Genomic DNA, 111,559 nt, shown 5'->3' on the forward strand with positions numbered 1-111,559 from the left:
GCCGTCGATCTGGTCGTACGCTTTGAAGTCACCGAAGTACTTGGTGATCGCTGCGGTCAGAGTGGTCTTACCGTGGTCAACGTGACCAATGGTGCCGATGTTGACGTGCGGTTTGCTACGCTCAAACTTTTCCTTTGCCATCGATGGCGCCTCGTAGTTGGGGGGGCAGCCTGCCCCGGTTCAGCATCGCGGGCGATGTATTGGACGCACAGAAGAAAATCAAGCGTCAGATGACATAGAGAACGCGAGAAGCGGGGTTGTGTCGTTGTCGCACCGGTCGCAGGCGGGAATTTTCGATGATCCGCCCTTGGGTTGGCCTATTCGGCGGCGATTTCTGCAGGCGCGATCTCTGGGTCTTCGATCACCGGGGTTTCGGCGGTATCTTCGCCCTCTGCCTCTGGCGCTTCGGCGGTTTCGGCGCTCTCTTCGCGGTCATCGACATAGGGTTCGACCGGCGGGACATCGAGGCCGAACTCCTCAATGTTGTTTTTCAGCCAGTTCTCGATGCGCTTGGCCGCGTTGTAAGACAGATTTGCCATCTGCTCTTCGCGGGTCTGGGTCAGGCCGGACCCCACGATGTTTTTGCCGTTCAGCGATTCGAGCGCCATGATGCGCTCTGGCTCGTCGTTAACCTTTTCGCCCTTTTCGTCGTCCCAGAGGGTGACGTTCAGGATGACGACCGATTTCGGCGCCAGCACCAGCGGGATGCCGGTCTGCGCGACCACGTAGCCATCGACGCTGATCCCGAGGTGGTAGAGCTTGTCGCCCTCGTAGCGGTCAAAGCGGTCAGAGATGGCAGCGCGCATGGTGTCCACCCACTCTTCGGGGGCGACATCACGGGACAGCGGTCCCTGCACAGGATGGGGCGCGACGACCACATTATGCCCCAGACGGAAATGCCCCAGAGGGACCGGCGGCTCTTCGAGATCGGATTTGCTGCCGCAAGCGGCAAGGATGCAAAGCATGGCGATGGCAAAGAAACGGGTCATATGGGCTCCGGTCGCGTGTTCGCAGAGGGGGATAGCCCGAATACCGCCACAGTAGCAACGCTTGATGCCCTGCTTACATCTATGGCGGCACCGGCGCGGGTCAGTGGCCCGCCGAATTCGAGAAGATGAAGATCGTCATCACCCCTGCCAGAATCATCCCGATCCCCAAGAGGGCGGGCAGATCCAGACGGTCGTGGAACACCACCCAGCCCACAAGCGAGATGAGCACGACGCCAAGCCCGCTCCAGACGGCATAGACAATTCCGACGGGCAGCACACGCAGGGCAATCGTCAACAGATAAAAGGCCATCAGGTAGGACACTGCGGTCAACAGGGTCGGGCCGAGCTTGGTAAATTCTTCGGTGCGTTTGAGCGCGGAGGTGCCGATGACCTCGCAGACAATCGCCGTGGCCAACGCCAGATAGGGCAGCATGAAAACACCTTTCGTCATTGCCAGAGGGACCGCCTCGGCTACATCCTAGCCGGAAGAGGAGAGGTTCAAAATGGTCCAGTCCGACTTTCCAGTTCGCGTCCCCTTGGTGACAGAACCCATGGGTGTGTTGAAGAGTTTGCAGACCGCGCGACGCAATGTCTTGGAGATTCTGCCCGAAATCGCGACACGTCAGCCGATGGTGTCAGGCCGCACGGGCAAACGCTGGCATATGGTGATGGACCCAGAGGCGCTGAACACGATTCTGCGTGACAAGCTGGCGGATTACCCGAAATCCACGGTGACCAAGGACCTGCTGCGGCCCGCCATCGGCGAGAGCCTGTTTATCGCCGAGGGGCAGGAATGGATGTGGCAGCGGCGGACGGCGGCGCCGTCTTTCTCGCACCGGCATGTGATGGCCTTGGCCCCCGTGATGTCAGCGGCGGCCGAGCGGACGGTGCGGCGGCTCGAGGCTGCGGCAGGCAAGCGCGCGGTGAACATGTTCGACGAGATGGTGCAGACCACGTTCGAGGTGATCTCGGATGTGACCTTTTCGGGGGACGAAGGGTTCGACCGCGACGGGGTCCATCACGCGATCGAGGCGTATATCCAGAGCACGGCCAAGATTTCGCTGGGGGATATGCTGGGGCTGCCCAGTTGGGTGCCACGCCTGAGCCGGATTCGCAGTGGCGGGGCGCTGACCGATATGCAGCGCGTGGCAGACGAGGCGATCCAGCGACGCCGTGCCTCGGGGCAACCGAATGCGGCGCCCGATTTGCTGGACCTGCTGCTGGCTGGGGCGGACCCCGAATCTGGTCGGCAGATGTCGACCGAGGAACTGCGGGACAACCTGCTGACCTTTATCGTGGCGGGGCACGAGACGACGGCGCTGTCGCTGTCTTGGGCGCTGTATCTGGTGGCAGGTGATCCGCGCGTGCAGGAGTTGGCGCGGGCCGAGGCGCAGTCGGTGCTCGGGGACCGTGTGGCGGGGGCCGAGGACGTGCCCAACCTGCCCTACATCCGGCAGATCGTGGACGAGGCGCTACGGATGTATCCGCCGGCAGCGTTGGTGTCGCGGACGGCGCGCAAGGCGGATCGGCTCTGTGGGCGCGAGGTGCGGCCCGGAGATACGGTAATGATCCCGATTTATGCATTGCACCGTAACAACCTGCTCTGGGACGATCCTGATGCCTTCCGGCCCGAACGGTTTGCCGACCGCAAGGCGATTCGGCGCTACGCCTATCTGCCGTTCGGGGACGGTCCGAGGATCTGTATAGGCGCAAGCTTCGCTCTGACGGAGGCTGTGATCATTTTAGCGACGTTACTATCGCGCTATCGGTTTGATCCTGTAGCCGGTCGCGACCCGAAACCAGTTATGATTCTCACCTTGCGTCCTGAAGGTGGAGTTTGGCTGCAACCAAATGTCACAAAGGCGAATCAACCATAGAGTGTCAGCCTATCAAATATGCATGATCGAGATGTGAGCAGGTCGGAAACACTGTGTATAAAACGAACCTGAAACTATCACTTCGGTATATGGCGCTGTTTTATAAACGAAAAATCTTAACCTCTCATTAAATATTTCGATCAATACTCGCGATTAATAGTTGCCATTAGACTTTCGATAGCGTATCGTCTTTCGTATAGTTGAAGTACTTTTTAGCATGTTTTGCTGGGGCTCCTCGGACTTCGTGAGTGGTGGTCGGAATTAGGAGCCCCAGTTATTACCTTCAACGCCCCTCCCCAATAGGTAGTTTAAGTGTCAGCTTTGCTTGCGCGCATTCGCAAGCCAGATTAGTTGCGACCTGTGACTATTTGAGAGTTTTTGGACCCAACTAAAAAGCGCCACCCTTTGCAGGGCGGCGCTTTTCGCTTTTCTGGGAAATGTCGCGTCCGGTTAGCCGCGCAGGGTGGCTCCGGTCGCCTTCTGAACCTTTTCCACGATCTTGGTACTGATCGCCTCGAGGTCTTTTTCCTTGAGCGTGGTCTCAGTCGGCTGGATGCGCACGGTGATGGCGAGGCTCTTCTTACCCTCTCCGAGGCTGCCGCCGATGAATTCGTCGAACAAGCGGACCTCTTCGATCAGGGCCTTGTCGGCACCTGCAGCGGCGTTCACCAGCGTCAGCGCCTCGACATTCGCGTCCACGACAAAGGCGAAGTCACGCTCGACCGCCTGCAGGTCGCTGACCTTGAGCGCGGCGCGGGTGGTCGCAGCCTTGCGCGGCAGCGGGATTTCGGCGGGCCAGATGGTGAAGGCCACGGCGGGCCCTTTGACATCCATCGCGTCCAGCACCTTGGGGTGCAGCTCGCCGAACACCGCGAGGGTCTTTTTCGGGCCAAGGCAGATGCGGCCCGAACGGCCCGGGTGGAACCATTCAGCGGTGTCGCGCATGATCTGGACCTTGGCGGGGGCGCCGATGGCCGACAGGATCGCCTCGACGTCTGCTTTGGCGTCGTAGACGTCGACGGGGCGCGAGGCGCCGTGGGTGTCTTTGGGGCCCGTGCGGCCGATCAGAACGCCGGTGATCTGGGTGTGCTGTTCACCGGGCTCGCCGCCGTGGAAGGCAGGGCCGCATTCGAACAGCGCCAGATCGTTGAACCCGCGTGCTTGGTTCCGGCTGGCCGCAGCCAAGAGGCCGGGCAGCAGGTCGGGACGCATGTGGCTCATTTCCGAAGAGATCGGGTTTTCCAGACGGGTGGCATCGGTGCCGCCGCCGAACAGAGCCGCCTGTTTGCCGTCGATGAAGCTATAGGTCACGCATTCGTTGTAGCCGAGGCTGGCAGCGGTGCGGCGACCGATGCTCTCGCGCTTTTGCATCGGGGTCAGGATTTGCTTGGGCAGCGCGTCCGAAGTGCGGCGCAGGGGCTTGCCGACCAGCTTGGTCAGCGAGGCGATGCGGGCGACTTCTTCGACCAGATCGGCCTCTCCCAGAACGTCGGGACGCCAGCTGGGAACGTGGGCCATGTCGCCTTCCATGACGAAGCCGAGCGCTTCGAGGGTCGCGCGCTGGGTTTCGGCGGGGATTTCCATGCCAACGAGGCTCTGGCAGCGGTCAGTGTCCAGCTTGTAGGCGCGGGAATGGTCGGGCAGTTCGCCCGCCATGACCACTTCGGACGCCTCGCCGCCGCAGAGATCGAGGATCATCTGGGTCGCGGCCTCTAGGCCTTCGGGAGTCCAAGCGGGGTCGATGCCACGTTCGAAACGGTAGCGGGCGTCAGAGTTGATCTTGAGCGCGCGGCCCGTCAGCGCGGTGCGGACGGTGTCAAAGAACGCAGCTTCGAGGAAGACATTGGTCGTCTCGTCGGTGCAGCCAGAGGGCAGGCCGCCCATGACACCCGCGATGGATTCAACGCCGTTGTCATCGCTGATCACGGTCATGCCAGCCTGCAGCGTGTATTCTTTTTCATCCAGCGCCACCAGCGTCTCGCCGCCCTGTGCCGCGTGAACGCGCAGGTTGCCAGCGACCTTGTCCGCGTCGAACACGTGCAGCGGGCGGTTGCGGTCATAGGTGAAGAAGTTGGTGATATCGACCAGCGCCGAGATCGGGCGCAGGCCGATGGCACGCAGGTAGTCCTGCAGCCATGCGGGCGACGGGCCGTTTTTCACGCCCTTGATGACGCGGCCGTAGAAGACGGGGCAGCCCGCCAGCGCGTCATCGTCGATGCTGACGCTGATCGGGCACGGGAAGGTGCCAGCCACGGGGGTCACGGGCGCGGGCTTCAGCGTACCAAGGCCGCGGGCCGCCAGATCCAGCGCGATGCCACGCACGCCAAGGGCGTCGGGACGGTTGGGGGTGATCGCGATCTCGATCACGGGATCAACCTTGGCGGGGTCGTTTTCCGCCAGCCAGTCGGTAAACTTCTGACCAACTTCGCCCGAGGGCAGTTCGATGATGCCATTGTGTTCATCCGACAGCTCCATCTCGCGCTCGGAGCACATCATGCCATAGCTTTCGATGCCACGGATTTTGCCGACGTTGATGGTGATGTCGATGCCGGGAACATAGGTGCCGGGCTTGGCGACCACGACGGTGATGCCAGCGCGGGCGTTCGGGGCGCCACAGATGATTTGCAGCTCGCCCTCGTCGGTGGCGACGGTGCAGACGTTCAGCTTGTCCGCATCGGGGTGCTTCTCGGCGGTCAGCACCTTGCCGATGGTAAAGGCACCCAGTTTCTCGGCAGGGTTTTCAACGCCTTCGACCTCGAGGCCCAGATCGGTCAGGGCATAGAGGATCTCGTCCAGAGTGGCCGAGGTATCGAGGTGTGACTTGAGCCAGGACAGGGTGAACTTCATCGCCGCGCGCCTTTATTTGTCAGGTTTCATTCGAGGCACGGCATAGCCCATAGGGCGGCAGGGGGAAAGAGGGGTTAGGCCTCGTATAGTTCGAGCGGCAGGCCATCTGGATCAGCAAAGAAGGTAAACCGCTTGCCGGTCAGAGAATCGGTGCGGATTTCTTCGACCGCGACGCCTTGGGCTTCGAGCTGCTGTTTGGTTTTGGCGACATCCGCGACAGTGAACGCCAGATGCCGCAGGCCCTGCGCTTCGGGGTAGCTGGGGCGCGCGGGGGCATCCGGAAAGCTGAAAAGTTCGATCTGCGCACCCGCCAGCGCGATATCCAGTTTCCAGCTATCACGCGCCTGGCGGTAGGTTTCCGCGATGATCTGCCCACCAAGGATATCGACGTAGAAGGATTTGGACCGCGCGTAGTCGTTGGCGATGATCGCGACGTGATGGATGGATTGCAGCATCAGGTGTCCGTTTCGCCGTGGGCCAGTTTTTCGAATTTGCCCATGCGATAGAGCTGGATTTCGCGGACCAATCGGATCGTCGGTTTGGCGCAGAAACACAGCGATCCAAGGACGAAGAGCCAGATCGCCGCCGTTTCCAGCGATTTCCAGAAGAACAGAACAGAGCCGACCAGAAACAGGATCGCCGCCGCGAAATCCACCAGCGTATGCAGCAATTCATACCGCGCATACAGGCGTTCGGACTCGGGGCTACGGGTGCGGTTCTGACTGTGAAAAAGGTGCATTGGCAATCCTTGGAAACAAAAACAGGGCAGAGCTTAGTGCCCTGCCCTGCTGTTTCAATCGCCTTAGCGGCTGAGGCCGCCGTGCAGCGTCGGCACATCCAGCGCCGAGAATCCGTAGTGGCGCAGCCAACGCAGATCCGCGTCAAAGAAGGCGCGCAGATCGGGGATGCCGTATTTCAGCATGGCCAGACGGTCGATCCCAAGGCCAAAGGCGAAGCCCTGCCACTGGGTCGAGTCGATGCCCGCGTTTTCCAGAACCTTGGGGTGAACCATACCCGAGCCGCCAGCCTCGAGCCAATCATCGCCCTCTCCCAGCTTCAACTGGCCATCAACCCACGAGCACCGGAAGTCGATCTCGGCCGAAGGTTCGGTGAAGGGGAAGTGCGACGCGCGGAAGCGGACCTCGACCTCGTCCACCTCGAAGAAGGCGGCGGCGAACTGCTCGAGCACCCACTTGAGGTTGGCCATCGAGATGTCCTTGTCGATCGCCAGACCTTCGATCTGGTGGAACATGGGGGTGTGAGTCTGGTCGTAGTCCGAGCGGTACACACGTCCGGGCGCGATGATGCGGCAGGGCGCGCCATGCTTTTCCATGTGGCGGATTTGCACGGGGCTGGTGTGGGTGCGCAGAACGTGGGGCGGACGATCGTCGCCTTCGGCACGGTGGGTGTAGAAGGTGTCCATCTCGGCCCGCGCGGGATGGTGGCCGGGGATGTTCAACGCATCGAAGTTATACCAGTCGCTCTCGATCTGAGGCCCTTCGGCCACCGAGAAACCCATGTCAGCAAAAATCGCGGTGACCTCTTCGGTGACCTGGCTGATCGGGTGGATTGATCCCTGACGCTGCGGACGAACCGGAAGGGTCACATCCAGCCACTCGGCTTTCAGACGGGCGTCCAGCGCTGCATCTGCCAAAGCAGCCTTCTTCGCGGCCAGCGCTGCGTTGATCTCGTCCTTCAAGGCATTCAAAGCGGGGCCCGCGACCTGACGCTCTTCGGGGGTCATTTTGCCAAGCTCGCGCATTTTCAGGCTGATCTCGCCCTTCTTGCCGACGGCAGCCAGACGCACCTCTTCGATGGTGGCTTCATCACCAGCGGCCGCGATGGCCTCGATATATTTCGCGCGCAGATCGTCCATGACACCCTCCTTGGCTTTGGGCGCTTGCTACCACAAGCGGGGCGGGACGCAAGAGTTTGGAGAGGATAGCGGCGGCTTCGCGGTTGGGAGACGTGAGTATTTTGACAAAGCAGAAAGGCAAGTCACGCTCTGCCCGCCAGCTGTTCCAAGGAAATCAGACGACAGGCAGAGCGCTTTCAGCTTTGACGGCCATCGGCTCTCCAGCCTGTACCGTAGCGTTATGATGCGCCTGAACATCTTAAAACTTCGTTGTCTTTCTGCTTTGAAAAAATACTCAAAAAATCCAATGCGCGCCAAAAGAACCAACGGGGTCAATAACGCGTTTTCCCTCGACAAACGAACAACGCGGGCCCGATGGGACCCGCGTTTCCATTCTGGTGTCTCGTGGAACGAGATTAAGCTGCCAGAGCGCCTTTTGCCTGATCAACGATCGCGCCGAAGGCTGCGGGCTCGTGAACGGCCAGATCTGCCAGGACCTTACGGTCAACTGCGATGCCAGCTTTGTTCAGGCCGTTGATGAAGGCCGAGTAGGTCAGGCTCTCATCGTGTGCACGGACGGCTGCGTTGATACGCTGGATCCACAGAGCGCGGAAATTACGCTTACGGGCCTTACGGTCACGGGTTGCGTACTGGTTCGCCTTGTCGACGGCCTGTGCTGCAACCTTGAAGGTGTTCTTGCGGCGGCCGTAGTAACCTTTGGCCTGCTTGATGATCTTCTTGTGACGGGCGTGGGTGACGGTACCACCTTTGACTCGGGACATTCCGTTCTCTCCTTAGCGCGCGTAGGGCATGTATTTTTTCACGATCTTCTCGTCGGGAGCCGACAGAGTCGTGGTACCACGGGCGGTACGGATGAATTTGGTGGTACGCTTGATCATGCCGTGACGCTTGCCAGCCTGGCCAGCAATCACGCGACCATTCGCGGTCACTTTGAAGCGCTTCTTGGCGCTCGATTTTGTCTTCATCTTGGGCATTTCCGTCTCCTTCAATGCAGGTTCGGTCCGAACGCGACTCGGCATGCCACTGAGGCCGGTCGCGCGGTTAGAGCGCGCCCTATACAAGGGCATCATCTTTAGCACAAGGCTAAATCAGTGCAGGTATCGCCCAATCACAGAGGCGAAGGCTGCGGGGACATCTCCGACGTCATATCCGTTCGGATGAGTCTTGAGCGCGTAGACCAAGGACACCCCCGAGAGCACGATGGCGATCATCGCCACCCGCGGGGTGCGTCCGTCGATATACGCGGAAACGATGCTCGGAACGGCGAAGGCCCCGATAACGAGGCCTACAACCAATGCCAGATCTGTGTCGATTCCCATTTACCCACTCGCAACTGTAACAGTTGCTAAATGGTTTATTCGGGATCGGTGTTAAAAATCAAACGCTCTTCGCAGGGAGCGACGCGCAAGATGTTCGTGGAACCGGTCACATTAAAGGGAACGCCTGCTGTGACAACAATATGGTCCTGCTCGGTCGCGTATCCTTCGGCGCGGGCCGCACGTACCGCAGAGACCACCGCCATTTTGAAACGGTCGACTTCTTTGGTGTTGATCGGCTGCACACCCCACGACAGGGCCAGACGGCGCGCAGTCCGCAGCAGCGGGGTCAGCGCGATGATCGGAACCATCGGACGCTCGCGCGAGGTGAGCAGCGCGGTGGTACCGGTCTGGGTGAAGCATGAGATCGCTTTGATCTGCGCGGTTTCCGCGATTTCGCGGGCCGCAGCCACGATGCCGTGGGCGATGCCGGTGCCGCGCATGGGGGCGGTGCCGCCACGCGATGCGGTGATGACTTCGCGCCAGGTGTCGTCGCCTTCGACTTCGCGGGCCACGTTATCCATGGTTTTGACCGCTTGCTCGGGGTACTGGCCCGCTGCCGATTCGGCCGAGAGCATGATCGCGTCGGCGCCTTCGTAGATGGCGGTCGCCACGTCCGACACTTCGGCGCGGGTGGGCATGGGGCTGTCGATCATCGATTCCAGCATCTGGGTCGCAACGATCACGGGCTTGGCTGCCGCGCGGCACTTGCGGACCAGACGCTTCTGGATCGGGGGCACGTTCTGGACAGGCAGTTCGACGCCAAGGTCACCGCGGGCAACCATGATGCCGTCCGACGCGTCGAGGATTTCCTCGAAGGACGAGACAGCCGAGGGCTTCTCGATCTTGGACAGGACGGCGGCGCGGCCCTGCACCAGTTCGCGGGCTTCCCACACATCTTTGGCGCGCTGAACGAAGGACAGAGCGATCCAGTCCACACCCAGCGAACACGCGAGTTCCAGATCGCCGCGATCCTTGTCCGACAGAGCGGCCAGCGGCAGAACCACGTCAGGGACGTTCACGCCCTTGCGGTTCGAGATGGTGCCGCCGGCGATGACTTCGCAATCGGCCGATTCGCGGTCGCAGCTTTCGACCTTCAGACGGATTTTGCCGTCGTTGACCAAGAGGTGCGCGCCGGGCTCGAGCGCGGCGAAAATTTCGGGGTGCGGCAGGCACACGCGGTCGATGGTGCCTTCGGTCTCGTCCAGATCGAGGCGGAACTTTGCGCCTTCTTCCAGATTCTCGGACCCGTTCGCGAACACGCCCACACGCAGCTTCGGACCCTGAAGGTCAGCAAGGATGGCGATGGGGCTACCCAGATCTTCTTCGACTTGGCGAATGATCTTGTGGCGTTCTGCAATTTCTTCGTGGCTGCCGTGGCTCATGTTCAGACGGAATACGTCTGCACCAGCCTCGTGCAGCTTGCGGATCATGGCGTAATCGTTCGAAGCCGGCCCAAGGGTGGCCACGATTTTCACTTTACGGTGGCGTCTCATAATTCGGCCCTCCTCCTTCACGGTATAAACCGGCGCATCTCATGTTATCGCTAACGTCAGCCGCGTTATGCCCTAACATGGCCTCTGGGGCAACAGGTTGCTGCTTCAATATGCACAATCGCCGGTACAGATGCCCCTTGACGCTTTGGCGCAGGGGCCTCAGCTAGGACTGTACTTGCCGGAAGAGGAGCAAAGCAATGTCACAGATTGATGAACAGACGCGCACCGAACTTGAAGCTGCCGCCTTTCGCCGCCTGCTGGCGCATCTGAACGAGCGCACGGATGTGCAGAACATCGACATGATGAACCTGACAGGGTTTTGCCGGAACTGCCTGTCTCGCTGGTACCAAGAGGCCGCAACCGAGCGCGGGATCGAGATGACCAAGGACGAAGGCCGTGAGGCGGTCTATGGCATGCCCTATTCCGAGTGGAAGGATAAGTACCAGACCGAAGCGAATGCCGAGCAGCTGGCATCGTTCGAGGTCAATAAGCCTGCCGATGCGGGCTAAAAATTTATTCGAGACGTAAAAAAGGCGCCGCGGAGTTTCCTGCGGCGCCTTTTTCCTTGTGTTGGTTAGCCGTTGGCTTGTTTCGGCATATCGTCGGTGCCGGTTGCAGCCTCGTACGCGGCCACGAGTTCGGTCAGGCGCTCAATCTCGGCTTCGCGGGCGTCAGCCTCGACGATCATTTCTTCGAAGCGGGCTTCGATCTTGCTCGCGTCGGTTTCCAGTTCGGCCCGCAAGTCTTCGAGATCGGCTTCGAGCAGGGCGATCCGTTCGTCCCGTTGCAGCATGAGTTGCGCAAATTCTTCGGGCATCTCTTCGGGGAGTTCTGCCAGCGTATCCTCGCCCGCGCCTGCCCCATCGGTCCCAAGACCGACACCAGAGGCCGCAGCAATTTGGCGCAGATCTGACAGTTCGGCCTCTTGGGCGAACATCTGTTCCTGCGCGGCATCCAACTGTTTGCGCAGGCTCAGCAGTTCACTCTTGGCCGCCGCCAGCGATTGATCGAGCGAGAAGTTACCCTCGCCCTTGGATTTGCCACCAAAGAAAAAGAAGCCAGCGATCAGACCCACCAGCGCGGCCAGCGCCAGCAGCACCCACATCTCGGCAATCAGAAAATTCCAGTTCTGGAACATACTCAGTTCACTCCATCATCAGAGGGGGACCAGATCACAGTCGTCCGGCGGTTCGCCGCACGGCCCTCTTCGGTATCATTCGTTTCAATCGGGTCGCTTTCCCCGTAGCCGTTGGCCACCAGCGCACGCGACGCGACACCGCGCGCGATCAAAGCGGCACGCACGGCATTGGCGCGGGCTTCGCTCAGGGCGCGGTTGCTGGCGGGGTCACCGACAGAATCCGTGTGCCCGCCGATTTCCGCGCGCAGGTTGCCATCTGTCACGCATAGCGCAGCAACAGATGCCATTGCGTTAATAACCCGAGAGGCCTTGGCATCGAGGCGGGCCGAGCCGGTCAGAAACTGGATCGGGTTCCGCTGAAGTTCAGTGTTCATGCGGTCCGCACATGTGTCGATGTCGGGATTGAACTGCACGTGAGGCAGCCAATATCCGGCGCGCGCGACCTCGGTGGCACCCGTGGCTGCATTGGTACGCAGGCTGCCATCGGGCTGCTGCGCCGCCCCGACAGCGAGGTTCACCGGATTGCCCACAGCCTCGGGCAGGGCTTCGGCGACCAGTTCGGCGTCCACCCCTGCCCCGACGGTGCCCACGACGGACAGATCATCACCGGTCCGCACGATGGTCAGACGTTCCAATTCGGGAAGCCACTCTGCAAGCGGTTTCAGCCGGTCGATATGACCCGCCGGATCCCCCAAAAGGCCGGTCTGCGCATTCCCGCCATGGGCGACAAAATTCAGCGCGCCTGACACGTCATCTGCGGTCAAACCTGCTGGCAATTTCCCATCAATCCGCAGGCCGGTGCTCGCGTCATAGGTGATGCTGTATTCCGGCGGTGTGCCATCATCCAGATAGTCCAGCACCAGCTCGCTGCGGTACTCATCGGGCAAGGAGCCTAGGGTGCGCTCGATTGCAGCACCCTCGGACGGGGTGCGTGCGATGCCGTTCAGGATCAGAGTCTGATCTTCGAGCCGCATCTCTCCCTCCTCTAGCAGGCGCGTCGCGGTCAAACCGACTTTGGCCGCCGCACTCCAATCCGTGGGGGCACCAGCCCCCAGAGCCAGCGATTGGGTCGCGCCCAGTATGGGCTCCAGTTCGGCGCGCACAGCTTCGGTCGGCAAATGCCCTTCGGCGGCAAAGGTGCCATCCTGCCAGCGGGCGGCCATGACATAAGGCGAAACCACGGGCAACACGGTCCAATCCGCCCGAACCTCGCGCTGACCAGGGACAGCGGCATAAGCTGCAAGCAAAGCTTCGGCTTTGTCGGGTCCATTGGCAATGCCAGTCAACGTGATGTCGCGCCCAGACACAGCAATATCCACACCGTGCACCGAGGGGACCTCGAGCGCCGTGGCGGCCTGCAAAATCTGCTGCTCAATCACGTCTGCCTGACGGACGGTGGCCCACCAGCCCAATCCGCCCAAACCTGCCAATACAATGACCGCACCTGCAATCGTGCGCATCATACCCTCCACAAATCAATTTACGCGCGCAGTAGTGGCCTCATGCGCACGCCAAGGCAACCCTACAAACGGCAAACGCCCGCACCACTAGGGCGCGGGCGGTAAACCAGCGGTATAGACGTGCAATTACAGCGCGGCTTTGCGGCTTTCTTCGATGTAGATTTCACGCAGACGGCTGGCGATCGGGCCAACTTCGCCGGTGCCAATCGCCGCGTCGTCGATTTTCACGACGGGCATGACAAAGGTGGTCGCCGAGGTCACAAACGCCTCGTCCGCTGCTTTGGCCTCTTCGATGGTGAAGGGGCGCTCTTCGACTTGCATCTGCGCTTCTTGGGCGAAACGCAGAACCGCGGCGCGGGTGATGCCGTGCAGAATGTCGTTGCTGAGGTTACGGGTGATGATCACGCCGTCCTTAACGATATAGGCGTTGTTCGAGGTGCCCTCGGTCACGCTGCCATCTTCGACCATCCATGCATCATCAGCACCAGCCGCTTTGGCCGCCATCTTGCCCATCGAGGGGTAGAGCAGCTGCACGGTTTTGATGTCGCGGCGGCCCCAGCGGATGTCAGGGATCGAAATGACGCTGATGCCAGCCTTGGCAACGGGGCTCTTGGCCAGAACCTTTTCCTGCGTGAACATCACCAGAGTGGGCTCGGCATCCTTGGGGTAGGCAAAATCACGATCTGCTGCACCGCGGGTCACCTGCAGGTACACTAGGCCTTCGGTCACGTTGTTGGCCTCGACCAGCTTGCGGTGGATTTCCAGCAGCTCATCTTGGGTGCAGGGCTCTTTCATCTCCAGTTCGGTCAGCGAACGGGACAGACGCTTGGCGTGGCCGTCAAAGTCGATCAGCTTGCCATCCAGAACGGTGGTCACCTCGTACACGCCGTCCGCCATCAGGAAGCCGCGGTCAAAGATCGAAACCGTGGCTTCGGTTTCCGGCAGGTATTCGCCGTTTACATAGACGGTGCGGGTCATGTCGGGTCTTCTCCTAAAGTCAGTCGCAGGGCCTTAGCCCCAAAGTGCGGCCACAGGCGGATGCACACCATCGGCATCGTAGTGCAGCGGGTTGTCACGGTCTTCGGCCAGAAGCAGCGGCGCGTCAAGGTCCACAACCTTCGCGCCCTTGGCGACAACGGTCGCAGGGGCCATCGCCAGCGAGCTGCCGATCATGCAGCCGACCATGATGCCAAAGCGCATGTCCTCGGCCGCCTTGCGCAGGGCCAAAGCCTCAGTCAGGCCGCCGGTCTTATCCAATTTGATGTTGATGATGTCGTACTTGTCCTTCAGCTTGTCCAGGCTCGCACGGTCATGGCAGCTCTCGTCGGCACAAAGGGGCACAGGGCGATCCATCCCGATCAGCGCGTCATCTTCGCCCGCGGGCAAAGGCTGCTCGACCATCTCGACCCCTAGACGCACCAGATGCGGCGCGAGTTCGCCGTAAACCTCGGCGCTCCAACCTTCATTGGCGTCGACGATGATCCGCGCCTCGGGGGCACCACGGCGGACGGCTTCCAGTCGCGGCATATCTTCGGGCGTTCCCAGCTTGATCTTCAGCAGGGGCCGAAACGCATTCTCGCGCGCCTGCGCTTCCATCTCCTCAGGAGACGCAAGGGACAACGTATACGCCGTGATTTCAGCCACAGGTGCAGGGACCCCAGCCAGATCCCAAACACGGCGACGCGCCTTCTTTGCCTCCCAATCCCATAGGGCACAATCCACGGCATTCCGCGCCGCCCCGGCGGGCAAGGCATACTGCAGCGCCTTGCGGTCGATGTCCTGCGGCAGGCCAGCTATCTGCTCGGCCACACTGTCCATGCTCTCGCCATACCGCGCGTAAGGGACGCATTCGCCCCGCCCTGTCACGCCGTCTCGGGTGATGGCAACCGACAGCACATGCGCCTCGGTCCGGCTCCCGCGTGAAATTGTGAACGCTTGGGCCAACCGGAAACTCTCGCGGCGAACGATCAAGGACATGTCCGCTCCTTCTTTTTGCTTCAAATACTCAAAAGTCCGGGCGCACCCACTGGGCGCGCCCGTCAAAGGTCATCACTTACAGCGCCGCAAGGGCGTCTGCCAGCTTGTCCGCGCTGTGGCGATAGGGATCGACCGCGGGCAGACCCAGCTCTTCTTCGATCTTCGCCAGATAGGCATCCGCCTCGTCCGCGCCCATGTGCTGGGTGTTCACCGAAACGCCAACCACCTGACAGGCAGGGTTCGCGATGCGCGCCAGCGGCAGGGCGGTGTCCCATAACTCTTGCAGGGACGGGACCGAGTACTCGGGCAGACCGCGCAGATGAGTGCGGGTGGGCTCGTGACACAGGATCAGGGCGTCCGCCTGACCGCCATGAACGAGCGCCATCGTCACACCGGAATAGGACACGTGGAACAGGCTGCCCTGCCCTTCGATGATGTCCCAGTGGTCGTCATCGTTGTCGGGCGTCAGCCATTCAATCGAGCCAGCCATAAAGTCCGCGACGACCGCGTCCAGCGGCACACCGTTGCCAGTGATCAGAATGCCGGTCTGCCCGGTGGCGCGGAAGGTGCTTTTCAGGCCCTTCTTTCGCATGGATTCGTCCAGCGCCAGCGCGGTATACATCTTGCCGACCGAGCAATCGGTGCCGACGGCCAGCACGCGCTTGCCGCGGCGTTTTTTGCCGTTCGCAATAGGGTATTCTACCTCGGGGACGCGCACATCGTGCAACTCGCGGCCACAAGCTTCGGCAACGGCGACCAGATCGGGCTCTTCGCGCAGCAGGTTATGCAGGCCAGACGCCAGATCAAAGCCTTCTTCCAAAGCAGCGACCAGAACTTTCTTCCACGCAGGGCTGATGACGCCACCACGGTTCGCCACGCCAACGACCAAGGTTTTGGCACCTGCGGCCTTGGCCTCTTCGAGAGTCATGTCGGTCAAGCCCAGATCGGCCTTGCAGCCTTCCATGCGGAACTGGCCTACGGCATTGTCGGGGCGCCAGTCTTTGATACCTTGTGCGACTTTAGCAGCAAGCTGGTCGGGCGCATCGCCCAGAAACAGGAGATAGGGGGTCTTAATCATCACAGGTCATCCTTTTACTTGTGATCAGGATGGTCGGTCTGGGATAAGATTTCATACGAAATTTGCGGTAATTTCGACCCCGTGACGAAGTTCCTTCGTAAAAATGTGACATTTGCCGAATTTTTTCTCGGCAGGTGCCAGAGTGACAGAAGCAATCCTCGCCGCACTGCCGCGTCATGCCGCATCTGCGAAAAGAGACTTGCGAACGGCTGGGTAATTTAATACCCGTTCCATCGAGAAATTTGAAACATCATTACCGAAAGGCAGAGCCGATGAGCTTTCGCATCCAGCCCCAAGCGCCCGCCCGCCCGAACCGCTGCCAGCTGTTCGGCCCCGGCTCGCGCCCCGCATTGTTCGAGAAAATGGCCGCCAGCGCGGCGGACGTGATCAACCTCGATCTCGAGGATTCGGTCGCCCCCACCGACAAGGACGCGGCCCGCGAGAACATCATCAATGCGATCAGCGACGTCGATTGGGGCACCAAGACCCTGTCCGTGCGCATCAACGGCCTCGACACACCCTACTGGTACCGCGACGTGGTCGATCTGCTGGAGCAAGCAGGCGATCGTCTGGACCAGATCATGATCCCCAAAGTGGGCTGCGCTGCGGACATCTATGCTGTGGACGCACTCGTCACCGCGATTGAGACCGCCAAAGGCCGCACCAAGAAGATCGACTTCGAAGTCATCATCGAATCGGCCGCAGGGATCGCCCATGTCGAGGAGATCGCAGCAGCGTCGCCCCGTCTGGTGGCCATGAGCTTGGGCGCTGCGGACTTTGCGGCCTCGATGGGGATGGCGACCACCGGCATCGGCGGCACGCAAGAGAACTACTACATGCTGCGCGAAGGTGCGAAGTACTGGTCTGATCCGTGGCACTGGGCTCAGGCAGCCATCGTCGCCGCGTGCCGCACCCACGGTGTTCTGCCCGTAGACGGTCCGTTTGGTGATTTCAGCGATGACGAGGGCTATCGTGCGCAGGCCCTGCGCTCCGCGACACTCGGCATGGTCGGCAAATGGGCGATCCACCCCAAGCAGATTGCGCTGGCCAACGAGGTCTTCACCCCCTCTGAAGAGGCTGTTACCGAAGCCCGCGAAATTCTGGCTGCGATGGAAGAGGCCAAAGCCAAGGGCGAAGGCGCAACTGTCTACAAAGGCCGTCTGGTCGACATCGCATCGATCAAGCAGGCCGAAGTTATCGTACGCCAATCCGAGATGATTGCGGGCAGCTAAGAGACAACGGGGGCTCTGCCCCCGCACCCCCGGGGTATTTGGACCAAGATGAAAGGGCTGCGGGTAACGCGGCCCTTTTCGTTTATGCGGCGAGAGGCGCGCAGATCAGTGTCTTGAGATCAACTGGCGCAGTCGTTGTGGGATCATTCAGGTAAATTTCATAAGTGGGGGCGTCGGCATGTTGTCGGCCCGACTTGGGAAACCAGTCCCCCATCAAATATCCGTACACAGACCGCAGGCCCTCGTAAGGACCGATATGAAGCAGCTCCGCATGCTCTCCGCCTTGGAGATGTAGGAGGTCCAACCCCTCCGGCGCATTGAAATCGTCCGCCACGTGAAACCCGGCGAAGCTGCGCAGGTCGGCCACCGCCACCAGATCGGGGTTATCCCACGCCGCGCCGATGGCGCCTTGGATTTGGGGCCAAAGGCCGTGCTGTGAAATAATCCCAGCCACTTTTTGATAGACCACGCCCATTTCTGGATAGGGGCCGCGATGGTGCATCCCAACCAAGGTCATCGCGGGTTTTTCAGTAATGATCACATCGCTCATAAAGATTCCTCCGCTCAATGAAATACGACTAGGGGCACGATACGCGTGCTTTTCCGAATGCCGCACCCTGAATGAGGGCCAAGGGCTTGTTTGTGTCATCCCGATTGCATCTGCGGCAGACTGACGCCATATAGCGGTCAAGCAAAGGAGCGTTGGATGACCCATTATCTCGACTTCGAAAAACCGCTAGCCGAAATCGAAGGCAAAGCCGAAGAGCTGCGCGCGATTGCCCGTCAAAGCGAAGAGATGGATGTCGAAGACGAAGCAAAGGCATTGGACCGTAAGGCCGATACCCTGCTGAAAGAGCTGTACTCAAGCCTGACCCCTTGGCGAAAATGCCAAGTGGCACGCCACCCCAACCGTCCGCATTGTCAGGACTATATCGACGCTCTGTTCACCGAGTATACCCCGTTGGCGGGTGACCGGAACTTTGCCGATGATCACGCGGTTATGGGCGGTATGGCGCGTTTGAACGGAACGCCTGTGGTCGTCATTGGTCAAGAAAAGGGCCACGACACCAAGACCCGCATCGAACGCAATTTCGGCATGGCCCGCCCCGAGGGCTACCGCAAGGCGATTCGCCTGATGGAACTGGCCGATAAGTTCAACATGCCTGTCGTGACGCTGGTGGACACGCCCGGTGCCTACCCTGGCAAGGGCGCAGAAGAGCGCGGCCAATCCGAGGCCATCGCCCGCTCGACCGAGAAGTGTCTGCAAATCGGTGTGCCGCTGGTTTCTGTTGTGATTGGCGAAGGTGGCTCGGGCGGCGCAGTGGCCTTTGCGACCGCAGATCGCGTCGCGATGCTCGAGCACTCAGTGTATTCGGTCATCTCCCCCGAGGGCTGCGCCTCGATCCTGTGGAAAGACGCCGAAAAGATGCGCGAAGCTGCTGAAGCGTTGCGTCTGACTGCTCAGGATCTACACAAGCTGGGCATCTGCGACCGGATTATCTCCGAGCCGATGGGCGGCGCCCACCGCGACCGCGAGCACACTCTGGCCTCGGTCGGCCGCATGCTCGAACAGATGCTGGCCGATGTTTCTGGCCTGAGCGCAAACGAGTTGGTCGCACAGCGCCGCAAGAAGTTCTTGGACATGGGGTCCAAAGGGCTCGCAGCCTAAGCTTCTTTTTACAAAAAATACTCAAGCAAAAGCGGAGACATCGTCTCCGCTTTTCTCGTTCAGCTGGCCAAAAGGCGCAGGCCGTGGGTCACATCGGACCGCACAGCCAAGCGCAGGCCCGGCTCGTCCCCTGCCTTGAGTGCAGCGATAATATGGCGGTGGTGAATAGGCGGCTCGGTCCGGTTTAAACGCCCATATAGCGCGCGCATGGTGGGCCCGAGCTGCAGCCAGACGGTCTCAGTCATCGCGAGCATCGCGGGGGCCTGAGCACGCAGGTAGAGCGTGCGGTGGAATTCTAGGTTGGTCCGAATATAGCCGACCGCGTCATGCTTTTTGACGTTCATGCTGATGTTGGCGTGAATGCTCTCGAGCCGGTCAATCAGCGCCATGTGCGCACGCGGCAGGGCACGGGACGCGAGCTCTACCTCCAAGAGCGCGCGCAGGGCGGCCAACTCCTCGATCCGGTCGTTTGACAGCTCTGGCGTGGCCACTCGGCCAGACGCGCTGAGCGTGAGGGCGCCCTCGGCCACCAGACGGCGTAGCGCCTCTCGGGCCGGTGTCATCGATACTCCGAACTCTTTGCCGATGCCGCGCAATGTGAGCGCTTCGCCCGGTCGCAATTCGCCGTGCATGATTCGGGTCCGCAACTGGCGATAGGTGCGATCGTGGGCCGCCATCGGTGTCCCCGACTCGGCCGCTTTCTGAGAGGACATCAACATGACTTAGGATGTGATCACAAACTCAGAGGAAATCAATCTTCAAAACGGAAAGCGTGCAGCTTTGCGCCATCGCGTCGCAGCCATTCGCGCTGTTTTGCGCAGGGACCGTAGATTTTTTCGACCGCGCCCCAAAAGGCTGCAGAGTGATCCATATGTTGCAAATGAGCGACCTCGTGCGCGGCCACGTAGTTCAGCACATCCGGCGGCGCCATAATCAGGCGCCATGAAAACATGAGTTTACCGTCGTGGGTACAAGAGCCCCATCGCGACCGCGTATCCTTTAGCAAAATAGCGCTGTAGGCGCGATCAAGACGGCCCGCGTAGTGGTGCGCGGCCTCGGCAAAACGGGAGCGTGCCCGCTCACGGAAAAAGCCCTTGATCCGTGCACCAGCGTTTTGGCCGCCACGGGGCAACGCGATCTCGTTATCTGTCAGAACCACCCTCGCGCCATCCGTGACTGAAATCCGTCTTGGACGTCCCTCGAACGGGACCACACCACCCACCGCCAAAGTCTGCGTAGGGACGTGCTGCTCTAACTGGCTTCGAATCCAGCCCTCTTTTTCACGGACAAAAGCGAGCCCCTCACGTTCGGACGCGGCCGTTGGCAAAGTCAGGGTGACACGTCCATCCAAACGCGACACACGCAAGGTGAATCGCCGTGCGCGCGCCGATCTTCGCAGAACGACGGGCACTGGGGGGTTGCCAGAAAGGATATGTTGTCCCATATGCGCGCTCCAAGTGGTGTCTTTATTAGCCTTTGACACCCGTCCGACCTTATGGCAGGGGTCTTCGACCGCCTGCAAGCACCAGAAAGCGAAAGGGATCACCCATGCCCAAAGAAGAATGGGGCGTCAAACGCGTATGCCCGACCACCGGCAAACGCTTCTACGACCTGAACAAGAATCCGATCGTCAGCCCCTACACCGGCGAGATCGTCAACATCGATACCGGCAAGCGTAATTCCTTTGTCGCAGAGGATACCGCCCGCAAGCTGAAGCCCAAAGCGGCTGAAGAAGAGGATGATGTCATCCTGGATGATGACGATTCTTCGGACGTTGATCTGGACGATGATCTGCTGGACGACGATGACGATGATAACGTCTCGCTCGACGAGCTGGCTGACGTCGCAGCTGACGACGACGACAACTAAAAAAATTCGAACGGGGGATGTGTTTTGCGCTTGCACTCCCCCGTTCGCTTATCTAATTAGCGCGACACGCACCAACGGTGCACCTGATGGGGCCATAGCTCAGCTGGGAGAGCGCTTGCATGGCATGCAAGAGGTCAGGGGTTCGATCCCCCTTGGCTCCACCAATTTCTTCTTAAAACTGACAAAAGTTTTACCGATTAAGGATCGGTTCGTTTCGCTTTTTGTTTTCAGTTTTTGCACGCCCGCTTTTGCGCGCACCCTCGAACCTCATTATTTTTGTTTTTGTTGGCTTCACGCTTTGCGAATGCCAAAAGAAGATTTCATTTGTTAACCCAGCGTCAATAAATTGCGCGGGGTTACTATCGTATTCAGCCTTTCAACTTATGGGGGAGTCACGTTTTTCTCACCTCCCTCATCCGTGAGCCAACAATTTTCTCAATCCATTAAGAGTGATCCGTCACAGGCGCAAACCCCAACAATTTCAATTGAATACCCTTTCAGATCGGCCAATTCGTTCCGACTTTCTTTGCGCCTTGAAAAAAATGTTTATTTACGCTGGAAAAATGTCATGATGGTTCTTATTACAAGTCAATCACTCACACGAAGAAGCGTTGGTAAACAACGGATGGGAATGGCAATGGATATCGACCTGGACTCACTCGACCTCACCGAGCTGAAGAAACTTCAGAAAGATGTTGATAAAGCAATCAACGAATATCAGGATCGCCGACTAAGCGAAGCACGCGCAAAAGTCGAAGCCGAGGCCCGCGCAATGGGCTTTTCGCTGGCGGAACTGCTAGACGGAAAGAAAAAGGCGACGGCTTCGAAATCTCCGCCGCGCTATCGTCACCCCGAAGATCCGACCGTCACCTGGACTGGCCGTGGCCGCAAACCCGCTTGGGTTCTCGAGCACATCGAAGCCGGAAAACCGATGGAAGATCTGGAAATCTAAAAAAAGGCGCCCGAGGGCGCCTTTTTTATTGCGCCAATTTTCGTAGCGGCAGTGAAACGGTAAAAATCAGAGCCGCTGCAGCAACGATTGACGGCCCTGTTGGCGTGTCGAACCAATAAGAGCCCATCAGCCCCCCAAACACCGCCAGAACACCAATGAGCACAGCCCAGAGCGCCATAGCCTCTGGCGTGCGCGAGAGCGAGCGTGCGCTTGCAGAAGGCAGCAGCAGCATAGCCGAGATGAGCAGTGCACCCACGACCTTGATCGCAATTGCGACGGTCAGGGCCAACGCCAACGTCAAAAGCAACTGTTCTCGCTTTGGGGAAATTCCCGCCGCGACCGCAAGCTCCGGATTAAGTGTCGAAGTTAGCAAAGATTGCCAGCGCCAAACCAGCAATGCCAAAACCAGAGAGGCACCAGTGTATATCACCATCAAATCGTTGGATCCGACAGCAAGGATATCGCCGAACAATAAGCTGGAAACATCTATTCGAACGCCCTGAACGAAACTAATAGCCACCAAACCTATGGCCAATGCCGAATGGGCCAAAACTCCGAGCGTGGTGTCCATCGCATGACCCCGAGCAGACAAAGCGGAAACGGCAAGACCCATTGCAAGAGCAATGAGAAGCGTTCCGAAAGTCAAAGGCAGCCCTAAAATCAAGGCGAATGCGACCCCCAAAACCGCGGCGTGCGCTGTCGCATCACCAAAATACGCCATACGCCGCCAAACAACGAAACAGCCCAGAGGACCGGTCGCAATTGCCAAGCCGATGCCAGCCAGAAGGGCGCGTAAAAGAAAATCATCAATCATGGCAGCACCCGTTTTCATCGTGGCTGTGGTCGTGGTGGTGTTCGTAAATTGCCAAAGTGCTCGAGTCGCTGATCCCGAATAATGCTTGATACTCGGGCGCGTTTTGCACAACGCTTGGTGTGCCTTGGCAACAAATATGACCGTTCAAACAAATGACGCGGTCAGAGGCACGCATCACCACATGAAGATCATGGCTCACCAATAAAACCGCACAACCGAGGTCGCGACGCACTTCTTCGATCAATTCATAGAATGCGACAATGCCCGGATGGTCCAATCCTTGGGTCGGTTCGTCCAAAATCAAAATATCTGGCTCAGACAAAAGTGCGCGGGCCAAGAGGACCCTTTGGAATTGTCCGCCCGAGAGGTCAGACATTTGCCGCTGTTCCAACCCTGCGACGCCCGTGCGCTCTAAGGCGCGCAAAGCAAGGTTATCACTGATCCGACGCGGCAGAGATAAAAACCGGCGAACCGTCATGGGAAAACTCGCATCGATCGCCAGCTTCTGTGGGATGTAGCCAATGCGAAGGCCTTTGGCCCGCGCGATTTGCCCACTCGACGGCGTCAACACCCCCAAAAGAGCCCGGATCAGGGTCGATTTCCCAGACCCGTTGGGGCCGATCACCGTGACGATCTCGCCTTTCTCGATCTGGAAATCCACATCTCGCAGGACGGGCGTCGATCCGTGAGTCACTGACATATTTGTAGCCGCAATCAGCATTACTCAGCTCCGGCACAGCTGGGACACGTGCCCAGAACCTCGATATTCACACGCTCTACGGCGAAGTCGTGACCCCGCGCAGAGTCCTCGACGGCCGTCCGAACGGCGTCGGCAGGCGCTTCGGCGACGGCCTCGCAGCTCTGACAGATCAGGAACAGGGGGCTATGCGCTTCGCCCGGGTGCATACAAGCGGCAAAGGCGTTCAGACGGTTGATCCGGTGGGCCAGCCCATGCTCGACCAGAAATTCCAACGCGCGATACGCAACGGGCGGCTGATTCCCGAATCCATCGGCGGCCAAGCGGTCCAGCACTTCGTAAGCGCCCATCGCGCGGTGCTCTGACACCAAGATTTCCAAGGTGCGGCGCCGAACCGGCGTCAGGCGCAATCCTTCACGGCGGACCATATTTTCCGCATGTTCCAGCACATCATGCGTGCAGCTGTCATGGTTGTGGGCATGGAATGCTGGCGACGTCTCGGACATTTTCAAGCTGCCTATTGTTATATTATCACGTTACAGTATATGAGAACCTCCGAACGACCTCAAGGAGACCTCATGCGCAATACACTCACGACCCTCGCGCTTTTTATGGCGGGCACCGCAAATGCTGCACCGCTCAGCGTTGCGACCGACATCCCTCCGGTGCACTCTCTGGTCTCTATGGTGATGGGAGACCGCGGCGAAGCGGTTCTTTTGATGGACCAAGGCGCGGACGCACACGATTTCCAGCTCCGCCCAAGCCAAGCCCGCAGCGTGGCGAACGCGGATAGCGTGATCTGGATGGGGCCCGAACTGACCCTATGGCTGGATGATGCACTGGAGTCTCTGCGCGGCGATGGCGCGACGATGGCTTTGCTGGATATCGAAGGGACCGTGCACCGAGGATACGCCGAGGATCACGAAGGCCACCTGCACGAAGAAGACGCGCATCACGACGATGACGATGACCATGCCCACGAAGAAGAAGCCCATGACGCCCATGATGACGAGGCGCACGGCGATCATGACGGTCACGATCACTCGGGCGACGATCCCCATGCATGGCTTGACCCCGAGAATGCAAATATCTGGGTGTCGGCCATCGCCGCGCATCTGACTGATCTCGACCCCGAGGGTTCCGAGATCTATGCGCAAAATGCGATGCGCGCGTCGATTGACTTGGAAAACCTGATCGCAGAGACCCGCGAGACGCTGGCACAAAGCCACGATACGCCGATTGTTGTCTTCCACGAGGCCTACGGCCACTTTGCAGGCCGCTTCGATGTACATATTGCCGGGAGCATTGCTTTTGGGGATGCCGCAGCACCGGGTGCCGCGCATCTGTCCGAGCTCCGACACCAAGTCGAAGAAGAGGGCGCGAAGTGCATCTTTGCGGAGCCACAGCACAACGCAGCCATGGCGGAACAGATTGCAGAAGAACTTGGCCTTTCGGTCGGGATGCTCGACCCAATGGGGTCAGAGCTCGCGCTGGGGGCAGACCTTTACCCTGCTTTGATCAGCCAGATGGCGACCGCAATCGCCACCTGCCAAGAGAGTTAACCACTCGTCGCGGCCTCGTACCATTTCACGATGGCCGCACGCTCTTCGTCTTCGATGTAGGACAGGTTTGCAGGCGGCATGGCGTGGCTCAGGCCCGCCTGCAAATACACAGCGCGGGCGTTGCGGATGATCTCTGTTTCGGTGTCCAGCCGTACACCTTTGGGGGCCCAAAGGACGCCCTCGTAAAAGGGCTCTGCGGCGTGGCACATGGAACACCGCCCCATCACGATATCATGCACATCCTCCCAGCCCTCGGCCTGCGCGAACTGCACTAAGCCAACTTGAACCTCTTGCTCGGCCTCATCGGCACGGAACATGGGCGCGGTGGACAGCCACATAATAATGATGAACAGGATCGCGGTCACGGCCCACGTCCAATACGGCGTCCCTGTGCGGGCATGCATCGTGTTGAAGAAGTGGCGAATGGTGACACCCATCAGGAACACGAGGCTGGCGATCAGCCACGTATATTCGGTGCCAAAGGCCAGCGGGTAGTGGTTCGACAGCATCAGGAACACGACCGGCAGGGTCAGGTAGTTGTTGTGCGTGCTGCGCTGCTTGGCAATCTTGCCGTATTTCGCGTCGGGAATGCGGCCCGCGATCAGGTCTGCCACCACGATCCGCTGGTTCGGCATGATGATAAAGAACACGTTGCCCGACATGATCGTCGCGGTGAACGCCCCCAGATGCAGCATCGCCGCGCGGCCGGTGAAGACTTGGGTATAGAACCACGCCATCCCCACCAGAATGACGAACAGCAGAACCATGAGGCGGGTGTTGTTGTCGCCGAATTTGGTCTTGCAGATGCGGTCGTAGGCCAGCCAACCAAAGCCCAAAGAGCCCATGGAAATCAGGATCGCCTGCCACGGCGCAAGGTCCGCGATATTCGGGTCGATCAGATAGAATTCCGCACCCAGATAGTAGACCAGCCACAGCATGGCAAAGCCGGACAGCCAGGTCGCGTAGCTCTCCCATTTGAACCAGATCAGGTCTCCGGGCATCTGGTCGGGGGCCACAAGGTACTTCTGGATATGGTAAAATCCGCCCCCGTGGACCTGCCATTCCTCGCCATCTGCGCCGCTGGCCAGATTGCGGTCACGGTGCAGGCCAAGGTCCAACGCGATGAAATAGAACGACGATCCGATCCACGCGATCGCGGTGATCACATGCAACCAGCGAACGGCAAATTCCAACCACGCGCCCATAGCGGCGAGATCATACATAGGCAAACCTCCTGTTATCGAGGTGATCATAGCCAAGGGGCTATTCCCTTGATAATCAGGAAAGTCGGTGCAGGACTTTCAAATCAAGCCTGATAATCGCAGGAAGGCCCCATGAGCTATGTGAACAACATCCGGATGTTCGTGCGTGTCTACGAATTGGGCAGCATGTCGGCGGCCGCGCGAGATCAACGGGTGTCTGCCGCCGTGGCCTCGGCCCGCATTGCCGAACTGGAAAAGCATCTGGGGGTGCGCCTGTTCAACCGGACCACGCGGGCGCTTCATGCCACCGAACATGGGCAGGTTTTCTACACCGGCGCCTGCGAGATTATCGAGGCGATCGACCGCGCCGAAGCCGCCGTGATGGAGCGCAGCCAGTCTCCCCGCGGGACGGTCTTTGTGGCGGCGCCGTTGGGCTTGGGGCGTCGACTGATTGCGCCTCATGTCCCTGCGTTTAAACGGGAATATCCGGATATCGACGTGCGCCTGCGTCTGTCAGACCGCGTGATCGATGTCACAACCGAGGGGCTGGATCTGGCCTTCCACATCGGCCCCCTTGCGGACAGCGACCTGAAGGTCCGCGTGATCGCCGACATCCCGCGCCTGCTGTGCGCTGCGCCGTCCTATATCGCGGAACGCGGGATGCCAGAGGACGGCAAAGCCCTCGTCGAGGATCGGCACGACTGCCTGAATCTGCGCTTTCCGGGGGCCAAGGAATTCCAGTGGACCCTGCAAACCGAAAAGGGCCCACGCCGGTTCGAAGTCACAGGCACGCTCGAATCCGACGACGGTGATGTGCTAACGAATTGGGCACTCGACGGCTGCGGGATTATCATGAAACCCGTCTACGAGGTCGCCGAGCACCTGAACAGCGGCGCGCTCATACCCGTAGCCGAACGCACGCCGCCTATGGCGACTCAATTGGCGTGCCTATCCCCCAGCCGCCGCTTTCGCGACCCCAAGGTGCAGCTCTTCCGCGACTTCATGGTCGCCCGCTGCAAAGAGGCGCTGGACACTCAGCTGCCGCGATAGGTCGACATGCCAAAGGGCGAGATCAGAAGCGGCACGTGATAGTGCGACTCCGCATCGCTGATACCAAAGCGGATCGGCACAACGTCCAGAAAACGCGGCTCTTCTTGCGGCACACCGCTGGCGTCCAGATAGGCGCCCGCCTGAAACACCAGTTCATAGACGCCAATCGCAAATTCCCCTGCAGGCAGGATCGGCCCATCGGTGCGGCCATCGTCATTTGTCACTTTGGTCGCCAGATGCACCCGCGCCTCGCCCTCGATCCGATAGAGGTCAATGGTCAACCCTTGGGCCGGAACGCCCTTTGCCGTGTCCAGAACGTGGGTGGTCAGATATCCGTCAGCCATGGTTTGCTCCTTTTGCTGGCAGTGATCCTAGGGGGTTGCCGCGAACATGGGCACTCTTTGCATATCGACCCGCCATAAAAACTGTTTCAAATAATTTTTGATAATCAGTTGCCCATCGGCTGTCATACTGCTGTCGCAAAGAAAGGACTTCCCCAAAGATGACCCGCTACGCTCGTAATATGATCGGATACGGCCCCGATGCTCCAGACCCGCAATGGCCGGGTGGCGCAAAAATCGCCGTGCAGTTCGTCCTGAACTACGAAGAAGGCGGCGAAAACTGCGTGTTGCACGGGGATCAGGCATCCGAGGCGTTCCTGTCCGACATCGCAGGCGCCGCTATGTGGCAGGGCAAACGCCACTGGAACATGGAGTCGATCTACGAATACGGCGCACGGGCGGGTTTCTGGCGCCTTCATCGCCTGTTCACCAGCGCGGCGATCCCCGTGACGATCTACGGCGTGGCCAGCGCTTTGGCACGTAGCCCCGAACAGGTCGAAGCGATGAAGAACGCCGGTTGGGAAATCGCCAGCCACGGCCTGAAATGGGTCGAACACAAAGACATGCCCGAGGACGAAGAGCGCGCTGCCATCGCCGAAGCGATCCGTCTGCACACCGAAGTGGTCGGCGAGCGCCCCCTTGGCTGGTACACCGGCCGCTGCAGCGAAAACACCGTACGTCTGGTCGCCGAAGAAGGCGGATTTGCCTATGTCAGCGACACCTATGACGACGACCTGCCATACTGGCTTGAGGTCGGGGATCGCGACCAGCTGATCATCCCCTACACCTTAGAAGCCAACGACATGCGCTTCGCCACCGCGCCGGGCTATATCACGGGCGAGCAGTTCTATCAGTACCTGAAAGACGCGTTCGACACCCTGTACGCCGAAGGATCTGATGGCCGCCCCGCCATGATGTCGATCGGCCTGCACTGCCGCCTGATCGGCCGACCGGGCAAAATGGCAGGCCTGAAGCGGTTCATCGACTATATCGCGGGCTTCGAAGGTGTTTGGACCCCAACCCGCCTAGACATCGCAGTGCATTGGGCAAAAACCCATCCTCACACCCGCAAAACGCGCCCCAGCCAGATGGACCGCGACACCTTTGTCGGCACCTTCGGCGGCATCTTCGAGCATTCCCCGTGGATCGCCGAGCGCGCCTATGATCTGGAACTCGGCCCAGCCCACGACCGTGCCGCTGGGGTCCACAGTGCTCTGGCCCGCATGTTCCGCAGTGCCAGCTATGACGAGCGCCTTGGCGTGCTGCGCGCCCACCCCGATCTGGCCGGAAAACTGGCCGCGGCCAAACGCCTGACTGCCGAAAGCACCTCAGAACAGTCCAGCGCGGGCCTCGACGCCCTGACAGACGCCGAGCGCGCCCAGTTCACCGAACTGAACACCGCCTATACCGAAAAACACGGCTTCCCGTTCATCATCGCCGTCCGCGACCATGACAAAGCCTCGATCCTGTCCGCCTTCCAGCGCCGGATCGCCAACGACACCGCAACCGAATTCACCGAGGCCTGCAAACAGGTCGAACGTATCGCCCGACTGCGCCTCGAGGATCTGCTATGACCCAATACGCCTTCCCCCCCGGTGGCCTGCCCAAACAAGACGGCGATCCCGTCGGAACCGCCATCTTCACAACCGCCTACGCGGTCCTGCCCGCCTGCACCCACCGCGATATTGTCACCAGCCTGCTGCCGGACTGGACCGACACCCGCGTCTGGATTCTGGCCCGCCCCTTGTCGGGCTTTGCCGAAACCTTCGCCCAATACGCGGTGGAGGTCGCCCCGAACGGCGGCTCCACTCGCCCCGAGCCGAACCCCGATGCCCAAGCCGTGCTCTTTGTCGCCAGCGGCACCATGACCCTGACGCTGGACAGCCAGACCCACACCCTGACGGCGGGCGGCTATGCCTACATCCCGCCCCACAGCGCCTGGGCCGTCCACAACCCTGCCGACGAGCCTCTGCAATTCCACTGGGTCCGCAAGAAATACCAAAGCGTCCCCGGCCTCTCGCGCCCAGACGCCTTCATCACCAGCGATCTGGAACGCACGCCGACCCCCATGCCCAACACGGACAAATGGGCCACCACGCGCTTTGCCGATCCCAACGACATCCGCCACGACATGCACGTCAACATCGTGACCTTCCAGCCGGGTGGCCGCATCCCCTTTGCCGAAACCCACATCATGGAACACGGTCTCTACGTGCTAGAGGGCGAAGCAGACTACCTGCTGAACGACCAATGGGTCCGCGTCGGTCCCGGCGATTTCATGTGGCTCCGCGCCTTCTGCCCCCAAGCTTGCATCGCCCGCGGCCACACCCCGTTCCGCTACCTCCTCTACAAGGACGTGAACCGCCATCCGGACCTCACGCTCTAATGCTTCATCTTTGCCAAAATACTCTCGGGGGGAGGCGCAGATGCGCCGGGGGGCAGACAGCCCCCTCCCCCGCTCAAAGGCCCTACTATGACTAAAATCACCGCGCTCCCCCTCACTGCCGAAGCTTTCGCCCCGTTCGGAGACGTCCTGACCACCGCAGGCGAACCGGACAAAATCATCAACGCAGGCTTCTGCGGACGCTACCACGACCGCGCCGATATGGATTTCGGCCCCGAGGGACGCGCAGGCATTAGCCTGTTCAACGCTGTTCCACGTGAAATGCCCTACACTTGCGATCTGATCGAACGCCATCCCGAAGGATCACAGGCATTCATTCCGATGCATGAGAATGAATGGCTTATCATCGTGGCCGAAGGGCAGGACGATATCCCGGGCCCGATCCATGCCTTCATCGTGCCGCCCCACACCGCCGTCAATCTGCACCGCGGCACGTGGCACGGAGTGCTGACCCCGCTGCACGGGCCGGGCCTGTTTGCCGTCGTCGACCGCATCGGCACCACCGTGAACCTCGAAGAATTCTGGTTGGACGCACCCGTCACTGTCGATCGCGCCTAAGCGCGACGCACCAAAACAAAAGAGCGGCCACAAGGCCGCCATCACCCCCATCAGGAAGGGAACAAAGTAATGTCTGACGCATCCATCGGCACTCCAGCCGAACTAAAAGACCCGAATTACACGCCCCCACTCGCCAAGGCCGTGCCGCTGGGAATTCAGCACGTTTTGGCGATGTTTGTTTCTAACGTGACACCTGCGATTATCATCGCTGGCGCTGCGGGTTTCGGGTTCGGCTCGAACTCGCCTGACTTTCCGCAGATGATCTACATGATCCAGATGTCGATGTTCTTTGCTGGCATCGCGACTCTGTTCCAGACGATTGGCATAGGTCCCGTGGGCGCCAAACTGCCCATCGTACAGGGCACCAGTTTTGCGTTTATCCCGATCATGATCCCGCTCGTCGCGGGCAAAGGCGTGGATGCTATGGCGGTCCTTATGGGCGGCGTATTCCTTGGCGGTATCTTCCACTTTATTCTGGGCCTTTTCATCGGGAAAATCCGGTTCGCCCTGCCGCCTCTGGTCACCGGCCTTGTGGTCACGATGATCGGTCTGGCGCTGGTCAAAGTCGGCATCCAATACGCCGCCGGCGGTGTACCCGCCATCGGCACCGAAGAATACGGCAGCGCGCAGAACTGGTTCGTCGCCTTTGTCGTGATCATCGTAACGCTGGCGCTCAAGTTTTTCACGCGTGGGATGCTGTCGGTATCTGCAGTGCTGGTCGGCTTACTTGCGGGCTACGTCGTTGCCTACCTCATGGGCATGGTCAGCTATGGAAACGTAAGCAATGCGGCCACTTTGGCGCTGCCAAACCCGCTGCACTTTGGCCTCGAATTCACAGTCGCTGGTGTTGTCGGTTTCTGCCTGATGGCGTTCGTTTCGGCTGTTGAAACCGTGGGCGACGTGTCGGGCATCACCAAAGGTGGCGCTGGCCGCGAAGCCACCGACAAAGAGATCCAAGGCGCGACCTTTGCTGACGGTTTAGGCACTGCTGTTTCGGGCCTTTTCGGCGCCCTGCCCAACACATCTTTCAGCCAGAACGTCGGCCTGATCGCCATGACCGGCGTCATGAGCCGCCACGTGGTCACCATCGGCGCGATCTTCCTGATCGTCTGCGGCCTGATCCCCAAAGTCGGCGCGATCATTTCCACCTGCCCGATCGAAGTCCTTGGTGGCGGTGTGATTGTCATGTTCGGCATGGTCGTCGCCGCGGGTGTCTCAATGCTATCTGATGTGGACTGGAACCGCCGCAACATGGTGATCTTTGCGATTGCCCTAAGCCTTGGCTTGGGTCTGCAGTTGGAGCCCGGTGCCCTGCAGCACCTTCCCCAGTCGATAAAGGTACTGGCAACGAGCGGCATCCTACCCGCAGCGCTGATCGCGATCGTGCTGAACCTGGTACTTCCCGAAGAACTGGCCGACGAATCGACCGAAGAAATCTCGGGCGGCATGAAGGGCCACCGTTAATTTATAGGGCAGAACTGCTGTCTTAGTCAGGGCGCGATCCATCCGGATCGCGCCCTCTCTCGTCTTCGAGCACACGCCAAAGTGCACGGGTCCGAGCTTAAACACACATTCCAGTCTTGTGTTATTCATAAAATTGAATATTTAGAGGTGACAGTTTTTCGGAGGAGTGCCCCATGGATCTGCGTCAGATCGACAAGACCGTTTCAGTCAGCCCACAGATTGAGTCCGCTGATCTGGCCGCCATCAAGGCCGCCGGATTCCGCGCCATCATCTGCAACCGTCCCGATGGCGAAGGGGCTGACCAGCCAACGTTCGAGGAAATCGAACGCGCCGCAAAAGAGGTCGGGCTGGAGGCCTGCTACATGCCCGTAACATCGGGCATGGTGACCGACGAAGAAGCTGCCAAGTTTGGCGAAGCGCTGGTTGAACTGCCCGGTCCCGTGCTGGCCTACTGCCGCACTGGCACCCGCTCGGCCACCCTGTGGTCACTGTCGCAAGCCGACAAGAAATCCTCATCGGACATTCTAGCTGCCACCAAGGGCGCGGGCTACGACATGGCCGGCGTGGTCCGCCGCATCGTGAATGGCGGCAAAACCCCCACCAGCGAAGGCGACGCAAAGTTCGACGTGGTGATCGTGGGCGCTGGTGCTGCTGGCATCTCGGTCGCATCAAGCCTGCGCGCCCGCCAACCCAATCTTGAAATCGCGCTGATCGATCCTGCGGACATCCACTACTATCAGCCCGGCTGGACGATGGTGGGCGGCGGCGTTTTCGACCCTGAAACCACCTCGAAAACCATGGGATCGCTCATCCCCCACGGCGTCCACTGGATCAAATCGGCCGTTGCAGCGTTCGAGCCTCAGAACAACGCTGTCGTCCTGGATGGCTGCCGCGTCGTGAAATACGACCGCCTGATCGTCTGCCCCGGACTGAAGCTGAACTGGAACGCGATCCCCGGTCTGGTCGACACCTTGGGCCGCAATGGCGTGACCTCGAACTACCGCTACGACCTTGCCCCCTACACCTACGAATTGGTGAAGGGCATGAAGAGGGGCCGCGCGATCTTTACCCAGCCGCCGATGCCGATCAAATGCGCAGGCGCCCCGCAAAAGGCGATGTACCTGTCCGGCGACAACTGGCAGCGCAATGGGGTTCTGCCCAACATTGACATCCAATTCATGAACGCTGGCGGTGTTTTGTTCGGTGTCAAAGACTATGTCCCCGCGCTGGAAGAATATGTGAAGCGTTACGACGCAACCCTGAACTTCTTCCACAACCTCGTGTCGATCGACGGTGATGCGAAAACCGCGACTTTCAAGGTGTCGAAACCCGACACCGAGCCGACCGAGGTCACAACCGAGTTCGACATGATCCACGTGGTTCCGCCCCAGTGTGCTCCTGATTTCATCCGCGTGTCGCCCTTGGCAGACTCTGCTGGCTGGGTCGATGTGGATCAAGCCACGCTGCGCCACAAAACCTACGAGAACGTCTGGTCGCTTGGGGACGTGATGAATGCGCCCAACGCAAAGACCGCTGCGGCGGCCCGCATCCAAGCGCCCATCGTTGCCGAAAACGTCAGCGCCGACATCGAAGGCAAGTCGCCCCGCGCGGTCTACAACGGCTACGGCTCCTGCCCGCTGACCGTCGAACGCGGCAAGATTGTCCTAGCCGAGTTCGGCTACGGCGGCAGCCTGCTGCCCAGCTTCCCCACGTGGATTTTGGACGGCACCAAGCCGACCCGTTTGGCGTGGCTGCTCAAAGAGCAGATCCTGCCGCCCGTTTACTGGAAAGCCATGCTGCGCGGTAAAGAATGGATGGCGACCCCTGAAAAAGTCAGCGCAAGCTGATCCCTACGGGTGGGCGCACCCTCCGGTGCCCGCCAATTCCTACCTTCCCGAGAGGCCAAGTTATGGCACGACGCACCACCTCGCTTAAACGCTACTTCCCGATCTTTGACTGGCTGACCAGCTACAACAAAGAGACCCTGACCAGCGACCTCGTGGCCGCCGTCATCGTTACGATCATGCTGATCCCACAGTCGCTGGCCTATGCGCTGCTAGCGGGTCTGCCAGCCGAAGTTGGCCTCTATGCCTCTATCGCCCCTCTGGTGATCTATGCCGTGTTCGGCACCTCTCGTGCTCTGGCGGTGGGCCCTGTGGCTGTCGCCTCTCTGATGACTGCTGCCGCTGCGGGTCAGTTGGCCGCGAACGGCACTCCTGAATACTACACAGCTGCGATCCTGCTGGCGTTCTTGTCCGGCTTGATGCTGACCGTGATGGGCCTGCTGCGTTTGGGCTTTCTGGCGAACTTCCTCTCGCACCCCGTGATTTCGGGCTTCATCACCGCATCCGGCGTGATCATTGCGGCCAGTCAGGTGCGCCACATCCTCGGGATCCAAGGCGGCGGCGACAACCTCATCGAGATCGTCCACCGCATCTTTGAGAACATCGGCCAAGCGAACCTGCCCACGATCATCATCGGCGTGGCGACCACAGCCTTCCTGTTCTGGGTACGCGGCAATCTGAAGCCTCTGCTCGCCAAGATCGGTCTGACCGGACAGCTCGGCGCTGCTCTGGCACGTACTGGCCCCGTCGCTGCCGTTGTCGCGACCACACTGGTCACCTACGGTCTCTCGCTGGATCAAGCAGGTGTCAAAGTTGTGGGCGACATCCCCACCGGCCTGCCCGGCCTCGCCGTTCCCAGCTTCGACCTAGGCCTCTGGAGCCAGATCGCTATCCCTGCCCTCCTGATCTCAATCGTCGGGTATGTCGAGACGATCTCGGTCGCGCAAACTCTGGCCGCCAAACGCCGACAGCGCATCGACCCTGACCAAGAGCTTATCGGTCTGGGCACCGCGAACCTTGGCTCGGCCCTGTCCGGCGGCTTTCCTGTCACAGGTGGCTTCTCGCGCTCGGTCGTGAACTTTGACGCAGGCGCGCAGACCCCCGCTGCAGGTGCGTTCACCGCAGTCGGCATTGGTCTTGCGACCCTGTTCCTGACCCCTGCCCTGTTCTTCCTGCCCAAAGCGACACTGGCCGCGACCATTATCGTTGCTGTGCTCAGCCTCGTAGATTTCTCCATCCTGAAAAAGACATGGGCCTACTCGCGCGTCGATTTCGCTGCTGTCTTCGTCACTATTGTGGTTACTCTGGCATTCGGAGTGGAAAAGGGCGTGTCGGCGGGCGTTCTGCTGTCCATCGGCCTGTTCCTCTACAAAACCTCGCGTCCACACATTGCAGAGGTCGGCCTTGTTCCCGGCACCCAGCACTTCCGCAACATCCGTCGCCACGACGTAAAAACACATCCCAGCCTGCTGACCATCCGCATCGATGAAAGCCTATACTTCGCGAATGCCCGCTACCTCGAGGATTACGTGATCGACCGTGTGGTCTGCGATCAGCCGATCAAGAACGTCGTCCTGATGTGCAGCGCCGTGAACGAGATCGACATGAGTGCCCTCGAAAGCCTCGAGACGATCAACACTCGGTTGTCGGAAATGGGCATCAAACTGCACCTGTCCGAGGTCAAAGGCCCTGTGATGGACCGCCTGCAGCGCAGCCACTTCCTGCATGAACTGACCGGCAAGGTCTTCCTCGCGCAGTACGATGCTGTGGTGGCCCTCTGGCCCGAAGCCTCGCGCCCCGCTGTCGCCTAAAAACATTGACCCGCGCGCCTTTTTTCCGCTAGGCGCGCGGGCATGACCTCATCCGCGAAAAACACCTTATGGCACGGCGCCCTGATCGAAGGCGCAACCGCCACCCTCTGGACCTTTGACGCGGGCCGCACGACAGGGCCCACTCAGACAGAGACCCTACCCGACAATACAATCATCGCAGGCGACAGCAGCTACACCATAGCTGTGCCCTGCCCTGTGACGCCCGATGCGCTGCCCTCAAACGGCTCGCAGCGCGTCCTGCCCACAGCGACCCAAGCCAGCCCGCGCGACCGCCTGACATGGGCCCGCGTGGCCGCCATCGGTTTCCAGAGCCTGAACCACGAATGGGACGGCATCCTCTGCCTGCCGGGCGACGACACCACCTACTGGGTCCATCTGTCGGCCAAAGAGATCGTAAGCTTCCAAGGCTGCGCAACCCCGCATCTGGCCCGTACCCTGAACGCAGGTACGACCCCGGACACCGAGGCCGCAGAACAAACCATGTCTCGCCCTGCAAACCTTGCCGCGCAAATCCACACTGCGCAGGTCAGCCAGAACGCAAACGCTCTACTCGGTCATCTCTTGGGTGCTGAAATCGCTGCGACCCGCCCCTACTGGCTGGGTCAAGAGGTCGCCCTGATCGGCACGACACCGATCACCGAGGCCTATGCCTCCATCCTGAACGCTCAGCACGTACCCATAATCCGCGCTGACGGCGCGAAAATGGTGGAAAAGGGCTTCCAGATCCTGAACGCCCTCTGATCTTCAACTTGGGACAAAATACCCCCGCCGGAGGCGGAAATGCCGCCTCCACACGCGCAGCCAATCAGGCTTCGCTGAGCTTGTCTGCAAAGTCTTTGTGCACATACTTTGCATCGCAATAACCGCACTCGACATAGCCGTTGACCTCGTCGACCTGCAGCCACACGCGCGGATGGCCCAGAGCGCCCTCGCCGCCATCACAGGCAACACGATAGGTATCTACGATCTTGGTTTCCGGTGCTTTGGTGGTCATATCTGTCCTCACAGTTGTCGCAGGGCGCTTAGCGCGTTAGGTGCGATACTATCGGCACATTGGCAAGGGGCAAGAGCGGTGAGCAACGCGATCGAAATCGAAGGGCTTCGGAAAATCTACAGCGGCAGCGGAAAATCCGCGCACAAAGAGGCTCTGAAGGGCATCGACCTGTCCATTCCCCGCGGATCGGTGTTCGGCCTGTTGGGCCCAAACGGCGCGGGCAAATCGACGCTGATCAATATTCTGGCGGGCCTCGTGGTGAAAACCGAAGGGGCCGTGCGCATCTGGGGGTGGGATCAGGACAAGAACCCGCGCCAATCCCGCGCCTCGATCGGGATCATGCCGCAAGAACTGAACCTAGACCCATTCTTTACCCCGCGCGGATCGCTCGAAGTGCAGGCAGGCCTCTATGGCGTTCCTCGCAGCCAACGCCGTAGCGATGAAATCCTGAAGTTTGTTGGCCTTGAAGACAAAGCAGAGGCCTATGCCCGCACCCTATCCGGGGGCATGCGCCGCCGCCTTCTGCTGGGCAAAGCACTGGTCCACCGCCCCCATATTCTGGTGCTGGACGAACCGACCGCGGGCGTCGACATCCAACTGCGCCAGATGCTGTGGAACAACGTCCGCAAGCTCAATCAGGAAGAGGGCATGACCATCATCCTGACCACGCACTATCTGGAAGAGGCCGAAGAGATGTGCGACGAAATCGCCATCATCAACGAAGGCTCTCTGGTCGCCCGCGATACGACTGCCAATCTGCTGGGGCGCTTGGATGCCAAGGCGATGGTGATCCAGCCCGAAACCACGCCTGACCGCCTGCCCGAGGGCGAGGGTCTGGACGTGTCGACCCGCCACGACGGCGCTTTGGTCATCCGGTATCACAGCAAGCAGATCACCGCAGACCGTGTGCTGCACGCAGTTCATGACGCGGGGATCGTGATTCGCGATGTGAAGACCGAGCAGGCGGATCTCGAAGACGTCTTCCTGAAACTGACCCACCACGCCTGAGCGTCAGGAATAGATGCCTGACCAGATATCTGTGATCGCCTCCTGATCACCGGACAGAATGGGCTGCAAGAACTCTCCGACGGCGCCAATTGCGCCGTCCATGACCTCGCCACCGACCTTGCCCGCGAAGCGCCCCGCCAGATCGGACATAGCTCGCTTCATCAACCCACGGAAGGATGGATCATCCAGTTTGCCCGCACGGTAGAGGCCGCGCTTCACCTCGGCTTGCTGATCCGTAGTCATGAATTCCTCGAGCACACTTGCCAGCCCAGACACTGGCAGCCGCACCAGACTGAGATTGAAACTGGCGTCCGTGACGACACGCGCACGGCGGCAGATTTCACGCAGATGCGCCTGAACGACAGGGTTCTCGACTTCGAGCACGAACCAGTTGGCGTCTCGAAAATAGCTGTCATTCATGATGACCGACCGCACCTGATCGTCCAGCTGACCCGACTGAGTCTGGCGGATTTCAAGATCGAACATCAGGTTGCGCGCTTTGCTACGACTGACACGTAGGTCTGCCATCAACTGATAGAGCGGGGTATTCTGCGCAACAACGCCTGCATCCCGCAGAGTTCGGTAGATCATCAGGTCCACTTCGCGCTTTGGCAGCACCCCGAACGCAGGCTGTGCATACTCTTCCAGCAACCGTCCCAGCAACGCTTGCAGCTCCGACGTCTCCAGCTTGTTTAGCGCACCTGCGATATCCATAGAAAAAGGCCCTCCGTTTCCAGAAAGCCTTTGGCAAATCGCGTGAATGGGCGGTAAACCGACCGTGCATTACTCGGCCTTGGCTAGCATGCGGCCCAGATTACGGCCACCCAGAATGTGGAAATGCAGGTGGGGCACTTCTTGGATCGCGTTCTCGCCCGCGTTGGCGATGGTGCGGAAGCCGCCGTCCTTGACGCCGACCATCTCGCAGACCTTGCCAAAGGTCCGGTTGAAATCGAGGATCTCTGCGTCCGACGCCTCCTGACAGAAGTGATCATAGCAGACATAGGGGCCCTTGGGGATCACCAGCACGTGGATCGGTGCCTGAGGGTAAATGTCGTGGAACGCCAGCGTGTGCTCGGTCTCCAGAACGGTTTTGTTCGGGATCTCGCTGCGCAGGATTTTCGCGAAAATGTTCTGATCGTCGTAGGTGTAGGACATCGGCAGCCTCAGTCAGAGAACAGGTAATGGATTTGCATAATCTCTAGCGCTGTATCGCGTTCAACCTCAAGGAAACGTGCCAAGGCTTCGGCATTTTCCTCGGGGTCGGCTTCTTCGCTGATGCGTTCGTAGTTCTCGTATTCCTTGTCGCGAATGCGGTCGAGCTCGTGATGCAGGTCGTTCCGCAGGGTTGGCACCAGACGGTCGAGCTGTTCGTCTGTCGTGTGATCGCCCGCCAGCCCCGTCCGTTTTGCATGACCGGCTAAATATTCATCACTAAACGAGCAGTCGATCTCGAGCACGCGGGTCGTCGAGCGGTCCGACATGAAGTCCTGCAAGAGATCAAGATTCGAAGGGTCCATGCAAAGAATCATCTTGTCGGTCTCGTAGACCTCGTAGAGCATCCGCACCAGCACGCGGCGGTGGCGAGCGCGCTTGTCCAGACTGCTCTGGATGCCACCAAGATCGGGCAGCGGCGTTCCCTCTTCCTCAAACAGGTATTCGACGCCCGCGATGTCCACGCGCTGTTTGATCTGGTCGAGCAAACGCTTTGCCACGTGCCACTTCTTGCAGACGATGATGAGCAGTTCGCGGTGGCGCCCGAGGGTCGCCTCAGCCTCCCAGAAACGGGGGGCAAAGCGGCGCCCAACACGGCCACGACCTGCAAGAAATTTGTACAAGTTGCGCCCCTCATCCGAGATGCGGAATTCCACATCCTCGGTTGCCCACAGCTCACCCAAACGGGCGCGCAACTCTTTGGCTTCGGGGCTGATCTTGCGCGCAAACAGGAAGTTCTGCGCCAGAAGCATATCGTAGTGGTCGTTATAGAAATTCACCGGCATCCCGTAGTCGTTGAACATCAGGAATGTCAGCGTGCGGGTTTCGATTTCCTTGGCGGGCACCAGATGGCGGACCAGCGTCTGAAAGAACGTCTCGTCAGGAATCCACGTGGTCCGGAAAAAGCGCATGACATCCTTGCGCTGCTTGGTGAAGTCTAGGATCGCTTCGACAGTTTCGCGGCGTAGACACCACCACTGACTACCGATTTGCACATCGATATCATGCGGAATTTCGCGGGTCAGGCCCAACCGCTGCTGCCACTCGAGGCTCTTGTAGAAAAGCCACTTACTGTTTCGCTCATTGAACCAATGGCGGTAGATCAGGCGCTCTTCCTTGATCCCCGTTTTGATCCAATCGCTCGAGAAGAAATCGAAACTCTCGATGAAGTCGCAATCGTTCGAATCCAGAAACTCGTGCGCATATTCGGCAGTTTTGACTGACATGCAGTCACCGGACAGCATGTAAAAATGAGTTGCACGTGGGAAAGCCTCGGTCGCGGCTTCGACCGCGTACAAGGATGCCTCAACGAGGCTCCATTCGCCCCAGCCACATTTGATGCGTTTTTTGGCGAAAGCGACGTTCGGGTTCGGCCCCAAAGCCTCTTTGATCATGGCAAAATGTTCGGGTTTCGCCCGCGCATCAAAGTGGATCGAGATGTAGTCACCTACCGCGGTCAGCCGCTCTGCCTGATCAATAATCGCTTTGGGGTCTTTATGGCAGAGAAGTATAAATGCAATGCGCGACATGTGCTCCACAATCCAGTAAAACGCGTCCATACCTTGTTAGGCGAGATGCGGAATTGAATAAACCGCAATTCTTTGCTTTGTATTAGTAATATTGAACGCGAGCCGCGTTTCGGAGGATTGTGTATGGGATTTCCAGGGACCTGGATGACCGAGAGCGAGAGCGTCGTTTACCGCGTCGTTCCCAAGTGTGCCTGCTCGACCATTGGGCAGATCATGTTCTATTCGGACCATGGTCGTTTCTTTGACGGAGACATTCACGACTCCAAGTCCGGCCTCCATAAGTGGTCACAAGACGACAGCCAGCCGCTGATCGAGCGCAACGTGCTGTCGCACAAAAGTTATGCGTTCACCTGCGTGCGCAACCCCTACACCCGCGTGCTGTCGTCGTTCTTTGACAAGATTTGCGGCATCCAGCGGAATGGGCGCCGGTATCGCGGCAACCTCGTCCCCCTGCTCATCCAGAAATACGGGATTGAGGTCGGCGGCGAGGACGGCAAGCAAGAGTTCGACCAGATCAAATCGTTCCGCCGCTTTCTGCTGTTCACCCGCGACACCATCCGTTGGCGCCGCCCGATGGAACCGGACATCCACTGGTCGGCCATGGCGGGCCACGTCAGCACCTTCATCGTGAACGGCGGGCGCTACGACAACATCTTCTGGACCGAGAAGTTCAACGACGGCATGCAGAGCGTTCTGGACGCAATCGAGACGCCAAACACCGTCGATCTGGCGAACATCCCGCGCTTCAACGAATCCGAAGGCCATGGGCCCAAGCGCGCCCACCCGGTCGAGGATTACTTTGACGATCTGTCGATGCATCTGGTCAAAGAAATCTACCACCGCGATTTCGAGCTGTTCAAATACGACTTTGACAACCCGGGCAACAAGATGCCCATCGGCGAGATTGACCTCGACGAGGTTCACGCCAAACTTGGTGAATAAATGCAGAAACGCCCGATCCAGACCGGACCGGGCGTTTTCTTTTATTCGCCGTAGGGCACCCAGATATTCTTGATCCGGGTAGCGGCCTCCAGGAACTCTGTCCCTTCGCCGTCCTCGCCCATCCAATCGCGGGTCAGGGCGTTGTTCACCCAAGTCCGCTTGAGGTTGGTGGTGCTGGCAGCCTCGATCTGGCCGGACAGGTCGGTGCTGCTAAAGCTCCAGACCGCGTCCAGATCCATGTGCTGCGCCATCGTCTTGGCCAGATCGCCGTGGCAACCAGCCAGGATATTCACCACGCCTGCGGGCACGTCCGAGGTTTCGAGCACTTGAATGAAATCCGTCGCCAGCAGAGGATAGGGTTCGGACGCCACCAAGACCGAGGTATTTCCCATCGCCATCAGCGGCGCCATCACCGACACCAACCCCAGCAAGGGCCGCTCATCGGGGCAAAGCGCGCCCACCACGCCGACGGGTTCATTCATGGCCATGGCCACGCCCTTGATCGGAACGCCGTGCACGCGGCCATCGTATTTGTCGGCCCACGCGGCATAGGTGAACAGGCGGTTAATGGCGGCCTTCACTTCGGCAGTGCCATCGCCGCGTCCAGTCAGGGCATCAATCCGCTCGGCGAACTCATAGGCCCGCGCCGACAGGTTTTCCCCCAGATAGAACAGGATTTGCGCGCGCAGGTGGCCGGTGGTTTTGGCCCAGCCTTTGGCACCGTGCGCGGCCTCAACCGCGTTGCGGATATCCTTGCGGCTGGCAATACTGACCTGCCCCGCCAACGCGCCATCGGCCTGCCAGACGGGCTGGGAATAGCCGCCATCAGGACGCGCCTGCTTGCCGCCGATATACAGCTTGGCCGTCCGGTCGATGGAGTCCACGGGTAGACCGTCGCCCTCTTTGGGCTCAACCTTGGCCAATTCGCGGGGCTCGCGGTTTGGGCGGGTATAGGCGCTCAGCCCCTCCCATCCGCCTTCGCGGCCAAAGCCGCTCTCGCGCACACCGCCGAAACCGGCCGCCGCGTCGAACAGGTTGGTGCCGTTCACCCAGACCACACCGGCGGCCAGTTGCGGGGCCACATCCAAAGCGCGGTTGATATTCTCGGTCCACACACTGGCGGCCAGACCATAGCGCGTGTTGTTTGCGATCTGCACAGCCTCTGACGGCAAGCGGAAGGTCGTCGAGACCAGAACCGGCCCAAAGATTTCCTCTTGCATCAGGGTGTCGGCGGGCGACAGGCCGGTGATCAGGGTCGGCGGGTAATAGCAGCCCTCGGCGGGCATTTCGGCGGCGCTGCGATAGAGTTCGCCCGCGGTGTTCCCATCGACTAGTTTCGTGATCGTCTCGACCTGCACGGGGTCCACGATCGCGCCCACGTCGATGCATTTGTCCAATGGGCTTCCGATCCGCAGCCGGTCCATCCGGGCCTTCAGCCGTGCGTGGAAATCATCTGCGATGCCCTCTTGGACGATCAGGCGCGATCCGGCGCAGCAGACCTGCCCTTGGTTAAACCAGATCGCATCGACCAATCCCTCGACCGCGCTGTCCAGATCGGCATCCTCGAACACGATGTAGGCGGACTTGCCCCCCAGTTCGAGCGTCAGCCCCATGCCAGCCCCAGCCGTCGCCTCGCGGATTTTGCGTCCTACAGAGGTCGAGCCTGTGAAAGCGACCTTGTCCACGTCAGCGTTCACCACCATCTCGCCCACCGCGCCGTCGCCGGTCACGATGTTAATCACGCCCGCGGGCAGGCCGATCTGGCGGCAGATGTCGGCAAAGCACAGGGCCGTCAGGCTGGTGTATTCGGCGGGCTTCAGCACCGCGGTGTTGCCCATCGCGATTGCGGGCGCGACCTTCCACGCCAGCATCAGCAGCGGGAAGTTCCACGGGATCACTTGTCCGCACACGCCCACGGGGGCACGGTCAGCCATGGTCTTGTCCATCAACTGCGCGTGGCCTGCGTGGTGGTAGAAGTGGCGCTGAACCAATGGGATGTCGATATCGCGGGACTCGCGGATCGGCTTGCCGTTGTCCAAAGTCTCCAGCACGGCGAGCAGCCTCCCGTGTTTCTGCAGCGCACGGGCGAGCGCGTACATGTACCGCGCACGGCCTGCCCCGCCCAAAGCCTCCCATTTCGGCTGGGCCGCGCGGGCGGCATCCACAGCGGCATCCACGTCGGCTTGGGTCGCTTGGGTCAGTTCGGCCAGAACCTCGCCCGTGGCAGGGTTGCGGGTTTCAAAGGTGTCGCCAACCTCGGTGAAGGCACCGTTGATAAAATGGCCAAAGCTGCTGCCATTATCGACCAGCCAAGCCAGCGCCTCGGCGGCGGATTCGGGGGCGGGACCGTAGCTCATGGTCTCAAAAATCTCTTTCACGGACATGTCGGATTACCCCATCGGGTGGCGGTAAGCGGCGGAATAAGCGCCGGTGATGTGGTGTTCGAGCTGGCGCTCGATATCGCCAAGCAGCGAAGACGCACCAAAGCGGAAAAGATCGGGGCGCAGCCAACGATCGCCAAGTTCCTCTTTGATCAGGGCCAGATAGTTGATCGCGTCCTTGGCCTTGCTGATGCCGCCAGCGGGTTTGTAGCCAACAACATGGCCGGTCTGCGCGTAGTAGTCACGGATCGCCCGCAGCATCACCAGCGTCACAGCCAGGGTCGCGTTCACAGGCTCTTTGCCCGTCGAAGTTTTGATAAAGTCGGCACCCGCCATCATGCAGATCAGGCTGGCTTTGGCGACGTTCCGCAGCGTGCCAAGCTCGCCTGTGGCGAGGATCGCTTTGACATGGGCATGCCCGCAGGCATCGCGGAAGGCGCGCATTTCATCGTACAGCGCCTGCCAATTGCCGCTCAGCACATGGCGGCGCGAAATCACGATATCGATCTCATGCGCGCCCGATTTCACCGACTCTTCGATTTCGGCGATCCGCAAGTGCAAAGGCGACAGACCCGCAGGAAACCCCGTGGACACCGCTGCGACAGGAATGCCAGAGCCATCGAGCCCTTTCACTGCTGCCTCAATCATATCGTGGTAAACACAGACGGCGCCAACGGTTAGCCCCTCCATGCCCAAAGCGCTCAGGATGTCGGCGCGGACGGGTTGGCGGGCCTTGGCCGTGAGACGGGCGACGCGGCCCACTGTGTCATCGCCGGACAGGGTGGTCAGGTCGATGCAGCTGATGGCGCGGCACAGCCAAGCGGCCTGATAGTCTTTCTTCACGCTGCGGCGACCGGGCAAAGTGGCACAACGGCGTTGAATGGCGGGGGTGTTGGCTTGGGCGGCGTTCACCCATGCCATATCCAGCGGAACGCCCGGATTGCGGGCGAAGTCCGCGTCTGGCGCAAGATCGTAGGTCGAAGGCACGGTGCTTCCTGTGATCTGGAATTGACTCTTTGGTCAACTTGTCACGCCCGCGCCATTGGAACAAGAGCGGCGCTACGTCAGGCAGGCGGGTTAAACACCTGCGCCAACGCTTCAGCGGTTTCCCGATCCGGCACCAGATCACTCTGTTGTTTGAGTTGACGGTTTGATTTCCAGCCCGTGGTCGTCGACCGGCAATGCCAAAACTTGCCCTGCTTCGACTTGAACAGGCTCGGCAAAGGCAATCTTTCCAGCAGATGGGTGTCCCACTGGAAGCCACCTAGCGGCCCCGAAGGATTAATGCACCACTTGGTGGGACAGGGCTTCTCGCTCTGTTTCATGTGCGTGTGGCTGGAATGCAGCGAGGGATCGGATGCCTCTGGGTCGGGATAACGCCAATATCCCGGCACCCGCACGAACCCGCCCCACGACTTCAAAGCCAGATCAAAGATCGTCGTACCGGGCGTGTAAATCAGCTCGTCGACATCACAGCTCAGGACAGCGCGCGCCTGCCGCATCCAGCGCAGCCGGAGCACATTAAAGAGCGCAGTTTGCAGATACTTCTCCGTCCGCGCATAAGGTGCACGTCCCCGAGGACCATATCTCCAAGGGACCGACACCACCATGATCCGCTTCAAATCGGTCAAGGACAGCGCATCTTCGATGTCCTGAACGCTGTAACTCGTCGAGCCGTTGTCCAGCAGCACCAGCGCCTCGAGCCCGTGCATCTCGACATGGTAACGGGCGAAGTCGGTGATCCAACGCAACTCATTGTCCTTGGACAAACAGAGCGCAGTATTCAGTCCGGCGAATGGATCGGTTTCTTCGGCATGCACTGGGGACGTGATGGTCCCACCAAAAGCCCTGAGACGCACCTCCGACGGACACGTGATCGAGGGCAACTCGATGATATCGTGGCGATAAAACTGGCGGATACGCGCAATACGTACGGGCAGGCCATCCAGCGAAAAAGATCCCTTCTGAACCTCGGCCTTCAAGTTATTCAGCTTGGGACACACCAGATGCACGCGGCCCTCTCGGTACACGGCGTCGTACCACAGGGTCGTATCGTCGAACGCTTCGGCATACCCTTCGCGTTGGTATTTTGCCGATAGCTTCGATGTGCGGCGTGCGCCATCGGGCAACGCTGCGTGTGCTAGTGTTCGGCCCTGAATTAAGCGCGCATTCAACTCGTCTTTGGTCATACCAGCGGTGTTTCCCGAGCGCCAAGAAAAGTCAAATCCTGATCTATGGCGCGCCTTCGTTTTCAAGACGCCAAACGCGCAGCGATGCCGTCCAGCATGTCCAGACACTCCGCCAGCTGCGAAAGTTCGACATATTCGTCCGGCTTGTGCGCCTGCGCGATGTAGCCGGGACCGCAGACCACAACATCCATGCCAATCGACTGGAACAGCCCACCTTCGGTCGCAAAGGCAACAACGTCCACATCATTCTCGCCGGTCAGCGCCAGCACCAGATCGCGCGCTTCATTGGTGTCCATGGGCTCCAGACCTGCGACCTCGCCAATGGTTTCGGTCACGATGTTCGCGTCGGGCCAATTCTTTTGCATTTCGGGCAGCAGAGTCTCTTGCACGTAGCGGCGCACTTCTCCGGTCACGTAGTCGTAGTCCGAGTTCTGCACCGGACGGAATTCCCATTCCACGTGCGCTTTGCCAGGGATCACGTTGTGGGCGACACCACCGTGCAATCCTCCGATATTCAGTGTCGTCCATGGCGGGTCAAACCTGCCATTTTCCGGTGCTCTGGCTTTCAGACCCTCGCGCACTTCAAGCAGGTGGCTCACGTATTTCACGGCATATTCCACCGCATTCAGGCCGGCATCCGGCGCACTTCCGTGCCCTTCGAGCCCGGTAAAGTGAGTGGTGTACTCGCAGCAGCCTTTGTGCCCTTCGATCACGCGCATGCCAGTTGGCTCGCCAATTATGCAAATCGCCGGTTTTAGTGGAAAACTCCGTAACTCCTCCACCAACGACTGCGCACCAAGGCAGCCTGTCTCCTCGTCATAGGTGAACGCAAAGTGCAGCGGTCGCTGCAGAGTGTCTGCCTCGACCTTTTCCAATAGGGCCAGACAGCACGCAATAAAGCCCTTCATGTCGCAGGTGCCGCGACCATACAGCCGACCATCGCGCAGGGACATTTCGAAGGGGTCCTCGGTCCAGTCCTGATCGGCGACAGGCACCACGTCAGTGTGGCCAGACAGAACAATCCCGCCGTCCAGCTTGGGCCCTAGCGTTGCCCAAAGATTCGCCTTTGTCCCCGTCGGGTCCGACTGAATCATAACCTCGGCACCAGCAACGGTCAGAGTCTGTTTGAGATATTCGATCATCTGCAAATTGCTATCAACCGAGATCGTCGGGAAGCGGATCAGATCACCCAGAATGTCTTGCGCACGGGATAAGGTGCTCATGTTGCGTCACTTTTCGAATTGGTCTTTGCCCGCATACTGAAGGGCGCGGTTCAGGAATCAAGACACTTTGTGCGGCTCTGCTCGCACACGCGCACAGACGGGTCGTTAGCGGGCGAATCAATTGATTCGATTCGCCCAATCTGCAGGCAGCGGACCACGCCGCCGAGATTTCGGAAAGAGCGTCGCGAAAATTTTACCTTTCCGCGCTAAGGGCTTGTCGCGGGTATAATACGGCTTAATTCCGGCCTCAGAGACATCCAGCCCGCAGCTATCTTCCAGTCGGCACCAGACCTCTGGCTGCGTCCTCATAGCCTTGTATGCCTAGGAAAAGTGCACCCTTGGTGAGCACCGGATTCACCGTATGGGTCGTTTTCGCAGTCCATTTGGTCGGCTTCCACGCAGCAAATTAAACGTTTGGACTGACTTGCTTGGCGAGTACCGAATTCACCAAAACCCACTGTTGCAAGACTCGACTGCACGGGTTTTAGTCGAAGGCGAAAAAGTGCAGCACAAAAGCTGCCGCATACACAGGGAGCCAGTTTTGGCGCAAACACATTCAAACGATGCGTTCGTTGCCTTCGAACGCGTGCAAAAAAGCTATGACGGCGAAACATTAGTCGTCAAAGACCTTAACCTGTCGCTGCCGAAGGGCGAGTTCCTCACGATGCTCGGGCCGTCGGGTTCTGGCAAAACCACCTGCCTGATGATGCTGGCAGGCTTTGAGACCGCCACCTACGGCGAGATCAAGCTAGATGGGAAGCCCATCAACAACATCCCGCCCCACAAGCGCGGCATCGGGATGGTCTTTCAGAACTACGCGCTTTTCCCCCACATGACCGTCGCCGAGAACCTCGCCTTCCCTCTGGAAGTGCGCAAGCTCGGCAAGTCCGAACGCGAAGCAAAAGTAAAGCGCGCTCTGGACATGGTTCAGATGGGTGCCTTTGGCGGTCGTCGCCCTGCGCAGCTCTCGGGTGGTCAGCAGCAGCGTATTGCTCTGGCCCGCGCTCTGGTGTTCGAACCTGAACTGGTGCTGATGGACGAACCGCTTGGTGCGCTCGACAAGCAGTTGCGCGAACACATGCAGTTCGAAATCACCCGCATCGCGCATGATCTGGGCATCACAACTGTGTATGTGACGCACGACCAGACCGAAGCGCTTACCATGTCGGACCGCGTCGCCGTATTTAACGACGGCCGCATTCAACAGTTGGCTCCACCGGACGAACTATACGAAGCGCCGCAAAACAGCTTCGTTGCGCAGTTCATCGGCGAGAATAACACGCTGGACGGTACTGTGCAGGAGATCAAGGACGGCTATGCAATCGTCAAGCTGGACAGCGGTGAAACGATCGACTGCAAGCCTGTAAATGTCAGCAAGCCCGGCGAACGCACGCTTGTTTCGATCCGCCCAGAGCGTGTCGAAATCGACAAATCCCGTCTGCACCCCGACGCACACACCTTGCAGGCCGAAGTGCTGGAATTCGTCTACATGGGCGACATCTTCCGCACGCGCCTGCGTGTCGCGGGCCGCGAAGACTTCGTGATCAAAACTCGTAACGCACCGGATCAACGTCGCCTCAAGCCCGGCGAGATGATCGAAATCGGCTGGCTGGCAGATGACTGCCGCGCGCTGGACGCCTGATAATTAAGCGTTACACTCAGAGATACCGCAGCGAACAAAATCGCTGCGGCGCCTCGCAGACGAGGTCGGATGCGAGGGAAGGATTTCACGGCCTGTCCCGGGGCTGGGAATCATCAATATCAAAATCCGGGCGCCTATTAGGGAGTAAGAAATGAAACTCACCAAAATGATGCTGACCACCACGGCTCTGACCGTTGCCGCCGGTGCTGCATTCGCCGAAGGCCATGGCTCGATGGCTGACTCGATGACCGTTGTGTCGTGGGGCGGCGCCTATCAGAACAGCCAGGTGAAAGCATACGTCGAACCCTACGTCGAAATGAACGAAGGCCTCGAAGTTGTCACCGACGAAAGCTCGGCCGAAGCAGTGACCAAGCTGCGCGCGATGTCCGAAGCTGGCAACATCACTTGGGACGTCGTTGACGTTGTGGCCGCAGACGCGATGCGCCTCTGCGACGAAGGTCTGGCGCTGGAAATCGACCCTGACACCATGCTGGCAGACGCGCCCGACGGCACCAAAGCGTCCGAAGACTTTGGCGATCTGATCGTCAGCGAGTGCTTCATCCCGCAGATCGTCTACTCGACCACCTTCGGCTATCGCACCGACCTGCTGGACACTGCTCCGACCAGCGTTTGTGACATCTTCGACACCGAAACCTTCCCCGGCAAGCGCGCACTCGAAAAGCGCCCGATCGGCAACATGGAGTGGGCTCTGATCTGTGACGGCGTCGCAATCGAAGACGTCTACGACACTTTGGAAACCGAAGAAGGCGTCCAGCGCGCATTCGCCAAGCTCGACACCATCAAGGACGATGTTGTCTGGTGGTCGGCTGGCGCCGAAACGCCCCAGCTGCTGGCGGATGGCGAAGTCACCATCGGTTCGACCTACAACGGTCGTCTGTTCTCGGCGATCGCCGAGCAGGGTCAGCCCATCGGCATGCTCTGGGACTGGCAGATGTTCGACCTTGACGGTTGGATCATCCCCGCTGGCCTGCCCGCAGACCGTGAAGCACGCGCACTGGACTTCGTGAAGTTCGCAACCGACACCCAGCGTCTGGCGGATCAGGCCAAGTACATCTCGTACGGCCCCGCACGCGCATCGTCGGCACCGCTGGTTGGTCAGCACGCAGAACTGGGCATCGAAATGGCGCCCCACATGCCGACCGATCCCAACAACGCGCAGAACACCTTCCTGTTCAACTACGACTGGTGGGCAAGCTACCGCGATGACCTGGACGCACAGTACCAGGCATGGCTGCTGCAGTAATCTGCATTCGGAAGGGGGGCACCTGCCCCCTTTCCACCTCTCGCACTTTTCAGAGCATTCGGTTCTTGCGCCAAGCCGTCCGCGGCTTTGCCCAACAACCATTTAAGAGACGCCGGATAACTGGCGCTGACCTCAACAGGGATAACTATGGCTGATACCACGACCGATGGCCCGATGTTGGCCGCCGACGGCACCCCGCTAAAACAGAGCCTCGCTAGGGCTCTGCGGCGGCAAAAAATCCGAGCTCTGATGCTGACCGCACCGCTGCTGATTTTTGTTCTGGTGTCGTTCATCATGCCGATTGGCTCGATGCTGATGCGCTCGATCCAGAACACTGCAGGCACCGAATACGTGCCAGACATCCTGCCCAACGTTGTCGCCGAACTCGAAGAGTGGGATCCGACGACGGGAGAGTTGCCATCTGAAGCCGCGTTCAAGGCCATGATCATCGACTTTCAGGTGGCGTTCGAGAACAAGCAGCACACCCAGTTGGGACGCCGCTTTAACTACGAAACCCCGGGCATGTCCTCGCTCTTCCGCAAATCGGGCCGCAAAGTCTCTCGGATGGACGTAGCAGAGATCACCGATGCCAAGGCTGCGTTGCTCGACGTGGACGAAGACTGGGGTAATCTCCAGTATTGGGCCACGATCAAAGCGAATTCGGGCTACTACACGTCCAGCTACTACATGGCGGCCTTTGACGCGGAACGCACAATCGAAGGCGTTCAGATGAAGGACCCTGATCAGCGGATCTACCAAAAGCTGATGCTGCGAACCTTGTGGCTGAGCGGTTTGATTACCTTCTGCACTCTGGCGATTGGCTATCCTGTGGCTTGGCTTTTGGCAGACCTACCGCTCCGGACCTCAAACCTCTTGATGATCTTGGTACTGCTGCCCTTCTGGACCTCACTGCTTGTTCGGACCTCTGCTTGGAAAATTCTGCTGCAAGAACAGGGCGTGATAAACGACATCTGGATTGCGCTTGGGTTCTCAGATCGTCTGAGTTTGATCAACAACCAGCTCGGCGTGGTGATCGCGATGACCCACATCCTGCTGCCCTTCATGATCCTGCCGCTGTATTCGGTGATGAAAACCATCCCGCCGTCGTACCTGCGCGCTGCCAAATCGCTTGGCGCTACCAACACCACCGCCTTCCTGCGCGTGTACTTCCCGCAGACCACTCCGGGCATCGGTGCGGGCGCGCTGCTGGTTTTCATTCTGGCGGTCGGCTACTTCATTACCCCCGAACTGGTCGGTGGTGCTGATGGTACCTTCATCTCGAACCGGATTTACTTCCAGTTCTCGACCTTGGGCAACTGGGGTCTGGCCGCGGCACTTGGCACCATCATGCTCGCCGTCGTCCTTCTGCTCTACTACGTCTACGACAAGCTCGTTGGCATCGATAACGTGAAGCTGGGGTAATCTATCATGGCAACGACACTTCCTCCCTATGCGACAACGGGTCAGAAGATTTGGTACTACGGCTTCCGTGTCTTCTGCGGTCTGGTCTTCTTTTACCTGATCTTCCCAATCTTGATCGTGATCCCGCTCAGCTTTAATGCGCAGGACTTCTTTACCTTCACGCCGGAAATGCTGCGGCTTGATCCCGAAGGCTACTCGCTGAAGCATTACAAGGACTTCCTCGGTGCAAATGGTGACTACAGCTGGCTGCAAGCTTTCAGCAACTCGCTGATCATCGCCCCGCTGGCGACCCTGCTCTCGGTGAGCCTTGGGACACTCGCTGCGATTGGCCTGAGCCAACCGCACGTGCCCTTCAAGCGTCAGATCATGGCTCTGCTGATCTCACCGATGATTGTTCCGCTGATCATCACCTCGGCTGGTATGTTCTTCTTTTACTCCAGCGTCAGTCTGCAAGGCACTCTGTTCGGTGTTGTTTTGGCCCACGCTGCTCTGGGCATCCCGTTCGTCATCATCACTGTGACAGCGACCCTCAGCAGCTTTGACACGAGTTTGACCCGCGCAGCCGCGAACATGGGCGCCGATCCGGTGACCACGTTCTTCAAGATCCAGATGCCTCTGATCTTGCCCGGCGTCATCTCGGGTGGCCTCTTTGCCTTTATCACCTCGTTCGACGAAGTCGTTGTGGTGCTGCTGGTCGGCTCCGCTGGTCAGAAAACTCTGCCATGGCAGATGTTCATCGGCCTGCGCGAACAGATCTCGCCCACCATTCTGGCGGTTGCGACAATCCTCGTGGTGATCTCGATCGCACTGCTGACAACCGTAGAACTGCTGCGCCGCCGCAGCGAGCGTCTGCGCGGCATGAGCCCGGGCTAAGGTCTGGCGGCATCCTCAAACACGCGAAAGGGCGCCCGTTTCGGAGCGCCCTTTTTGCTGCTGATAGGTTTGGTCTTACTTGGTCAAGATCAGCTTGCCCTGACGCGTGATGCGCAACGTGTAGATCTGATCCCCCAATTGGATCAGCGCCTGCGCGCCGCCTGCAGTCAGCTCTTCGGCGATGTGCAGGGGCAATTCGGGGGAATGCGGGCTGGCGGTGCGGAATGTCGAAGTCATGACGGTCATCGGAAAGTTCCTTGCGGTGCGCGCGGCATCAATGGTCGCGGGTTTCTATATGGTCCAGCAAACGTTCGGCACACAGGTCCACTGGCCATGTCAGCTCTGCAAGGATTGCGCGCAATTCTGATGCACGAGAGGTATTCTCCTGAATGCGGTCGGCCTTGGGCGGTTGAGTCATGGGATGTGTCCTGTTTGACAAAAACGCTGGCTGACCCGATTCAGGTTGGCTGACTTAAACCTGACTATTTTAGTCGCCTTCGTCAATCCCCTTCCTGATCCAAAAGAAAAGGCCCGCCAAAAACAGCGGGCCTCGCCTTAAGTCCATGCAGACAGGTCAGAGCTGTTCGAGGACAGTCTCCCCAGCCGACAGCTCGCAAACGCCCGGGTTCTCATCAACGTTCAGCTGCGTCACGACGCCATCTTCGGCAACCAGAGTAAAGCGCTTGGAGCGACCAAAGAATCCGACCGGGGGTGCGGTAAAGTCCATGCCGATCGCCTTGATCCACGCGCCCTCGGCATCACCCAGCATGGTCAGGCCAACCTCGTCCGCGCCGGTGTCCTTGGCCCACGCGGCCATCACAAAGGGGTCGTTTACGGAAACGCAGATCACCTCGTCCACGCCCTTTTCAGCCAAAGCGTCTTTGGTCCGGATAAAGCTGGGAACGTGCGCAGTGCTGCAAGTCCCAGTGTACGCGCCGGGTAGGCCAAAAAGAACGACTTTGCGCCCTTTGAACTTGTCGGCCAACTCCACGGTTTGCGGGCCTTCTGCCCCCAGCATCAACAAGGTGCCACCGGGCAGCGTATCCCCAATCGAAATAGTCATTTATTTTCCCTCTGACGAATTGCGTTCGCAGTCAGGCTGCGTTTAATCAGATCCTGTGCAGACCCATTGAACTACATAGGAGCGCGCAGGGAAATGTCTCACATTGCTGTTATCGGGGCGGGCCAAGCCGCCGCGTCGTTGATTGCCGAGTTGCGCAAGCGTGGATTTGATGGGGACATCACTCTGTTCGGTGCCGAGCCGGTCCTGCCCTATCAGCGCCCCCCGCTGTCCAAGGCTTATCTCTTGGGGGAAATGCCGCTTGAGCGTCTCTATCTGCGTCCCGAACAATGGTATATCGACAACGAAGTAACCCTGCGTCTGGGCACCCATGTGGATGCAATCGACGTGTCAGGCAAAACACTGACTGTCGAGGACGAACATATCGCGTGGGACCAACTGGTTTTGACCACCGGCTCGTCGCCGCGTCACCTCCCGGCCGCGATTGGTGGTGATCTAGAAGGCGTCTATGTCGTGCGCAACCTCGCTGACGTGGATGCGATGGGCCCCGAAGCAACCGAAGGCAAGCGCGTCTTGATTGTGGGGGGCGGCTACATCGGGCTAGAGGCCGCGGCTGTCTGCGCCAAACGCAAAATGGACGTCACCCTGATTGAAGCGGCTCCGCGCATCTTGGGCCGCGTCGCCTCGCCCGAAACAGCAGACTATTTCCGCAACCTGCACCAATCAAACGGCGTCAAAATCCACGAAGGGCTTGGCCTCGCGCGCCTTAACGGTACGGATGGTCGCGTCACATCGGCCGAGTTGGCCGACGGCGCTACGTTGGACGTGGACCTTGTGATTGTTGGGGTCGGCATCACACCGACAACTGGTCTGGCCGAAGCAGCTGGCATCGCCTTGGATAACGGGATTGCTGTTGATGAACAGGGCCGCACCAGCGCGCCGGACATTTGGGCCGCAGGCGACTGCGCCAGCTTCCCCCATGGCGAGGGGCGGATGCGGCTGGAAAGCGTGCCAAACGCCATCGACCAAGCCGAATGCGTTGCACGGAACATCTTGGGCGGCACAGAAACCTATTTGCCGAAACCATGGTTCTGGTCTGATCAGTACGACACAAAACTGCAGATCGCGGGCCTGAACACCGGCTATGATCGGATCATCACCCGCGAGAGTGGCGATGGTGCGATGTCCTTCTGGTACTATGCGGCCGACACCCTGCTAGCAGTAGACGCCATGAACGATGCCAAAGCCTTTATGGTCGCCAAACGCCTGATCGAGGCAGGGCGCAGCCCCTCGGCCGAGGCTGTCGCCGACCCGAGCACAAACCTCAAGGCGCTGCTGAAATGAGGATTATCGCAGGACAATGGCGCGGGTTAAAACTGGCCGATGTGGGCGAAGGTGATGCCGCCGCTCACCTTCGCCCAACCTCCGACCGTGTCCGCGAAAGCTTATTCAATATTCTTGGCAATCAGGGTGGCGTTTCGCCACTTGTCGGGGCCCGCGTGCTGGATCTATTCGCCGGAACAGGAGCGCTGGGGCTAGAAGCATTATCACGGGGCGCCAAGCATATCACATTCGTTGACGACGGCACCAAAGCGCATTCGCTGCTTAAGCAAAACATCGACAAGTGCCGCGCCAAAGATGTCACGGAAATCTTGCGCGGAAATGCCTGTGATCTAGGCCCGAATAAAGGCGAGCCCTTCGATGTAGTCTTTCTCGATCCGCCCTATGGCAAAGGCATGGGAGATCGAGCCCTATCTTCAGCAATACGGAACGGATGGATTGCCCAAAACGCATTGATTGTTTGGGAAGAAAACAGCCCCCAGCTCCCACCAGCAGGTTTTTTCCTGAAAGAGCACCGCAAGTTCGGCGACACGCATATCACCTTCGCGGTGCCCGCCTGATCAGAAGGCCAAGGTCACAACGCAGCCAGCTGTCGTCGCACCAACGTCCTGTGGGTCAAACCGCGCACCTTGGTTTTTGTCATAAGCCTCTTTGGCAACCCCAAGGGCCAACGCTGTGCCGCACCCAGCTAGCCGTGATCCTGTGTAATGTGTGACTGCCGCTGAACTCGCGGCACCAACTGCGAAATGCGCAGCCTTATCGTCTGTACAAGCTGAAACCAAAACAATCGCTACCAGCAAAAAACACTTTTTCATGGAAATATCCGCCTATGTTTCAATCTCTGGCGCAGCCACACTCCCATTGATCGTAACTTTCTCCAAATGCTTTCTCAAAATTAGAGACCGCTTTGATGAAAAAGCAAAACGGGCAGGCAAAGTGCCCACCCGCTTTCAATCTTTTCAAAATACTTACAGCGCATCAATGGACGCGCTTGGGCGATCACCAAGTGGGATGGAATTTGTCCGCAGGAGACAGAGTGAAGATTTCGCAACCTTCCGCTGTCACGCCGATTGAGTGCTCAAACTGCGCACTCAGGGATTTGTCGCGGGTTACGGCGGTCCAGTCATCGGACAGAACCTTGGTCTCGGGACGGCCCAAATTCACCATCGGCTCGATTGTAAAGAACATGCCCTCTTCCAGAACCGGACCCGTGCCCGCGCGACCATAGTGCAGGACGTTCGGCGGCGCGTGGAAGACAGTGCCAAGACCGTGACCACAGAAGTCGCGGACCACAGACATCCGCTGCGCTTCGACAAAGCTCTGGATCGCGTAGCCAATGTCACCGAATGTGTTGCCCGGCTTGACAACTTCGATCCCGCGCATGAGCGCCTCGTGGGTGACGTCCAGCAGACGCTCTGCCTTGCGGGGCACTTTGCCCGCAACGTACATGCGGCTTGTGTCACCGAACCAGCCATCGACGATCACGGTCACGTCGATGTTCAGGATGTCGCCTTCTTTCAACTTCTTGTCACCGGGGATACCGTGGCAAACCACGTGGTTCACGCTGATGCAGCTGGCATGTTTATACCCGCGATATCCGATCGTGGCCGAGGTCGCACCAGACGCATTCACCTTGTCTTCAATGATCCGATCAATCTCGCCGGTGGTCTGACCAACAAACACATGCTCTGCGATTTCGTCCAGAATTTGGGCGGCCAGATGGCCCGCCGCATGCATTCCGGCAAAGTCGGCGGCCTCGTGTATACGGATCCCGTCTTTGGTCATCCGCCCTTGGTGTCGCTTTTCCAATGGGCTCTCCTTTGTATTCGCTGAGCCATATCTAAGAAAATTTGTGGCCATTTGCCAGAAGCTGCGCATCTTTGGCAATTCACAACGCCTGTGTATTTGGATCCACCGGCAACTCCTGACCGAAAAACACACCGTTCACAGTGATATTTGTACCATAGCAGATGGCTTCGACACCAGCCGCGCGGGCTGCGTCAAAGGCGCGTGCATAGGCCGGATCAAGATCTGCTGCCAATTTGAACCGCCCACAATCGGTGCGCTGGATCAGGAACAGCATCACAGCGCGGTGCCCTTGGGCAACCATCTCGGTCAGTTCGGCCAGATGCTTTGCGCCGCGCGCAGTGACGCAGTCGGGAAACTCGGCCCAGTCGCCTTCGCGGCGCAGGTGCACATTCTTGACCTCGACATAGGCGTCCGGCAGCCCCTCGCCCGTCAGTAGGAAATCCACCCGGCTGTTGGTGCCGTATTTCACCTCGGGGCGGATCGTTGTGTAGTGGCTCAGACTGGCGACCTTGCCCGCCCGCAGCCCCTCCCCCCCCACACGGTTCGGGATCGAGGTGTCAATGCCCGCCATATGCCCATCCTCTAGCTCGGCCAGCCGCCAGCCATAGTCGAGCTTCTTTTTCGGATCGTCGTTCGGCTCGAGCCAACAGCGCATTCCCAGATCTTTGAGGCCCAGCATCGCGCCGGGGTTCGGGCAGTGGGCGCGCACCTCTTGTCCCGTTTCCTCGATAATCATATCGGACAGAAATCGGTTATAGCGGCGCACCAGCCGCGCGGGGATCAAAGGGGTCGCAAATTCCATGGCTTTGGATTTAGGCGGATCAGCCAGTTTTGGCAAATCGATCCGGTTCCTATGGAAAAGGCCCCATCGCTGCCCTAGCATCTGCGCGTAACATCAAAACGGAGCCGTCCATGCCCAATCCTACCGCCGCCATGCTCGTGATCGGAGACGAAATCCTGTCCGGTCGCACACGCGATTCCAACATGAATTATCTGGCCGGCGAATTGACCAAGATTGGGATCGACCTGAAGGAAGCGCGCGTTGTCAGCGATGACCGCGACGCCATTATTGCGGCAGTACAGGCGCTGTCGACAGCCTATGTCCATGTGTTCACCTCGGGCGGGATTGGGCCGACCCACGATGATATCACCGCGGAGTGCATTGCCGCCGCGTTCAATACGCACATTGACGTGCGCGACGATGCCCGTGCGCTGCTACAGGCCCACTACGACGCGCGCGGACAAGAACTGAACGAAGCGCGCTTGCGCATGGCCCGCATTCCGGATGGTGCCAAGCTTATCGACAATCCGGTCAGCACCGCGCCTGGCTTCACCCTGCAGAACGTGAATGTCATGGCGGGTGTTCCCAGCGTGTTTCAGGCCATGGTCGGCAGCGTCCTACCCCATCTTGTCGGCGGCGCCCCGCTGCTGTCCCAGACCCTATGTCTGATGCGCGGTGAGGGTGATGTGGCCACGCCTCTGTCCGCGCTGGCAGCGGATTTCCCAGACCTGTCGATCGGCTCCTACCCATTCCAGCGCGATGGTGCGTACGGCACCAACATCGTGGTGCGCGGAACAGACGGCGCAATGATCGACGCTGCAATGACCCGCCTCGCGGCAGAGGTCGGCGCCTGATGGACTTGCGCTACTTCGACGTGGTGGACGCCACGTGGCCGCCCTACGCAATCACGCGGACCGGCCCTTGGCTGATCCGCGAGGGGCGCGGTGGTGGCAAACGAGTGAGCGCGGCCTCTGCAGCAGGCATGGCCAAGGCCAACGACATTCCGCAGGCAATCGAAGCTATGCGCGCTCTGGGACAACACGACCTCTTCATGCTGCGCCCTGTGGATGACGCGCTGGATCAAGCACTCGCGGACCAAGGCTACAAGGTCATAGACCCCGTGCACATCTACACCTGCGATCCGACGCAAGTCGGCGCAGAGGACATCCCCGCAGTGACCTGCTTCGAGACCAAGACCGCTTTGGCGATCATGCAGGAAATCTGGACCGAAGGCGGCATAGGACCCGATCGGCTTGCCGTGATGGCCCGCGCCAAGGGACCGAAGACCTATCTCTTGGGCCGGACACAGGACCGCGCGGCGGGCACTGCCTTTGTCGCGATCCATGATGGGGTCGCGATGCTCCACGCGCTAGAGGTGCTAGAGACGTTTCGTGGCAAAGGCTTGGGTCGATACCTGATGCGCGCTGCCGCCCGTTGGGCCGCCCGTCAGGGGGCGGCGGAACTGGCTCTTCTGGTCACGCGCAAGAATGTGCCTGCGAATGCGCTATACGCTTCCTTGGGCATGTCGGTTGTGGGAAGCTACCACTACCGCATTAAGGAAAACGCAGAATGACCGACCAGCCGACCGCCCTGAACCTGCCTCCGGTGAATCCCTTACCCGAGGACACGCAGAAGTATTTTGACATCTGCATGGAAAAGCTTGGCATGGTCCCGAACGTTCTGCGCGCCTATGCCTTTGACATCGACAAGCTGAACGCCTTTACCGCGATGTATAACGACCTGATGCTGGCAGATAGTGGTCTGACCAAGCTGGAGCGCGAGATGATCGCGGTCGCCGTGTCCGCGCAGAATAAGTGCTTCTATTGCCTTGTTGCGCATGGGGCCGCTGTGCGCCAATTGTCCGGCGATCCGGCGTTGGGCGAGGCACTGGTCATGAACTACCGCGTGGCCCCCATCACAGCCCGACAGCGCGCAATGCTCGACTTTGCGGTCCAGATGACCATCGCAAGCAGCACCATCGAAGAAGCGGACCGGCAAGCCTTGCGCGATCATGACTTCACGGATCGGGACATTTGGGACATCGCCTCGGTCGCGTCGTTCTACAACATGACGAACCGTATGGCCTCTGCCGTGGATATGCGTCCAAACAGTGAATATCACGCCCTCGCCCGATGAAACGTTTTTGTACGAGTGTCTTGGTTGGTCTGCTGGCGGCAGGTCAGGCCGCTGCGTTGGATTTAGCGGTCCCAGCTGGCGCGAATTTGGTGCTCTCTGAAACCTCTGACAATGACAGCTACAACATGCCCATCGGCCCCTATGCCGACGGGCTGGTACCAACCGAGCCGGTGTCAGGCAGAACCAGCGTGCAGGTCTGGCAGGTCGAGAACCGCGATCTCACCAGCCGATCGCTGCTGGACATGCTCAAGGCCCAAGTGGCGCTGCAAGGGTTCGAGACAGTCTACAGCTGCACGACCTTGAAATGCGGGGGATTTGATTTCCGCTTTGGTACGCGCGTCGCGCCCGGTCCAGAGATGTACGTCAACCTGCGTGATTTCCGCTTTACCTCGGCTCAAAAGGACAGCGGTGAGGCTCTCAGCCTCTTGGTCAGTCGTCAGGACTCGCACGGGTTCATTCAATTGATCCACGTCGCGCCCACTCCGGATGCAGACACCGAGACAGAGGGCACGACAGCCGCACCAGCTGTAACGGTCAGCTATGCGACGCCGGTCCTGAAGGAATTGGTTGGCAAAGGGCACGCCGTCCTCAGTGATCTGACTTTTGAAAGTGGCAAGAGCCAACTGGCCACGGCAGACCATGCCAGCCTAAAAGCACTGGCGGAATATCTGTCCGAAAATCCCTCGCGTCGCATTCTGTTGGTCGGCCACACGGATGCGACTGGGAGTCTGGACGGCAACATCGCCGTATCGCGCAGCCGCGCGCAGTCAGTGCGCGACGCGTTGGTCCGCGACCTTGGGGTCCCAGCAGCCCAGATTGAGGCTCAGGGGGCCGGCTACGTGGCGCCTGTGGCCAGCAACGAGACAGAAGAGGGACGCACAGCCAACCGGCGGGTCGAAGCTGTGCTCATGCCCGAGTAGCTTACCAGCTCTCGGGCCCTTTTTCCGAGAAAGCATCCACAAGGAAATCGATGAACGCACGGACCTTGGGCTGCGGGAAACGGCCCGGCGGGTACACAGCGTAAATTCCCTGAGTGTCGACCGGCAAATCGGGGATCACATCTTCGATCTCGCCATTCTTCATCGCGTCGGCATAGAGGAACGACGGCAGATAGGCGATGCCAAGGCCCGACTTGGCCGCATTCAACAGGGACTGGCCGTCATTGACGCTCAGCCAGCCTGCTGTACGGATCTGACGTTTTTCGCCCGATGGTGCGCTGACCTTCCAGACGGAGCCATTCGCTTGGTTCGAGTAATGCAGCAGCTTGTGCTCGTTCAGATCATCCAGCCGTTTCGGCCTTCCGTATTTCTCAAGATACGCAGGAGAGGCGATCATCCGCATCTTGGTTTCGGTCAATTTGCGGGCCCGCAAAGAGCTGTCTTCCAGTTCGCCAATGCGCACAGCCAGATCGAACCCTTCAGAGATCAGTTCGACGTAGCGGTTGTTCAGCACCATGTTGACGCTGATGTCCGGATAGGTCGCCAAGAAGTCCCCCAAGACGGGGCTCAGGTGGTTCACGCCAAAGTCAGTTGCCACCGAAATTCGCAATTGCCCCGAAGGCGCGGCTTGCATGGATGTGACCAGCGCATCCGCTTCTCCCGCGTCGGTTAGCACGCGGCGCGCACGGTCGTAATAGGCCAGTCCGATCTCTGTCGGGCTCACCCGTCTGGTTGTACGGTTCAACAATCTAGCGCCCAATCGCGCTTCGAGTGATGAGACGTGTTTCGAGACCGCCGACTTTGAAATCCCCATTTTCTTTGCCGCATCCGTAAACCCACCTTGGTCTACGACTGTTGCGAAAGCTTCCATTTCAGTGAGCCGATCCATGCCCCATCCTCGATACTCTTTGACCTGCCCTTGTCCTGCCCAGAGATTGGGGCAGGACTGTGTCCAAGGGCGGACAATTGCGGGGAATGATAGGGATCGTTCCTCAAACCGAAACAACAATTATGTAGGATTACTCCCTCCGAACGGGTCTATCTTTTGCATCTTTAACGCTCGGTCAAATTTCAGCTGCGACTCGCGTGCCTTGGTTAATGGCGCGCTTTGCATCCAGCTCGGATGCGACGTCCGCGCCACCAATTACACGGCATGTAACACCCGCTAACTCGAGAGCATCCGCCAGATCACGACGGCTTTCCTGTCCGGCACATAGAACGATGGTGTCCACCTCGATCAACTGCGGATTGTCCCGGCCTGCGCCGGTAGAGATGTGAAGCCCGTTTGCATCAATACGCTCATAGTTCACGCCACCGATCATCTTCACCTGCTTCATCATCAGAGACATGCGATGGATCCAGCCGGTGGTCTTGCCTAGCCGTTTGCCGGGCTTCTCCGCCTTGCGCTGCAGCAGTGTGACCTGCCGCGCGGGCGGCGTCGGACGCGCGCCAACCTCGGCCAAGCCACCACGGGTCTGCTCGGGATCGCCGACGCCCCATTCGGCACGCCATTCTTCGGGATGCTCGGTCGGGCTATCGTCCATCACCAGATATTCAGCCACGTCAAAGCCAATGCCCCCAGCGCCAACGACAGCAACACGCGCGCCAACATCGGCGCTTCCCGACAGCACGTCGACATAGGAAACGACATTCGGCCCGTCTTGACCCGGTATCTGCGGGTCACGCGGCAACACGCCAGTCGCAACGATCACTTCGTCAAATCCCTTCAGATCACTCGCCGAAACCTGCTGCCCCAGCTTCAGGTCAATGTCAGAGCGCGCGACGCTGGACTCAAACCACTCAACGAGACCGTGGAACTCCTCTTTGCCTGGGATCTGGCGGGCCATGTTCAGCTGACCGCCCACGCGATCCGCTGCATCGAACAGAGTGACCCGATGGCCCCGCTCTGCTGCCATAAGCGCTGCTGACAGCCCTGCAGGCCCCGCGCCGACGACAGCGACAGACTTTGGAGTATCTGCGGGTGCAATGAGCAACTCTGTCTCGTAGCAGGCCCGCGGGTTCACCAGGCAGCTGCTGATCTTGCCGCTAAAAGTGTGATCCAGACAGGCCTGATTGCAGGCGATACAGGGCGCAATTTCATCCGCGCGTCCGCTAGCGGCCTTGGCCACGAACTGGCTGTCCGCCAAGAAAGGCCGCGCCATGCTGACCATATCCGCGCAACCATCTGCGAGCACCTTCTCCGCAACGTCTGGCATATTGATCCGGTTGCTGGTGATCACTGGGATACCGACTTTGCCCATCAGTTTCTTGGTCACCCAAGCAAAGCCTGCACGCGGGACGCTGGTTGCGATGGTCGGAATGCGTGCCTCGTGCCAGCCGATACCGGTGTTCAGGATGGTGGCCCCTGCGGCCTCGATCTCTTGGGCCAGCTGCACCACTTCTTCGTAGGTCGAGCCATCTGGGATCAGGTCGATCATCGACAACCGGAAGATCACGATGAAGTCTTCGACCACTGCTGCACGAACGCGCTTCATCACCTCGATGGCAAAACGCATCCGGTTCTCGTAGCTGCCACCCCAGCGGTCGGTCCGTTTGTTGGTGTGCGCCACGAGGAACTGGTTGATCAGATAGCCCTCGGAGCCCATAATCTCGATCCCGTCGTAGCCCGCCTGGCGGGCGCGAGCTGCGGCGGTTGCAATGTCGGCGATCTGCTTTTCGATCCCGTCTTCGTCCAACTCATTGGGTGGGAAAGGCGAGATCGGGGACCGGATGGCCGAAGGGGCCACGCAGTCCTTGCCATACGCGTACCGACCCGCATGCAAGATCTGCATCGCGATCTTGCCACCCGCCGCATGGACGCGGTCTGTCACGATGCGGTGGTTCGCAATGTCCTCGTCCGAGAACAGACCAGCTGCGCCGGGGAATACCCCGCCCTCGCGGTTCGGGGCCATGCCGCCGGTGACGATCAGGCCGACATCGCCCTTAGCACGCTCTTCGTAGAACGTCGCGACGCGGTTCCAATCACGGGTTTCTTCGAGCCCAGTATGCATCGAGCCCATCAGCACGCGATTTTTCAGCGTTGTGAATCCAAGATCGAGCGGTGCCAGCAGGTGCGGGTATTCTGTCATCGGTGCCTCCCTAGTGGACCGATGACACAGCATTCCTGCGGCGAAGTCATCACCTACGCCGCGTCAGAAAGGCGGCTGATTACCCGCGGTCAGTTCCCGTCTCGACGCAATGGCGGCGGAAGGCACGTTTCAAGAGGTCCAGCTCCTCTCGCAAGAGGTCCACTTCGACGCGTATGTCGTGCGCCAAGGCCTGCCCCGCGATCAGGTTAAAGGCTCCAACCTCCTCGTGTGTCGCGGAGTCGACAATCAAATAGGTCTGAACGCCCTCGGAGATGGTGTGCGGGGGGATCGGGACGCGCAACTGCCAGCCCCCATCCATGTCGTCCAACGCAACGCCCTCAATCGGTTCACCCAAGTGCGAAACCGAAATCGCCGGGGTTTCGCCATTACGGCCACCGTTCCTCAGGACCACGCCTTCCCAGACGCCCTCGATGATACGGGTTTTGGTGACGGACAAATCGGTCATCAAGAAATCCTTTTATTACAGGTCGGCGCGAGGCAAACGGCAGAAGGTCAGATCGCGGATCGTAACTTGGTTCATCTGGGCCCCTTCGAAAATCAGATCGACCCAAGCACTTTCGAGCCGGTTCTCCGCGATATCGCTATAGCCAAGGTCAAACTCGACCATCATTTCGCCCCCTTGCTGCAGGGGCACCTCGCGCACGATCTGCTCTGTGTTCGGGCCGTGCTTGATATTCAGACGCGCAAAAATCTCCAGCGTTTTCTCAGCTTCAATCTGCGTATCCATGCGGATCAGGTGCTTGCGACGCAAACCATTCAGCGCGTCTTTTGGCAGATCAACCGCAATCGACAAGAAGCTGCCATCGAACCGAAAGACATCCATGCGTACGGCATAGGGTGCAAGGTCTGACTCTCGGGTATTCCTGATCTGGCGCAGGGTCAGTTCTGAGGCAGAGCAATCGTGGAAAATAGTCGATCCCGGCCCAAACTCTGTGTTGCTGGGAACCGATGCAACGCCCTTGTGCGGGATGGGCTCACGCCACAAGGGCGGCCTCCATCCCCAGTCGGAATCGCGCGGCTGGCGAAAGATTTCAGACCCAATGGCAGGCAGGGCAAGACGGCTGTCAGCAACAGCGATGATCCGGTCCAGATGGTGACGTAGCAACTTCGCCCGATTGTTCTGCACCCGAAGGCGGCTCAGGTCCACCACATCGGCGCGCTGTGCCAGCGCAGCCCAGCGTGTCAAAATACGCCGAAACACAACCGCGTTCACCAGTTGTCTGGTCTTACCCATACTGTGCTGTCCCTTTCTTGGGTCTTTTCCGAACCTTATCAAGAAAACTGACAAAGAAACCTAGGGAAGAATAGCCAACGCACCCAGTTTTTTATTCTGTTTTGTCAACAATCGCCCAAGCGTCGTGCGCCTGCAGGATCAGACCGTCGGTCCTGGATCATACAGCCCATTGGCCAAAGATTTCAGAATGGCATTTCCGCGAGCCTGCGCCTCGTCCGCTCCGGCAGGCGCGTAGAGCGCCATCGAGACCAAGCGCCCCGACACAACGCGGATTGCGCGCCAGTAACGATCATCTCCACCAGGCAAAGTATCCTGCCCACCCGACGCGATGTGCAGCAGGGACACGGCACCTGCCTCCTCGCTTGCTAAGACCACGGGGTTACCCAAGGCATCGGCAAACGCAGCCGGCGACACTTGGGACGCGCCAACCTTTGGGCCAATGGAAATTGTGATAATCGCCGGTGACGCTGCAACCCCAAGCAAGGATCGGCAGCTGGAGACCAGAGCGAAACCGCCCTTGGCTCCGAAATCCGACGTGTTCCCCGTATCGATGCAGTAGCCCGCGGGCGCGGCAATCCCGACGTCACCGCCAGCCAATGCGACGGTGCGGGGACTTGCCTCAAGCAAAGGCAGGCGATCACAGCTCGCAGCGACAATCACCCCGACCAAAATCAGCAATGCTCGAACGGTACGTCTCATTCTGGGAAAAACCCTTCCTCCGTCGCGTTCAACCAAACAACAAATCACGCGAATCACCAAGCCTACATATCGGCATCACCCCAAGTAAAAAAGGCAAATTGGAGCATTTCGCTATGGATTTAACGGAACCCAGCGGCAACCAAATTCCATTTTTCGGTAACTGTGCACAAAGCCCGCGATTCCGAGTTTGAGATTACCACATTTGCGAACAATCCGATTTGTCCGGATTGTCGGCGCGGGTGTCCCTGCTACAGATAAAGATATGAAACGTCCCTCGCCCTACGCCCCCCACGACTCACTTGCCGCACCGGCCCACGCTCGACCAGAGCCTTGGCGGTTAGGACTGGGCATGGTGGTCCTGCTGGTTGCTGGCTACGGGATCATGTCGACCTATTGGGCCTTGGTCCAAACACTCGCCGGTGCGCAGGCCCCGGCCGTGATCAGCGACGCCGAGAACGGGTCGAGCCCAATCGGGCTGATCCTGCTTCTGATCAGTTTTGGCGCCCTTGGCCTAGGCCTCGCCTTGTCTGTCCAGCAGGTGCACAAGCGATCCTTTCTTGGGCTCTTTGGCCCGCTCGATCTGGCTTGGGCCCAGTTCAAGACAGTGCTCTTGCCCGTCGCTGGTTTGACATTTTTCATCGCAATACTGCCTAGTCCCGGCGACACGCCACCACTGCAAACAAACCTGCCATTTGGATACTGGCTGGTCCTCCTGCCTCTGTCCCTCTTTGCTTTGGCTGTGCAAATCATCACCGAAGAACTGCTTTTTCGTGGCTATTTGCAGCAACATTTGTCTGCTCTGACCAACGATCCGCGCATTTGGATCGGCGTTCCTTCTGCCCTCTTTGCACTTGGGCACTACGCGCCCGCCGAAGCAGGCGCAAATGCGGTCCCCTTGGCAATTTGGGCTGGCCTCTTTGGCCTTGCGATGGCGGATCTCACAGCGAGATCGGGCACGTTGGGCCCTGCTATTGCAGTGCATTTCGTCAACAATGCCCTCGCCATCCTCTTTATCTCGTTTAAAGGGGATCTTTCAGGTCTGGCCTTGTTTACCCTGCCCTCTGCGATGGACGATGTCGCGCCAGTGCGCGCGGCTTTACCCGTAGATCTGCTTATGCTGCTCGTCACTTGGCTTGCGGCACGCGTGGCACTGCGCCGATGAAGTCCTATGCCCCCCACGACCGCTATGTCGCCCCAGCCAAAGAGAGCGCGGACCTTGGACGACTGATCATCGGCTTTGCCCTGATCGAGGCCGCGTATTACGTCTCGCAACGCGCATTTTCACTGCTGCTTATTCTGATCGGAGAGACCGTCGGGCCGTCAGATCTAGAGCCTAGTTATGAATTCGGGGACACCGCTCTCGGACTTTTACTTCAGCTCTTCTCCTTTGGCTTCCTCGGACTGGCTGTCTTGGCCATTGTCTGGATCCAGCATAATCGCAGCGGCTGGACGATCTTTGGCGATCGTAATGGCTTTGGGCATACACTGTTCTGGTCTGCTTTGGCCTGCTTCGCAGTCTTTGCTGCGCTCGAGTTTCTGCCGCCGTTTTACAGTTACGACGGTGGAGAGTTGCAACTCGGTCGAATGATTCTGCTGCCACTATCGCTTGTTGCGATCCTTGTCCAAACAGGGGCAGAGGAAATGCTATACCGCGGGTATCTTCAGCAGCAATTCGCGGCACGCTTTCAAAGTCCCGTGATCTGGATGGTAGCACCGAACGTGCTGTTCGCGATCGCCCATCTGGACCTGAGCGGCGATCCCATTCTGAGCCTGCAATACGTCGCGTGGACCTTCGCATTCGGGCTGGCCTGCAGTGACCTGACCGCCCGCACGGGCAGTTTGGCGGCGGCCATTGGCTTTCACTTTTCCAATAATGCCTACGTTTTTCTGTTCTGGGCCGAGGAATTCACGCCCGACTCAGGACTGGCGCTCCTGCTGTTTCCCGAATGGGATGGGGCCGCCGCGCCCGAAGCTGTGCCCCTGATTGACCTGATTTTCTTGAGCGACCTCGCCTTGCCTCTGGTTCTGTGGCTCGCGGTGCGTCTGGCTATTCGCCGCTGATTGCAATCCTGCGCCATGACGCTTATTTGTGCGCCAACGCGCCGCAGTAGGCCTCAGGGGTATGCAATGAACTGGATCACCAACTACGTCCGTCCGACAATCAACTCGTTCTTCTCGCGCCGTGAAGTTCCCGAGAACCTGTGGACCAAGTGTGAGTCGTGCGGAACCATGCTGTTCCACCGTGAACTCAGGGATAACCAGAACGTCTGCACCAACTGTGGTCATCACATGGCGATCACCCCGCGCGAGCGTTTCGAGCACCTGTTCGACGGCGGCGTCTTTACCGAGGTAGCCGTGCCAGAGCCGATCGCAGACCCCTTGCAGTTCCGCGACCAGAAGAAATACCCCGACCGCATGAAAGCGGCCCAGAAAAAGACCGGCGAGAAAGAAGCCATGCTGGTCGCCGAAGGCGAAATCGGCCGGACCCCCATTGTGGCGGCGGCGCAGGACTTCACCTTTATGGGTGGCTCCATGGGCATGTACGTGGGCAACGCGATCATCGCTGGTGCCGAGCGTGCAGTTGAAATGGGCCGTCCCTTTGTTCTGTTCTCGGCCGCTGGTGGCGCCCGCATGCAAGAGGGTATCCTGTCCCTGATGCAGATGCCCCGCACCACCGTTGCCGTGCAGATGCTCAAAGAAGCGAACCTTCCCTACATCGTCGTCCTGACCCACCCGACCACCGGTGGCGTGACCGCGTCCTACGCGATGCTTGGCGATATCCAGATTGCCGAACCCAACGCCCTGATCTGCTTTGCCGGTCCCCGCGTGATCGAGCAGACCATCCGTGAAAAGCTGCCCGAGGGGTTCCAGCGCGCCGAATACCTGCTGGACCATGGCATGCTGGACCGCGTGACACCGCGCACCAAGCTGCGGGACGAGCTGATCACTATCACCCGTATGCTCATGGGCCAACCCCCAGCCGTGGCCGGTGACCTGCCTGCCCCTGACGAAGCCGCCGAGGCACCTGCCCTCGACGCACCTGCAGAAGAGCAGAAATGACTGAGGTGACATCGGACGTCATCCTTGACCGGATGATGGCGCTGCACCCCAAAGTCATCGACCTGACGCTAGACCGTGTCTGGCGTTTGCTCGAAGCTCTGGATAACCCGCAGAACGCGATGCCCCCCGTGATCCACTTGGCGGGCACCAATGGCAAGGGCAGCACCCAAGCCATGATCCGCGTGGGCCTCGAGGCGATGGGCAAGAAGGTCCATGCCTACACCTCGCCCCATTTGGCCCGTTTCCACGAGCGCATTCGTCTGGCGGGCGAGTTGATCAGCGAACCCGCTCTGACCGCCTTACTCGACGAGTGCTACGAAAAGAATGGCGGCGAGAATATTACCTATTTCGAGATCACGACCTGCGCAGCCCTACTGGCCTTCGCTCGGACACCGGCGGATTACACTCTGCTGGAAGTTGGGCTTGGCGGCCGTCTGGACGCGACCAATGTGATCGACACACCCGCGCTGACCATCATCACGCCCGTGGACATCGACCACCAGCAGTTCCTAGGCGAAACGCTGTCCGAGATCGCAGGCGAGAAAGCCGGCATCATCAAGCGTGGCGTCCCCGTGATCGTCGGCCCGCAAAAGGATGAAGGTCTCGAGGTGATCGAAGCCCGCGCCGAACGTCTTGGCGCTCCGGTTCTGGCCTATGGTCAGCACTGGCATGTGGGCACTGAAAATGGCCGTCTCGTTTACCAAGACGAACAAGGCCTGCTGGACCTGCCGCTGCCCAACCTGCCCGGCCCACACCAGATCATGAACGCAGGCGCCGCACTGGCTGCCCTGCGCCACCTCGGCGCTGATGAAGCGGCCTGTGAAGCAGCTGTGACCCAAGCGTTCTGGCCTGCCCGCATGCAGCGCCTGCGCGAGGGGCCCCTGTTCGACATCGCCGGTGACGCAGAACTCTGGCTGGACGGCGGGCACAACCCCGCCGCCGGTGACGCGATTGCGGCGACCCTGTCGCAGATGCCCGAACGCGAGACGCACCTGATCTGCGGGATGCTGAACACCAAGGACATCACAGGCTACCTGCGCCCCATCGCACAGTATGCCAGCAGCCTGACTGCCGTTTCGATCCCGGGTGAACCGAACACTCTGCCTGCTGAAACCACAGCAGAGGCAGCAGCAAAGGTCGGCATGACTGCGTCGACTGCGCCTGATGTCGACACGGCCCTGCGCCAGCTAACCGAAGGCAACCAGAACATCCGCGTTCTGATCTGTGGATCGCTGTATCTGGCGGGTCAGATTCTACAGAAAAACGGCTGAACCCGTCGGGGTCCAGCCGCTTTCATTCCGATGTGAGCGGTCGGGTTATTAAGCTTTGCGGTTCGACACGCGGCGCTGCGCACGGCCCTGTGCGCGCATCACGGTCGCAACGACGTCTGCTTCAGACGCAGGCATAACGACCACATTTGCGGTCGGAACGCGCTTGCGTGCGACGCTGCAGGCACCGCTTCCAGGGCGAACCATCATAACAACGGGGCTGTTGCCCTGTTCGATAATGCTCAGCAGTGCTTCGGCGTGCTCTTCGTCAGAGGCGCTGTCCTCCAGGCAAAGAATTACGGTGTGAAAGGTCATGCCGCTGTTGCGCATGATAGACACGGCCAACGTTGGATCGTCTGATCCGGCAACCTCGAGCCCTTCTTCGGACAGAAGCTGGGTCATCGCCCCAAGTGCTTCTGTCGAATCCGTGACCAGCAAGACAGGCAACGATGCAGAGCCAGCAGCGCTCTTCGCGTCATGCGCCCATGTCCGCACAGGCTCATTCGCCACCAGATGCATCGCGCGGCCGTACCGCTCGAAATGAATGCCACCATCCGCGCTGCACACGAATGTCAGGCCACGGGGCTCCTTGCGAGGAAGGTAGCCACATGTGCGAACGCTACGGCGCCCACCAGAGGGGGTGTTATCGTTTTCGAACATCGTATCGCGCCACCATAGAAGGGTGTGTCAAACTCATGAAAACCCTACTCCACTTGAGGCGTACTCGACAGACATCCTTCGGTATCGAGTTATATCCTTTGGGATGCTACATACATCCGTAGGAATGTCCCGAGCGGAACGTCCGTGGTGGTTCAGCGCTGTATCGGCAGGAATTGTCTCGCGTTTTTGCCAATCAGAGCGGATCTGCGCCGACTTTCATATCCGAAGCGCAGTCAACTGCCCATCTCGCAGACGGCGAGTCGCGCCAGATCATCGTGTAGGTTTAACTATCACCTCGACCGTAGAAGATATCTCATATGGGTATTCGCGAGTCGCGCTCAGGCAGTCTGCGCTGCAACCGCGATTCGCCGATCGGCGTCGCCAACCCTTGGCGGACGGGATCACTCCCGATCGTCACCCCAGCCTTCGGATTGCATCTCACGCAGGCGGCTGGCGGTACGGGTAAATTCAAACGCACCGTCCCCTTCGACATACAACATCTCGGGTTTATCAGCTGCGCTCGCAATCAGGCGAACCTTCGCTTCGTACAGGGCATCGATCAGAGTTACGAACCGTTTGGCCTCGTTGAAATTCGAGCGACCCAAAGTGGGGATATTCTCGATCACCAGCACACGTAGCGCATGGGCAATCGCCAAATAATCTGCAGGCCCCAGCGCCGCTCCGCAAAGCTCGTGGAAGCCAGCGCGCCCGACACAGTTATGATGGCGCGGGATTTCCAGCTTACGGCCTTTGACGGTCAGAACCAGAGAGTCCTCTCGCCCACCTGTCAGGTCTCTCCAGATCGCATTGATCTCTTGGCGGGCGGCTTCGTTCGCGGGCGAGAAATAGACAGGACTGCCGGCCAGACGATCCTGACGGTAATCTCGAGGGCTTTCCATCTCCCACACCACCAACTGTTCTTTGATCAAGGCAATAAAGGGCAGGAAAAGTTGACGATTGAGGCCATTCTTATACAGATCATCCGGCACGCGGTTCGAGGTTGTGACTACGACAACACCAGCGTCAAAGAGCATCTGGAACAATCGCCCCACAATCATCGCATCAGTGATATCGGTGATCTGCATTTCGTCAAAAGCGAGCAGCTTCACATCATCGATGATCTTTTGTGCTGCGGGTTTCAGAGCATCCTCAACACCCTCGGCACGGGCTTTGTGCATCGCCTCGTGGATTTCCTGCATAAAGGCATGAAAGTGGACGCGGCGCGCTGGCACGTTCAACTCAGAGACGAACAGATCCATCACCATGGATTTACCGCGGCCCACCCCACCCCATAGGTACAGACCCTTTGGAGGCGGTGGCGCCTTGCGAAAGAGCCCGCGTTTTACCGGCGTCGACAACTCGGCGCGAATGCGCTCGAATTCGGGCAGTACAGCCTCTTGGGCAGGGTCGCTCTGGATATCACCGGCAGCGACTCGGGCCGCATAAATCTGTTGGATCGTCTGTGTCATAGGCCTGATTAACTTGGCAGACGAACTAGGCCAATAGGTCAAAAGACTTCACCTAGAACACATTCAAAAAAACAGATTATACTTTTTGCTATTTTACTTTTGCCTTCCTCAGCGTTCCCCAGTAGACTTTGATAGTGTTTTGTTGTGCGTCGGTTATCATTTAGAACAATACTACAAACGTACGAGCGGGTAGAATGATTGCTGAGCAAGCATCCGAGAAGACTAAAGTCCTGATTGCAGACGACCACTCGATGGTCCTCGAGGTTCTCAGCCTATTCCTGGCCTCACAGCCCGATTTGGCAGTCGTTTCTGCAACAAATCTGGACGAAGCCCTTGATAAGCTAAAAGAAGAAGGCACGGTCGACGTGGTTCTTCTGGATTACAACATGCCTGGCATGAATGGTCTCGAGGGTCTGAAAAAGATGCTGGACAGCACCGCTGGCAAACCAGTTGGTATCATCACCGGCACGCCGACGCGGAAGTTGCTGGATGAGACTCTGGAAATGGGCGGCGCAGGCCTGATCCCCAAAACGATGCAGGCGCGCAGCTTGGCAAATGCCATCCGCTTTATCGCGTCGGGCGAGGTCTATACCCCGCTCAGCCTCATGCACGAGGAACCGGCCCAGGCTGCGAACCCTGACAGCCCGCTCAGCGACCGTGAAATGACCGTTCTGAATTTCCTTGGCGAAGGCAAACAGAACAAAGAGATCGCATACGAGCTCGACCTGTCCGAAGCGACGATCAAGATGCACGTTCGTTCGATATGCACCAAGCTGTCTGCAAACAACCGCACCCATGCGGTGTTCATCGCGCGGAACTCCGGCCTGCTGTAATCCAAGTGGGGCGCTGTAGAAGCGCGCCCCGCTAGTTCACTTCGCCGATCAACCCACGGAGCCGCATGATTGCGGCTTTTTTGATTTGTGACACACGGCCTGTGGTCACACCAAGGATCGCCGCGACCTCGTAGACGTTCAGTTCCTCGACATAGTACAGGTGCAAGAGCAGCGCCTCGCGCTCTGGCAGCTTTTCCAGTGCATTGCGTAGCAGCTGTTTGAGCTGCGACTGATGCGTCAGGTCTTCGGAGTTCTGGTTGCGGTCCTCGAACAGCATAGACTGATCCGAGTATACCTCGTCCAGCGACTGCACGCGGTTTGCTTGAAACCTTGCTTGCCATTCCTCGTATTCCTCAATGGGAATTTCCAGTTTGGCCGCGACCTCTTCGGCCTCGGGCGTCCGCCCGAATTCGCCTTCGAGGGCCTGAATGGCTTTCTTGACCTCTTGCTGCATCGCAATTGTCTTGCGGCACAGGTTCGAATTTCGCCGCAGCAGATCGACGATTGATCCCCGAACACGGATCGCAGCATAGGCAGAAAAAGAGACCCCTTCGCGCACGCTGTAGCGCTGCGAGGCGTCAACGAGGCCGAGATATCCGGCCTGCATTAGGTCTTCGAGTTCTACGAACCTTCCGACTCGTCCCAAGAAATGCCAGGCCAATCGCTTGACCAGATGCATGTGATCTTTGACCAGTTTTTCGGGGCTCGGCGCCTGCTCGGCATAGGATTTTGGCGCAATCATTCCACACCTCCGGAACTTGAGGGCTTTTGTGCGTATAGGCTTTGGATGCCCGCAGGCAGGGTTTGGCTCAGGGCTGCGGATATCTGGTCGCGGTCAGCGGCTGTCAGCGCGCCCACCACGGATTTCATTGCGCTGATCCATGTCAGCGGCAGACCGGCATCGACCAGACCCGTAATGTCATCAGGGTCCAACTCTTCTCCGGGGTTGGTGGTCAAGGCGACCACAGGGTCCAGCGCGCGCCATTGGCTCGCACTGGTCAGGACAGCCTTGCGCCGCATCCCCAAAGGCAGCGTGAGAACTGTGACTGTGTCTTCTTGCGTCGCCATGGCGTCGATGACGTCCTCTGACAGAGCGCTACGGCCCGACACGACCACGATGTGCAAATCGCAATCAGTCGGTGATTTCTTGAGCATATCGGCATTGGCGAAGTCCATCGGACAGCCCAAAAGCCGCGACTTCGACATCAGGTACGCACCATCCGCATGCGAGGCGCCGACGAAACTGACTTGGACGTCGCGGCCTGCTTGTGCCTGAGCTGCGGCAATTTGCAGAGACAGCAGGGACTTACCCGCGCCAACGCGGCCCACCAGCACCAAACGGCGTGCCCGCAGGACAGTAGCCGCAGGTGCGATCTGGGTGCGGCGCATCAGAGCAGCCACGCCATCTGTATCGGCGTTCGGGGCAGGTGTCGCCACGTTCTTGGCTGTTTCACCGGGCACGGGGTTCATCTGCGACTTGAACAGCTTGGAGAACCCCGCCTTGGGTCCGTCCGAACTAGGGGCCGTAGACGCAACCGTTTTGGGCTGCTCGACCTGAGGCATTGGCACAATCTGCGCCGTATTCGGAACCGCGGCGGGCGCTTCGGGCGCGGGCTGGGTTGCGATAGCGACGGCCTCTTTCGGCGGGACGGGATCGGTGGTCGCGGTAATCTCGACCATCCCGTTCCGCTTGACCGTGGACAGGATCAGGGCATCGGGCCCCAGACGGGCGACGATCTCGTCCATCGCCTGTGCGCTATCTTCTGCTCGTACGACTGTGGTCGGCATCAGAGGGTCTCGTCACTTCAGTTCTGGGGGGCCTGACCGATTTGGCGATTTCCGCCCACGGTGGCCACGATTTCGATCTTGCGGTTGTCCGGCAGCTCGTTCACCGCCAGCACGATGGCGTCGCTGCCATGTCCACGCAGGAAGCCCGCAAAAGGTCTCCGCAGCGCGTTAGAGACAATCACCACGGGCTGGCGCCCCTGAGAGAGCATCTCTTCGTTTGCTTGGTTCAGCGCCTGCAGCATCTTCTGGGTCAGGCCCTGATCCACGATCAGCCCCGCCCCTTTCTGGTAGCTGCGAGTCAGCAGCTCTTCGAAGTCGGGCGACAGCGTGATCAAAGGCAGGTTTTGGTTCAGCGGCGCGATCTGTTGCAGCAAGAGCGGCGTCAGTGCGGGGCGCAGAGCCTCGGCCATGTCTTGGGGGTCTTGCAAACGGCTTGCCACATCGGCCAATCCTTCCAAGATTCTGCGCAAATCGCTGACAGGAATGCGTTCGGACAGCAGATGACGCATGACAGAAGTGACGGTGTGCAGGGGCACGGGCTTGGGCACGACCGACTCGACCAGTGTGGGGCTGACCTCTGCCAGACGATCCAGCAGACCTTGGACGTCGTCGGGGCCAATCAGGTTGGCCGCGTGCTGGTACAGCATCTGGCTCAGATGGGTCGCAATGACAGAGTCGGGCTCGACCACCACGTGATCGTCGGCTTCGGCCTCGGCGCGCTGGTGGGGCATGATCCACGTCGCATCCATACCGAATGACGGATCTTTGACATCTACGCCCTTCAGTTTCTTGGTCGACATACCGCCCTGTAGGGCCAGAATGCGGTCCGGATAGACGGTATCCTCGGCCACAATCGCCTGACCAATGCGGATGCGATAGGTGTTCGAAGGCAGGTTCAGGTCGTCGCGAATGCGCACGCCAGGCACCACGAAGCCCATGGATTTCGACACCTCGCGGCGAATGCCGGTAATGCGCGACAACAGCTCTCCGCCCGACGCGGTATCGATCATTCCGACCAGACCAAAGCCGATCTGGATCGAGATGGGTGCGTAGTCGGTGACCTCTTCTGCGGTGATGGTACCGCTGTTTTGCGCCTCGCCTTCAGCGCCCGGAAGAGCGGGCAGATTGGCACCGCCGGATGCCTCGTCCTGTTTGGGTTTGATCTCGTTTTGGCGAGAATACCAATAGGCCGCACCCGCACCAGACGCCCCCAAGAGGAACAGGATATTGGGCATGCCAGGAACCATCCCCAGCAGGGCCATTACACCTGCAACGGGTAGCCATGCGCGGCTGATGTTGACCTGTTCGGTAATGTGCTCGGCCATGTCAGCCTCGCCCGAGACGCGAGTCACGATGATCGCAGTCGCGATCGAGAGAAGCAGCGACGGGATCTGAGCGACCAGACCGTCACCGATCGACAGCAGAACATAAGTCTCTGCCGCAGTTCCAGCCGACAAACCATATTGAGTGGTACCGATGATGATACCGCCCAAGATGTTGGCCGCGAGGATCATGATACCCGCAACCGCGTCGCCTTTGACGAACTTCGACGCACCATCCATGGCACCGTAGAAATCGGCCTCTTCGGCGACTTCCTTGCGACGCGCGCGCGCATCTTCGGGGCTCATGATGCCAGCGTTCAGGTCGGCGTCGATCGCCATCTGCTTGCCGGGCATCGCGTCCAGAGTGAAGCGGGCAGAGACTTCGGACACGCGGCCCGCACCTTTGGTAATCACCACAAGGTTGATGATCATCAGGATGATAAAGACGACGATACCAACCGCGAAGTTGCCCCCGATGACGAACGCCCCAAAGGCCTCGATCACCTTGCCCGCAGCGCCTGCACCCGTGTGACCGTCGGTCAGAACGATACGGGTCGAGGCCACGTTCAGCGCCAGTCGCAGGGTCGTCGCCATCAGCAGAAGGCTGGGGAAGCTGCTGAAGTCCAGCGGCTTGTAGGTGTTGATCGCCACCATCAGAACCAGCAGCGACAGCAGGATATTAAAGACAAAGAAAACGTCGAGCAGGAACACCGGCAGCGGCAGGACCATCATGGCGATCATCGCCAGGATGCCTAGGGGCAGGAACATGCCGCCCATCTTCTCTGTCGCCGAAGGATTTGAAATGTCAGCCATGCTGGCGGTCTCTTTCGCAGTTGACGGTTTTTCGACGCTTTGCGCCGTTCGTCGGATAATCTGCAAAAGCCGTGCCAGACGGTCCTATCCCATTGGTTTTAGGGAATAGCCGATCTGCGGGGCAGGATGGCACAGGGCTTGCAGACTTTCCGGCATCCACCGGCCCGCAACAGGAGAGCCTGATGCCCACCACCCCCTCTTTCATGCGCCTTGCATGTGCCGCCAGCATCGGACTGGCGCTGGCAGGTTGCCAAATGCCCCATCGCGCAGTTCAGGACCTGCCCTCGGACCCTGCCCCGCAGACCCGCGAGCTGGCAGAACTGAAGGACGCGATTGACCAGAACACCCCCGCCATGATGGCCCGCGCCAAAAAGGCCGAAGAGATCGTGCCGCTCACCGGCATGGGCTTTTCGCAAGTGGCAGGCCAACCCGGCAAAACCACCAATGAAAAGCGCCTGATGGCGATCCGCGCTGCCCGCCTAGAGGCGATGCGCGATCTGACCGAACAGGTGCACGGTCTGCGTCTGGATTCGACCTCGACCGTGAACGACATGGTGCTGCGCAGTGACTACATTCGCGGCCTTGTCGACGGTGAAATCCGCGGCGCCCGCACGACCAGCATCAAGCCCAAGAGCAGCGACACTTTCGAAGTTGTCCTGACCCTCGACCCTGACGTTGTCCGTTACATCGTCAAAGCTGCTAAAACCGGGAACTAAGCCATGATCCCTTCGCCCCTCGCTCTGCTGATCCGTCTGGCCACCATTGCCACAGTTCTGCTGTCTCTTGCGCTGCCCGTATCGGCCGCGACCAAGAATGATCAGGCTGTCTGGATCGAGGCTTGGGGCCACGCAGCGCCCGCCCGCGGCGAAAGTCAGGACAGCGCCAAGCGCCGTGCCCTGATCGACGCGCTGGTCAACGCTGGCCTGCAAGGCGGTGCGACCATCCGCGGCTACACCTTCATGGACAAGAGCAACATCGTCGCCGACCGCGCACTGATGCTCGCCAAAGGGCGCGTGATGCGCCACAAAATCCTGTCCTCGAATTTCGACGGCAATCTGTGGCAAGTGCGCGTACAGGCGTTGGTCGGTCCCGTGCCCGCAGGCTACTGCGGCAGCAAGCGGAGCCTCGTGATCAGCGCCCACGCGCCGACCTATCGCATGTCGCCCCACGTACCTGCCTTTACCCTGCCCATGGCGCAGGAAGTCTACAAAGACATGCTCTACACCATCGAGCGCAACCCCGCGACGCGGCTAGAGCGTGTGATGGCGAGCACCGGACGCGAGTCCAGCACCGTGCGCGCCAGCGGAATGGACTACAACAGCCTGACCCGTGGCACCGCGCCCTCTTCGGTACCTGGTGACCACGTGCTGCGCGTGACCTTCAACGGCGATGTTGCGCTGCAAAACGGAATGCAAACGGTTGTGCTGAATATCGACATCGATATGCGCGAGAGCAACGGCAACATCCGCACCCATCGCATCCAGCGCGCGGCGCCTGTGCCAAAGAATACCACCCTGCACGGTCTGACACTGCGCACCCGCACCACGACCGAAGCGCTCTTGCTGCGCGGCGTTGGTGACGAATTCAACCAAGTGCTCAGCGCCTTGGGATGTGAGCCACCTGCCGCACGCGTCGATTACGCCAGCAACACCCTGAGTGTGCCTGTCGGCGCCCGTCACGGGATCACACGCGGCGCTCTTGCCGTGCTCGAAGACCCGAACGACAGCTTTGGCCTGCTCGAAATCACCAAGCTGGAAAACAACCGCGCCGTTCTGCGCCCCCTCGACCCGACCCGCAGCGCCTCTAGCTTTGCCGGACGTCTGGTGTACTTCATGGAGGCTGGCCTGTGAAACTGCGCGCACTTCTTCTAGCTTTGATGCCGACGGTTGCAATGGCCTCCCCCTATGCGGATGGGATCAGCCCGACCGAAGTGACCGATCTGGTTAGTCAGGCGATGGTCGCTGCCGGTCAGAACGGGCAAATCCAAGTCAGCCAGATGCGCGGCTTTCCCGCCTGTGCAGATGCGCCAGCGGTGAGCCCCCGCAGCGGAGACTGGCGCACCGTCGAACTGCGCTGCGCCGCCCCCCGCAGTTGGAGCCGCTCTGTACGGACCTCTGCATCGGCGGGCGCATTGCCCCAACGCACCACGCGCGCCGAACCCGCCGGTATTCCCGTGTTGACCCTGACCGAAAGTCTGGCTGCCGGAACGGTGATCGAACCTACACATTTGACTCTAAAACCTGTCCGAGATGGGTCGTTAGATGGCCTGATGACAGATCCAAACTCTGTGATTGGCCGCACTCTGACGGTCAATCTGGGCGAGGGTCGCCCTGTTCTGGCGCGTCATCTGGAACACAACTGGTTGGTTACCGAAGGGACACCCGTCGCAATTGTCTACAATGCTGCAGGAATGTTGATCTTAGCATCAGGAATTGCAGCCGAGAACGGCCAACGTGGCCAGATAATTGCAGTACGGAATGTAGGAAGCGACAGGCTCGTCAAAGCCATCGTAACCGAACGCAATAAAGTACGAGTGGCGGCTAAAATGAACTAGCCATCCGTCGTTGTACTGTCCGAGAGTATTTGTATGCCTGTTTCTGTCTAAACCCGAGGAGAACGTCATGGTAGACTCCATCAATCCGTCCCTCGCCCGCGCCCGAATTCAAAAGACGCAGGGTGATACGCCCGCCCAAAGCTCCAAAGGTGCCGAGGGTTCAACGAGCGTCAACGCGCCCGCTGCAACTGACAGCGTGTCGCTTAGTGCCGCTGTGGCCCAGATGCCTGCTGGCGTCGACGAAACGAACCCGCCGTTCGACGTCGAAGCCGTGAAGCGCATCAAGGATGCCATTTCGCAGGGCAACTACCCTGTCGATCTGGACCGGATCACGGACAGCCTCTTCGAAGGCTACCGTGAGCTGATGCTCTAAGAACAAAAACTCGAAGCAATAAAACTGGAATCCCGAACGTGACCAGCGAACTGATCCTTTTGACCACCGCCGCAGCAGTTTCCACTCTTCTGGCGGGTGGTGCCTATGTCGCCCTGCGCCGTAAGCGTGCCCAGAAATCCGCGACCAAAGCCGAAAAGGCAGTCCTGGCAAACGTTGCCGAGGAACAGGCCAAGATTGGCGCAACGATCGAAGCAATTGCCACCGAGATTAAAGACATGCGCTCGGACATCCAGTGGCTGACCAGCGAACGCATGATTGATCAGGCCATCAACATGGCCCGTGAAGGGGAAAGCGGCTCCGAGATTGCGCGCCAGACTGGCATTTCAGCCGATGAACTGGTGGCAATGCAGGCTTTCCGCCGCCACTAATCAACTCTTGTTGCAGGTTGCCGGCAACTTGTTTTCCGGCAACTTACCACACCATTCTGTAAACAACTGACGAGCGCGGGCCTGAATGGTCAGGCGCTCTTGTTTTGAGATCTCCTGGCTCACGCCTTCGCGGAAGAGCGCCGCATAAGGGGCCTCGAACGCAGCCGCGACCGTGAACCACAACAGGGCTTCTGCCTTTTGCGAGGGTTCGCTGACCTCGTTGTAAACGCGGCCAAGAGCGGTCAGCGCTCCAAGGTCACCGCGAAGCGCCGTATCCGTCAAATCCTTGATCAGCCTCGCAGCTACGTCGGCGCGGCCTTCCTCGGTCAGGCGTTCACGCAGCAATTTGATCATGTCGATTGCCGCCTTCTCTCCCGAGAACCGCGATCGCCAAGCCCAGTAATAGGCATCTTGGTCATTCTGCGGAACGCCCTGCCCGATCGCGTAGAGCACGGCCAGATTGGCCTGTGCGGCACCATCGTTATGATCGGCCAGATCACGAAACAGCACGACAGCGCGGTCTAGGTCACCCCCCTTGAAGGCCGCCATCGCTTCGTCGAACTGGTCCGCCGAAGCAGGCAGTGCCACTGCCAGAGCCAAGGCCGCTGCGCTGAGTGTTCTGGTCAAAGTTGCTTTCATCGTCCCGCCATCATCACGAGCTGTAGATACAAGAGCCGCCGCTTCCGGCCGCCAAGGCTGATCTGGTAGACCACAATCCGCGGGCGCTTTCCTGGCTCGGTCTCGACCTCGATCTCGACCGCGTCTGGCAGGTGCACATCATAAGTCGCCAGCATCCGCTTGGGGTCATCCATGAACGCCGATTGGAAGGGTTTGTCGATCCAGCCACGCGCTAGCGCGCGGCCCAAAATGTCAGGCAGGTGACGCTCGATCTCGTCCAGCGTCATCAGGCGGGTGATCCGTTCGACAAGCACAAATTCTTCGGCGGGCAAGGTGTCCTGAGCTTCTGCCGCAGGGGGCGGCGTCCAGTCCGGATCCGCAGGCAGCACCTCCGCCGTGGGCGTCCGTACGCCACGTCCAAACAAAAGCCTGAATGGGGCCAGCGCCCATTTCATAGCGAATGCCATCTACGTCCTCTCTTGCCCCGATGTGGGTCACGGGTGCAGTGCTCTTGTATTTATCTTTCGGTCATCTTCCGAAATTTTTTAGCCCTGCGTTAAAGTCTAACAGGTTTGGCACCTGCCTTGCACAACCTTTTGCAGATTTGAAAAGCCCAAGGAGGCACGCGCCTATGTCGGCCGAGCCGATTTCATCCAAAGCCAGCATCCTGCTGACCATCCTCCCCGCCATTGTTGTGGTCGGGGCCTTTGGCGGCGGTCTGTACTTTTCTCTGACAGCCAAACCCGATCTTCCCGAACCTGAAATTGTTGAGGAAGAGGTGTTGGAAGAAGAGACAGAGGACCTGCCGGATCGGACTTATATCGACATCATCAACCCGATCAAAGCGACCCTGCCCCAGCTTGGCGGGACCGTCCTGATCAACATAGGGCTCGCGATCCGCGAGGACGTCGGCAAAAAGGTCTACGATATGCTTAAGAATAATCCGGGCCCGCTTATGGCGCCCATGACGGACGCTGTGCAGGATCTGGTAGACCAGATGCCTCCGGACAGTGACTGGCAGGATTTGCGTGCTGAGTTGCCTGCGGTGATCCGCGACAAAATGAACGTCGAACTGACCTCTGAAGACCGCCCAAATCCGGTTTACGAGGTACTGATCCTGAATTTCACCATAGGCGGCTAAATTGGCCCGCCTCTTGCAGGGTTTCCATTAAGAGACACAGGAGACCCTGCCATGAACATGATCTACGACCCCAAAACCGCACCCGCCACGCCCGCGCCTGTGATGATGGTGGAAACCGTTTTCTGCGATAAGAACGGTGCCCCTCGGAACCGCAAGCGTGTGTCGCTCACTTCGCTGGTCGAAGCACTCAAGACACCTCTGCGGATCGGTTAACCCCCACACAATCCGTGACAAGATCAAAGCCAGACCTGAGGATGTCCCTCAGCTCTGGCTTTTGTATTTTCTGTATTTGACTACGAAGCTGATGCTACCAACAACCATCATAGCGGTTGCAATCCAGCCCGCATCAGGCACCAAGCCAGCCAGACGGACCATGCCCTCGGGTCGCAGGCCGATCAGGATCACGATGGGTAGCGCACACATCATGAAAACGCGAATGCGCATGCAGGAACGGCAGGGTTTACCGAGCAATGCCATGGCTCAATCCTTGCGCTTGTAGGCCAGACGCAACCGGCGTGACTGGTCTATTTTATGTTTCAGTTGTTTTTGCTGTAGCTTCACCGACGATATCGCAAGCTCGATTGCTTTGAGCGCATCTCTGACGGATTCCAGCTGCTCGACCAACGGGGCTTCGCCCTTTGGCACCGTGCCAACAACCGCCAGCGCCGCGCACCGCAGCTCGTGGTCCAGCCGCGCGACCTCGTCCAGAGCGCCCGCGTTTGCGGCCAACTCTAGGCGTTGCGCGATATCGGACAGCCGCTCGAGCGACTGGGCCGATGTCATATGCCGGACCAGATCACTGCTCACGACGGTTTACCCCCGACTTCGGGGCCAATCTGGCGCCATGCAGACATCACGTCCGAGATGCAATCGCGGGCCGCAACAATCTGTGCCTCGGGATCGCGGCGCATCAGTGCCAGGATCTGCTGGCGCGAATATTCGTACAGCTGGAACAGGCTTGTTGCGATGTCGCCGCCTTTTTCAAAGTCCAAAGAGGACTGCAGAATGTAGATCGCCGTTAGGGCGCGGCTGGTATGTTCGTCCGGCGCCTTCACTCCTTCGCCGAACGAGGTCGCCAAAACCGACAGGGACCGTTCGAGCTCTCGTAGGGTAACAAGGATAATCTCGTGCGGATTGTCGACCTCGGCCGCGTTCGCGGATTGGGCTTGGCGATAGCGCGATCGTGCTAGGGCAATGGACATTTTGATGCTCCTTCAGTTTCCCTGACGCTTCCATCGTCGTGTTAAATTCAACGACAATTCCTTTGCATCTTTTAGGCCAAATTGCCTGTTCTGGCCGAGTTAAGTGTTTGTCAAAAAATAAAAAAACCACGCCCCGAGGGGCGTGGCCAAAAAGAGTCCGATATCAAGCAGTTATGCCGAGGCAAAGCTGCTGACAGACAGAACCATGCCAACGTCACCGCCGGTCAGGATCGCAATTCCCGACAGATCGCGCATGCCAGACAGCACACCGCGCAGCGGACGAAGCAGGACCAACTGCTGCCCCAGCAGCTCGTCGACCGGGATTGCGCGACGGATGTCGTTATAGCGCACAATCACATAGAGGCCGTCTGGGCTGTCGCCGTTCTTGAATTTGCCGTTCGACAGGGGCTGGATCTTGATCAGGTCCCCGTCGTCCAACCGCAGCATCGCCATGTTACGAGCGGCAACGACAGGAACAACGTCTTTGCCCTGATGGATCCGCTGGATCGATTCAATCGGCAGCACGTAGCGCACATCGCCAACCCGAACGACCATGCCGTCCAGAACGATCATGTGCAGCGGCAAACTGAGGTGGAAACGCTGACCGCCCTTGGGAATGGACGTTGTTTTCAGCGCGCCGCCTTTGCTCTTTACGTCTTCGACCAGCTTTGCAAAATCAGCATTGCCTTCGATAAACGCCCCGTCGTCGCTCAGATCGACCACCACACGGTCGTCTTCGTTCGCCAGCGAAATGTGGAACTTGGCCGGTTTGGCGTCAGATTCCATACGCAGAGTCACCAGTGCCTTCAGGAAGTGGCGCAAATCGGTGATCATAGTCTGATCGAGCATCGCTTCGCCGCCCGCCGCCGACAAGCGCGCGCTTCCACCGTGCTTGCGCGCCATCGTTTCCACAAAGGACGCCAGCGGCTTGAGCAAGACGTTCGCAGGACGCGAACGCATCGCGACGCTTTCTTCCTGCAACTGCCCCAGTTGGCTGGCCAATTGCGTTTCCGCTTCGGCCAGCTGCTGCAGACGACCCATGTGGTTGTCCATCACGTCCCGCAGGATGGTGCGGTGACGTGCATTCAACGGCGGAGCATCCGAATGCTGGATGCTCATCTCGATTTCCTGCATCAGGTCGGACATCGCCATCTGGCGAACCATTTCCTGGACCATCGCCTGACCAGAGCTAATCTCGCCAATGGTCTCCAACAGACGCAGCCCATCACCGCCCGATCCCATCGCAACGTTAAAGTCGATCGGATCGTCGCTCGCTGCCTGTTGGGTTGCGCCCTCTTCTTCTTGGACTTCCAGACGCATGGTGCTGAACAACTTGGTCGACGAGGGGTCGATCTGGATCAGCGTTTCATGCAGATGATCATCCGGCAGCGTGGTCGCCACCAAGAAGTCAAACAGGGTGATGTCGTCTTGGAACACCGTCACGTTGGTGATCATGCGCGCTTGCTTGGACGACACCCAATCGAGAAACGCTTGCGCGATATCTTCGTCATCGTTCAAGTCTGCACGGATCACGTGGAAGTTCAGACCCGCTTCGATCGCCGACTGCGCCTTCTTTACACTGTCTGGCGACAGAACGCGGTGGAACTCTTTGGGCAGGCCCAGACGCTGCTCGATGCTCTTGGCCGTCACCATGCCCGAGGCAAGGAAGCAGACGGTCGATGCTTCTTCGAACAGCTTTTCGATCTTACTCGTATCAGGGTTGTCCCCCTGATCCAGCGCGTCGAAAACCAGCTCCATCGTATCTACAAAGCCGCGGGCGATCTGGATCAGGATGACGTCCGGCTTGACCCCGTCCACGCGAACACGTGCGAACAAGTCGATCAGCGCCATGGTCAGCTGAGCCGCTGTCTCCATGCGGAAATAGTTACAGGCGTGGAACGCACGGCGCATCAGCCCTTCGAAGCCGACAAACCAAGTCTCGCCTTGGCCGTTGTTTTCCTCGAGCCCTGTGCGCAGTTCGGTCAGGGTATCAAAGATGTTGTCGGCACCCCAGATACGCAGCAACTTAGTCGGGGTCAGCAGATCTTCGGGCACCGCGCCTTGGGGCAGGACCGCCTCAACAGCGGCCAGTTCTTCGTAGAACTGAAGTTCGGCAGCGCGGAAGCTGGTTGCCGTGGTCGCCATTGCGATTAGTTCGGCAGCGCGGGTCACACGCACATAGCCCTGCTCTTCGACCATTTTGATGATCGATTGGCTCAGCTCGTCCAATTCTTTGCCGGTAGGCTTGTTCGCCCCGCCAAAGCGCATGCCGGTTTCCGAAACACGCTTGAACATGTCCGACAGGTCGCTCAGCACCTTGGTGGTGGAGTCCTTGTCGGTTGCCGCCGCCGCTGCGGGCGCAACTGGTGCCGGAGCGGGTGCTGCAGGTGCCGCTGCTGCCGCAGGGACAGGCTCGGGTGCAGGAGCAGGCTCTGCAGGTGCCTCTGCCGCCGGGGCAGGCTCTGCGGGCGCGGGGGCCGCTGCGGGTGCGTCATCCTCGACATCGTCGCCGCCGATGCCCAGATCACGCTTGCGCAGTTGCTTGATCCGCTTGATCACCTGAGTGAGCACGTCCGTCGCGCTGCCCTCGCCAGCCTTCAGCTTGTCGATCTCGGCAACCCAATCATCCAGACCCAGCTGCTTTGCAGCATAGGCCAGACCGTCACCCTTTTTGATGGTGTCGGCGGGCATGTCGCCAGGCGCATCTGCAAGCGTTTTCTCGAAATGCTCGAGCGTTTCGGCGACCATGTCGCTGTAGATCTTGTGATAGACCTTGTCCTCGAGCAAGCGCTTGGCCGCTTCGGAGGGCGACGCGTCATCGGCCGCAGCCTCTTCTGCCGGCGCTTCCTCAGCCGGGGCAGGTTCGGGCGCAGCTTCGATCACAGGCTCGGGCTCGGGGGCCGGTTCGGGCTCTGCCGGAGCTGCCGCTGCTTCGGGCTCTTCGTCCTCTGCAGGGGCGTCGGAACCGTCCTCCATCTCGCCGAACAGATCGTCGTCATCGCCGTAGTTCGTGGGCGCGTCACCCAAGTCGTCCAGCGCAGCGAACATCGATGCCATCGGATCATCCGCTGCGGGTGCAGCAGGCGCAGCCGGAGCTTCTGCCTCGACTTCAGCCGGCGCAGGATCCTCTTCGTCAGTGGCAGCCTCGGTGGCTGCGTCTTCGGTGGAGGCCGCAGCCTCTTCCTCACCGCCTTCGCCAGAATACTTGGCTACCATGCGCTTCAGATCCTCATGCAGTTTTTCCGAAGGGCCGGGGTCAACGTCTGCGCGGGTGGCAGCTGTTTCGTCCAGCATGCCGCGGAGGGTGTCCCCCGTCAGCATCAAAATATCCAGAATCTCGGCATTCAGCGGCACACCCTGATCGCGGACCAGACCAATCAGGTCTTCGCCAACGTGGGCACGGCTCTCTACGGTCGCCAGACCCAGAACACGGGAGTTCCCCTTGAAGGTATGCACAGCGCGGAACAGAGCACCGATGTGATCCTTGGGGTCACCCTCGCCGTCCTGCAACGACTCGAGCGCCTCTTCCATAGCATCAAGGGCCTGCGCACCATCGTCTGCGTAGAGTTCCCAGATTTCGTCCATTTCGTCGTTCATGGTCTACTTCCTTGATGCAACGAGATTCATGGAAAGAGCGAGCGGGGCGGCCAGTTAGGCCGCTTCGACCAGCGAACGCATCACGCGGCGCAGTTCGTCGCCAACACGTTCTTCGAGGTCGTGAGACACAGTGCCCGAGGGTTTGGTCACAACACCATCAGCACCCAGTTCGCGAGCTTTGGCCGCCAGAGGAGAGCCGGACACGGTCACCGAGGACAGCATGCAAATCTTGGCGCGGGTCTTGAGCTTGGCGTGGCGCAGGAACTCTAGGCCGTCCATGACGGGCATTTCGATGTCCAAGAGGATCAAATCCAGATCTTCGTGGTCCGACAGCTTGTCCAGCGCGTCCTGACCGTTGGCTGCCTGAGCAACCATTTTGAAATCAGGGAGGGTCTTGAGGAAGCTGGAGATGTACAGGCGCATCATCGCCGCGTCATCTACGATCATTACTTTGTATGGCATGTGAGGTTCTCCAAAAATCGGCGATTGGGGGAGAGTGCCGAGCCGGTCTTGGCTCGGCACAGTGTCAGTTTAGAAATTTCCGAAGCCACGCTCGTCGCGGTCTGCGTTCGACGCACCAACCGAACCGGCCATAGCCATCTTGCCACCCATCATCTTGGTGATCTGGGCCATCATTTCCGGCGAGAGGTTGCTGAGGTCAGGCATACCGCCCATGGTTTTCTGAGTTTCACGCAACTTGAAGCGACCGATCTCGTTACGCATCTGTGTGGTAGCAGAGGTCATCTGAGAGCTGGTCGATGCCAGTTCCTCGGCCTGCTGGCTGGTGGCCAGTGCAGCTTTGGCGATCTCGCCGATTGCGTCGTTGATCTGCGCCACACCGCGGGACTGTTCGCCCGACGCTTGGTCGATCTCGGACACGATATCGCGGACCTTCTGGATGTCGCCTGCGATCTGGCTGAACGCTTCGCTGGTTTCGCTTGCGATCCGCACACCAGAGGTCACACGGCTTGCCGAGCTCTCGATCAGATCAGAGGTTTCGCGCGCTGCCTTGGCCGAGCGGCCAGCCAGGTTGCGAACTTCCTGAGCAACCACCGCGAAGCCGCGGCCGTGCTGACCTGCGCGGGCCGCTTCCACAGCAGCGTTCAGCGCCAGCAGGTTGGTCTGGAAGGCGATCTCGTCGATGACCTTGATGATCTTGGCAATGTCCTGCGAAGAGGTGTTGATACCTTCCATCGCCTCGACCATCTGTGCGATTTTCTGGTTACCTACGTCGGCGACCTGCGCTGCAGCCTGCACCAACTTCGACGCTTCTTGGGCGCTCGACGCGTTGGCGCGGACCTGTGCATCGGTTTCTTCGACCGAAGCCGACACTTCGTCCACCGACGACGATGCGATCTGGCTGTTGGTGGCCAGCTTTTGCGAGGCGTCGTTCATCTGGCCCGAGGTGCCCGCGATCTGTTCGATCTGACCCGAGAACATGCTGAACACATTGTCGAGGTGGTTAAACGCACGCTCGAAGCTCTGCACGATCCGTGCGTATTCGCCATTAAACTTCGAAGCATCTACGACAATGTCGAGATTACCAGACACGATTGCATCCGACATTCTTTCGATTTCGTCGGTTAGCGAACGGAAATTCTCGCGCTGGCGTTCGACGGTCTCGTGCAAGAATGCTTTCTTACGAGGCTGTTTCGGATAGGCAATATCGAAGTCACCCTGACCAAAGGCATCAAAGACTTTCATTACCGTGGTCTTGGTGTTGATGTGAGCGCGCACCATCTCATTAACCATCATCGCCGCGTCGCGGAAGCGGGCCACGGGGTTCTTGCTCCCGTCCATAAACACGTCAATATCACCAGCGTCGTGGGCCATCGCCATGTCGTTCATCTCTTTGATGAACATGCGGATGCCTTCTTCGTTGGCCACATCTTTGGTGACGTCGGTGAATTCGACCATGAAATAGATCTCACCGTCGTCCTCGTGCTTCGAGATGATCGCGTCGATCGCCAAGCCGTCCATGCGGATCGGCACATCCGTCGCACCGGTCATGTTATCCAGAGCCGAGCGCTGCTTCTGGGGAATCTGGTGGAAGATATCGATATTCGTCCCCACCATTCCCGAAGCCGAGAACGCAGGAATGGCACCTTTCAAGGTGGCTTCATGCGTCGACATCAGCTGACCACACGCCTTGTTTGCGTAGCGGATGATTTTGTCACCATCGACCAGAGCAACGGGGCTGCGCAGCTGGCAGAGCACGCCAGAAGCTGCAACTTTTTGCCAACCGGCTGCGGGTTTGTCTTTCTGAATGGCGTTCATTTCTTCGGTCCTTTGTGGAACATCCGCGTCTTGGGGAGCGGGTACTGGTTCAATGGGGGTGGCGCTGAGGCCGGTTTCTGTCGATTTCGCCGCGGATTGAGTGGTCTTTGGCGGCGTTCTGCGCGTCGGGGATTTGCGAACTGGTTTGTTCTCTTCGGTCATTCTTCCGTTCTCCTCCTTCCGAGCGTCTCAGACTGCTTGGGCCTCAGGGGGTTCCGCCCGCGGCTCGCATACGCAAACAGAGGGACGGTCCGGGCCTCTCTTGGGGCCGTCGCCCGTCGGAGCCGCTGCCGCAGCGCCTCGACGATCCGGCTTGCGTATGTGGACTCGCGGGCCATCCGATCAGGACTTCGCGAGCTTGGGTGCGATGACGTCCATGTCGGACACCAGCAGCGGTACATCCAGCAGGATGACGACGCGCTCGTCGACACGGCCCAGACCGCTCACGACGCTGCGGCCGTCGCCGGACCCAAAGCTGTTCGCGCTGTCGATATTGCCATCGGGGATATCGATCACTTCGCGCACGCGGTCCACGATCAGGCCCATCGGCGCGTCGTTAACCTCGAGAACGATGACAACCGTACGGTCGTCATAGGGGCGCTCGTTCATGCCAAAACGCAGACGGACATCCATCAGCGGAATGACCTTGCCGCGCAGGTTGATTACGCCCTTGATGTAATCGGGCACATCGGGCACGACCATGATGCGCTGCATGCCGACGATCTCGGTCACCATGCCGATCGACATGCCGTAGTCTTCTTCGCCGACGGCAAAGGTCAGGTACATGCTGTCGATGCTTTCCGCTTCGACAACCCCTTCGTCCACTGCCATCCGTGCTTCGTTCACGGCGTCTGTTGCAACTTGTGCAGTCATCTTCAGATTCCTTTCCTGAGAGGCCTGGAAAAAATATTCTCTTCGGGTAGCGGAGGCGGTGCGATCCCGATCGAGGACATCATCACCCCAGCCATGTTATTCAGCGAAACCAGAGACTCGGCCGAACCTGCTTCCCAGGCTGCGGCGGGCATACCCCACACAACACTACTGGCCTCGTCCTGCGCGAATGTGCGCCCGCCCACACGGCGGATCATTCCGAGGCTTTGGGCGCCATCGCGGCCCATCCCCGTCAGCAACGCACCGGTCACATTGGGGGCCGCGTAGTTGGCAACCGAAGCAAACATCACGTCCACAGAGGGGCGCGAGTAACACACAGGCTCACCCTCGTTCAGGACCACGCACAGCCCATTCGGGCTTGGTCTCACGACCATGTGGCGTTCGCCTCCGGGGGCCAGAAGGACGAGTCCCTGACGCAGCAAATCTCCGTGCTGTGCCTCGCGGACTTCGACCTGACACATATCGTTCAAACGACGCGCAAACGCATTCGTAAAGCCCTCGGGCATATGTTGTACGACGACAGTTGGCGGCGCATCAGCAGGCAGCTGTGCCAAAAGCGTGCCAAGTGCCTGAACGCCCCCGGTCGAGGCACCGATTGCAAACACCCAACGCGCATTCTGCGAGGGGTTCGAGGAATACGCATTCGCAGGCGCCGTCGGGTGGTTTGCCGTGGACATGGTGCGGCGCTGCGCAGGTCTGGGGTCGCCCACGCTTTGGATATGGGCGTGGCGCGCCGCCTTCAGGCTGACGCGGATCTGGCTGGTGATCCCCGCAATATCCTGTCCAGCCACCATCTGAGGCTTGGGCAGCACATCCACAGCACCGGCCTGCAACGCCTCGATCGTGGCGCGCGCGCCGTTCGAGGTCTGTGAAGACACGATGACCGTCGGGATCGGATCCTTGGAGATCTCTTCCTTGAGGAAGGTCAGACCGTCCATCTGCGGCATCTCGATATCCAGCGAGATCACATCAGGACGACGGATGCCGATAAACTGGCGCGCCTGCTCTGCGTTTGCAGCAGTGCCGACCAATTCGAATTCAGGGTCGCTCTTGATGCCTTGGGCCAGAAACCGGCGGAACAGCGCGGAATCGTCGATGATCAAGACTCGGATAGGACGCTCAGTGATCATGCGGGCCTCCGATAGATGCCTGCACAAACAGGTTCCCAACGGGATCCCAGATCGCGAATGGACTCTGTGACAGAGGTTATCAACCAGCCACCAGGCTCGGTCGCGTCGTAGATTGCTTCGAGCGTTCCGATCTGATCCTCGCGGTCGAAATAATAGAGGATGTTGCGGCAGAACACGACTTGGAACGGATGAATGAACGGATAGGGCCGCGCCTTCAGGTTCATGCGGCGGAAGGTGCAGCTTTCCCGTAATTCGGGACGGATCTGGAACTGGTCCATGCCCGTCGGCTCGAAGTAGCGGCGCAGGATCATTGGATCGGTGTGCGCGAACTGGCGCTGCGGAAACACGCCCATCTCGGCGCGCTGCACAACGGGTTCGCTGATGTCCGTGCCCAGAATGCGCAGACGCTTCAGCGCGCCCATGCCCAAAGCCTCGGCGATCATAATCGCGACGGTATAAGCTTCGTCACCGGTCGACGCGGCGGCACTCCAGACGCGCATTTCCGGACGTTCTGCGATGATCGGAATGATCATGCTCTTGAAGTTGTCCAGAACCTCTGGCTCGCGGAAGAAGTAGGTATGGTTGGTCGACGCCGCACTCATGACAGCCAGTTCGACATCTTGGGGCGGGTTGTTCAGCAGGTCCCGCGCCAAGCCATTCAGATCCGAATATTCGAACCGGCGCGTCACACGCGCCAGACGCTGCCGCAACAGGTCTTGCTTGTTCTCGGCAAAATTGATGCCGCAGCGATGCGACAGCCAACTCCTGATTTGCTCATATCCGGTTTGATCGACTGCGGTCATCGCTCTTCCCCAGATGCAAGGCGCTCGCAATCGAGAACGATTGCAACTTCACCCGACGCCAAGAGCGCACAGCCCCAACTCGCACGTACTTTGGCCAAAGAGCCGACCAGAGGTTTCATAACGACCTGCTGGCGATCCAACACTTCGTCCACGGGCACGGCGATTGTGCCGCGCGCGGTATTAAAGACGATGCACACCATGTCATTGAGCGGCGACATCTTGTCGACATTCTTGCCGTAGAACTTCTCGAGCCGCAGAACGGGGATGAAGTTGCCACGCAGCTTCAGCATCTCGGTGCCCTTGCTGGCGGACACACCAACCAGATCGGACATGCCGGGTTTAACGATTTCGGCAACGTCATCAACAGGCACGGTAAACAGCTGGTGCCCCAGTCGCAGCAGAATGCTGTCGAGAAAGGCCAAGGACACCGGAATGTGCAGCGACACGGTGGTGCCATTGTTCTCTTCGGAGTCCACGGCGATGCGGCCGCGCAGATCGGTCATTGTGGTGTTCAGAACATCCATGCCCACGCCGCGCCCCGACAGGGTCGAGACTTTCTCTGCGGTCGAGAATCCGGGCTCAAAGATGACTTTCCACAGGCGCTCGGGCTCGGGCTCTTCGGTTTCGCCGAAAAATCCGCGTTTACGAGCGATCTTGAGGATTTTTTCGCGGTTCAGGCCGCGACCATCGTCGATCACCTGAATGCGCACTTCGCTACCGACTTGCTGCGCAGCCAGACGGATCATGCCCTTTTTGGATTTCCCATTGGCTACGCGCTCGTCCGGCGGCTCAAGACCGTGGTCGGCAGAGTTCCGGACAACGTGGAGCAGTGGGTCATAGAGTTTATCCGCAACCAGCTTGTCGATTGCGGTTTCGGCACCGACGATATCCAGATCGATAATCTTGCCGGTTTCGCGCTCGAGTTCGCGGATCATGCGCTTCAGACGGCGAAAGACCTCGCCAACAGGAACCAGACGCAGTTCGGTTGCGGCGTCCTGCACTTCGCGTACGATCATGGATAGACGGTGGGCGGCAGCATCGAACCCGACAAGGTCAAGCCCCGCGAGATCAGGTGAATTTACAGTCTCGGACACGCTCAGCGACAGCTCGCCAACGAGATCCATAAGACGACCGATCTTGTCCGACGAAACGCGCAGAAGCGCGCCGCCGCTGGACTTGTCTGCTGTAGGCTCAGGATTTGCGCTCATCGCGCCTCTCTCACTTAGCTTGGTTATTCTTTACGAGCGGCACAGTCAGAAATCTGCCAGCGCGCACTGCCTCGTCATCACATCTGCAAGCCCCGTGCCGAGTCCGGGGCAAAGCGGTTAAGCCGCGTCGCTTGAATCGAAATTAAAAATGCAGACCCCGTCGAAACCGGTCGACCGGAACAAGAAAGTCGACTTCATCGCATCGACAAAACCGCCGTGGTTTTTCTCAAAAGCTTTCAGCTCTACCGCCGACGGAAAGAAGACATTCACGGAAATGTCGCCCTCTTTACTGATCAGCACGGTCAGACCGGACATATTACAATTGGGAATCGCATTCCCCAGAGTCTCGGTCACGAACGGGGCTGCAATCTGCGCCGCATCCAGACTCGGGAACTTAAGATGATAGGTTTTCGACAACATGACAGCCCACGCCTTTTCAATAATGGCAACTGAGTCTGTTAACGGCCCTGCTTCAGATTCTTTCATAGGTCTTTTGAAGGTGGACTTTATATCCGAACGGGTAACCCTTTGACGGGCAAAGCGGTTCGGGTATGGTCGAAGGGTGCAAAGGATATGCGAAGGGCCGCCTCGATGCACCTAACGAGGTGTCGAGAATCCGTCGGGTGTCAGATATACCAACCCCAGTGACGGGGTTCTGACATCGCCTCTTGGGCTATCACTGTGAGTATCGGCTAGTTTGAGCTCCGTTTTAGGGCCGATCTGAAATTTTTTTCGTTTTTTTCGAGTTTGGCACGACTCCTGCCTTGTTTGTTTCCAACAGCAACACGAGGACCACCATGACCGACATTCTGATCAACGAGACTGCTTTCATCGCTGCCACCGGCCTGATCGAACTGCTCAAGCGTCGTCGTGCCAAAGTCAGCAACGCCGCGGATACCAAAGCCACCACTTATGTCGCATCGGCCGCTGCCGAAGCCGAAATGGGCGGCCAGCGTGGCATCGTCGAAGCCGCCAAAACTGCAGGCGCCAAGCGCGTCATTATTGTAGACGAGGCTGCAACCGAGCTGACCATCACCGAAGAACTGGGTGGCCGCATGATCCGGTTCGATCTGCCCGCAGGTTCGACCGACGCGCTGCGCAACGGCCCCGTCCTGATGCTGTCGGATCTGATCGCTGCTCCTTATGGTGGCATGGTCGCAGCAGACGCACAGACCGGCGCCCTGATTGACATGACCGCCCGCGTCGCCCGCACCGACGTTACCGTTTTCATCAACGGCCCCACCGGCAGCGGCAAAGAAGTTCTGGCCCGCACCGTACACGATCACTCCAGCCGCGCAGACAAGCCCTTTGTCGCGATCAACTGCGCAGCCATCCCCGAGAACATGCTCGAAGCCATCCTGTTCGGCTACGAGAAGGGTTCGTTCACCGGCGCCTCGACCGCAAACAAAGGTATCGTTCGCGCAGCGGACGGCGGCACCCTGCTGCTGGACGAAATCTCGGAAATGCCTCTGGGTCTGCAAGCGAAACTGCTGCGCGTCCTGCAGGAAAAGAAAGTCACCCCGCTAGGCTCGCAGAACGAATGCGCCGTGGACATCCGCGTGATCGCCACCTCGAACCGCGACATGGCAGAGGCTGTGCAGGCCGGCACCTTCCGCGAAGACCTGTACTACCGCCTGAATGTTTTCCCCCTGGCAACCCAGTCGCTGGCCGAGCGCGCACAGGACATCCCTGCACTGGCTGCTGCACTGCTGCGCCGTCACTGCGGTGAAACCCTGCCCGTTCTGACCGAAGAAGCCTGCGACGTGCTGATGGCCCACAGCTGGCCCGGCAATGTTCGCGAACTGGAGAACGTGATCCAGCGCGCACTGGTTCTGCATGACGGCGTCCAGATCACTGGCGCAGACATCATGCTGAACGGACGTCCGGGCCTGATGCCCGCACCCATGATGGCAGAGGCTGCGTAAGACAGCCCCGCCTCCCCGCCCCAAAAAAATAAAATCGAGCAGGCAACTTTAACCAGAGGATCAGAGACATGAGCATCTCCGGAGCGACATCAGCACTCGGCGCACTCCCTCTTTCTTCTACGACGTCGTCGACCAACCCGACGCAGAACCTCAAGCCTTCGGGCAATGAAGGTCCTTCGTTTGGGGATCGGGTCAACGACGCGATCAATAACGTCGCACAGGCACAAAACAACGCGGCAGACGCTGCCAAGGCCTATGAAACCGGCAAGACCGACGACATCGCTTCGGTGATGGTTGAACAGCAAGTCGCTTCGCTGGGGTTCCAGATGACCCTCCAGGTCCGGAACAAGGCTCTGAGCGCCTATCGCGACATCATGAACATGCCGGTCTGATTGCAGACCAGAGCATCGTAATAAGTTTGAAGACAGGGACACACCATGGTTGACACATCGACAGCACCGGTACCCGTAAGCGGCCAGAAGAACGAACTGGTCGCCAAGGGTGAAGCCGCGCTCGCGTGGACCAAAGGCGTCACAGATCAACCCGGCATCCGCCGTGCTATGCCCGCCATCGTGCTGGTCTCGGCCGCCGTGCTGGGTCTAATGGTTTACATGTTCCTGAACACCTCCGGTCAGGTCGCCCTGAACACCGGCCTTCCGGACTCTGAGAAAACCCAAGCCATCGAGCTGCTGAATGGTCAGGGCATTGCTGCCACGATCAACAGCGCCAATGGCCAGATCGAAGTCCCCAAGGGCGATCTGTACAAGGCCCGCATGGCGCTTGCTGCCGAAGGTCTGCCCGCAGGCACCCCTGACGGTCTGTCCACCATCACCGACATGCCCATGGGCACCAGCCGCAGCGTTGAAAGCGCGCGTCTGCGCCGTATGCACGAGCTTGATTTGGCGCGCTCGATCTCGGAAATCAAATCGATCACCCAGTCGCGCGTCCACCTTGCTCTGCCCGAGCGCACCGCCTTTGTCCGCGACAGCCAGCCGCCCCGCGCCTCGGTTTTCGTCCAGGTCGCGCCCGGCCACACTCTGGGCCAGAGCCAGGTTGACGCGATCGTCAGCCTTGTCAGCACGTCGATCCCCGGCATGCCCCGCAGCAACGTGTCTATCGTGGACCAGACCGGCCGCCTGCTAACCAACAACACCGAAGACGAATATACCGCGCAGACCGACCAGCAGACCCGCCAGCGGATCGAGCAGGAAACTCTGTTCCGTCAGCGGATCGAAGCATTGATCATGCCCATCGTCGGCCTTGGTAACGCAGCTGTTCAGGTCACACTGGACATGGACTTCACCCGCTCCGAGGTGATGAACGAACAGTATAACCCGAACCAGACCGCCCTGCGCAGCGAGCAGAGCATGCTGGACGAGAGCAGCAACGGCAAAGCTGGCGGCATCCCCGGCGCGGTGTCGAACACCCCGCCCAAAGAAATGGATCTGGACGCCGAGCAGCCCGGTGCAGGCTCGAAATCGAACGAGACCCTGCAGAACCGCTCGTCCTCGTCGACCAAGAACTACGAAGTCAGCCGCCGTGTGGAAACCATCGTTCCGCAGTCCAGCCGCATCACTCGGGTGAACGCTGCCGTGCTGCTGCGCGCACCGACCAGTGCCGACCCGACCGAACCCGCTGTTCTGCCCGAGGCCGTCCTGCGCGAGATCGAGGCTCTGACCCGCACCGCAGTTGGATACGATGAATCGCGCGGCGACATCATCACCGTGTCGTCCAGCCCCTTCATCGACACCTTCGATGTCTACGAGGCCCCTTGGTACGAAGCTGAATGGCTGCCCCGCGTTGGCCGCATTCTGGCCCAGCTGGTGGCTCTGGCGATCGTCATCCTCGGGATTATCCGCCCGCTGATGTCCCGCCTGCTGCCCAAGCCCATGGAGTATGGCATCAGCCCCGCTCTAGCCGACACTGTCGAAGTTGGCGAAGGCGACACCCTGTCCACTCTGCGGGCCCGTCTCGCGGGACAGGATGCCCCCGAGGGCGCCGCCGAAGGCAAGAAGAACGGCAAGTCCGACAAAGCCAAAGGCGATGTTGTACCGCGCGGTCCCGAGAGCGAACTGCTCAAGAACGAAGCCGCGACCTACGAAGAAAAAGTTACCCTGCTGCGCCATCTGGCCGAAGTCGAAAGCGCCCGCGTTGCTGCTGTGTTCCAGCAGATGATCGAGCGTGACAAGGAGATCTCGAAATGAACGCTCTGGTCCCCGTGAATGAGGAAAACACCCAGCTGGCCGAACTGAACGGCACCCAGCGCGCCGCGGTTCTGATGCTCCTGTTCGGAGAGGCTGCCGCCGCGTCGGTCCTACGGGAACTGACACCCGGACAGGTGCAAGACTTGGGGGCCGCGATGTACTCTGTCCGTCAGATCCACCACAAGACCATCGCCGCCGTCGTCGATGAGTTTCTGGGTGAGCTGAACGAGCAGACCAACATCGGCATTGGCGCAGGTGCCTATGTGGACTCCGTCCTTCACGAAGCTCTGGGTCCGGACAAAGCGCAGTCGGTTCTGTCGCGCATCACGCGCTCGACCGCCGATCACCCAATCGAGATTTTCGACTGGATGGACGCCAAGGCGATCTCGGAACTCATCGTGGACGAACACCCGCAGATCATGGCGCTGGTCATTGCGTCCATCGACGCGCAGCTGGCCAACGAGGTACTGCGTCTTCTGCCAGAGGACGTCCAGCCCGATATCATCTTCCGCATCGCGACCCTGACCAACGTGCAGCCTGACGCTCTGAAAGAGCTGGAACAGGTCATGCAGCGCAAATTCAAGGCGAACACCACCCTGCGCGCCAGCCAGATCGGCGGTATTCGTTCTGCTGCTCGTATCATGAACTTCGCGAAGCAGGACATGGAACAGCGGATCATGAAGGCGATCAAAACAGAGGACAAAGACCTCATGGAGACGCTGCAGGACAACATGTTCGTGTTCGACAATCTGGTGAAGTCGCAGGACCGCGCAATCCAGACGCTGCTGCGCGAAATCGACGCCGAAATCCTTACGGTCGCACTCAAAGGCTCGGACGACTACGTCACCGACCGCCTGCTGTCGTGCATGTCCACCCGCGCCGCCGCCAACATCCGCGACGAGATGGAGGCCATGGGCCCGATCCGGCTTACCGCCGTCCAAGAGGCGCAGAAACAGGTTGTCGCCGTTGCGCGCCGCCTTGCCGACGCAGGCACAATCACGCTGGCCGGTCGCGGCGGTGAGGAGATGGTCTAATGTCCCAGCAGTCGCGCCCCAACCCTGCGCTCGACCGCGCACTCGACCACGAAGACATCATGCGCCTGATCCGCGAAGCTGATCAGTCAGGGTTCGTGCAGACCGGAGGCCTGCCGACCAAGGTGTCTGCCAGCCCCGAAAACTTCCGCCCCAAGGGCTTTGTTGCGGTCTCCGAAGATGAACTGCCTGATCTGTCAGACGAACTCCCCGAAGATCAGGTCGAGCTATCAACGAACGCTGCGCCCCAAGAGGCCCCCGCTACAGACGCACCTAGCGCGCAGCCCGCAGCCCAGCAGATCGACGTAGAGGCGATCCGCAAAGCCGCATGGGCTGAGGGCTATCAGGCTGGTCTCGCCGAGGCCGAAGCCAAAGCGGCCCTGACCGCGCCAGAGCCCGAGGCACAGCCGGAGCCTATGAACGAAGAGGCCGCCATCGCCGCCGCCCGCGAAGAGGCCTATGCCGAGGCGCAGGCCCAATTCGCCGAGGCGCGCGATGCATTCATCGCTGCAACGGATCGACTGATGACGCCCGACACAGACGCGCTGGCTGGCCTGCGCGAACAGTTGACCGATGCAGTGCGCAAACTGGCGTCCGACCGCGCGGGCGTGCAGATCGACACCACCCCTGCCCGCTTTGTGAACAAGATCGAAGCGCTTGTTGAAACCGTGGCAGCCGGTGTCAGCGACGTCACCATCCGCCTGAGCCCCAAGGATCTGGACGCAGTCTCCCCCTTCCTGTCCGAAGCGCCCGTGGTGCAGCAAAGCCGTCTGATCGCGGACGCAAATCTGCGCCGCGGCGATGTTGGCATCAGCACGCCCGACATCTCTTTGACCGACAGCCTGACCAAGAAAGGCGCGAAATGAGCTCTTTGCTGACCTCTCTGACCGGCACTCTGGATGATCTGGCTGTCAAACCGACACCGGAAATGAGCGGCAAAGTCCTGCGCTATGATGGACTGATCCTCGAATGCACAGGCTTTCCCGCCAGTCCCGGCGCGATCTGCGAAGTTGAAACCGAGGATGGCAGCCGCGTGCAGGGCGAAATCGTGGGTTTCCGCGACGGGCGCAACATGCTGTTTCTGGACACCCCCGGTGCGCGCATCGTCTCTGGTGCCCGCGTGCGTCGTTTGGACGGTGGCCACGACGCGCTGATGGGCGAAGCGTTGCTTGGGCGCGTCATTGATGCCGAAGGTCACGCGCTGGATGATGGCCCGAACCCGCAGGGCGACATTCGTTGGCCGCTGGCTGGCAAGGTGCAGAACCCGCTGGCCCGTCAGCCTGTTGATCAGGTTCTGGACGTGGGCGTACGCATCATCAACAGCGCTCTGACCGTTGGCCGCGGCCAGCGCGTCGGCATCATCGCAGGCTCTGGCGTCGGTAAGTCGGTCCTGATCGAAATGATGACCAAGAACACCAATGCAGACGTCGTTGTCGTCGGCCTGGTCGGGGAACGTGCCCGAGAAGTCGGCGCCTTTGTCGGACATATCATGCACGGCGAAAACGCGCACAAAACCTGCGTCGTGGCCGTGCCTGCCGACCGCTCGCCCCTGCTGCGTTTGCGGGCCGCGAACCGCGCCACCGCAATCGCCGAATACTTCCGATCCAAGGGCAAAGACGTCCTCTTGATCATGGACTCGCTCACCCGCTGCGCCCACGCCCGTCGTGAAATCGGTCTGGCCTTGGGTGAACAGCCCACTGCCAAGGGCTACACCCCCTCGGTCGTCTCGATGATCCCCACGCTGATCGAACGCGCTGGACCGGGTTTGAAGGGCGAAGGGTCGATCACCGCCTTCTACACCATTCTGGCCGACGGCGATGACACCAACGATCCCGTGGTGGACACTGCGCGCGCCATTCTGGACGGTCACCTTGTTCTGTCGCGCAAGCAGGCGCAGATGGGCATCTATCCCGCGATCGACATTCCCCAGTCGGTCAGCCGCGTGATGAACGACATCGTGGACAAGGACCACCAACGCGGCGCACTGAAACTGCGCCGGATGATCAGCCTGTATATGGATAACCGCGACATGATGCTGATGGGCGCCTACACACCCGGTCAGGACCCCGAACTGGACGAAGCGGTCCAGACATGGCCGCGCATCAAGACCCTGATCCAGCAGCCCGTCGACGAAAAGTCGAACTTCGTCGACAGCCGCAAGTCCCTTCTTAATCTCGCCGGAGGCGCTCTCGGATGACCCGCAAGGAAAAGCTGATGGACCTGATGGTCCGCAAAGAAAAAGCGAAACTGGGGCAGGAAAGCAAAGAGTTGGGGCAAATTGCGCAGCAAGCCGCACGGGCCGAGGCGCAATCAAACCAACTGAAGAACCTGTTGGACGAGTCAGTTTCCCAGCGCCCCGCGATCCAGTCCAAGGCGCAGCTGGCCTCGACCATGTGGTTCGGCAACGCCATCGCGCAGCAGCTGACCAATGTCGAAGTTCAGCGCGAACAAAGCGCGGCCCGCCTGGCCGAAGCGCGTGGTCGCGTGGCCCAAGCCGAACAGCGCGTTCGCATCTATGGCGAAAAGGCAGTGGAAACCCGCCGCGAAGCCCGTGCCGAAGCCGACGCCAAAGAAGATAGCCGTCTGGGAGAGCGCGGTCGCTCACCGCGCTGACCCCGACTTGGCACTGCTCTTGCAATGTTTGTCCTGATTGAACTCCTCCGATTTGCCCCGAAAGGATCGCTATGACCCCGCTGACGATCGCAGAGCAAAGCTTTCTCAAGCTGGACACCCCGCAACAGGCCAAGCCTGTGGCGGCCAAAGCTGTGTCCGGTGCAGGGTTCGGCAATGTGATGGCGCAGGCCCAAGAAGATGCCCCTGCCAAGGCGCAGACCGCGATTGCCACGGACACCCCCGACCAGCAGAGCGGCGAAGGCCGCACCCCCGCAAAGGCGGAGGCCGCGAATTCTGACGCGGCGCCTGCCGACGCGCAAACCAAAGCGAAAGTACCCGCAGAAGCAGCCTCGTCTACCGCGAAGGCCGTAAATGCAAATGTGTCCGAAGACGTGTTGCCCATGATGGCGCGCCTGCCCAAAGGCGGCCTGACGACCAAAGCGGCCGCCAGCGACACAGCGATTGCCAGAATGACAGTGAAGAGCACGGCAGACGGCGGAAAAACCGTCGCTGCCGCTGCAAAGATTCAAGAGACGGTCTCGCTTGAAGTCGCGCAGCCCGCATCTCTGGCACAGGACGCCATCGAGGCGACCTCTCTGAATATCGAGGGATTGAGGCCTGCGTTAGAGGGCTCTGCCAAAGCGCCAACAGCACCTGAACTGGCCGCGCTTGGCGCGGACAAGGAAACCGCTACCCTGGCAGAACCGCAGCTGGACGGAGAGATTGCGCCTGTGAAGCCTCAGGCCAAGGAAAAACTGCAGGCGCTGAACACAACAACCAGTGCTGCCGCGCTGACCCTGCAGCAGGCAGGCGAACCAACCTCGGCAGAAGGCGACTCGCCCGTGACGACCCATGCATCCTTGTCCCTGCGCGCTCAAGTCGGCGTGAAAGCTGCGAAGCCTCAGGCTGAGAGCCAAGCCGCCTCAGCAGCTGTTGAGCAGATCGCGGCAAAGGCCAACGACGGCACTGAGCCTGCGAAATCCGATAGTCTGGAGATTGCTTCGCCCGAGATTGCGGCCCTGCAACCCGAGGCGAGCCTAAAAGACGCCGGGTCTGAAGCCGCACAGCCCGAGGGCGCAAAGGCAGAGGCCATTGCTGATCCCGCCACCGATGCCGCGCTGAAAGTCGCAACCGTTGGGGGAGCTGTTGCCGCACCAGTTGCAGCGCGTCAGTCGGACAGCGCGCAACCTGCCGGACGCCAGTCCAAAGCAGCGCCCGTAATGACCGCTGACGCGTCCAAGGCACCAAAAGCACAGGCACAAGGCACCCCACAGCAGACGACTGCGCAGCCCATAGCACAGCAAGCAGGCAAGACCGCGAAAGCAGATGTCCCGCTGACCGAAGACACTCCGAAATCCAAAGGCGTAGAGCTCAAGGTCGCCTCGGCGCCCTCAAGCTTTGAGCAGGCGATGCAGCAGGCTGTCACCAAAGATTCGGGCCCAGAACTCAGCGAAGTCGCTGCCAAGCCCGTAGAGCTGCCCCAACAGGCGGCCGCCCCGCAGCAAACTTTGGCCGCAGTTGCGCCTCAGGTTCAGGTGACGAACGCGCCCGAAGCGTTCCAGCAGCTTGAAACCGCCACACGTGATGTCGCAACTGCCGAACTGGCGATGGATCAAGCCGAATGGCCCGAGAATATGATCGAGTCCATAGGCCTTGAGACGCTCGCTGATGGCGAGGCGATGGAAATCCAACTGACCCCGGAAAACATGGGCCGCGTGCAGCTGCGCATGGAACTGCGGGATGGCGCCGCCTCGATCTCGATCGTGACTGAGACGTCCGAAGCAGCCAAGCAATTTAACGACAACCAGCAGAAGCTGGCCGAACTTCTGGCCAAGCAGGGTGTCGAACTGGCGAACCACAATGCCAGCACCGGTCGTGATCACGGCCGCAACGATCAGGGCGGCCAGAACGGCACCACCCAAGCAAAGAACAACCAGAGTGACGCCACCAACGGTATCGAACAGACCGAGGCAATGACTGCCCGTAAAGATCCGAACCGGCTGGTCGATGTACAGGCATAAGGCATTAAAACATGAGTGACGCAAACACAGATGCGCCCAAAAAGAAGGGCAAGATCCTCAAGATCATTCTCATGATCCTTGGGTTCCTGCTGTTCCTTGGTGGCGGCTTTGCTGGCGGCATTTATTACGCCGGCATGCAGATGTCCCCTTCTGAAGAAGTTCTGCGACTGGTCGAACGCACCAACGGCGAAGGCGGCGGCAGCGGCGGCGAAGATAGCGGCGAAGGTGAAGGTGAGGACGGCGAAGGTGGTCCCCAGAGAATGGTCAAGGACATCCCCGAAACACCCGTCTTCCAGACCAGCTACTATGAATTCCCGGACACCCTGACCACGAACCTCAAGGGCTCTCGCCGGTTCCTGCAGGTCGGGATCGGCATGTCGACCCAGTACGACGCCAGCGTCATCACCAACGTGGAGACACACGCAATGGCGATCCGCTCTGACTTTCTGGCTGTGATCAGCGGCTTTTCGGAAGAAGACGTCGCAGGCATGGAAGGCCGCGATCGTCTGGCCGCCGCGATGAAGCAGGCCGTGAACAACCGCCTCGAACAGCTCGAAGGCTTTGGCGGGATCGAGAACGTCTTCTTCCCCTCGTTCGTGTTGCAGTAAAGGACGCACTGCGATGGCAAAGGCAACAAAACTTTCCAGCTTCGAGGTCGCCGCGCTCGTCGACGGCCTCAAGAATCTGGACGATGACGCGGGCGACAGCAATGACGCCTCCAGTCAGGCCAAACCGTATAAGTTCGGCGAAGACAACGTTTCGGCGCTGGGGGATTACTACGGCCTGCGTATGGTGAACGAACGCTTCAACCGTCTGGCGCGCAGTGTTTTTCTGCCGTTCTTGCGGATGCAGCCGCGGATTTCATCCTTCCCCCCAGAGATCAAAGCCTATGATCACTATACCGACGAGTTGGACAACTTCAGCAGCCTGACCATCAGCCGCATCGACGAATTGCGCGGCACTCAGATGGTGGTACTGCAGCCCAGCTTCGTGTCGCTGCTGACCAATGTGTACTACGGCGGCGAACTGAAAACACCCCCTCCGACGAACCGCAGCGAATTCACGGCGACGGAACTTAGGGTCATCGAACTGGTCGTTGGCGGCCTGAACCGTGCGCTGGAAATGGCGTGGCGCGATCTGTATCCGGTGCATTTCACGGGATCTGCTCACGAGGAAAACCTGCAGTTCGCCAGCTTCCTTGATGGTCAGGAACAGGTGGTGAAGTGTTCATTCATTGTGCAGCTGCCCGGCGGCGATCCGGCGGACGTGGATATCCTGTATCCGCTGCAAACGCTGAAGCCGATTGCCGCGCAACTGCGCTCGCGCAGCCAGTCCGACATCGTGGGCGAAGACCTAAGCTGGCGTGCCCGTCTGGAACGCGCCGTCATGAACGTGCCGCTGACGATTACCGCCCATCTGGACGAACCGCAGGTCCAACTGCGCGCGATCACAGACCCAACTCCGGGCAAAGTCGTGCCCGTCGATCTCAAACCCGCCCCGCGCCTGTTGGTCGAGGGTCAGCACTTCTTCAACGGTGATATTGGTGAAGTGAACGGCAAAGCCGCAATCAGCATCACCGAATGCGTGGCCACCGTGCCGCAGCAAGAAAAGGAAAGGATGACAGGATGAGCGATAACCCGATTGCCGCCGCAGACAACCTCAACGCCAAACTCGGGATGCTGGCCAACGTCAAAGTCCGCATGACCGTCGAAGTCGGCCGCACTGAAATCACTATTCAGGATCTGCTGCGCCTGAACGAAGGCTCTGTCATCGAGCTGGACCGGATGGCGGGCGATCCGCTGGATATTCTGGTCAACGGCACCATCATCGCCCGAGGCGAAGTCGTCGTGGTCGGCGAACGGTTTGGCATTCGCTTTGGCGAAATTGTCGATCCCGAAACACGGATGGCCTCTGTCTAAGGGCGCCTCATGGCCCCAAATCCCGAAAACCTGACGCGGTGCATACTATTGCGCTGCGCCCCTCTATCGTTTGGATAAGAGGGCTTTGTCCCGTTTGGCATGAAACCTGCTCCCGTATTCCTGACAGATGCACGGGAATTGGAGCAGAGCCTTGGACATCCTGGAAACACAACAGATCATCACAGTCCTCGCATTTCTGGGGGTTTTGGGTCTGGCATGGCTGGTCGTTCAATTGAACAAGACCAAACTGGCCAGCAAGACCACTGCGGGACGCCGTCTGATCGTGCGGGAAAGCACCGCATTGGGAAACGGTGAGCGCGCACTGCTGATCGAAGCAGACGGTCATTCCGTTCTGGCGATTATGCCTCGCAAAGGACAGGCACAGATGCTGGCTCTGACCGCAACCGCTGGTGCGGAGGTGGCAGAATGATCCGCCGTTATGCTCTGCCTGCCACAGCTGCTCTGGTTGCCCTGTCGGGCGCCGCTCAGGCCCAAGGGCTGCCTGCCCTACAACTCGAGGGCGCAGATGGCGAAGTCACCTATTCGTTGACCCTGCAAATTCTGGCGCTGATGACGGCGCTGACCGTCCTGCCCTCGATCGTGTTCGGGATGAGCGCGTTCACCCGCATCATTATCGTGCTGTCGATCCTGCGTCAGGCCTTGGGCACCCAGCAAACGCCGCCGAACCAAGTACTGGTGTCGATTGCGCTGTTCCTCAGCTTCTTTGTCATGCAGCCCATGCTGACCGAGCTCTACGACACCTCGATTGCACCCTATCTGGACGGCGAACTGGCTGCTCCGGTCGCACTAGAGCAAGGCCGCACCATCATCACAGGCTACATGCTGGGGAATACCCGCCAGAACGACCTGATGATGTTCGCCGAACTCGCAAATGCCGCGCCGTTCGAGGCGAACGAAGATGTGCCCCTGTCAATCCTGCTGCCCGCTTACATTACGTCCGAACTGAAAACCGCGTTCCAGATCGGTTTCCTGATCTTCCTACCGTTCCTTGTCATCGACATGGTGATCGCCTCGATCCTGATGGCGCTGGGTATGATGATGCTGTCGCCGATGCTGGTCTCGCTGCCGTTCAAACTCTTGCTCTTCGTTCTAGTGGACGGATGGGCCCTGATGATGGGGTCGCTGGCCTCTAGCTTTATGGGGAGCTAACCGATGGATTTCGACGCAAATATAGAGCACCTGCAAATCGCCTACTGGAACATCCTACTGACTGCGGGGCCTGTTCTGGGCATCGCACTGGCCGTCGGTCTGATGGTCGGGGTCCTGCAAGCCGCAACCTCGATCAACGAAGCGACGCTCAGCTTTGTCCCCAAACTGGCCATTGTCCTGATCTCGATGGCCCTGATGTCCGGCTTCATGCTGCGCGTGATGTCTGACTATTTCGCCCTGATCTTCGAAACCATCGCGACCATCAACTGATGCTGCAACCACCGGCCTTCAACTATGACTCGGGCATTCCCGGCCTCGAACTGGCAGAACTGCTGAGCTATGCTGTTCAGTATGCCTTTGGAATGCTGCGGATCGGCGCGTTCATCTTGTCCGCACCGTTTTTCGCCGCGCGTTACATCATGCTGCCTGTGCGGATCATGATGTCGGTGATCCTGACCCTGCCGGTGGTCAACAGCGTCCCGATGCCTCCGGTCGATCAGCTGGTCACTCTCACCGCTGTTCCTATGATCCTGACAGAGTTGACCATCGGCCTTGCCGCTGGATTGGTTCTGTCGATCATCTTTGGCTCCGCGTCGGTGGCCGGTGACCGGATCGCAGCCACGGCGGGTCTGGGCTTTGCTGCGCAGATCGACCCCGCGTCTGGCACCAGCGTTCCTGTGGTCTCGCAACTTTTTAGCCTGTTCATGCTGGCGACCTTTGTCGCCGTGGATGGGCACCTGATCGCTCTGAATATCCTGATTGACAGCTACACCTTGCTTCCGCCCGGTGGCCCTATGAATGCTGGCCCGTTATTGGCGGCTGGCAAAGAAGCTGTTAGCTATATGTTCAACTTCAGCGTCCAACTGATGATGCCTGTGGTGTCGGTCCTGCTCTTGGTGAACGTCCTGATCGGCGTGATCACCCGTTCGGCCCCGCAGATGAACATCTTTTCGTTCGGCTTTCCGATGACGCTGACGATGACTGTGGTTCTTCTGTTTTTCGGCGCCCCTGTTCTGGGCAAGGCATGCGAATGGGTCCTTGGATCCTCGCTCGAACTGATGGAACACATGTTCCGGGAGATGGCGAATGGCTGAAGGTGACGACGGTCAGGAAAAGACAGAAGACCCAACGCCGAAACGAAAAGAACAGGCGAAAGAAGACGGCAAAATTGTCACTTCCAAAGAGGTGTTCGTTCTCTTTAGCATCGTGTCCGCGATGGGCATTGTCATGGTTGCCGGCATGTTCGGCGAGACCCTGTCTGGCACTTGGGCCAGCTGGTTGCGCTGGGACAGCACAGAGCAATTGGACACGATCATCCTGTCGCGGCTCAAGGAATCCATTATCGCCCTGTTTCTGATCGGCATGGCCATCGGTATCCCCATGTTGGTACTGACCATTGCAGTCCAAGGGGCCATGGGCGGACTAAACTGGGCCCCCAAGGCGATGGCGTTCAAGCCTGACAAAATGGACCCGCTCAAGGGTCTGAAGCGCATGGTTTCGATGAAATCGCTGGTCGAACTGGGCAAGGCACTTATGAAGGTCGGCTTGCTTGGCGGGGCTGCTTACGGCGTCGTGATGTCTATGATCCCCGAGATGGATCTGATGTACACCATGCCGGTTGGCACCTCGATCGGACTGTTTCAATCGGGCGTGATCAAACTTCTCAGCGCGCTCATCGTCGGATTGCTGATCATCGGCGCCGTCGATCTGGGTTACCAGATTTACAGCCTGAACAAGAGCCTGAAGATGTCCCGTCAAGAACTGAAGGACGAATTCAAGCAGACCGAAGGCTCGCCCGAGCTCAAGGGCGCGATCCGCCGCCGTCAGATGGAAGCGTCACAAGGGGCAACACGGGCCAAAGCGTTGGACGACGTGCCAAACGCCACAGCCGTGATCACCAACCCGACGCACTTTGCGATTGCCCTGCGCTATGACCCTGAACAGGCCGACGCCCCAGTCGTTCTTGCGATGGGCAAAGGCGCAATGGCACACCGGATCATGGAGCGTGCCGCCGCTGCCCGCGTCACCACCGTGCAAGCGCCGCCCTTGGCTCGTGCGCTCTACTTCACCGGCCAGATCGGACAGATGATCCCTGAGTCCCTGTTCGTGGCTGTGGCGGCCATTCTGGCGCACGTCTACCGACTGGACCACGACATGCCGACCGAAATGCCCAATCTGGAGATTCCCAAGGAACTGCGCCTCGACGAACATGGCCGACCAGAGGAGACCGCCTGAGATGCGTATAAAAAAGCATAAACAGAGTGTTGGAACCCTGATCTCGACCATCAGCTTTGCGGGAGTATCAGTCGCTCTTGCGGATCAGGCGATGCAGGCCGAGGGGCTGCGCGCTGCGGCAATATGGGCCTCGGCTGCCATGTGTTTGGCCGCGGCCCTGCGCTTCCGCATCGCGGACTTGGTACAAAGATGGCGCGGTCAGTAACCTGCCGCGCCACTTGAAACAATTTCTTGCCGAGCGCCTCAGAGCACGGGCATGATCTGCGCACCCGCACCGAGACGTTCGGCCCAGCCAACCATATCTGCGGACACTTCCATCTCGAGATCGGGCGAAACTTTGACCAGCGCAGCCACTGCGCGGTCTTTCTCTTTCTCCATCGAGATTTCTTTGATCTTCACCGTAGTCCACGCACCAGAGCCAACACGGATCTCGACCAGGTTGGGATCGTCAGTCTCGCGGATCAGCCAAGCCACGTCCTCGAGTTTGTACTCAACCGCGCCATCGTCGCGATGTTCTTCGATCTTGACCACGTGCGTGCGCACGAAACGCTCTAGGGCATTGCTCTGGCTCAGGATGATACCGCCGCCGATGCGGGGCCAGCCCTCTTCGAGTTGCATGCCCAGCGAAGTCCATTCGCCAGAAAATCCCTCGGGGCGATAGGCCAAGGTCGCGCCGTCGCCGCAGCGGGCCACTTCGTGCGCGCCATCCCCGAAAACGATTTTGGCGAACGGCTGCAAGTTTTCCATAGAGACGAATGCGCCAGCTTCGTCAGCGTTTCCAGTCGTGCCTGCGGTTTGCGACATCTGTGCCTCTTTCGAATAAACGGTCAGGAAGACCCCATGAGTGACATCAGGGGCTAAGTTCTGAATCTGATAACGGCCCCGGACAGGAAATCTTTAGCGCGCAGGCCCGGCCGCGGATGGCATGGAACATGCATTCCTATGCTCCAAAGGGTCCCCTCAGCCGTCAGGAGCCACCATGAACAAGAAGACCGCCTCGGACGCGACCGAGACAGAAAACAGCGAAACCACTGAACTTCAGGAAGCCATCAAACTAGCGTTGGAGGCGGCCGAAGCTGCCAACGACGCCGCTTCCGAGGTCTCTCGGCTCCAGAGCGAAACCTCTGCCGCCGCAGCCCGTCTCGACCGCTTTGGCGCACGTTTGCGCCCCATGATGATCGGCCTCTTGGTCGGAGCAGGAGTATCTATCGCTTTGGGTGGACTGGTTTATTTCAAAACGCTCGCCGAAATGCGCCGCACCAGCGCCACGCAGATCGAGGCTCTGGCCATCTTCCAAGAGAGCGTGACAGAGTTGAACGGTCAGCTTGATGCCGTCGCGGGCCTGAGCGAACGCATGGCCAAACTAGAAGGTCTGAGCAACGAAAACCGTGATTTGGTCATGGCTGAACTGACCCAGATGTCAGAACAAATGGCATCTCAGCTTGGCAACTATTCTGACACTGCCGGAAATCTGCAATCCCAAATTGCCACGACTCTGACCGAACGGGTAGATGCGGGCACACAAACGACAGTCGAGGCGATGAAGGCCGGAATCTCTGACCTGCAACTCGCACTCAGCAAGATGATCGCCGCTGCAGTGACCAGCACCCCACCGGCTGCAAACACCGCGTCCAAGCCAGCGACCACCGCAAAACCCACGCCCAAGCCGCGGACCACCACGACCCGCAAGACGACGTCGAAACCCGCACCCAAAGCAGAACCTAATCCCTTCTCATACCCATGACAGACGACACCACCGACACCGAGAATGACCGAAAAGGCAGGCATCTGGCTCTGGCCTCTCTCGAGGTGGGATCCATTGCACTGGGCCTAAAGGTCGGCGACGAATTGATCGCCGTGAACGGATTGCCCTTTGATGGCACCACTCAGGATCTGCGCGACCGGTTCGGGCGAGGCACGCCTACAATCGCGCTGACCTTTTTACGGGACAAGCGAAAGTTCGTAGTCCTATCAAACACCCCCAATCTAGGGCAATGGAAAGAGGGCCGCGAATACGATGCAGAAGAAGCCGAGAAGAAGGCGAAACGCATCCTGCCCGATGGTCTGATCAACTGGGAAGTCTATCAGGATGCCAACGGCAACTACGACATCCAGACGCAGAGGCCCTCGACACTGGCTATCGCGCTAACACCGTTGTGGTATGCGCAGATGCGCCTGTGGACGCCACTGGCCATATGGATCGCGACGATCATCGTCACGCTGCCTATCGGCATCTGGGTGATGGTTCTGACGCAAGCGTTGGCGTGGTCCTATTTCTGGAATACGGCGCCAGAGTTCTTTCGCCGCGACCGGATTGAGCGCGGGATGACATTGCTTCAGGTGATCGCCGCCAAGAATGAACAGCGCGTTCATCAGTACATGAAGCGCGAGTTCCCCGAGATGCGGTTCGTTTACGAACCTGTCCAAGAAGAACCCGATATGACCGAGGCCGAGGGGCTCTAAGCTCCTCGGCCTGTCCGTTTCTACAGTCTGAGCCCCCAGACATCCCGAGCCCCCATATATCGCTCTGTGCGTATCGATCCTGCGGACACAAAAAAGACCGCCGGAGCGGTCTGATTTGCGTCGGACGAGGGATTAACCGACTTAGTTGGCCAGTTTCGCGCGGCGCTTGCGCTGGAAGGACGAGGGGATTTTCAGCATTTCGCGGTATTTCGCGACAGTGCGGCGCGCCAGATGGGTGCCCTCTTCCGTGATGATTTTCGCAATCGCATCGTCGCTCAGGGGCTTCGAGGGATCTTCGTCTTTGACCAGCTGCTGAACGCGGTGACGGATTGCAGCCGAAGACGATGCTTCGTCGCCATCAGTCGACAGCGCAGTGCTGAAGAAAGTCTTCAGACCAAAGGTGCCCTGCGGGGTCACGATCAACATGCCGGTGGTCACGCGGCTCACGGTGCTTTCATGAACGCCAACCGCTTCGGCCACGTCTTTGAGGGTCATCGGCACGATGTGCGCAGGACCATGCTCAAGGAAGGCTGCCTGACGGCGCACGATTTCCGCGCCCACCAACAGGATAGTCTGGTTACGGTGTTCAACCGCGCGGCGCAGCCAGCGCGCCAGGCTCAGACGCTCACCGACGAATTCGGTTGCGGTCTTGTCGCGGGTCACGGTTTCGGCCTTGGCTTCGTCCACGACAACCGCCGGCAGGGTCGAGCGGTTCAGGTCAACCAGCCAGCCTTCTTCGCCTTTGGACACGATCAGATCGGGCTCGCGCTGAGCGATATCACCGTAGATGAAATCAGCACCGGGCTTGGGGTTCAGGCGGCGCACTTCTTTCAGCTCATTGCGCAACTCTTCCATCGAGCAACCGCAAGCGCGGGACAGACCATTCAGGTCAGCGGCCGCCAGCTTGGGCAGGTTCGACAAGATGCCCGACATGATCGGGGTCAGCATATTCTTGTCTGCCGCTTGCAGGGTCAGACACTCGGCCAGGCTGCGAGCAAAGAGACCGGCGGGGTCCACTTGCTGAACGCGGGCCAGCATCTCTTCGGCTTCTTCCATGGTGATTGCAGCACGGAACGCGATGTCTTCCAGGCTCTCGCCCAGCCAACCGCTGGGTTCGATGGCTTCGAGGAAACATTCGGCAACCACGCGATCGCGGGGGGTGTCGAACATCAGATCGAACTGTGCAGCTACATGACCATAGAGGGAGGGAGCGTGGTCAGCGGCACGGGCGGTTACGTCGTCGTAGTCAGAAGCAGAGCGCTTCGACAGAGCGGGTTCACGCAGACGGTC

120 protein-coding genes, 1 tRNA gene and 1 pseudogene (1 of these 122 cut by a window edge) are annotated in these 111,559 nt (G+C 59.5%); 59 read left to right on the forward strand and 63 right to left on the reverse strand.

The window, feature by feature from the left end; genetic code table 11:
* From N4A58_RS16715 to N4A58_RS16725, 3 genes are all read right to left on the reverse strand, one after another.
* The coding region (locus N4A58_RS16715; RefSeq protein WP_278423146.1) for a GTP-binding protein at positions 1-141 on the reverse strand (141 nt) is incomplete at its 3' end.
* A gap of 176 nt (positions 142-317) precedes the next feature.
* Positions 318-989, reverse strand: a complete 672-nt coding sequence (locus N4A58_RS16720) for a hypothetical protein (protein ID WP_293711609.1) — start codon at positions 987-989, stop codon at positions 318-320.
* Positions 990-1,089: 100 nt separating this feature from the next.
* A complete protein-coding gene (locus N4A58_RS16725; RefSeq protein WP_245780431.1) occupies positions 1,090-1,440 on the reverse strand; it encodes an SMR family transporter in 351 nt (116 codons plus the stop codon).
* 52 nt (positions 1,441-1,492) lie between these two features.
* Between N4A58_RS16725 and N4A58_RS16730 the strand changes: the two genes are divergently transcribed.
* A complete protein-coding gene (locus N4A58_RS16730; protein ID WP_293711612.1) occupies positions 1,493-2,866 on the forward strand; it encodes a cytochrome P450 in 1,374 nt (457 codons plus the stop codon).
* Between the two features lie 450 nt (positions 2,867-3,316).
* Here the strand turns inward: N4A58_RS16730 and pheT are convergent, their stop codons facing one another.
* The 8 genes from pheT to pyk form a co-directional block, all read right to left on the reverse strand.
* Positions 3,317-5,713, reverse strand: coding sequence for a phenylalanine--tRNA ligase subunit beta (pheT, locus tag N4A58_RS16735; RefSeq protein ID WP_293711615.1), 2,397 nt, complete (start codon positions 5,711-5,713; stop codon positions 3,317-3,319).
* Positions 5,714-5,787: 74 nt separating this feature from the next.
* On the reverse strand, positions 5,788-6,168 hold the full coding sequence (locus N4A58_RS16740; RefSeq protein ID WP_293711617.1) for a VOC family protein: 381 nt from the start codon (positions 6,166-6,168) through the stop codon (positions 5,788-5,790).
* Positions 6,168-6,452 carry a YrhK family protein gene (locus N4A58_RS16745; protein WP_293711620.1) on the reverse strand — a complete coding sequence of 95 codons (285 nt, stop codon included), beginning with the start codon at positions 6,450-6,452 and terminating at the stop codon, positions 6,168-6,170. Before N4A58_RS16745 ends, N4A58_RS16740 begins: the two co-directional genes overlap by 1 nt.
* Before the next feature lie 63 nt (positions 6,453-6,515).
* Positions 6,516-7,589, reverse strand: coding sequence for a phenylalanine--tRNA ligase subunit alpha (gene pheS / locus N4A58_RS16750; protein WP_072708163.1), 1,074 nt, complete (start codon positions 7,587-7,589; stop codon positions 6,516-6,518).
* A 395-nt stretch (positions 7,590-7,984) separates the two neighbouring features.
* Positions 7,985-8,350, reverse strand: coding sequence for a 50S ribosomal protein L20 (gene rplT / locus N4A58_RS16755; protein WP_072708165.1), 366 nt, complete (start codon positions 8,348-8,350; stop codon positions 7,985-7,987).
* Positions 8,351-8,362: 12 nt separating this feature from the next.
* Positions 8,363-8,563 (reverse strand): 50S ribosomal protein L35, encoded by a 201-nt coding sequence (rpmI, locus tag N4A58_RS16760; protein ID WP_072708167.1) that lies wholly within the window; start codon positions 8,561-8,563, stop codon positions 8,363-8,365.
* Between the two features lie 114 nt (positions 8,564-8,677).
* Positions 8,678-8,908, reverse strand: coding sequence for a hypothetical protein (locus N4A58_RS16765; RefSeq protein WP_245780430.1), 231 nt, complete (start codon positions 8,906-8,908; stop codon positions 8,678-8,680).
* 35 nt (positions 8,909-8,943) lie between these two features.
* Positions 8,944-10,401: a pyruvate kinase gene (gene pyk / locus N4A58_RS16770; RefSeq protein WP_293711634.1), complete on the reverse strand. Its 1,458-nt coding sequence runs from the start codon at positions 10,399-10,401 to the stop codon at positions 8,944-8,946.
* Between the two features lie 206 nt (positions 10,402-10,607).
* Between pyk and N4A58_RS16775 the strand changes: the two genes are divergently transcribed.
* Complete coding sequence (locus N4A58_RS16775; RefSeq protein ID WP_218157048.1) at positions 10,608-10,910, forward strand: DUF1244 domain-containing protein; 303 nt, start codon at positions 10,608-10,610, stop codon at positions 10,908-10,910.
* 65 nt (positions 10,911-10,975) lie between these two features.
* Here N4A58_RS16775 and N4A58_RS16780 read toward each other — a convergent pair whose 3' ends face one another.
* The 5 genes from N4A58_RS16780 to dgcN all read right to left on the reverse strand — a co-directional run bounded on the left by N4A58_RS16780 (position 10,976) and on the right by dgcN (position 16,054).
* Complete coding sequence (locus N4A58_RS16780; RefSeq protein ID WP_293711637.1) at positions 10,976-11,539, reverse strand: hypothetical protein; 564 nt, start codon at positions 11,537-11,539, stop codon at positions 10,976-10,978.
* 2 nt (positions 11,540-11,541) lie between these two features.
* Positions 11,542-12,999, reverse strand: a complete 1,458-nt coding sequence (locus N4A58_RS16785) for an OmpA family protein (protein ID WP_293711640.1) — start codon at positions 12,997-12,999, stop codon at positions 11,542-11,544.
* 126 nt (positions 13,000-13,125) lie between these two features.
* A complete protein-coding gene (locus N4A58_RS16790; RefSeq protein WP_293711643.1) occupies positions 13,126-13,977 on the reverse strand; it encodes a D-amino-acid transaminase in 852 nt (283 codons plus the stop codon).
* A gap of 33 nt (positions 13,978-14,010) precedes the next feature.
* On the reverse strand, positions 14,011-14,976 hold the full coding sequence (gene dgcA / locus N4A58_RS16795) for an N-acetyl-D-Glu racemase DgcA (protein ID WP_293711646.1): 966 nt from the start codon (positions 14,974-14,976) through the stop codon (positions 14,011-14,013).
* 76 nt (positions 14,977-15,052) lie between these two features.
* Positions 15,053-16,054: an N-acetyltransferase DgcN gene (gene dgcN, locus N4A58_RS16800; RefSeq protein WP_072708180.1), complete on the reverse strand. Its 1,002-nt coding sequence runs from the start codon at positions 16,052-16,054 to the stop codon at positions 15,053-15,055.
* Between the two features lie 272 nt (positions 16,055-16,326).
* Between dgcN and N4A58_RS16805 the strand changes: the two genes are divergently transcribed.
* Positions 16,327-17,286: an L-malyl-CoA/beta-methylmalyl-CoA lyase gene (locus N4A58_RS16805; protein ID WP_293711649.1), complete on the forward strand. Its 960-nt coding sequence runs from the start codon at positions 16,327-16,329 to the stop codon at positions 17,284-17,286.
* Positions 17,287-17,368: 82 nt separating this feature from the next.
* On the opposite strand, the gene N4A58_RS16810 is transcribed toward N4A58_RS16805, so the two are convergent.
* Positions 17,369-17,836 carry a GyrI-like domain-containing protein gene (locus N4A58_RS16810; protein ID WP_293711652.1) on the reverse strand — a complete coding sequence of 156 codons (468 nt, stop codon included), beginning with the start codon at positions 17,834-17,836 and terminating at the stop codon, positions 17,369-17,371.
* Positions 17,837-17,992: 156 nt separating this feature from the next.
* On the opposite strand from N4A58_RS16810, the gene N4A58_RS16815 reads away from it, so the two are divergent.
* Positions 17,993-18,955 carry an acetyl-CoA carboxylase carboxyltransferase subunit alpha gene (locus N4A58_RS16815; RefSeq protein WP_293711655.1) on the forward strand — a complete coding sequence of 321 codons (963 nt, stop codon included), beginning with the start codon at positions 17,993-17,995 and terminating at the stop codon, positions 18,953-18,955.
* Positions 18,956-19,014: 59 nt separating this feature from the next.
* Here N4A58_RS16815 and N4A58_RS16820 read toward each other — a convergent pair whose 3' ends face one another.
* Both N4A58_RS16820 and N4A58_RS16825 read right to left on the reverse strand, forming a co-directional pair.
* Positions 19,015-19,632 (reverse strand): GntR family transcriptional regulator, encoded by a 618-nt coding sequence (locus tag N4A58_RS16820; protein ID WP_293711658.1) that lies wholly within the window; start codon positions 19,630-19,632, stop codon positions 19,015-19,017.
* A gap of 74 nt (positions 19,633-19,706) precedes the next feature.
* Positions 19,707-20,399, reverse strand: a complete 693-nt coding sequence (locus tag N4A58_RS16825; protein ID WP_293711661.1) for a M48 family metallopeptidase — start codon at positions 20,397-20,399, stop codon at positions 19,707-19,709.
* 104 nt (positions 20,400-20,503) lie between these two features.
* On the opposite strand from N4A58_RS16825, the gene N4A58_RS16830 reads away from it, so the two are divergent.
* The 3 genes from N4A58_RS16830 (at position 20,504) to N4A58_RS16840 (ending at position 21,776) form a co-directional block, all read left to right on the forward strand.
* A complete protein-coding gene (locus N4A58_RS16830) occupies positions 20,504-20,824 on the forward strand; it encodes a TIGR02300 family protein (protein ID WP_072708193.1) in 321 nt (106 codons plus the stop codon).
* Between the two features lie 88 nt (positions 20,825-20,912).
* Positions 20,913-20,988, forward strand: a tRNA-Ala gene (locus tag N4A58_RS16835).
* Positions 20,989-21,392: 404 nt separating this feature from the next.
* Positions 21,393-21,776, forward strand: a complete 384-nt coding sequence (locus tag N4A58_RS16840) for an H-NS histone family protein (RefSeq protein ID WP_338060987.1) — start codon at positions 21,393-21,395, stop codon at positions 21,774-21,776.
* 25 nt (positions 21,777-21,801) lie between these two features.
* On the opposite strand, the gene N4A58_RS16845 is transcribed toward N4A58_RS16840, so the two are convergent.
* The 3 genes from N4A58_RS16845 to N4A58_RS16855 are packed head-to-tail and all read right to left on the reverse strand — an operon-like array spanning position 21,802 to position 23,793.
* Complete coding sequence (locus N4A58_RS16845; protein ID WP_293711666.1) at positions 21,802-22,590, reverse strand: metal ABC transporter permease; 789 nt, start codon at positions 22,588-22,590, stop codon at positions 21,802-21,804.
* Positions 22,583-23,311, reverse strand: coding sequence for a metal ABC transporter ATP-binding protein (locus tag N4A58_RS16850; protein WP_293711669.1), 729 nt, complete (start codon positions 23,309-23,311; stop codon positions 22,583-22,585). The genes N4A58_RS16845 and N4A58_RS16850 overlap by 8 nt, the downstream gene beginning before the upstream one ends.
* On the reverse strand, positions 23,311-23,793 hold the full coding sequence (locus N4A58_RS16855) for a Fur family transcriptional regulator (protein WP_293711672.1): 483 nt from the start codon (positions 23,791-23,793) through the stop codon (positions 23,311-23,313). Before N4A58_RS16855 ends, N4A58_RS16850 begins: the two co-directional genes overlap by 1 nt.
* 72 nt (positions 23,794-23,865) lie before the next feature.
* On the opposite strand from N4A58_RS16855, the gene N4A58_RS16860 reads away from it, so the two are divergent.
* On the forward strand, positions 23,866-24,849 hold the full coding sequence (locus tag N4A58_RS16860) for a zinc ABC transporter substrate-binding protein (protein WP_293711675.1): 984 nt from the start codon (positions 23,866-23,868) through the stop codon (positions 24,847-24,849).
* On the opposite strand, the gene N4A58_RS16865 is transcribed toward N4A58_RS16860, so the two are convergent.
* Positions 24,846-26,072, reverse strand: coding sequence for a urate hydroxylase PuuD (locus tag N4A58_RS16865; protein WP_293711678.1), 1,227 nt, complete (start codon positions 26,070-26,072; stop codon positions 24,846-24,848). The genes N4A58_RS16860 and N4A58_RS16865 overlap by 4 nt on opposite strands.
* Positions 26,073-26,183: 111 nt before the next feature.
* Between N4A58_RS16865 and N4A58_RS16870 the strand changes: the two genes are divergently transcribed.
* Positions 26,184-27,101, forward strand: coding sequence for a LysR family transcriptional regulator (locus N4A58_RS16870; RefSeq protein ID WP_293711681.1), 918 nt, complete (start codon positions 26,184-26,186; stop codon positions 27,099-27,101).
* On the opposite strand, the gene uraH is transcribed toward N4A58_RS16870, so the two are convergent.
* Entirely contained in the window at positions 27,086-27,445 is a 360-nt protein-coding gene (gene uraH / locus N4A58_RS16875; protein WP_293711684.1) for a hydroxyisourate hydrolase, read from the reverse strand. The genes N4A58_RS16870 and uraH overlap by 16 nt on opposite strands.
* Positions 27,446-27,603: 158 nt before the next feature.
* Here uraH and puuE point away from each other — a divergent pair, with 158 nt between their 5' ends.
* The 7 genes from puuE (at position 27,604) to N4A58_RS16910 (ending at position 36,285) form a co-directional block, all read left to right on the forward strand.
* Positions 27,604-29,016, forward strand: coding sequence for an allantoinase PuuE (gene puuE, locus N4A58_RS16880; protein ID WP_293711687.1), 1,413 nt, complete (start codon positions 27,604-27,606; stop codon positions 29,014-29,016).
* The gene (locus N4A58_RS16885; protein ID WP_293711690.1) at positions 29,013-29,828 is read left to right on the forward strand and encodes a bifunctional allantoicase/(S)-ureidoglycine aminohydrolase; all 816 of its coding nucleotides are present in this window, start codon (positions 29,013-29,015) and stop codon (positions 29,826-29,828) included. Before puuE ends, N4A58_RS16885 begins: the two co-directional genes overlap by 4 nt.
* Before the next feature lie 87 nt (positions 29,829-29,915).
* Entirely contained in the window at positions 29,916-30,404 is a 489-nt protein-coding gene (locus N4A58_RS16890; protein ID WP_293711693.1) for an ureidoglycolate lyase, read from the forward strand.
* A 69-nt stretch (positions 30,405-30,473) separates the two neighbouring features.
* Positions 30,474-31,868, forward strand: a complete 1,395-nt coding sequence (locus N4A58_RS16895) for a nucleobase:cation symporter-2 family protein (protein ID WP_293711696.1) — start codon at positions 30,474-30,476, stop codon at positions 31,866-31,868.
* Positions 31,869-32,041: 173 nt separating this feature from the next.
* Positions 32,042-33,715 carry a bifunctional protein tyrosine phosphatase family protein/NAD(P)/FAD-dependent oxidoreductase gene (locus N4A58_RS16900; protein ID WP_293711699.1) on the forward strand — a complete coding sequence of 558 codons (1,674 nt, stop codon included), beginning with the start codon at positions 32,042-32,044 and terminating at the stop codon, positions 33,713-33,715.
* Positions 33,716-33,777: 62 nt separating this feature from the next.
* The gene (locus tag N4A58_RS16905; protein WP_293711702.1) at positions 33,778-35,523 is read left to right on the forward strand and encodes a SulP family inorganic anion transporter; all 1,746 of its coding nucleotides are present in this window, start codon (positions 33,778-33,780) and stop codon (positions 35,521-35,523) included.
* A gap of 42 nt (positions 35,524-35,565) precedes the next feature.
* Positions 35,566-36,285, forward strand: coding sequence for a 2-dehydro-3-deoxygalactonokinase (locus tag N4A58_RS16910; RefSeq protein ID WP_293711705.1), 720 nt, complete (start codon positions 35,566-35,568; stop codon positions 36,283-36,285).
* A 64-nt stretch (positions 36,286-36,349) separates the two neighbouring features.
* Here the strand turns inward: N4A58_RS16910 and N4A58_RS16915 are convergent, their stop codons facing one another.
* Positions 36,350-36,538, reverse strand: coding sequence for a zinc-finger domain-containing protein (locus tag N4A58_RS16915; protein ID WP_293711708.1), 189 nt, complete (start codon positions 36,536-36,538; stop codon positions 36,350-36,352).
* 78 nt (positions 36,539-36,616) lie between these two features.
* Here N4A58_RS16915 and N4A58_RS16920 point away from each other — a divergent pair, with 78 nt between their 5' ends.
* Positions 36,617-37,546, forward strand: coding sequence for an ABC transporter ATP-binding protein (locus N4A58_RS16920; RefSeq protein WP_293711711.1), 930 nt, complete (start codon positions 36,617-36,619; stop codon positions 37,544-37,546).
* Positions 37,547-37,549: 3 nt separating this feature from the next.
* Here the strand turns inward: N4A58_RS16920 and N4A58_RS16925 are convergent, their stop codons facing one another.
* The 3 genes from N4A58_RS16925 to N4A58_RS16935 all read right to left on the reverse strand — a co-directional run bounded on the left by N4A58_RS16925 (position 37,550) and on the right by N4A58_RS16935 (position 40,287).
* Positions 37,550-38,260 carry a hypothetical protein gene (locus N4A58_RS16925; protein WP_293711714.1) on the reverse strand — a complete coding sequence of 237 codons (711 nt, stop codon included), beginning with the start codon at positions 38,258-38,260 and terminating at the stop codon, positions 37,550-37,552.
* Positions 38,261-38,329: 69 nt separating this feature from the next.
* Entirely contained in the window at positions 38,330-38,701 is a 372-nt protein-coding gene (locus N4A58_RS16930) for an HIT domain-containing protein (RefSeq protein ID WP_293711717.1), read from the reverse strand.
* Positions 38,702-38,709: 8 nt separating this feature from the next.
* Entirely contained in the window at positions 38,710-40,287 is a 1,578-nt protein-coding gene (locus N4A58_RS16935) for a DUF5928 domain-containing protein (RefSeq protein WP_293711720.1), read from the reverse strand.
* 123 nt (positions 40,288-40,410) lie between these two features.
* On the opposite strand from N4A58_RS16935, the gene N4A58_RS16940 reads away from it, so the two are divergent.
* Positions 40,411-41,229 carry a sulfotransferase family protein gene (locus tag N4A58_RS16940; RefSeq protein ID WP_072708239.1) on the forward strand — a complete coding sequence of 273 codons (819 nt, stop codon included), beginning with the start codon at positions 40,411-40,413 and terminating at the stop codon, positions 41,227-41,229.
* A 41-nt stretch (positions 41,230-41,270) separates the two neighbouring features.
* Here N4A58_RS16940 and N4A58_RS16945 read toward each other — a convergent pair whose 3' ends face one another.
* The 4 genes from N4A58_RS16945 to argE all read right to left on the reverse strand — a co-directional run bounded on the left by N4A58_RS16945 (position 41,271) and on the right by argE (position 47,022).
* Positions 41,271-43,613 carry an aldehyde dehydrogenase family protein gene (locus N4A58_RS16945; RefSeq protein WP_293711725.1) on the reverse strand — a complete coding sequence of 781 codons (2,343 nt, stop codon included), beginning with the start codon at positions 43,611-43,613 and terminating at the stop codon, positions 41,271-41,273.
* A 6-nt stretch (positions 43,614-43,619) separates the two neighbouring features.
* Positions 43,620-44,597, reverse strand: coding sequence for a deoxyribose-phosphate aldolase (gene deoC / locus N4A58_RS16950; protein ID WP_293711728.1), 978 nt, complete (start codon positions 44,595-44,597; stop codon positions 43,620-43,622).
* A gap of 77 nt (positions 44,598-44,674) precedes the next feature.
* A complete protein-coding gene (locus N4A58_RS16955) occupies positions 44,675-45,799 on the reverse strand; it encodes a hypothetical protein (RefSeq protein WP_293711731.1) in 1,125 nt (374 codons plus the stop codon).
* A 62-nt stretch (positions 45,800-45,861) separates the two neighbouring features.
* Positions 45,862-47,022 carry an acetylornithine deacetylase gene (gene argE / locus N4A58_RS16960; RefSeq protein ID WP_293711734.1) on the reverse strand — a complete coding sequence of 387 codons (1,161 nt, stop codon included), beginning with the start codon at positions 47,020-47,022 and terminating at the stop codon, positions 45,862-45,864.
* A 541-nt stretch (positions 47,023-47,563) separates the two neighbouring features.
* On the opposite strand from argE, the gene N4A58_RS16965 reads away from it, so the two are divergent.
* From N4A58_RS16965 to N4A58_RS16980, 4 genes and pseudogenes are all read left to right on the forward strand, one after another.
* Complete coding sequence (locus N4A58_RS16965; protein ID WP_293711737.1) at positions 47,564-48,664, forward strand: ABC transporter ATP-binding protein; 1,101 nt, start codon at positions 47,564-47,566, stop codon at positions 48,662-48,664.
* 151 nt (positions 48,665-48,815) lie between these two features.
* Complete coding sequence (locus tag N4A58_RS16970; protein WP_072708250.1) at positions 48,816-49,928, forward strand: extracellular solute-binding protein; 1,113 nt, start codon at positions 48,816-48,818, stop codon at positions 49,926-49,928.
* Between the two features lie 147 nt (positions 49,929-50,075).
* Complete coding sequence (locus N4A58_RS16975) at positions 50,076-51,350, forward strand: ABC transporter permease (protein ID WP_072708252.1); 1,275 nt, start codon at positions 50,076-50,078, stop codon at positions 51,348-51,350.
* Between the two features lie 18 nt (positions 51,351-51,368).
* A pseudogene (locus N4A58_RS16980) lies at positions 51,369-52,223 on the forward strand (ABC transporter permease); the annotation flags it as partial.
* 75 nt (positions 52,224-52,298) lie between these two features.
* On the opposite strand, the gene hemP reads toward N4A58_RS16980, so the two are convergent.
* The 3 genes from hemP to N4A58_RS16995 all read right to left on the reverse strand — a co-directional run bounded on the left by hemP (position 52,299) and on the right by N4A58_RS16995 (position 53,286).
* Entirely contained in the window at positions 52,299-52,460 is a 162-nt protein-coding gene (hemP, locus tag N4A58_RS16985) for a hemin uptake protein HemP (RefSeq protein WP_072708415.1), read from the reverse strand.
* Between the two features lie 37 nt (positions 52,461-52,497).
* Positions 52,498-52,641 (reverse strand): hypothetical protein, encoded by a 144-nt coding sequence (locus N4A58_RS16990; RefSeq protein WP_177218576.1) that lies wholly within the window; start codon positions 52,639-52,641, stop codon positions 52,498-52,500.
* Positions 52,642-52,797: 156 nt separating this feature from the next.
* Positions 52,798-53,286: a peroxiredoxin gene (locus N4A58_RS16995; protein WP_293711742.1), complete on the reverse strand. Its 489-nt coding sequence runs from the start codon at positions 53,284-53,286 to the stop codon at positions 52,798-52,800.
* A gap of 93 nt (positions 53,287-53,379) precedes the next feature.
* On the opposite strand from N4A58_RS16995, the gene N4A58_RS17000 reads away from it, so the two are divergent.
* Complete coding sequence (locus N4A58_RS17000; protein WP_293711744.1) at positions 53,380-54,588, forward strand: FAD-dependent oxidoreductase; 1,209 nt, start codon at positions 53,380-53,382, stop codon at positions 54,586-54,588.
* The gene (gene rsmD, locus N4A58_RS17005) at positions 54,585-55,145 is read left to right on the forward strand and encodes a 16S rRNA (guanine(966)-N(2))-methyltransferase RsmD (protein ID WP_293711747.1); all 561 of its coding nucleotides are present in this window, start codon (positions 54,585-54,587) and stop codon (positions 55,143-55,145) included. The genes N4A58_RS17000 and rsmD overlap by 4 nt, the downstream gene beginning before the upstream one ends.
* On the opposite strand, the gene N4A58_RS17010 is transcribed toward rsmD, so the two are convergent.
* The 3 genes from N4A58_RS17010 to sfsA all read right to left on the reverse strand — a co-directional run bounded on the left by N4A58_RS17010 (position 55,146) and on the right by sfsA (position 57,196).
* Positions 55,146-55,400 carry a hypothetical protein gene (locus N4A58_RS17010; RefSeq protein WP_072708261.1) on the reverse strand — a complete coding sequence of 85 codons (255 nt, stop codon included), beginning with the start codon at positions 55,398-55,400 and terminating at the stop codon, positions 55,146-55,148.
* A gap of 184 nt (positions 55,401-55,584) precedes the next feature.
* Positions 55,585-56,370, reverse strand: a complete 786-nt coding sequence (map, locus tag N4A58_RS17015; RefSeq protein WP_293711908.1) for a type I methionyl aminopeptidase — start codon at positions 56,368-56,370, stop codon at positions 55,585-55,587.
* A 103-nt stretch (positions 56,371-56,473) separates the two neighbouring features.
* The gene (sfsA, locus tag N4A58_RS17020; RefSeq protein WP_293711751.1) at positions 56,474-57,196 is read right to left on the reverse strand and encodes a DNA/RNA nuclease SfsA; all 723 of its coding nucleotides are present in this window, start codon (positions 57,194-57,196) and stop codon (positions 56,474-56,476) included.
* A 110-nt stretch (positions 57,197-57,306) separates the two neighbouring features.
* On the opposite strand from sfsA, the gene N4A58_RS17025 reads away from it, so the two are divergent.
* Genes N4A58_RS17025 through N4A58_RS17040 form a run of 4 tightly spaced genes read left to right on the forward strand, consistent with a single transcriptional unit; the run spans position 57,307 to position 60,231 of the window.
* A complete protein-coding gene (locus N4A58_RS17025; protein ID WP_293711754.1) occupies positions 57,307-58,029 on the forward strand; it encodes a molybdopterin-binding protein in 723 nt (240 codons plus the stop codon).
* Positions 58,029-58,748, forward strand: coding sequence for an N-acetyltransferase (locus N4A58_RS17030; RefSeq protein ID WP_293711757.1), 720 nt, complete (start codon positions 58,029-58,031; stop codon positions 58,746-58,748). Before N4A58_RS17025 ends, N4A58_RS17030 begins: the two co-directional genes overlap by 1 nt.
* Positions 58,745-59,311, forward strand: a complete 567-nt coding sequence (locus N4A58_RS17035) for a peroxidase-related enzyme (RefSeq protein ID WP_293711760.1) — start codon at positions 58,745-58,747, stop codon at positions 59,309-59,311. The genes N4A58_RS17030 and N4A58_RS17035 overlap by 4 nt, the downstream gene beginning before the upstream one ends.
* On the forward strand, positions 59,308-60,231 hold the full coding sequence (locus N4A58_RS17040; protein WP_293711763.1) for an OmpA family protein: 924 nt from the start codon (positions 59,308-59,310) through the stop codon (positions 60,229-60,231). Before N4A58_RS17035 ends, N4A58_RS17040 begins: the two co-directional genes overlap by 4 nt.
* Position 60,232: 1 nt before the next feature.
* On the opposite strand, the gene N4A58_RS17045 is transcribed toward N4A58_RS17040, so the two are convergent.
* The 5 genes from N4A58_RS17045 to N4A58_RS17065 form a co-directional block, all read right to left on the reverse strand.
* Positions 60,233-61,138, reverse strand: coding sequence for a LysR family transcriptional regulator (locus N4A58_RS17045; RefSeq protein ID WP_072708275.1), 906 nt, complete (start codon positions 61,136-61,138; stop codon positions 60,233-60,235).
* A 175-nt stretch (positions 61,139-61,313) separates the two neighbouring features.
* Positions 61,314-63,338, reverse strand: a complete 2,025-nt coding sequence (locus tag N4A58_RS17050) for an NADPH-dependent 2,4-dienoyl-CoA reductase (protein WP_293711766.1) — start codon at positions 63,336-63,338, stop codon at positions 61,314-61,316.
* A 79-nt stretch (positions 63,339-63,417) separates the two neighbouring features.
* Positions 63,418-63,804: a hypothetical protein gene (locus N4A58_RS17055; protein WP_072708278.1), complete on the reverse strand. Its 387-nt coding sequence runs from the start codon at positions 63,802-63,804 to the stop codon at positions 63,418-63,420.
* Between the two features lie 15 nt (positions 63,805-63,819).
* Positions 63,820-64,593 carry a DUF6478 family protein gene (locus N4A58_RS17060; protein ID WP_293711769.1) on the reverse strand — a complete coding sequence of 258 codons (774 nt, stop codon included), beginning with the start codon at positions 64,591-64,593 and terminating at the stop codon, positions 63,820-63,822.
* Positions 64,594-64,731: 138 nt separating this feature from the next.
* Positions 64,732-65,292, reverse strand: a complete 561-nt coding sequence (locus N4A58_RS17065) for a hypothetical protein (RefSeq protein WP_293711772.1) — start codon at positions 65,290-65,292, stop codon at positions 64,732-64,734.
* A gap of 262 nt (positions 65,293-65,554) precedes the next feature.
* Here N4A58_RS17065 and N4A58_RS17070 point away from each other — a divergent pair, with 262 nt between their 5' ends.
* From N4A58_RS17070 to N4A58_RS17085, 4 genes are all read left to right on the forward strand, one after another.
* Positions 65,555-66,454 (forward strand): type II CAAX endopeptidase family protein, encoded by a 900-nt coding sequence (locus N4A58_RS17070; protein WP_293711775.1) that lies wholly within the window; start codon positions 65,555-65,557, stop codon positions 66,452-66,454.
* Positions 66,451-67,353: a CPBP family intramembrane glutamic endopeptidase gene (locus tag N4A58_RS17075; protein ID WP_293711778.1), complete on the forward strand. Its 903-nt coding sequence runs from the start codon at positions 66,451-66,453 to the stop codon at positions 67,351-67,353. Before N4A58_RS17070 ends, N4A58_RS17075 begins: the two co-directional genes overlap by 4 nt.
* Before the next feature lie 66 nt (positions 67,354-67,419).
* Positions 67,420-68,352, forward strand: coding sequence for an acetyl-CoA carboxylase, carboxyltransferase subunit beta (gene accD, locus N4A58_RS17080; RefSeq protein WP_072708287.1), 933 nt, complete (start codon positions 67,420-67,422; stop codon positions 68,350-68,352).
* Positions 68,349-69,623: a folylpolyglutamate synthase/dihydrofolate synthase family protein gene (locus tag N4A58_RS17085; RefSeq protein WP_293711783.1), complete on the forward strand. Its 1,275-nt coding sequence runs from the start codon at positions 68,349-68,351 to the stop codon at positions 69,621-69,623. Before accD ends, N4A58_RS17085 begins: the two co-directional genes overlap by 4 nt.
* Before the next feature lie 48 nt (positions 69,624-69,671).
* Here N4A58_RS17085 and N4A58_RS17090 read toward each other — a convergent pair whose 3' ends face one another.
* Together N4A58_RS17090 and zapE are read right to left on the reverse strand one after the other, a co-directional pair.
* Complete coding sequence (locus N4A58_RS17090) at positions 69,672-70,280, reverse strand: hypothetical protein (protein ID WP_293711786.1); 609 nt, start codon at positions 70,278-70,280, stop codon at positions 69,672-69,674.
* A 401-nt stretch (positions 70,281-70,681) separates the two neighbouring features.
* Positions 70,682-71,749: a cell division protein ZapE gene (gene zapE, locus N4A58_RS17095; protein ID WP_293711789.1), complete on the reverse strand. Its 1,068-nt coding sequence runs from the start codon at positions 71,747-71,749 to the stop codon at positions 70,682-70,684.
* A gap of 194 nt (positions 71,750-71,943) precedes the next feature.
* Here zapE and N4A58_RS17100 point away from each other — a divergent pair, with 194 nt between their 5' ends.
* The gene (locus N4A58_RS17100) at positions 71,944-72,582 is read left to right on the forward strand and encodes a response regulator transcription factor (RefSeq protein ID WP_072708295.1); all 639 of its coding nucleotides are present in this window, start codon (positions 71,944-71,946) and stop codon (positions 72,580-72,582) included.
* 31 nt (positions 72,583-72,613) lie between these two features.
* Here the strand turns inward: N4A58_RS17100 and N4A58_RS17105 are convergent, their stop codons facing one another.
* Genes N4A58_RS17105 through flhA form a run of 3 tightly spaced genes read right to left on the reverse strand, consistent with a single transcriptional unit; the run spans position 72,614 to position 76,505 of the window.
* Positions 72,614-73,324, reverse strand: a complete 711-nt coding sequence (locus tag N4A58_RS17105; RefSeq protein ID WP_072708297.1) for a sigma-70 family RNA polymerase sigma factor — start codon at positions 73,322-73,324, stop codon at positions 72,614-72,616.
* Complete coding sequence (locus tag N4A58_RS17110; protein ID WP_293711795.1) at positions 73,321-74,370, reverse strand: hypothetical protein; 1,050 nt, start codon at positions 74,368-74,370, stop codon at positions 73,321-73,323. The genes N4A58_RS17105 and N4A58_RS17110 overlap by 4 nt, the downstream gene beginning before the upstream one ends.
* A gap of 17 nt (positions 74,371-74,387) precedes the next feature.
* Entirely contained in the window at positions 74,388-76,505 is a 2,118-nt protein-coding gene (gene flhA, locus N4A58_RS17115; protein ID WP_293711797.1) for a flagellar biosynthesis protein FlhA, read from the reverse strand.
* Positions 76,506-76,687: 182 nt separating this feature from the next.
* On the opposite strand from flhA, the gene N4A58_RS17120 reads away from it, so the two are divergent.
* The 5 genes from N4A58_RS17120 to N4A58_RS17140 all read left to right on the forward strand — a co-directional run bounded on the left by N4A58_RS17120 (position 76,688) and on the right by N4A58_RS17140 (position 79,821).
* Positions 76,688-77,221: an LPP20 family lipoprotein gene (locus N4A58_RS17120; RefSeq protein WP_293711800.1), complete on the forward strand. Its 534-nt coding sequence runs from the start codon at positions 76,688-76,690 to the stop codon at positions 77,219-77,221.
* A 3-nt stretch (positions 77,222-77,224) separates the two neighbouring features.
* Positions 77,225-78,355: a hypothetical protein gene (locus tag N4A58_RS17125; RefSeq protein ID WP_072708303.1), complete on the forward strand. Its 1,131-nt coding sequence runs from the start codon at positions 77,225-77,227 to the stop codon at positions 78,353-78,355.
* Positions 78,352-79,059 carry a flagellar basal body P-ring formation chaperone FlgA gene (gene flgA, locus N4A58_RS17130; RefSeq protein WP_293711803.1) on the forward strand — a complete coding sequence of 236 codons (708 nt, stop codon included), beginning with the start codon at positions 78,352-78,354 and terminating at the stop codon, positions 79,057-79,059. The genes N4A58_RS17125 and flgA overlap by 4 nt, the downstream gene beginning before the upstream one ends.
* 67 nt (positions 79,060-79,126) lie before the next feature.
* The gene (flgM, locus tag N4A58_RS17135; RefSeq protein ID WP_293711806.1) at positions 79,127-79,432 is read left to right on the forward strand and encodes a flagellar biosynthesis anti-sigma factor FlgM; all 306 of its coding nucleotides are present in this window, start codon (positions 79,127-79,129) and stop codon (positions 79,430-79,432) included.
* A 38-nt stretch (positions 79,433-79,470) separates the two neighbouring features.
* A complete protein-coding gene (locus N4A58_RS17140; protein WP_072708307.1) occupies positions 79,471-79,821 on the forward strand; it encodes a hypothetical protein in 351 nt (116 codons plus the stop codon).
* Here N4A58_RS17140 and N4A58_RS17145 read toward each other — a convergent pair whose 3' ends face one another.
* Together N4A58_RS17145 and N4A58_RS17150 are read right to left on the reverse strand one after the other, a co-directional pair.
* Positions 79,822-80,448, reverse strand: a complete 627-nt coding sequence (locus N4A58_RS17145; RefSeq protein WP_143095349.1) for a sel1 repeat family protein — start codon at positions 80,446-80,448, stop codon at positions 79,822-79,824.
* Between the two features lie 8 nt (positions 80,449-80,456).
* The gene (locus N4A58_RS17150) at positions 80,457-80,906 is read right to left on the reverse strand and encodes a hypothetical protein (protein WP_293711810.1); all 450 of its coding nucleotides are present in this window, start codon (positions 80,904-80,906) and stop codon (positions 80,457-80,459) included.
* Positions 80,907-81,070: 164 nt separating this feature from the next.
* On the opposite strand from N4A58_RS17150, the gene N4A58_RS17155 reads away from it, so the two are divergent.
* Positions 81,071-81,580, forward strand: a complete 510-nt coding sequence (locus tag N4A58_RS17155) for a hypothetical protein (protein WP_293711813.1) — start codon at positions 81,071-81,073, stop codon at positions 81,578-81,580.
* Between the two features lie 51 nt (positions 81,581-81,631).
* Positions 81,632-81,793 (forward strand): hypothetical protein, encoded by a 162-nt coding sequence (locus tag N4A58_RS17160; RefSeq protein WP_177218575.1) that lies wholly within the window; start codon positions 81,632-81,634, stop codon positions 81,791-81,793.
* A gap of 48 nt (positions 81,794-81,841) precedes the next feature.
* Here N4A58_RS17160 and N4A58_RS17165 read toward each other — a convergent pair whose 3' ends face one another.
* The 11 genes from N4A58_RS17165 to N4A58_RS17215 form a co-directional block, all read right to left on the reverse strand.
* A complete protein-coding gene (locus tag N4A58_RS17165; RefSeq protein WP_293711816.1) occupies positions 81,842-82,057 on the reverse strand; it encodes a hypothetical protein in 216 nt (71 codons plus the stop codon).
* Between the two features lie 3 nt (positions 82,058-82,060).
* Positions 82,061-82,387 carry a hypothetical protein gene (locus N4A58_RS17170; protein ID WP_143095348.1) on the reverse strand — a complete coding sequence of 109 codons (327 nt, stop codon included), beginning with the start codon at positions 82,385-82,387 and terminating at the stop codon, positions 82,061-82,063.
* Positions 82,384-82,782, reverse strand: a complete 399-nt coding sequence (fliS, locus tag N4A58_RS17175) for a flagellar export chaperone FliS (RefSeq protein ID WP_072708317.1) — start codon at positions 82,780-82,782, stop codon at positions 82,384-82,386. The genes N4A58_RS17170 and fliS overlap by 4 nt, the downstream gene beginning before the upstream one ends.
* A gap of 171 nt (positions 82,783-82,953) precedes the next feature.
* Positions 82,954-86,379 (reverse strand): Hpt domain-containing protein, encoded by a 3,426-nt coding sequence (locus tag N4A58_RS17180; RefSeq protein ID WP_293711821.1) that lies wholly within the window; start codon positions 86,377-86,379, stop codon positions 82,954-82,956.
* A gap of 54 nt (positions 86,380-86,433) precedes the next feature.
* Positions 86,434-86,841 carry a response regulator gene (locus N4A58_RS17185; protein ID WP_072708322.1) on the reverse strand — a complete coding sequence of 136 codons (408 nt, stop codon included), beginning with the start codon at positions 86,839-86,841 and terminating at the stop codon, positions 86,434-86,436.
* Between the two features lie 69 nt (positions 86,842-86,910).
* Positions 86,911-88,818 (reverse strand): methyl-accepting chemotaxis protein, encoded by a 1,908-nt coding sequence (locus N4A58_RS17190; RefSeq protein ID WP_293711826.1) that lies wholly within the window; start codon positions 88,816-88,818, stop codon positions 86,911-86,913.
* Between the two features lie 180 nt (positions 88,819-88,998).
* On the reverse strand, positions 88,999-89,529 hold the full coding sequence (locus tag N4A58_RS17195) for a chemotaxis protein CheW (protein WP_072708326.1): 531 nt from the start codon (positions 89,527-89,529) through the stop codon (positions 88,999-89,001).
* Positions 89,530-89,531: 2 nt separating this feature from the next.
* Positions 89,532-90,677 carry a chemotaxis response regulator protein-glutamate methylesterase gene (locus N4A58_RS17200; protein ID WP_293711831.1) on the reverse strand — a complete coding sequence of 382 codons (1,146 nt, stop codon included), beginning with the start codon at positions 90,675-90,677 and terminating at the stop codon, positions 89,532-89,534.
* Positions 90,674-91,480, reverse strand: coding sequence for a protein-glutamate O-methyltransferase CheR (locus N4A58_RS17205; RefSeq protein WP_072708330.1), 807 nt, complete (start codon positions 91,478-91,480; stop codon positions 90,674-90,676). The genes N4A58_RS17200 and N4A58_RS17205 overlap by 4 nt, the downstream gene beginning before the upstream one ends.
* On the reverse strand, positions 91,477-92,688 hold the full coding sequence (locus N4A58_RS17210) for a chemotaxis protein CheW (protein WP_293711838.1): 1,212 nt from the start codon (positions 92,686-92,688) through the stop codon (positions 91,477-91,479). Before N4A58_RS17210 ends, N4A58_RS17205 begins: the two co-directional genes overlap by 4 nt.
* Before the next feature lie 117 nt (positions 92,689-92,805).
* On the reverse strand, positions 92,806-93,174 hold the full coding sequence (locus N4A58_RS17215; protein WP_245780429.1) for a hypothetical protein: 369 nt from the start codon (positions 93,172-93,174) through the stop codon (positions 92,806-92,808).
* Positions 93,175-93,485: 311 nt separating this feature from the next.
* On the opposite strand from N4A58_RS17215, the gene N4A58_RS17220 reads away from it, so the two are divergent.
* The 17 genes from N4A58_RS17220 to N4A58_RS17300 all read left to right on the forward strand — a co-directional run bounded on the left by N4A58_RS17220 (position 93,486) and on the right by N4A58_RS17300 (position 108,011).
* Positions 93,486-94,613: a sigma 54-interacting transcriptional regulator gene (locus N4A58_RS17220; protein ID WP_293711841.1), complete on the forward strand. Its 1,128-nt coding sequence runs from the start codon at positions 93,486-93,488 to the stop codon at positions 94,611-94,613.
* Between the two features lie 68 nt (positions 94,614-94,681).
* The gene (fliE, locus tag N4A58_RS17225) at positions 94,682-95,005 is read left to right on the forward strand and encodes a flagellar hook-basal body complex protein FliE (protein ID WP_072708336.1); all 324 of its coding nucleotides are present in this window, start codon (positions 94,682-94,684) and stop codon (positions 95,003-95,005) included.
* 45 nt (positions 95,006-95,050) lie between these two features.
* Positions 95,051-96,817, forward strand: coding sequence for a flagellar basal-body MS-ring/collar protein FliF (gene fliF / locus N4A58_RS17230; RefSeq protein ID WP_293711845.1), 1,767 nt, complete (start codon positions 95,051-95,053; stop codon positions 96,815-96,817).
* Positions 96,814-97,851, forward strand: a complete 1,038-nt coding sequence (gene fliG, locus N4A58_RS17235) for a flagellar motor switch protein FliG (RefSeq protein ID WP_293711847.1) — start codon at positions 96,814-96,816, stop codon at positions 97,849-97,851. The genes fliF and fliG overlap by 4 nt, the downstream gene beginning before the upstream one ends.
* On the forward strand, positions 97,851-98,714 hold the full coding sequence (locus tag N4A58_RS17240) for a FliH/SctL family protein (protein WP_293711849.1): 864 nt from the start codon (positions 97,851-97,853) through the stop codon (positions 98,712-98,714). Before fliG ends, N4A58_RS17240 begins: the two co-directional genes overlap by 1 nt.
* Complete coding sequence (locus N4A58_RS17245; RefSeq protein WP_293711851.1) at positions 98,711-100,045, forward strand: FliI/YscN family ATPase; 1,335 nt, start codon at positions 98,711-98,713, stop codon at positions 100,043-100,045. Before N4A58_RS17240 ends, N4A58_RS17245 begins: the two co-directional genes overlap by 4 nt.
* Entirely contained in the window at positions 100,042-100,461 is a 420-nt protein-coding gene (locus N4A58_RS17250; RefSeq protein ID WP_293711853.1) for a hypothetical protein, read from the forward strand. Before N4A58_RS17245 ends, N4A58_RS17250 begins: the two co-directional genes overlap by 4 nt.
* Positions 100,462-100,532: 71 nt before the next feature.
* Entirely contained in the window at positions 100,533-102,482 is a 1,950-nt protein-coding gene (locus tag N4A58_RS17255) for a flagellar hook-length control protein FliK (protein ID WP_293711855.1), read from the forward strand.
* An 11-nt stretch (positions 102,483-102,493) separates the two neighbouring features.
* On the forward strand, positions 102,494-103,090 hold the full coding sequence (gene fliL / locus N4A58_RS17260) for a flagellar basal body-associated protein FliL (protein ID WP_293711856.1): 597 nt from the start codon (positions 102,494-102,496) through the stop codon (positions 103,088-103,090).
* Between the two features lie 13 nt (positions 103,091-103,103).
* Positions 103,104-104,111, forward strand: coding sequence for a flagellar motor switch protein FliM (gene fliM, locus N4A58_RS17265; RefSeq protein ID WP_293711857.1), 1,008 nt, complete (start codon positions 103,104-103,106; stop codon positions 104,109-104,111).
* A complete protein-coding gene (gene fliN / locus N4A58_RS17270; protein WP_293711859.1) occupies positions 104,108-104,401 on the forward strand; it encodes a flagellar motor switch protein FliN in 294 nt (97 codons plus the stop codon). The genes fliM and fliN overlap by 4 nt, the downstream gene beginning before the upstream one ends.
* Before the next feature lie 151 nt (positions 104,402-104,552).
* Positions 104,553-104,831 (forward strand): flagellar assembly protein FliO, encoded by a 279-nt coding sequence (locus N4A58_RS17275; protein WP_293711861.1) that lies wholly within the window; start codon positions 104,553-104,555, stop codon positions 104,829-104,831.
* Positions 104,828-105,571: a flagellar type III secretion system pore protein FliP gene (fliP, locus tag N4A58_RS17280; protein WP_293711863.1), complete on the forward strand. Its 744-nt coding sequence runs from the start codon at positions 104,828-104,830 to the stop codon at positions 105,569-105,571. Before N4A58_RS17275 ends, fliP begins: the two co-directional genes overlap by 4 nt.
* Before the next feature lie 3 nt (positions 105,572-105,574).
* Positions 105,575-105,841 (forward strand): flagellar biosynthesis protein FliQ, encoded by a 267-nt coding sequence (gene fliQ, locus N4A58_RS17285; protein ID WP_072708363.1) that lies wholly within the window; start codon positions 105,575-105,577, stop codon positions 105,839-105,841.
* Positions 105,841-106,665 carry a flagellar biosynthetic protein FliR gene (gene fliR, locus N4A58_RS17290; RefSeq protein WP_293711865.1) on the forward strand — a complete coding sequence of 275 codons (825 nt, stop codon included), beginning with the start codon at positions 105,841-105,843 and terminating at the stop codon, positions 106,663-106,665. Before fliQ ends, fliR begins: the two co-directional genes overlap by 1 nt.
* Positions 106,658-107,806, forward strand: coding sequence for a flagellar biosynthesis protein FlhB (flhB, locus tag N4A58_RS17295; RefSeq protein ID WP_293711867.1), 1,149 nt, complete (start codon positions 106,658-106,660; stop codon positions 107,804-107,806). The genes fliR and flhB overlap by 8 nt, the downstream gene beginning before the upstream one ends.
* Before the next feature lies 1 nt (position 107,807).
* A complete protein-coding gene (locus N4A58_RS17300) occupies positions 107,808-108,011 on the forward strand; it encodes a hypothetical protein (RefSeq protein ID WP_293711869.1) in 204 nt (67 codons plus the stop codon).
* Between the two features lie 38 nt (positions 108,012-108,049).
* Here the strand turns inward: N4A58_RS17300 and N4A58_RS17305 are convergent, their stop codons facing one another.
* Positions 108,050-108,610, reverse strand: coding sequence for a hypothetical protein (locus N4A58_RS17305; protein ID WP_293711870.1), 561 nt, complete (start codon positions 108,608-108,610; stop codon positions 108,050-108,052).
* A gap of 175 nt (positions 108,611-108,785) precedes the next feature.
* Between N4A58_RS17305 and N4A58_RS17310 the strand changes: the two genes are divergently transcribed.
* Both N4A58_RS17310 and N4A58_RS17315 read left to right on the forward strand, forming a co-directional pair.
* Positions 108,786-109,550, forward strand: coding sequence for a hypothetical protein (locus N4A58_RS17310; protein WP_293711872.1), 765 nt, complete (start codon positions 108,786-108,788; stop codon positions 109,548-109,550).
* Positions 109,547-110,269: a PDZ domain-containing protein gene (locus tag N4A58_RS17315; protein WP_293711874.1), complete on the forward strand. Its 723-nt coding sequence runs from the start codon at positions 109,547-109,549 to the stop codon at positions 110,267-110,269. The genes N4A58_RS17310 and N4A58_RS17315 overlap by 4 nt, the downstream gene beginning before the upstream one ends.
* Positions 110,270-110,410: 141 nt before the next feature.
* On the opposite strand, the gene rpoN is transcribed toward N4A58_RS17315, so the two are convergent.
* Positions 110,411-111,559: the 3' portion of an RNA polymerase factor sigma-54 gene (gene rpoN, locus N4A58_RS17320; RefSeq protein ID WP_293711875.1), read on the reverse strand. Its footprint extends 168 nt past the window's final position; the window shows 1,149 of its 1,317 coding nt (coding positions 169-1,317); its start codon lies beyond the right edge, outside the window; its stop codon occupies positions 110,411-110,413.

It is taken from the genome of Donghicola sp. (assembly GCF_025210255.1).
Classification (GTDB): domain Bacteria; phylum Pseudomonadota; class Alphaproteobacteria; order Rhodobacterales; family Rhodobacteraceae; genus Donghicola; species Donghicola eburneus.

Coding starts and splice junctions, on each gene's coding strand:
- N4A58_RS16720 (WP_293711609.1), bottom strand. CDS start 989: ATGACCCGTTTCTTTGCCATCGCCATGCTTTGCATCCTTGCCGCTTGC.
- N4A58_RS16725 (WP_245780431.1), bottom strand. CDS start 1,440: ATGACGAAAGGTGTTTTCATGCTGCCCTATCTGGCGTTGGCCACGGCG.
- N4A58_RS16730 (WP_293711612.1), top strand. CDS start 1,493: ATGGTCCAGTCCGACTTTCCAGTTCGCGTCCCCTTGGTGACAGAACCC.
- pheT (WP_293711615.1), bottom strand. CDS start 5,713: ATGAAGTTCACCCTGTCCTGGCTCAAGTCACACCTCGATACCTCGGCC.
- N4A58_RS16740 (WP_293711617.1), bottom strand. CDS start 6,168: ATGCTGCAATCCATCCATCACGTCGCGATCATCGCCAACGACTACGCG.
- N4A58_RS16745 (WP_293711620.1), bottom strand. CDS start 6,452: ATGCACCTTTTTCACAGTCAGAACCGCACCCGTAGCCCCGAGTCCGAA.
- pheS (WP_072708163.1), bottom strand. CDS start 7,589: ATGGACGATCTGCGCGCGAAATATATCGAGGCCATCGCGGCCGCTGGT.
- rplT (WP_072708165.1), bottom strand. CDS start 8,350: ATGTCCCGAGTCAAAGGTGGTACCGTCACCCACGCCCGTCACAAGAAG.
- rpmI (WP_072708167.1), bottom strand. CDS start 8,563: ATGCCCAAGATGAAGACAAAATCGAGCGCCAAGAAGCGCTTCAAAGTG.
- N4A58_RS16765 (WP_245780430.1), bottom strand. CDS start 8,908: ATGGGAATCGACACAGATCTGGCATTGGTTGTAGGCCTCGTTATCGGG.
- pyk (WP_293711634.1), bottom strand. CDS start 10,401: ATGAGACGCCACCGTAAAGTGAAAATCGTGGCCACCCTTGGGCCGGCT.
- N4A58_RS16780 (WP_293711637.1), bottom strand. CDS start 11,539: ATGTTCCAGAACTGGAATTTTCTGATTGCCGAGATGTGGGTGCTGCTG.
- N4A58_RS16785 (WP_293711640.1), bottom strand. CDS start 12,999: ATGCGCACGATTGCAGGTGCGGTCATTGTATTGGCAGGTTTGGGCGGA.
- N4A58_RS16790 (WP_293711643.1), bottom strand. CDS start 13,977: ATGACCCGCACCGTCTATGTAAACGGCGAATACCTGCCGGAAACCGAA.
- dgcA (WP_293711646.1), bottom strand. CDS start 14,976: ATGTCCTTGATCGTTCGCCGCGAGAGTTTCCGGTTGGCCCAAGCGTTC.
- dgcN (WP_072708180.1), bottom strand. CDS start 16,054: ATGATTAAGACCCCCTATCTCCTGTTTCTGGGCGATGCGCCCGACCAG.
- N4A58_RS16805 (WP_293711649.1), top strand. CDS start 16,327: ATGAGCTTTCGCATCCAGCCCCAAGCGCCCGCCCGCCCGAACCGCTGC.
- N4A58_RS16810 (WP_293711652.1), bottom strand. CDS start 17,836: ATGAGCGATGTGATCATTACTGAAAAACCCGCGATGACCTTGGTTGGG.
- N4A58_RS16815 (WP_293711655.1), top strand. CDS start 17,993: ATGACCCATTATCTCGACTTCGAAAAACCGCTAGCCGAAATCGAAGGC.
- N4A58_RS16820 (WP_293711658.1), bottom strand. CDS start 19,632: ATGGCGGCCCACGATCGCACCTATCGCCAGTTGCGGACCCGAATCATG.
- N4A58_RS16825 (WP_293711661.1), bottom strand. CDS start 20,399: ATGGGACAACATATCCTTTCTGGCAACCCCCCAGTGCCCGTCGTTCTG.
- N4A58_RS16830 (WP_072708193.1), top strand. CDS start 20,504: ATGCCCAAAGAAGAATGGGGCGTCAAACGCGTATGCCCGACCACCGGC.
- N4A58_RS16840 (WP_338060987.1), top strand. CDS start 21,393: ATGATGGTTCTTATTACAAGTCAATCACTCACACGAAGAAGCGTTGGT.
- N4A58_RS16845 (WP_293711666.1), bottom strand. CDS start 22,590: ATGATTGATGATTTTCTTTTACGCGCCCTTCTGGCTGGCATCGGCTTG.
- N4A58_RS16850 (WP_293711669.1), bottom strand. CDS start 23,311: ATGCTGATTGCGGCTACAAATATGTCAGTGACTCACGGATCGACGCCC.
- N4A58_RS16855 (WP_293711672.1), bottom strand. CDS start 23,793: ATGTCCGAGACGTCGCCAGCATTCCATGCCCACAACCATGACAGCTGC.
- N4A58_RS16860 (WP_293711675.1), top strand. CDS start 23,866: ATGCGCAATACACTCACGACCCTCGCGCTTTTTATGGCGGGCACCGCA.
- N4A58_RS16865 (WP_293711678.1), bottom strand. CDS start 26,072: ATGTATGATCTCGCCGCTATGGGCGCGTGGTTGGAATTTGCCGTTCGC.
- N4A58_RS16870 (WP_293711681.1), top strand. CDS start 26,184: ATGAGCTATGTGAACAACATCCGGATGTTCGTGCGTGTCTACGAATTG.
- uraH (WP_293711684.1), bottom strand. CDS start 27,445: ATGGCTGACGGATATCTGACCACCCACGTTCTGGACACGGCAAAGGGC.
- puuE (WP_293711687.1), top strand. CDS start 27,604: ATGACCCGCTACGCTCGTAATATGATCGGATACGGCCCCGATGCTCCA.
- N4A58_RS16885 (WP_293711690.1), top strand. CDS start 29,013: ATGACCCAATACGCCTTCCCCCCCGGTGGCCTGCCCAAACAAGACGGC.
- N4A58_RS16890 (WP_293711693.1), top strand. CDS start 29,916: ATGACTAAAATCACCGCGCTCCCCCTCACTGCCGAAGCTTTCGCCCCG.
- N4A58_RS16895 (WP_293711696.1), top strand. CDS start 30,474: ATGTCTGACGCATCCATCGGCACTCCAGCCGAACTAAAAGACCCGAAT.
- N4A58_RS16900 (WP_293711699.1), top strand. CDS start 32,042: ATGGATCTGCGTCAGATCGACAAGACCGTTTCAGTCAGCCCACAGATT.
- N4A58_RS16905 (WP_293711702.1), top strand. CDS start 33,778: ATGGCACGACGCACCACCTCGCTTAAACGCTACTTCCCGATCTTTGAC.
- N4A58_RS16910 (WP_293711705.1), top strand. CDS start 35,566: ATGACCTCATCCGCGAAAAACACCTTATGGCACGGCGCCCTGATCGAA.
- N4A58_RS16915 (WP_293711708.1), bottom strand. CDS start 36,538: ATGACCACCAAAGCACCGGAAACCAAGATCGTAGATACCTATCGTGTT.
- N4A58_RS16925 (WP_293711714.1), bottom strand. CDS start 38,260: ATGGATATCGCAGGTGCGCTAAACAAGCTGGAGACGTCGGAGCTGCAA.
- N4A58_RS16930 (WP_293711717.1), bottom strand. CDS start 38,701: ATGTCCTACACCTACGACGATCAGAACATTTTCGCGAAAATCCTGCGC.
- N4A58_RS16935 (WP_293711720.1), bottom strand. CDS start 40,287: ATGTCGCGCATTGCATTTATACTTCTCTGCCATAAAGACCCCAAAGCG.
- N4A58_RS16940 (WP_072708239.1), top strand. CDS start 40,411: ATGGGATTTCCAGGGACCTGGATGACCGAGAGCGAGAGCGTCGTTTAC.
- N4A58_RS16945 (WP_293711725.1), bottom strand. CDS start 43,613: ATGTCCGTGAAAGAGATTTTTGAGACCATGAGCTACGGTCCCGCCCCC.
- N4A58_RS16955 (WP_293711731.1), bottom strand. CDS start 45,799: ATGACCAAAGACGAGTTGAATGCGCGCTTAATTCAGGGCCGAACACTA.
- argE (WP_293711734.1), bottom strand. CDS start 47,022: ATGAGCACCTTATCCCGTGCGCAAGACATTCTGGGTGATCTGATCCGC.
- N4A58_RS16970 (WP_072708250.1), top strand. CDS start 48,816: ATGAAACTCACCAAAATGATGCTGACCACCACGGCTCTGACCGTTGCC.
- N4A58_RS16975 (WP_072708252.1), top strand. CDS start 50,076: ATGGCTGATACCACGACCGATGGCCCGATGTTGGCCGCCGACGGCACC.
- hemP (WP_072708415.1), bottom strand. CDS start 52,460: ATGACTTCGACATTCCGCACCGCCAGCCCGCATTCCCCCGAATTGCCC.
- N4A58_RS16990 (WP_177218576.1), bottom strand. CDS start 52,641: ATGACTCAACCGCCCAAGGCCGACCGCATTCAGGAGAATACCTCTCGT.
- N4A58_RS16995 (WP_293711742.1), bottom strand. CDS start 53,286: ATGACTATTTCGATTGGGGATACGCTGCCCGGTGGCACCTTGTTGATG.
- N4A58_RS17000 (WP_293711744.1), top strand. CDS start 53,380: ATGTCTCACATTGCTGTTATCGGGGCGGGCCAAGCCGCCGCGTCGTTG.
- rsmD (WP_293711747.1), top strand. CDS start 54,585: ATGAGGATTATCGCAGGACAATGGCGCGGGTTAAAACTGGCCGATGTG.
- N4A58_RS17010 (WP_072708261.1), bottom strand. CDS start 55,400: ATGAAAAAGTGTTTTTTGCTGGTAGCGATTGTTTTGGTTTCAGCTTGT.
- map (WP_293711908.1), bottom strand. CDS start 56,370: ATGACCAAAGACGGGATCCGTATACACGAGGCCGCCGACTTTGCCGGA.
- sfsA (WP_293711751.1), bottom strand. CDS start 57,196: ATGGAATTTGCGACCCCTTTGATCCCCGCGCGGCTGGTGCGCCGCTAT.
- N4A58_RS17025 (WP_293711754.1), top strand. CDS start 57,307: ATGCCCAATCCTACCGCCGCCATGCTCGTGATCGGAGACGAAATCCTG.
- N4A58_RS17030 (WP_293711757.1), top strand. CDS start 58,029: ATGGACTTGCGCTACTTCGACGTGGTGGACGCCACGTGGCCGCCCTAC.
- N4A58_RS17035 (WP_293711760.1), top strand. CDS start 58,745: ATGACCGACCAGCCGACCGCCCTGAACCTGCCTCCGGTGAATCCCTTA.
- N4A58_RS17040 (WP_293711763.1), top strand. CDS start 59,308: ATGAAACGTTTTTGTACGAGTGTCTTGGTTGGTCTGCTGGCGGCAGGT.
- N4A58_RS17045 (WP_072708275.1), bottom strand. CDS start 61,138: ATGGATCGGCTCACTGAAATGGAAGCTTTCGCAACAGTCGTAGACCAA.
- N4A58_RS17050 (WP_293711766.1), bottom strand. CDS start 63,338: ATGACAGAATACCCGCACCTGCTGGCACCGCTCGATCTTGGATTCACA.
- N4A58_RS17055 (WP_072708278.1), bottom strand. CDS start 63,804: ATGACCGATTTGTCCGTCACCAAAACCCGTATCATCGAGGGCGTCTGG.
- N4A58_RS17060 (WP_293711769.1), bottom strand. CDS start 64,593: ATGGGTAAGACCAGACAACTGGTGAACGCGGTTGTGTTTCGGCGTATT.
- N4A58_RS17065 (WP_293711772.1), bottom strand. CDS start 65,292: ATGAGACGTACCGTTCGAGCATTGCTGATTTTGGTCGGGGTGATTGTC.
- N4A58_RS17070 (WP_293711775.1), top strand. CDS start 65,555: ATGAAACGTCCCTCGCCCTACGCCCCCCACGACTCACTTGCCGCACCG.
- N4A58_RS17075 (WP_293711778.1), top strand. CDS start 66,451: ATGAAGTCCTATGCCCCCCACGACCGCTATGTCGCCCCAGCCAAAGAG.
- accD (WP_072708287.1), top strand. CDS start 67,420: ATGAACTGGATCACCAACTACGTCCGTCCGACAATCAACTCGTTCTTC.
- N4A58_RS17085 (WP_293711783.1), top strand. CDS start 68,349: ATGACTGAGGTGACATCGGACGTCATCCTTGACCGGATGATGGCGCTG.
- N4A58_RS17090 (WP_293711786.1), bottom strand. CDS start 70,280: ATGTTCGAAAACGATAACACCCCCTCTGGTGGGCGCCGTAGCGTTCGC.
- zapE (WP_293711789.1), bottom strand. CDS start 71,749: ATGACACAGACGATCCAACAGATTTATGCGGCCCGAGTCGCTGCCGGT.
- N4A58_RS17100 (WP_072708295.1), top strand. CDS start 71,944: ATGATTGCTGAGCAAGCATCCGAGAAGACTAAAGTCCTGATTGCAGAC.
- N4A58_RS17105 (WP_072708297.1), bottom strand. CDS start 73,324: ATGATTGCGCCAAAATCCTATGCCGAGCAGGCGCCGAGCCCCGAAAAA.
- N4A58_RS17110 (WP_293711795.1), bottom strand. CDS start 74,370: ATGCCGACCACAGTCGTACGAGCAGAAGATAGCGCACAGGCGATGGAC.
- flhA (WP_293711797.1), bottom strand. CDS start 76,505: ATGGCTGACATTTCAAATCCTTCGGCGACAGAGAAGATGGGCGGCATG.
- N4A58_RS17120 (WP_293711800.1), top strand. CDS start 76,688: ATGCCCACCACCCCCTCTTTCATGCGCCTTGCATGTGCCGCCAGCATC.
- N4A58_RS17125 (WP_072708303.1), top strand. CDS start 77,225: ATGATCCCTTCGCCCCTCGCTCTGCTGATCCGTCTGGCCACCATTGCC.
- flgM (WP_293711806.1), top strand. CDS start 79,127: ATGGTAGACTCCATCAATCCGTCCCTCGCCCGCGCCCGAATTCAAAAG.
- N4A58_RS17150 (WP_293711810.1), bottom strand. CDS start 80,906: ATGGCATTCGCTATGAAATGGGCGCTGGCCCCATTCAGGCTTTTGTTT.
- N4A58_RS17155 (WP_293711813.1), top strand. CDS start 81,071: ATGTCGGCCGAGCCGATTTCATCCAAAGCCAGCATCCTGCTGACCATC.
- N4A58_RS17160 (WP_177218575.1), top strand. CDS start 81,632: ATGAACATGATCTACGACCCCAAAACCGCACCCGCCACGCCCGCGCCT.
- N4A58_RS17165 (WP_293711816.1), bottom strand. CDS start 82,057: ATGGCATTGCTCGGTAAACCCTGCCGTTCCTGCATGCGCATTCGCGTT.
- fliS (WP_072708317.1), bottom strand. CDS start 82,782: ATGTCCATTGCCCTAGCACGATCGCGCTATCGCCAAGCCCAATCCGCG.
- N4A58_RS17180 (WP_293711821.1), bottom strand. CDS start 86,379: ATGAACGACGAAATGGACGAAATCTGGGAACTCTACGCAGACGATGGT.
- N4A58_RS17185 (WP_072708322.1), bottom strand. CDS start 86,841: ATGCCATACAAAGTAATGATCGTAGATGACGCGGCGATGATGCGCCTG.
- N4A58_RS17190 (WP_293711826.1), bottom strand. CDS start 88,818: ATGACCGAAGAGAACAAACCAGTTCGCAAATCCCCGACGCGCAGAACG.
- N4A58_RS17195 (WP_072708326.1), bottom strand. CDS start 89,529: ATGACTGCACAAGTTGCAACAGACGCCGTGAACGAAGCACGGATGGCA.
- N4A58_RS17200 (WP_293711831.1), bottom strand. CDS start 90,677: ATGATCACTGAGCGTCCTATCCGAGTCTTGATCATCGACGATTCCGCG.
- N4A58_RS17205 (WP_072708330.1), bottom strand. CDS start 91,480: ATGACCGCAGTCGATCAAACCGGATATGAGCAAATCAGGAGTTGGCTG.
- N4A58_RS17210 (WP_293711838.1), bottom strand. CDS start 92,688: ATGAGCGCAAATCCTGAGCCTACAGCAGACAAGTCCAGCGGCGGCGCG.
- N4A58_RS17215 (WP_245780429.1), bottom strand. CDS start 93,174: ATGAAAGAATCTGAAGCAGGGCCGTTAACAGACTCAGTTGCCATTATT.
- N4A58_RS17220 (WP_293711841.1), top strand. CDS start 93,486: ATGACCGACATTCTGATCAACGAGACTGCTTTCATCGCTGCCACCGGC.
- fliE (WP_072708336.1), top strand. CDS start 94,682: ATGAGCATCTCCGGAGCGACATCAGCACTCGGCGCACTCCCTCTTTCT.
- fliF (WP_293711845.1), top strand. CDS start 95,051: ATGGTTGACACATCGACAGCACCGGTACCCGTAAGCGGCCAGAAGAAC.
- fliG (WP_293711847.1), top strand. CDS start 96,814: ATGAACGCTCTGGTCCCCGTGAATGAGGAAAACACCCAGCTGGCCGAA.
- N4A58_RS17240 (WP_293711849.1), top strand. CDS start 97,851: ATGTCCCAGCAGTCGCGCCCCAACCCTGCGCTCGACCGCGCACTCGAC.
- N4A58_RS17245 (WP_293711851.1), top strand. CDS start 98,711: ATGAGCTCTTTGCTGACCTCTCTGACCGGCACTCTGGATGATCTGGCT.
- N4A58_RS17250 (WP_293711853.1), top strand. CDS start 100,042: ATGACCCGCAAGGAAAAGCTGATGGACCTGATGGTCCGCAAAGAAAAA.
- N4A58_RS17255 (WP_293711855.1), top strand. CDS start 100,533: ATGACCCCGCTGACGATCGCAGAGCAAAGCTTTCTCAAGCTGGACACC.
- fliL (WP_293711856.1), top strand. CDS start 102,494: ATGAGTGACGCAAACACAGATGCGCCCAAAAAGAAGGGCAAGATCCTC.
- fliM (WP_293711857.1), top strand. CDS start 103,104: ATGGCAAAGGCAACAAAACTTTCCAGCTTCGAGGTCGCCGCGCTCGTC.
- fliN (WP_293711859.1), top strand. CDS start 104,108: ATGAGCGATAACCCGATTGCCGCCGCAGACAACCTCAACGCCAAACTC.
- fliP (WP_293711863.1), top strand. CDS start 104,828: ATGATCCGCCGTTATGCTCTGCCTGCCACAGCTGCTCTGGTTGCCCTG.
- fliQ (WP_072708363.1), top strand. CDS start 105,575: ATGGATTTCGACGCAAATATAGAGCACCTGCAAATCGCCTACTGGAAC.
- fliR (WP_293711865.1), top strand. CDS start 105,841: ATGCTGCAACCACCGGCCTTCAACTATGACTCGGGCATTCCCGGCCTC.
- flhB (WP_293711867.1), top strand. CDS start 106,658: ATGGCTGAAGGTGACGACGGTCAGGAAAAGACAGAAGACCCAACGCCG.
- N4A58_RS17300 (WP_293711869.1), top strand. CDS start 107,808: ATGCGTATAAAAAAGCATAAACAGAGTGTTGGAACCCTGATCTCGACC.
- N4A58_RS17305 (WP_293711870.1), bottom strand. CDS start 108,610: ATGTCGCAAACCGCAGGCACGACTGGAAACGCTGACGAAGCTGGCGCA.
- N4A58_RS17310 (WP_293711872.1), top strand. CDS start 108,786: ATGAACAAGAAGACCGCCTCGGACGCGACCGAGACAGAAAACAGCGAA.
- N4A58_RS17315 (WP_293711874.1), top strand. CDS start 109,547: ATGACAGACGACACCACCGACACCGAGAATGACCGAAAAGGCAGGCAT.